Here is a 100258-nt window from a genome sequence, read left to right as displayed (position 1 = left end):
ATACTCTCCTCCTGGTAATCGTTTTTGTGGTTGAAAACATTGTACCATGTGGAGAGGAAAATGACCCTTTTTACACAATTATATGGACTCTATCGGTAACAGAAGCTAACTCGATGGAAAAGATTCAAAACTCGATGATAACGGTTGTGCAGTCGATGGTAAACTTCCTCCAAGCGATGATATTTGATGTGGAGTCGATGGAAAACGTCTGCAGGTCGATGGAAAAGCCGCGGAACTCGATGATAAATCGCCTACTTACACAATTATGTGGACTCTATCCATCTGAAATTTACGGGACAAGCGCTTCACGAAAGGTTGTAAATGCCCACAAAATGAAAAATCGTTCAGTTAAGGATGCATCAGGTGCTGCAAGTTTAACTGAACGACTTTTTATATCTTTAAGCAAAATCCGGCGCGGGTTTGGTGACGCTTGTTGTGATGTCGTACATGAGTTCATTTAGGATGTTTTCGACTTTTTTGCGGACGGCGGGGTTGAAGTAGCGCCGTTCTTCTTCGTAACCGCGGGCCAGGAATAAATAGGTTGAAAAGGTGTCGTTTTTTTCGATGAAGACGACGTCGATTTTTTTCTGGTCCATGGTTTTGCGTAGTTCGCGTCGTTCGGTGCGGGCTTGGTGGATCATGCGCCGCAGTAGTTCTAGGTATGGTTCTTTGATTTTATATGGGCCGTTTTCAACGGAGCGAATATCTTGTTCTAAGACGACGATGGTCATGGATAAGAATAAATAACGTGATGCCATGCGTCCTTCTTCTTCGTTTAAATAAGGCATGTCGATCCCTCCGGTTGCATTTATCGAACGTTTGTTCTATTATATGAAATAACATTATAAAAATCAAACCCTTAATGACAAATTGGTAAAAAAGTAGGCAAACGGGTAATTTTTTTATAAAATGAAGGGAGAGATATAGAAGGAGTTAATGTTATGAACGATGATGCGACAAATCTGGATGAACTACAGGATTTAATATCAGATAATGTTATTGGTGGATTTATCATACGATTGCTCGAATTTTACGGTAGTTTTGGGCCCATTCCAGGTGTGTTATTGCCGTTTATTGAAGCGTTTTTGCCAATTTTGCCGAACTTGGTATTTATTTTGGCTAACTCGATTGTGTACGGGCTTGTTTTCGGGTTTCTATATTCGTGGATTGGTGCTTCTGCTGGTGCGGTTGTTGTCTTTATACTCGTCCGCAAGAGTGAACGGTTTAATTGGGTGCGGCGAATTAAGTATCAACGCCATATTCAGCGGATTACGAATTTTTTCGACCGACGCGGATTTGGGCCGATGTTCTTGTTGTTATGTTTCCCGTTTTCACCGTCAGCATTAATTAATGTGGTTGCGGCGTTTACGAAAATGTCGTTACAATCGTTTATTTTAACGGTTGGGCTTGCAAAAGCAGTGATGATTTTCTCAGTTTCATATGTTGGTGATAGCTTGGCATCGTTTGCGACTGAGCCGATTAAAACGATCGTCGTTGGTATTGTCGTTGGGCTGTTTTGGTTGATTGGGAAGTTTATCGAAAAACGGATCACGTCGAAAGCGGACCGTGATGATGGTGAAGCGAATTAAAAGGGGGAGACGCGTGTGGCCTTACAATTTATCTTAGGACGAGCCGGTGCTGACATCGGCTCGTATTGTTTAGAGGAAATCGAGCAGGCTCTGCAGCATGATCCCGCGGGAGATCCGATTTTGTATATTGTGCCGGATCAGATGGCGTTTCAGCAGGAGTATGGACTGTTAAGTGACAGTAACTTGCCTGGGTCGATGAGGGCGCAAGTGTTTAGTTTCTCGCGGCTAGCGTGGTATGTGTTTCAAGCGGTCGGTGGAGGCACGAAGCCGTTTATTACGTCGACTGGGATTCAAATGTTGCTTCGGAAAATCACGGAGGAGCATGAACAGTCGCTCGAAGCGTTTCAAAAGGCGATGGATAAGCAAGGGTTCATTGATCAACTCGAGGCGATGATTACAGAGTTGAAGCGGTATCGAGTGACACCAGAGTCGCTGAGTCGAATGGTTGAGGAATTGAATCAGAGTGCACATTTGACGCCGAGTGAAGCGGCGTTAAAACGCAAGCTGGATGATTTGTTGTTGATTTATGACAAACTCGATCAGCAGTTGGCTGGGCATTATGTCGATAGTGAGGATCAGCTGGAGATTATGGTTGAGAAAATTGCGACGACGAATGTTTTACGTGATGCGACGATTTATATTGATGGGTTTCACCGGTTTACACCGCAAGAGTATTACGTGATTGAAGCACTCATGCGTCATGCGAAAGATGTGAAGATTGCCCTTACATATGATGGACGTGGGCAAGGTTTAGGCGAATTGGATTTATTTTATCAGACGAAAACGACGTATGAGACGTTGACGGAGATAGCTGAGCAGGCGGAAATTCCAGTACGTGAGCCGATGATGCTTTATCCAGATGAGCGCCGGTTTCAAAATAATCCAGCGATGAATCATTTGGAGCGTCATTTTACGGATCAACCAGCACCCGTTTATGAAGGGGAAGCGCCGATTCAAATTGCTGAAGCGGTACACCCACGTGCGGAAGTTGAAGGTGTGGCGCAAGAGATTGTGCGGTTGACACGTGAAGAAGGTTATCGTTATCGCGATTTGGCGTTGTTAATCCGTGATGACGCAACGTATCATGATTTGATCGAAACGATTTTCCAGGATTATGGCGTGCCGGTCTTTTTAGATGAGAAGAAAACAATGCTCAATCACCCGTTTATTGAGTTAATCCGAACAGGGCTTGAAGTGATTGACCGTGATTGGCGTTATGATGCAATTTTTCGTTTGCTTAAAACTGGGTTTATTCAAGCGACGGATGAGACGTATCCACTGACCCAAGATGCGATTGATTCGCTTGAAAATTATGTGCTGGAATATGGTGTTCGAACGCGGGATGCATGGCTTTCGGATCGTGACTGGCGTTATCAGCGGATCTTCGGATTAGACCAGCGTTCGCAGACGGATGAAGAACGCGAAATCGAACGGCAAATGAATGTGTATCGCAAGCAAGTGGTCGATGCGCTTAAAGATTTTGACCGTGATGTTCGTGAGGCTGAGACAGTTGGTGCAACGTTAGAAGCAGTCTATACGTGGCTTGAACGAATTGGTGCGCCTGAGCGATTAGAAGCGTTACGTGACGGATTTGACGATGACGGTGATGTGGAAACCGCGCGCGAGCAAGAGCAGGCGTGGCAAGCAGTAATGCAGTTGTTTGATGAAATGGCAGACATGCTTGGTGATGAAGAGATGTCATTACCGTTATTCCGAGATGTGTTGGATGCGGGGCTTGAGACGTTAGAGTTTTCCCATGTGCCGCCAACGATTGATCACGTCATTGTCGGTAATGTGGAGCGTTCAAGGATTGCGAATGTAAAGGTGAGCTTTTTACTCGGGGTAAATGATGGAGTTTATCCGATGAAGCCGCCACAGGAAGGGCTCGTGTCGGATGATGAGCGGGCGTGGTTAGAAGAGCGTGGTATGCTGTTAGCTGACCCAGCTGAACGTGTACTGTTAGATGACCGTTTTTATATGTATCTGGCATTTACGCTTGCGAGTAATCGAGTTCATGTGAGTTATGCGCTCAGTGATGAAGAAGGAAAACAGAAGATGCCAGCTGCGGTTGTGAAGCAGTTGAAAACGATGTATCCGCAGGCGCGTGAGACGTTGTGGCTTGATGATGAAGATCATGAGGATCCTTTAAGATTCGTGACAAATCCAGAAAAAACACGGTCGATTTTAACAGCAGAGCTATCGAAGTATTTACGCGGTTATCCGATTGATCGCGTGTATTGGGATGCGCTTCATTGGTTTATGGCGCATGAATCAGCTGATGGCACTGCGCGGCAAATTTTAAGTGGTTTATTTTACCGGAATGAACCAGCGTCATTAGGCAGTGATACGGCGAGCGCGATGTTTGACCAGACGATGAAGTCGAGCGTGTCACGGCTTGAGACATATCACCAGTGTGCGTATCATTATTTTGCGAAATATACGCTAGGGCTGGAAGAGCGGCCACTTTATCAACTGGAGGCGCCTGATATTGGGCAGTTGTTCCACGAATCGCTTCGGTATATTACGGAGTGGGTATACGCGGAAGGGCGCGCGTTTTTCGAATTAACTAATGACGATATTGTTCAGTATGCGCGCCGAGCGGTTGAGCAATTAGCGCCGTTGTTGCAGCATCAGATTTTATTCAGCTCGAATCGTTATCAGTATATTTTGCGCAAGTTAGAACATGTCATTATTCGGGCGACGACGGTCTTAGCACGGCAAGCGAAGCAGTCGGATTTCCAGCCAGCAGGAATTGAGCTTGGTTTCGGTCGGAAAGAGAAGCTGCCACCGCTTCAGCTCGACTTAATGAACGGGTATCAGTTGGAGTTAAATGGCCGTGTTGACCGGGTTGATCAAGCAGAAATCAATAATCAGCTGTATTTACGTGTCATTGATTATAAATCGAGTGCGAAAGATTTGAAGCTCGTTGATGTGTATTATGGTTTGGCGCTGCAGATGTTAACGTATTTGGATGTCGTGCTGACGTATTCGGATCGTTGGTTGAATCAGCAAGCGGAACCAGCAGGAGTCCTGTATTTCCACGTGCATAATCCGACGTTGAATGATGGTGATTTGAAAGCGTTTGATGATGATGCGGTAGAAGATGCATTGTTGAAAGAATATAAAATGAACGGTTGGTTGTTAGGAGATGAGCAGGTAGCCGGAGCGATGGACCGTTCACTTGAGACTGGGACGTCAAAAATTGCGCCGTTCGGTGTCAAGAAAGATGGCTCGTTTAATGCGAGTTCGAAAACGGTGGATGAGTCGTTGTTTCGCTATATGAATCAATATGTGCGTGGATTGATGCAACAAGCGGGCAGTCAGATTGTGCGTGGTGATGTGTCACTTAATCCAGTGCAGACGAAGGATTATACGGCGTGTACGTTTTGTCCGTATCGATCGGTTTGTCAGTTCGATCCAACGCTTGAAGAGAATGATTTTGTTCGGATTAAAGATGAGAAAGATGATGCGATTCTACAGCGTATGATGGCGCGAGAGGAGGATGCATAAATGGCATGGACAGAGGAACAGTCGTTAGCGATTCATGAAGATGGACGTGATATTCTCGTGTCGGCTGCGGCCGGTTCGGGTAAGACGGCGGTGCTAGTCGAGCGGATTATTCAAAAGATGGTGCGCGACGAAGATCCATACAATATTGATGAAATGTTAGTCGCAACGTTTACGAATGCCGCAGCACAAGAGATGAAGACGCGTGTCGGTCAGGCGCTTGAACAGGCTTTAGAAAAGCATCCGAGCTCGCATCATTTGAAAAAACAGATTGCGCTGTTGCAACGGGCTAATATTTCGACGTTGCATGCGTTTTGTATGGATGTGACGCGTAAATATAGTTATGAGCTTGATTTGGATCCGAGTTTTCGGATTTTGGATCAAATTGAAGCCGATATGTTAAAGCAAGACGTCCTGCAAGATGTGTTCGAACGTTGGTATGGCCAAGAAGGAGAAGCACAAGAGGCGTTTTTCCGCTTTGTCGATAGTTTTTCGGGCGACCGAAATGATGAAGCGGTCGAATCGCTTGTCTTACATGTGCATGAATTTGCATTGCAGAATCCGAAACCGTTTGCGTGGCTGGAATCACTTGTTGACGCTGTTGATGTGAGTGAAGAGACGACGCTTGATGAGTTGAAATGGATGCCTTATGCGCGCTTTGACATACGTGAGGCCCTTGAAGCAGCGGTTTTTGATATTAAGCAAGCGATGGATGTCGCGCAAGATGTTAATGGTCCGGAGCATTACATGGAGACTCTTGAAAGTGACTCGGAGCAAGTGAACGCAATGCTAGAATACGCGGATGCGCCTTGGGAAGCATTGCGTGATGTCGTGTTAGAACGGCAGAAGTTTGCGACTTTATCACGGAAGAAATTTGAGTGTGATGAAGATTTAAAAGAACGCGTGAAAGATATTCGTAAGCGTTATAAAGATAAAGTGTCGGCGATGATTAGTCGTTGGTTTGAGCGGAAGCCAGAATCATTGATCAATGATTTACGTCAGTTAAAGCCTCATCTAGAGCAATTAGTCGATCTCGTGAAAGACTTTCATGCCTCACTCGATGCAGAGAAACGTACACAGGCAGTGCTTGAATTTTCGGATTTAGAGCATTATTGTTTAGAGGTTTTAATGAAAGATGGTTCGACGATGGATGCGCTTGAGCCGTCGGATGTGGCAAAGCAGTATCAAGCGCAATTTCGTGAAGTACTGATTGATGAGTATCAAGATACGAATCAGGTCCAGGAAACGATCTTGCAGTTGTTAACAGGTGATGAGTCGAATCATTTATTTATGGTTGGAGATGTGAAACAAAGTATTTACGGTTTCCGTCACGCGGAGCCGACCTTGTTTATGGAAAAATATCGCGCGTTTCAGGCGGATGATGGTGATGAACTGCGCATTGATTTGGCGCAAAATTTCCGGAGTCGGCATGAAGTGTTAGCGGGGACGAACTATATTTTCCGGCAATTATTAGATCCTCAAGTGGGGGAGATGGATTATGAGCCGGAAGCGGAGTTGATTTATAGTAATCGGGTTTACGAGACGCTCACGGATACGGATGTGGATACGGAGTTGCATGTTTTATCGCGTGAAGCGGATGATGAAACGAATCCGGATGACGAGTGGCAGTATTTAGAGAAAGCGCAGATCGAAGCACGGGCGTATGCGAAGAAGATTCAGTCATGGCTTGGGACGGATGGTAGTGAGCCGATGCAGGTGATTGATAAGGAAACAGAGAAACCGCGTCCTGTTCGCTATTCAGATATCGTTATTTTGATGCGGTCGAAGGCGTGGTTCGGAACAGTTGTTGAGGAGTTAAAACAGCTTGGGATTCCGGTGTACGCTGATTTGTCATCAGGATATTTGGAAGCAATTGAAGTGCAAGTGATGCTTAATGTGCTGAAGGCAATTGATAATCCGAAGCAAGATATTCCGCTTGCAAGTGTGTTAAAGTCACCGATTGTTGGCTTAAACGAAGATGAATTGGCACAAATTCGGTTGCATGGCCGAAAAGTGAGTTATTACGAAGCGGTTAAGCAGTATATGAGAGCAGGCGAGGACCGTGATTTAGTGAAGAGGTTGGAACGCTTTTTTGGACTGTTTGAGGCTTGGCGTGAGGAAGCGACTTATGGCGCATTATCACAACTGATCTGGCGTGTGTACCGTGAGACGGGCTACTATGAATTCGTCGGGGGTACACCTGGTGGCAAGCAGCGTCAGGCGAATTTACGGGCGCTTTACGATCGTTCTCGTAGTTATGAGAAGTCGGCTTATCGCGGGTTGTTCCGTTTCTTACGTTTTATTGAAAAGATGGAAGAGCGCGGCGAAGATCTAGGCGCGGCGCGTGCGTTAGGTGAGCAGGAAGATGTTGTTCGCCTTATGTCGATTCATACGAGTAAAGGCCTAGAGTTTCCGATTGTGATTTTAGGCGCTGCGGATAAGCAATTTAACACGCAAGATTATAAGAAACGCTATTTATTGCATAAAGATCTAGGCTTAGGTGCCAAATATTTAGATTTGGATAAACGGATTATGTATAAGACATTTCCGTTTGAGGCTATGTCAGTTGCGATGAAACGCGAGATGTTAGCTGAAGAAATGCGAATTTTGTACGTCGCGTTGACTCGTGCGAAAGAGAAATTAGTCGTGGTTGGAACAGTTGGAGACGTTTCGAAACGATTGGAGAAATGGCGTGAGGTGAGTGAGCACCCGAATTGGGTGTTGCCCGCTCATATGCGAGCGGATCAGGCTAATTACATGAACTGGGTTGGCATGGCGCTTGTTCGTCATGAAAAGGCTGATGAATTGCGTGAGGGTCCCGTGTCTAATCGCGTGCCTGAGGTAATTCAGGCAGATGATTCGTCGTGGCGTGTCGTCGTTGAGCATGCATCGGCTTATGAAGACCCGGAATGGGTAACGGTTGAACGGAATGATGCGCTTGAGCGTGCGATTACCGATTGGGATCGTGATGCGATTGAGACACCGTCCGAATCATATGCGGAAGTGGACCGACGGCTTCAGTATGCCTATCCGTATGCAGGAAGTGTGTCACGCCGGGCGAAGCAGACTGTAACGGAGTTGAAGCGAATCAGACAAGAAGCGGATGCTTATAGTGCGACAGATTTCATCAGGAGTCGTGTTGGTTCCAGTAGTTCGAGTGGGGCGTCGTCGCTTGAACGGCCGCGATTTATGAAAGAAGATGCGACGACGCTGACGAAAGCTGAAATCGGTAGTGCAATGCATACGGTGATGCAGCATTTACCGTTTGAATCGGCTTGGGATGAAGCGTCATTAGAGGAGTTCGTGTCAGGGCTAGTATTTCGAGATATTTTAACAGAAGAAGAAGCTGAGGCCATTGATTATGACGCGATTTTACAGCTAATGGCGACTGAGATAGGTAAGTCGTTAGAGCAATCGGCAGATATTCGGCGCGAATTACCGTTTACGATGGAATTGTCAGCTCAGGAGGTTTACCCTGATTGGGATGACCCGACTGATGAAAGCGTGTTGATCCAAGGTGTGATCGACTGCTTATTTGAAGTTGACGGGCAGTGGTACTTATTAGATTATAAAACTGATACAGTGAATGGTCAGGTAGATGAAAAAGTTCACGAACAGTTAGCCAATCGCTATGCTGTGCAAGTCGACTTGTACCGCCAAGCAGTCGAGTCGATTTGGCAGATTGAGCTTGCTGGTGTGTATTTATACTTCTTTGACCGGGCGTTTGTTGTGGATATGACCGAAAGAGAGCACTTCTGATAGTCAGAAGTGCTCTTTTTTTGATGGTGTGAAGCGGTCACTTGCTTGATCATCAGTTCATATTTTAATTAAGGTTCTTTTTCTGCTTAGATTTCGGGGTGAGGGCGTTGATAATGCCAAGCAGTAGGCCAATCACAATCATGCCATATGTAATAAATGGAGCGATACTCGTTTCATATAGTGTAGGGATCCACGGTTGATCACCAAAATAATTGATCGCAAGCCCGTGTAAGATGCCGCCTACAATTAGTGAAAATTCGATTAAATTAGGTTTCACAACGATCATCCTTTAATATGATTTAGTTAGAGTATATCGTGACTTGATTGAAGTGACAAATTAATTGGAATAGGAAATAATCTATGATAACATTATTTATAATAATTATAAATTGATATAAATTATAAATAGAGGTGAGGAGATGGCACAAAAATTACGGCAGCATCGTGAAATTATCATGGCTTTACTTGGTGGTGTGTTACTTGTCATCGCGTTTTTATCAGAAGCTTGGGGAAGTCCTGCGTTGACGGCAGTGTTTTACTTATTAACATTTACAGTCGGAGGATATTATAAAGCAAAAGAAGGTGTTTTGGATTTAGTCTATGATAAATCGTTGAATGTAGAAATTTTAATGATCATTGCAGCACTCGGGGCAGCTTCGATCGGCCATTGGCATGAAGGGGCGATTTTAATTTTCATCTTTTCAGTTAGTGGGGCAATGGAAACATATGCGAACCAAAAGAGTGAGCGTAATTTGTCATCTTTGGTGGAAATGGCACCAGGTGAAGCCAATCGATTGAACGATGATGATTCTGTAACTGTTGTTGCCTTAGATGAGTTAAATATAGGTGATCGCGTGCTCGTTAAGGATGGTGAACGGGTGCCAGTTGATGGTGTGATTTTAAGTGGTCAAACATCAGTAGATGAATCACCAATTACAGGAGAGTCGATGCCAGCTGATAAAGCGGCTGGTGATGATGTTTATAATGGCACGATGAACGGGACAGGTTCTGTTGTCGTTGAAATGACGAAGCCGAATAAGGATTCACTTTTCCAGAAGATGATTCGACTTGTGGAAGAAGCGAAAGAAAATCGACCGCCGACACAACAATTGATTGAAAAGATTGAAGGACCATACGTTGTGACGGTACTCGTGGTCGTTGGGTTGATGTTACTGTCACCGTTTGTATTTGGTTTTAATTTTGAAGACGTGTTTTACCGCGCGATGGTGTTACTTGTCGTTGCTTCACCATGTGCCGTTGTCGCCTCGATTATGCCGTCATTATTGTCAGCAGTGAGTACAGGTGCGCGTAAAGGTGTGTTGACAAAAGGTGGCGTTTATCTTGAACAATTGTCGAAAATGGCGGTGGTCGCATTGGATAAAACAGGGACGATTACGAAAGGCGAGCCAGTTGTAACGGATATTATGACGGCTGATGAGTTTGATGATCGTGATGTACTGCGTCATATTGTCGCAATTGAAAATCAATCGAGTCATCCACTTGCTGAAGCAATTGTACGGTATGGTGATACTCATGAAGTCCATGCCGATTTGGAGATTGCTTATACTGAGAGCATCACGGGTTACGGCATTCAAGCAGGCGTGAATGATGAGACTTGGTATGTCGGTAATGAAGCATTAATAGATAGATTAGGGCTTGTAAAAGATGATTTTATAAAAACGAAAAAAGCCTTACAACAGGAAGGTAAAACGATCATGTTTATTGCCAATGGGAAAGAAGTGGCAGGTATGATTGCGGTGAAAGATGAGATTAGGCCAGAAGCCAAACAATTAATTGAAACCCTGAATGAACGTGGCGTCAAAACGGTTATGATTACGGGTGATAATGACCAAACAGCACAAGCAATTAGTGAAGAAGCGGGGATTGATGAGTGGATCAGTGAATGTTTACCCGAACAAAAAGTACATGAAGTCGAGCGGTTGCGTGAGACATATGGCTCGATTGCGATGGTCGGCGACGGCATAAACGATGCACCTGCGATGGCGAAAGCTGATGTCGGAATTGCGATGGGGTCAGGAACAGATGTTGCGATCGAAACGTCTGATATTGTGTTAATGAACAATCTACTGAAAAATATTTCGATGACCTTCAACTTGTCGACTCGATTAAACCGTATTGTAAAACAAAATCTCGTATTCTCTGTTGCGGTGATTTTACTATTAATTGTCACTAACTTTTCGCAAGGTCTGACTTTACCTTACGGCGTTGTGGCTCATGAAGGCAGTACAATTCTTGTCATATTAAATGGTTTGCGTTTATTAAAAGAATAATAGATTAAGGACTGGATAATAGGGGACGTTTGATTTCAGGTTTTCCATCGCCTTGTAGAGGGATTCCATTGAGTTAGAGATGTTTACCATCGACTCGGTGGGCTTTATCATCGGCATTTAACCAATACCATCGACTATAGCCCGTTTTCCATCAAGTTATGCTAATTTATCATCATTTAGTCAGTTATTGGTAATGTCGTGTTATAATGAACTCAAAAAAAGGGAGCGGAAGTTATGGAAGCGACGGAGAAGCGTATTCAGTCGATTGATGCGATTCGAGGGTTCGCATTATTCGGGATTTTAATGGTCAATGTGTTGTCATTTAACTCACCACATTTTATGTACGGGGGAATCGACACGTTTTATGATGGTGAAGGTAGTGGCTGGATTTTGCCAATCATTGATATGCTCTTCCAAGCGAGTTTTTATCCATTATTTGCGTTGTTGTTCGGCCTTGGTCTTGCGTTGATGGCAAGGCGTCTTGAAGAGCGACAACCTGATCAGATGAAACGGGTGCTTACGAGGCGAATGTTAGCACTCGGATTATTTGGCTTATTACATGGGCTGCTTATTTGGTATGGCGATATTTTATTAACGTATAGTATCGTTGGATTATTAACCATTCCATTAATACATAAATCAATTCGCACGCTTGTCACGTGGGCTGTGTCAATGCTTGGTAGTGTCACGATTTTAATGACGCTTATGAATTATGGAATGCGAGACTATTTAAGTACCTATCGTGATACTGTTGCTATTCATCAGTCGATGACATTTTATAACGGCGATTACTCAGACATTTTTTCACGTAATTTAACTGATTGGCTTGTGATGTTTAATCCGATGCAAATCATTATTATGGTTCTCACGATTATGCCAATGTTTTTACTAGGAGTCATTGTTGTGAAGGCAGGTTGGATTGATCAGCCTCAGGAATATATGAAGGCGATTCGTAAGTGGATACTCATTTCAGGAGTCATTTTCTTTCTATTTAAAATCGCGCCACATTTTATGGGGAACCCAGAATGGTTTGATTTTACGAAGCAGAGTATAGGTGGTTCGTTTTCGAGTTTCTTTTATTTTTTAATTGGACTTGTGATCTTGCCTAAGTTAACAGTGACCTGGCTTGCAGCTGTTGGGAAATTATCGTTGACGAATTATTTAATGCAGTCGATTATAGCCTTTTTATTCTTCTATGGTGTTGGCCTTGGCTTTTATGGTGACTTATCACTATGGCAGTTGGTCGTGTATGTACTGATGGTTTATAGTGTACAAATCTTGTTTAGTGTATGGTACGTGAAGCGGTATCGGTTTGGACCTTTTGAATGGGTGTACCGTTCGTTAACGTATGGGAAAGCACAATCTATGAAACAATCTTCTTCATAAGTTTTTCATGGTATTTTAGGTGAAAATTCGTTACAATATATGACGGAAAGATTGAAAAGAGTAGAGGTGCTTTATGGCTGAAGTCAAGGGAAATGAAACGCTATCACGATTGTTTACATTATTGGTAGGTATTATGATTTTCGTCATGCTTAATATGAATGGAGAAGTGTTTCACCCGCTAATGATCGGTGAAGTCATGGAATTCTTTATTATATTACTGCTAGTTTGCGGAACTATGTATATGGCGTTATTCATTGGTGAATTAGTTTCAAAAACAAAATATAACAAGATCATTCAATCGGTTGGTAGTATTACGATTGCTATATATCTTGTTTATCTATTAATGGCTTAAAGGAGCGAAATCAATGTCTGAATCAGCTCGAAAACTACTTATTACAGAAATTATATTCTCATTTGGAACGATGTTATTTATCATTCTATATTTTATTGCTAGTAACGATTGGTATATGACGGTTGCGCTACTGACAGGAAGTGTTATGCTCGGTTTAATGTCAGCACGCCGTCTTGTTGAAGGAAGAAAAGGGTTTGGGGCACTCATTGCAGCATTAGCTGTGTTTGTGTTCTTTAGTGCAATTTTAGATTTTATTTAATATGATAAAACGCCTGAGTTACTTAACTCGGGCGTTTTTTAATTGTATTGACAGGTTGGTTGCTCGTATATATGGTGCGATTGCTACTGTTTACGGCGAAAACAAAAATATAGTAAAAAAAGCATTGAATCGGGGGTCTGATTCAATGCTTTTTCATTATATGTCATGTATTTGAATGCTTAGTTTAAAAGGTGCTCCTCTAAATCTTCGAGCATCAATTTAGCAGCGCGAACGCCACCAGCTGTGTTCCAAATTGTGTCACTAACTTTATAAGCGTTGTCGTTTTGAACGGCTTCTAAGTTGTTCCATAGTGGATCTTCAATCCATTCTTCTTCGACTGTCGATGCTTCGCCATCACCCGTTTCGTAAGTGAAATAGAAGATTGCATCTCCATCCATTTCGTCGATTCGTTCTTTCGTGACGTTTTGAGCTGCAAAATCATCAACATCCTGTGCTTCAGGGCGAGCTAAACCAACTTCATCAATGATGATGCCTGAGAATGAATCTTTATGATAGATACGAACGTCTCCGGCCATGAAGCGTACAATCGATACTTCTGTGTCAAGTTTGTCATTTGCTTCTAAGTCATCTGATAGTTGATCAACTTTTTGGTTGTAATTATCGAGTACTTCTTGACCTTTTTCAGGCATACCAACCGCCTCAGCAATTAGTTCGAAGTTGACTTTCCAATCACCACGCAGAGTTTCTTCAAAGACAGTAGGTGCAATTTGACTTAATGACTCATATTGGTCTTCTTGACGCATTTTATTACCAATAATTAAGTCTGGATCTAACTCGGCAATGCTTTCAAGTGAGATGTCGTTCTCAAGACCGACGACATTAACGCCTTCCATGTCATCTTCAATATGGTCGTACCAAGGATCACCTGTCCATGATTCAACCGCACCAACTGGTGTGATACCTAGTTCAAGTAGTGCTTCTGTACCATGGTTGGTTAAAATGACAATATCTTCTGGTTGCCCTTCAATCTCTGTTTCACCCATGGCGTGCTCAACAACGTAAGAATCGCCATTTCCTTCTGATTCACTGTTGTCTTCTGTTTCTTCAGATGATTCTTGATCTCCGCTTTCATTTGTCGTTTCTTCTTCAGAATCGTTGCCTCCACAAGCAGCTAAGAAGAGTGTAAATGACACAAAAGCGAATAAAATAAGTAATTTCCTCATGCGATAAGCCCCTTTATATGTTGTTTTAGTGATAATGATTATCAATTACATCTATTATCATATATGGCTTCACTTAACCTGTCAACAAATAATTGAAAATGACTTTCAATTAAATTGACATTCATTATCAATTAACGTAATATAGGACATGAAAGAGAAGAGTGAGAAAGGTATATCTTCACGATGTTAAAAAGCAATGCACTTAAAGGATTAGGACTTATTATTGGTTTGGTGATCGTGCTCATACTTATGTGGGCGAGTGTTTTATATGGGTATACCGATATTACATCTCAGATGATCATCGATTCATTTACAAATTTTGATGAATCAAACGAACATTATATTATACAGGATAACCGAATTCCCAGGTCTTTAATCGCCGCAGCTGTTGGTGCAAGTCTTGCAATTGCGGGAGCGATTATGCAAGGCCTAACAAATAACCCGCTTGCATCACCAACTATTTTTGGTGTGAACGCAGGTGCCAGTTTCTTTGTTGTATTTGGTGTAACGTTTTTAGGCATTACATCATTACAATCATTTGCCTGGTTCGCATTCGCGGGTGCTGCAGTTGCATCAGTAACTGTCTATCTTTTAGGATCATTAGGTAGTGATGGTTTAACGCCGATTAAAATCACGTTAGCAGGTGCTGCGATTGCAGCCCTATTCTCATCCATGACGCAAGGGATGCTAGCGATGAACGAGACCGCGCTTGAACAGGTTTTGTTTTGGTTAACTGGGTCTGTCCAAGGTCGTAGTTTAGAAATCTTAATGTCTGTCTTACCCTATCTAGTTGTTGGCTGGTTTGTTGCCTTGTTACTAGGAAAACATTTAAATGTCCTGGTTATGGGTGAGGAATTAGCCAAGGGTCTAGGCCAAAAAACGTACTTGATTAAATTAGCTGGTGCGCTTGCCGTTGTTTTGTTATCTGGCGGTGCAGTGGCAATTGCGGGTCCAATCGGATTTATCGGAATTGTTATTCCCCATATTGCTCGGTGGTTTGCCGGCATTAGCTATTCATGGGTGATTCCTTACAGTGCAATAATCGGTGCGATGTTACTTTTATCAGCCGATATTGCAGCACGATATGTTATTTATCCGCAGGAAGCCCCTGTTGGTGTGATGATCGCGCTTGTTGGCGTTCCCTTCTTCATTTATATAGCAAGGAGGGGCATCAATGAGTAACAAACAATTTCCGATTCGTTTAGGAAAAGTATCCTTTTTAATTGATAAAAAATCATTCTATATTATATCCTTGTTAACGTTTTTAGCTATTGTGCTTATGATCGTGAGCTTAGGGATTGGCCAGCTATTTATTTCGCCAGTCGATGTCATTCGAGCAGTAATCGGTCAAGGCACAGAAATGCAAAACTTAGTGGTTAACTCATTCCGAATGCCGCGTATTCTGTTATCGATGTTAGCAGGTGCTGCGCTTGCGATGTCAGGTGCGATTTTACAAGGATTGATTCGTAATCCACTTGCATCACCTGATATTATTGGAATCACAGGTGGTGCCGCGTTAACTACGGTGATCTTTTTAGCGATTTATACTGACCGTAGTAATACGTTAACAATGAGTATTCAGTGGTTACCGTTAGCATCGTTTATCGGTGCAGTCGTTATTGGTTTCCTTGTTTATTTCTTAGCTTGGAAAAATGGTCGCATCACGCCATTTCGTCTCGTTTTAATTGGTGTTGGTGTAGCGGCCGCAGCTGATGCTCTGACGTCTCTTGTTATGATCTTAGGCCCGATTCATTCAGCTGCGAAAGCGACTATTTGGTTAACAGGTAGTGTGAACGGGACAAATTGGAATGAAATTGCAACAATTGCGCCTTGGGTATTCGGCATTACGTTTATCTTGTTTATTTATGCTAGACGCTTAAATATGCAGGAATTAGGTGAGGATTTAGCAAAAAATGCTGGTCAATTAGTGCAACGCGATCGTTTCATGTTATTACTATTAAGCACATCACTTGCTGGCGGTGCGGTGGCGTTTGCGGGTGGTATTGGTTTCGTTGGTTTAATGGCACCACATATCGCTCGTAAAATCATTGGATCAGCGTTCGGCGCTTTAATTCCAGTGTCGGCCTTAGTTGGTGGAATGATTGTTGTCTTAGCTGACATTTTAGGGCGTATGTTGTTTATGCCACTTGAGGTCCCAGTTGGTGTGTTTACATCATTAATTGGTGCACCTTACTTTATATATTTATTATTTAAGAGCCATAAATAATGGTTTTTGAGAGGGGTTTGTCTGATGAAAGCCATTCAAACTGAACAGTTGTCACTCGGGTATAAAGATGAACTGGTAATCGAAGAATTGGATTTAACCATTCCAAAAGGTGAAATTACTGCTTTTATTGGTAGTAATGGTTGTGGAAAATCGACATTATTAAAATCACTTGCACGTTTATTAAAACCGAAAGACGGATCGGTAGAACTAGCGGGTAAAGATATCGACAAGACATCAACTAAAGAAATCGCCCGTCAACTGGCGATCATGCCACAATCACCTCAAGCGCCAGAAGGATTAACGGTTCTACAACTTGTAAAACAAGGCCGTTACCCTTATCAAAGTTGGTATAAACAGTGGTCCGAAGAGGATGAAGAAGCTGTTCAATATGCTCTTGATGTGACAGGTATTAAAGAATTTGAAGATCGTACGGTAGATTCTCTATCTGGTGGTCAGCGTCAACGTGCATGGATTGCCATGACTTTAGCTCAAGATACAGATATCATTTTGCTCGACGAACCGACAACATTCTTAGATTTAACGCATCAAATCGATATCTTAGATTTGCTTAGTGAACTAAATGAGCAAGAAGGTCGTACGATTGTGATGGTTCTACATGACTTGAATTTAGCTTGTCGTTATGCGGATCATATCGTCGCCATTCAAGGTAAAAGTGTTTTTGAACAAGGTAATCCTGATGAAATTATTACGCCACAGTTGATTCATTCAGTATTTGGCTTACAATGTCAAGTAACCTGCGACCCAATCTGTGGTGCACCAATGTGTATTCCGTACAGTAGACAACGGCAGATGAAAGGTGCCAATCGTTATGCCGCACAACAAGTTCAAGCGAATTGATACAACTGTTTTATCAGAACGATTTCGTGTTGTGACAGAACAACCACAAAATGAAATCTACATCTCTGATTTATTAAATGAAATTCACTTGCGTAATGTGATTGAACGTATTAAACCTAATTTTGCTACAGATCGTGACTTTGTTATTGGTTCACAATTAATAAAACGGTTAGGTTTTCTACTTGTCGTACCGTCGTTATATACGTTTTCGACGGATCGCATTACCATGTCATTAGATTGGTCCAGAACAGCACTAGTACCAAAAGTGAAAGATGGCCTATGGTTACCTGATTTATATTTGAAGAATGTGGTTGGAGAAGATTGTTCTGATGCATTGGAAGAGAAACGAGAGGCATATTTTGAGCAATTATTTCAGCAATTAGCTGAATTAGTCCAAGCTATTTCCCAAGCCACAGCGGTTCCCCGGCCAATTTTGTGGGAAAATATTGTAGTCTATATATATTGGATATACGAAACAGTTGTCGATTGGCATCATGATACAACGATTATGAATCAGTTTTATGAAGATTTTAACGTCTTAATTCATCAACTATCGCCCGAGGTGTTTGGTGAACGATTTAATCCGATTCAACGGTTTTATAATGGCTATCATTACATTGCCCCTGAACAGACTTTTAGACGCGTGCGGACAACTTGTTGTTTTAATTTTGAAGCCTCAAGTGATGAAAAGTATTGCAATGGTTGTCCCCAATTAGCGGTCAATAAAGAAGCTTGCCGTGCTACGCATGAAGCAATACGTCAACAAACAAATAGTTATTCTTTATAAAACGAACGCATTTCTTATGGAGAAATGCGTTTTTGAATGGATGCGGTTATGGATTTACCATCGAGTGAGGGCGGTTTATCATCGAGATTCGTGGAATATCATCGAGTTAACGCGGTTTACCATCGCGATTTGTGATTTATCATCGAGTTAACATGGATTACCATCGAGTCAGATCCATTTACCATCGCCATTTTTAATTTATCATCGTCCTCCTGAATATAAAAAAGCTCAATGCCGAACTTTCGACATTGAGCTTTTCTGTTCTTATAGAACTTCTTTAATTTTATCGATCGCCCATTTGAGATCTTCTTTTTCGATGATGAGTGGTGGGGCGAAACGGATGACGTTATCATGCGTTTCTTTACATAAAAGTCCTTTTTCCTTGAGTTGTTCACAATATGGTCGAGCGTGTTCGGTTAGTTCAACGCCAATAAATAATCCTTTACCACGTACTTCTTTAATAATAGGATTGTTAATCGACTGTAGTTCTTCCAGCATATACGATCCAAGCTCTAATGAGCGTTCTGCGAGTTCTTCATCTTCTAATACTTCAAGCGATGCTAATGATACAGCACTTGCTAGTGGATTACCCCCGAAAGTGGAACCATGTGAACCTGGGTTAAATACACCAAGAATGTCCTCATTAGCCACAACGCATGAAATAGGGAAGACGCCTCCGCCAAGTGCTTTTCCAAGAATGAGAACATCAGGTTCAACATTTTCCCAATCGCAAGCAAACATCTTGCCTGTTCGACCGAGTCCTGCTTGAATTTCATCAGCTATGAATAAAACATTATTTTCTTGGCAAATTTCATAAGCCTCTTTTAAGTAACCTTCAGGCGGCATGATAATACCAGCTTCACCTTGGATTGGCTCAAGTAGAAAGCCAGCTGTATTTTCAGTGATCGCTTCTCTTAATGCATCAGTGTCTCCGTATGGCACGATTTTAATACCAGGTAATAGAGGTCCGAAACCACGTTGATTCTCTTCTTCTGATGATAAAGAAACAGGTGTCATCGTCCGGCCGTGGAAATTACCGACACAAGCGATGATTTCAGCTTTATTCTCTTCAACACCCTTCACGTCATAGGCCCAGCGACGTGTAGCTTTGATGGCTGTTTCTACGGCTTCAGCTCCAGTGTTCATTGGAAGCGCCATCTCTTTATTAGTTAACTTACAGACTTTTTCATACCATGGACCGAGTTGGTCGTTGTGAAAGGCACGCGATGTTAATGTTACACGGTCAGCTTGATCTTTTAGCGCCTGAATAATTCTTGGGTGGCGATGCCCTTGGTTAACGGCTGAATAGGCACTTAACATATCTAAATAACGATTGCCTTCAGGGTCTTCAACCCATATGCCTTCTGCCTTCGAAACGACAATCGGCAGTGGCTTGTAATTATTAGCGCCAAAATAATCAGTTTGTTGGATAATTTCTTCACTACTACGTGTCATGAAATCCCTCCTAATAATAAATGCGGTTCAAAAGGTTCTTTCCGCGAATGATAAGGCTTACACTAACTGTTATTATACCTGTTTGGTTTGATTGTTTCAAAGTTGTCAACAAATTAATCGCAACCAATTTCAAAACATGATAAGATGGGGATAGATATTTTTGAAGGAGGTATGAGGAATGGACGCAACACAAATGGCACTTATACATATTGTTTCTTGGAGCATCGGACTCGTTCTATTTTTCATCGCTTATTCCATGATTAAGCAAGGTAAAGCTGAAAAACCGATTAAGATCACACAAATGGTATTACGTGTATTCTATTTGTTAATCGTTGCAACAGGCGCTGATTTATTTTTCAATCATTATGGTATGAATGTAGAAGATACCCAATTCGCTGAGTATATCGTGAAGATAGTAGGTGGTATCTGGGTGGTTGCTGCAATGGAAATGACATTAGCGAAAGCGAAGAAAGGGAAGAAAGAATTTTCTGGTTGGTTACAATTGATCATAGCATTAATTCTTGTCTTAGCTTTAGGCTTTGCCCGTTTACCATTCGGATTCTTACCTTAAGACAAAGTCCCGTTTTGGGGCTTTTCTTATGTGCAAAATGTTTTGAAGTGAGGGAGCAACGATGAAACGACTGATGACAGGCCTAGGATTACTCATATTATTAACCAGTTTGTTTCCAATTAATAGTCTCGCTGATGAAGATGACCGTCATCAATATTATTATGTCTTAGTGGATCGTTTTCAAAACTCTAATGAGGTCACAGAAGAAGGAGTTAACCGTGATGATCCAAATGCATTTCATGGTGGTGATTTAATCGGTTTACAAGACCGTGTCGATCACATTGCAGAATTGGGAATCACGGATGTCGTCTTGTCTCCATTGTTTGCAAGTGAGCATTATTCTGGCTCGCCTGTTTTTAATTTTGAACAAATTCAATCGACTTTTGGATCAGCATCAGACGTTGAAGATACAGTACAAGCATTTCATGATCAAAATATAAATGTAATTGTACAAGTCCCTTTTAATTCGGTTAGTTCCAATAGCCCTCTAACAAGTGAAGACTGGGTGAGTGAGAATGGTGAAGTCGATCTAACGCAAGATGGCGCAACAGACTATTTCTTCGAGTTATTACAAAAATGGGGATCGGATTATAATGTGGATGGTTTTTATGTCCCAGGAGCAGATCAATTACCTCAATCCTTTGTAGAAAGTGTGACTGCTGAAGTTGATCGTTTTTGGCTAGGTGAAGTGAATGAGCTTAATAACGCAGATATAGAAAGTTATAAAGGATTAGGATTTGATCGTATTGTTAATGGTTCATTTCATGAGAGAGCAACTGAATACTTTTATGACATTGAAACAGATTCGTCACTTTTGTTAGGCTCTAATTTAAAAAACAGTGAAGATGTTGTGCATTATATGGATTCTTATATGACAGATCGTTTTACACGAGCGATGGAAGAAAGTGGACTGCATCCGATCACGCGCTGGAAGATGGCCTTGACTTACATGTATACAACGCCAAATGAGCCATGGCTTTATCAAGGGACAGCGAACCCAACAGATGGCGTGGTAGAAGATGGTTCACACCATGATATGATGAACTTCTTAGCTGGAGATGAGCAGCTGAATCAACATATTGAACAGTTATCGAGCATTAATGAGAATTTTGATTCTATTCGAGATGGTGAAATGAATGTTCTTCATGACGCAGATGATTTTATTGTATACGAACGGGTATTAGACGATGAACGCATTATTATCACGATTAATAACAGCCCTGGATTTCGGCACACGGATTTAGAACATATAGAAGATAATCAAGAATTACGAGGTCTTATCCAAGACGATCTCGTTAGGCAAAATGATGATGGTAGTTATACCGTTAGTCTTGAAAGGGAATCAACGAATGTCTATAATGTGCGAGAAGATACAGGTGCTAATTGGCTCTTGATTTCAATTTTCGGAGGTGTGATGGGAGTCTTCGTCGTGTTTGCGATTATAATTTACCGGAAAAATGCTAAAGAACGGTAAAAAGCAACCCTATTCATGTGAATAGGGTTGTTTTTTATGTGTTCTGATTGAATTAGTTATAGCAGTTATCTCATAAACTAGAGTATTTATTTGAAAACTGAAGTGGAGAAGAATGGTGTACGGCTATCGTTTAGCGTGTTAAGATAAAATAAATACCCGAACTCACGGTTACATTCCGTCTGCTCCGGGTATAAAATAACTAAATAATTAATTTTTAGGGGCATCATCTAAAAAGAATAATGCGATTGTACCAGGGCCAGCATGAGCTCCAATAGCAGAACCAATTTGGTGAATAATTATATCTTTCGGATTATATAGTTCACGAATTTGATTAGCTAGTTGCTGCGCGCGTTGTTCATCATCTCCATGAGTAATGGCAATGGTTTGTTGTTCAAAATGTTGACCGCGTTCTTTCATCAAATCAACCATGCGTCCGATTACTTTTTTCGAGCCGCGGATTTTTTCAAGTGGGACAAGTTTTCCGTCTTCTACATGAAGAAGAGGCTTGATTTTCAGCATACCACCAACAAAAGCTTGGGCTTTACTCACACGACCACCACGTTGTAAGTACTCTAAGTCATCCACTGTAAAGACATGAACCATATGATTTACATAATAATGTGCCGTATCTAATACGTCTTGTACAGCTTGACCATCTGCTATTGCTTGGGCAGTATAATAGGCGATTAAACCATGTCCCATAGAAGCAGCTCTCGTATCAATAACGTAAATTTCAGCATCTGGGTTTTGGTCCTCAATTTGCTGTTTAGCAATCATGGCACTTTGATAAGTACCGGATAATTCAGATGAAAATGCTAAGTAAATAATGGGTTGATCTTGGTCTGTATATTGCTTGAATAAATGATAAAAAGTGTCAGGCGATGCTTGGGCAGTCTTAGGAGCTGATCCTTGTCTCATGGCTTCATATACAGCTTGAGAATCAATGGATTCCCTGTCGTGGTAATCTTCCCCGTTCAGGTGAACAATGAGCGAAGCAAGGTCAATATCATATTTCTTTAATAAATCTTTTGGCAAATCGGAACCTGAATCGACAATTAATTTCATACTCATAGGTTTCCTCCTCATATTTTCCTACGATCATCATTATATTTCAGTTTAATAGGACGACAGGCATACGTCAATGTCAGACAGGAGGCTATTATGTTTATATTCGAAGCAAAACGTTTTATTATCGTGATCATCGGCGCTATTTTCAACGCTATATCACTTAACTTCTTCTTAGAGCAAGCGAATGTGTTCGCCAGTGGTTTCACAGGGGTTGCTCAAATTTCCGCAAGTATTGCGACGGATTTTTTTGATATTGATCTTAGTACAGGTGTGCTTTTATTCCTACTAAATATACCCGTTGCAATTCTCGGTTGGATTAAAGTCGGACGTGGTTTTACTGTTTACAGTATATTATCGGTTATTTTTATGACCATCTTTTTAGAAACGATTCCAATTCAGTCATTATCTGATAACATTATCTTAAATGCAGTGTTTGGTGGTATATTCGGTGGTTTTGGTGTTGGAATTACGCTTAAGTGGGGTGCATCAACAGGCGGTATGGATATTGTCGCCATGGTGCTTTCACGATTGAAAGACCGCCCAATCGGTATTTATTTCTTAACATTAAACGGAGCTATTATCGTCTTAGCAGGTATGGTATATGATCCTGAAAAAGCATTATACACACTGGTTACGTTATACGTCACGACACGAGTAATCGATGCTGTTCATACACGCCATGAAAAATTAACCGCAATGATTGTCACGGCAAAAGGTCAAGAAGTAACGAAAGCGATTCACGCTAATATGGTGCGAGGGATCACACGTATTCCAGCTCGAGGAGCATTTACAGATGAAGACCGTGAAATGTTGATGATTGTTGTGACACGTTATGAATTATATGACTTAGAAAATATTGTTAAAGAAGCAGATCCGAATTCCTTTACGAATATCGTGCAAACTACTGGTATATTTGGTTTCTTCAGACGCGAAGATGAAAAGGTGTAACAATTCCTTTTTTGTCAGCGTCTGATTAATAAAAAAACGAGGTGACAACAATGAGACGATGGTTGTTTGTATTATTTATCATTAGTTTCGCTGTTGGACTAGTAGCTTGTAATGGTAATGGAGAGGCTGCTGGTGACAACGAGCAATCAGAGAGCGAAGGAAACGAATCAGACAATGAAATGGGTGATTTAGTGGATTCATTTTCTTTTGATGGAGAGGCAAAAGTGGAAGAGGAGCGAGTCGTATTCAATATGACTTTGACGTATGAAGGAGAAGAACCTGCGGAATTAACATTTCCCTCTGGTCAGAAGTTTGACGTAAATGTCACACAAGCTGATACGGAGAAAAGTGCCTATCGCTACTCAGCTGACAGATCGTTCACACAAGCTATTCAAACAGAAAATTTAGAATCAGGTGACACACTGGAATATAAGGATACATGGGAAATTAGTGAATCGCCTAATACTGTTGAATCCGGTAAATATCAAGCAGAATTATGGCTAACAGCGAATCAATTAAATGGGGAAGAATTGAGTGAACGTGCGTTTTCTAAAACGGTAGAGTTTGAATTAACCAAGGGAACTGAAGACTCTGAAGATCATCAACCAGGAGAAGATGGTGATGGAGAAGAAGGTAGTGAATAGGAGATATGAAGTGTATTGTTTGACTTCATCTGTAACTTAGAAACGTTTGAATGAAGATCTAAAAAATTGGCTTAGTTTTAACTAAGCCAATTGTTTTTAGTATCCGTAACTTTCGATTAATTGCTCTACTTTAGGTGAAAGTTCGTCCCAGTCAGCGTTGAACTGTTTATTAACGGTAATGAAATTATAATATCCGAATACATTGTCGACACCATCCATGCTCATTAAATCGTTCATGATGTCAAAATCACTTGTTTCACCTTGCATGACAGAGATGCTATCATCACCTTCAAAGATCACATTATCGACAGTGAATTTCATTGCATTTGGGTTTGGTGTTGGTTCAGCAATTACAGCCATAGTTAATCCCTCCCTGAATATCTCTTCTTCATATTAGCACGAATTGAAAGTTAGAAAAAGTCATAGCCCTAAAACAGAATCGAAAGTGAGGTGAAAATATTGCGCTATTTATATATTGCATTATTTGTCGGGCTTATTTCATCGACGGCGATGAGCTTGTACTTATATATCATTGAAACCTTTACTGGTAAGCAATTATATACTTTATTATTGAACATTGATTTTATTTATACACCAAGTGAAACAGTTCCTGAGAATTTTTATTTAGCATTTGAATATGCCTTGCATGTCATTGTTGCAACGGTCATTGTCACGTTTTATTTATATTTAATTACGAAAAAAGAATCTTTTTGGAACAAACGAATGGAAATCGCTGCAATTTTATCGTTTATGGCGTTTTTAACGTATTTTCCTTTAACGATTTTAGCAGTAACTAAAACACCAAATGCATTTGATATTATGGCTATTTTTGATTGGTTTATTGCTCATGTCATATTTTTCTTTATGATGTATTACATAAGTGAATGGCTATTAGTTCGAAATCACTCAAAACAAGACCATTAGATATGATTCGGCAATTTGGTAACAGATAAATGATCAAAATAATTTTTTAATAATGTGTTGGTAATTGGACCCGGTTCCCCGTTACTGATGATTTGATCATCAACGGAAATAACGGGTTTGATTTCGGCTGATGTTGATGAAACGAATACTTCATCAGCATTTTTTAATGCATCGAGCCCGAAAACTTCGATTCGATAAGGTATATCAAGTCGTTCAGCTAAATATAACAAATGACGACGTGTAATACCGTTTAAGATATAATGGTCAGCTGGGTGCGTGATCAGTTCACCATTTTTAACAATGAATACATTCGTTGAAGAACCTTCTGTCACATGTGATTCATCGCGGTAGAAAATGGCTTCACTCGCTCCCGTATCAATTGCCTTTTGCTTCGTCATCACGTTTCCAAGCAGGTTCAAACTTTTAATATCGCACCGTAGCCACCGGAAGTCTTCAGCTGTGATTGTATGAATGCCATGTGTTTGATCATGTGTTGGGCGTTTTAAGTTAAGTGGATAAGCGATAAGTGTCGGTTGTTGGTGTTCTGGATATGGGTGATTACGCGGGGCGAAACCACGTGTTACTTGTAAATAAACACCGCCATCCTGTACTTGGTTCTGTTCCATCAAATCGTGGAGGCGTGCTTTAAGCTTTTCTTCTTGGACGTTATAGTCAATTTCAGCTTCATCCAAGCTATATTGTAAGCGTTCTAGGTGGTCATCTAATAAAAACCACTCCCCGTCATAATAGCGAATCACTTCATAAACACCGTCACCAAATTGGTAGCCCCGGTCTTCAATATCGATTACAGCATCATTACGGTTGATTAAAGTCTCATTCTTTAGTACAAGCATTTGGTCATCTCCTTATATATCTAAGCTGTTTTATGTATATCCTAGAGTAAAATATAAGGGATGTAAATATGGCAGACGGCTTAGATTTGAATGAGAAGGAGAGTTACGGCGAAAATACACTTTATATAAACGAAAACATACATGAATTGTTTTTGAAATAATAAAACGTCACAAGGAGATAGCTTGTGACGTTTCGTAATAATTATACAATACGTTTTCGAATGTACGAACTACCATAGTCGATAAGTGTAACGACAACGATAATGACGAGTAAAATCATCCCCATATCGCTCCAATTACGGTTACTGTAAGCAAAGAAGATCATCGTTCCAATACCACCAGCCCCGACATAACCGAGTATCGTGGAGGCACGGACGTCGATTTCGAAACGGTAAATAGCATAAGATAAAAATTCTGGAATCACTTGTGGGATAATCCCATGGAACATGATTTGAATTTTATTCGCACCGTTCGCTTGCATGGCTTCAACGACATTCATATCAATTGACTCAAGTATTTCGGCGTATAGTTTACCAAGCATACCTGTTGACCCGATCGCAATGGCTAAAATACCTGCGAATGGATTCGGTCCAACGACGACAACGAACATAATGGCTAAAATGATTTCTGGAAACGCACGAACAGCACTTAAAATCCATTTTCCTACAGTTGATAAAACACGGCTGTTTGTCATATTAATGGCTGATAAAAAGCCAAGTGGAACAGCTAAAATAGCAGCCGCTAAAGATCCAACATAGGCAATAAATACTGTTTCAATCATTTTCTCAATTACTTCACCAGCGCGAGCCCAGTTAGGAGAAAATAATTGTGGTACAACAACATTATAATTTGAGGCGAACCGATTGAAAGCCTCTTTCCATTCGATATCGATTGATATAAAGGTCCAAATGTATAGGGCGAGTAGTGCTAGTGCGATTGAAAGGCGCTTAACTTTTTTCTGAGTTGGTATTTGCTTTTTTGGAGGTTGTTCGAATGCCATTAGATGATCGCCTCCCTAATCTTCGTGCTGATATATTCGATAATGACGACCACAATGAAAATAACTAAGATAATCGTCATCACAGCACCATAATTATTGAAGCTAAATTGACTCATTAATAATTGTCCGATACCACCTGCGCCGACGAGCCCGATTACAACTGATGCTCGAATATTAATTTCAAACACGTATAGCGCAAATGACGTGAATTGTGGCGCAACTTGGGGCATAACACCATATGAAATAGATTGTATCGTGTTTGCACCAGATGCACGCATCGCTTCGATTGGCTGCATATCAATTGCTTCGACAGTTTCACTAATTAATTTTGCTAAAATACCGAGTGAGAAAATAAACAAGGCGACAATACCACCGATTGGTCCTGTTCCAAAAATACCGACGAAAATAACTGCTAATACAACGTCGGGTATTGTACGTAAAATATTCATAATTAAACGAGTTGTATTGTAAACGAACCAGTTATGAGTAATATTATTTGCTGCTAGTAAACTCACAGGGACGACAATAATTGTTGAAAATGTTGATGCGATAATCGCCATATGAATGGTTTCAATAAGACGATCGAATGCTGGAGCTAACACGTCCATATTGATTGGGAATAATTTGTCTATAATTTGCCCCATGTTCGTAAAGCCCATAATGAGATCACCGAAATCTACACCAGTGGTACGAGAACTGTACCATAAGAAAAACAAAATAATAAAGAAGACAAGAGATACCTTTGCTTTAGCCCGCCATGGTGATAAAAGAGGGGCGTAACGATCGTCATTCAGGCTGGGTTTATTGATGTTGTTCGCCATCTTCTGCACCTCCGCGCAAATCATCTTCACGGATTGAACGACCATATATTTCTTCAAATGTTGCTTCAGACACCTCTGAAACAGGCCCGTCAAACACAACTTCACCAGATCTCATACCTATAATACGATCAGCATATTCCATCGCCATGTCAATGAAATGTAGGTTTACAATGGTTGTAATATTATCTTCTTTATTAATTCTACGTAAATATTTCATTACTTGATGTGATGTTGGTGGGTCGAGTGAAGCGACTGGCTCGTCTGCTAAAATGTAGTCAGGTTTTTGTGTTAAAACACGCGCAATACTGACCCGTTGTTGCTGTCCACCTGATAACTGATCGGCACGACTATAAATTTTTTCATCGATATTGACGCGTTTAAGACTTTCGTAAGCGAGTGCTTTGTCCTCTTTACTGAAAAAGTTGAACACAGAACGAACAGTTCCAGTATGACCCAGTCGTCCAGCTAAGACGTTACGAAAGACGCTATTACGTTTAACTAAGTTATAACTTTGAAAGATCATGCCGACTTTCGTTCGTAAGTCGCGTAAACCTTTGCTTTTATAATTTAAAATATTGTCACCACCAACTTTTAATTCGCCTGCTGTTGGTGTAACAAGACGGTTAATACTTCTTATGAAAGTCGATTTGCCTGCGCCGGACAAGCCGACGATGACGACAAATTCACCATCTTCAATTGTTACATTGACGTCTTTAAGTCCCTGATGTCCATTAGGGTAGACGAGGGATACATCATTGAATTCGATCATGTCTTTTCACCTCATGTCAACCAAAAGTATGTATAAATAGATTAAAATTGTTAAATAGTAACGTAAAAGGGAGGTATACCCTCCCTTTTCGTTACAAGGTTTTACTATTCAAGGCTGATACTATCTTGGAAACGTTCGTACGTATCTTCAACAACTTGGTAATCTTCGTGTTCAGCTTCGACGATCGCATCCCATGTATAGACATCGTTCATTACTTGAAGCATCTCTTCATCTTCATTAAATGATAAGAACGCTTCACGAATGTCACTGACAAGTTCATCATCTAGTTCTGAGATGACGGATACTGTGTCGTTTGGAATTTCTTCTGTATAGTCGAGTACACGTGTTTTATCTTTAATATCAGGATAGTCTTCTTCTAAATTATCGCGAACATCATCGAAAGTTGTTGCAACATCAGCTCCGCCTTCATAAACTTCTAGAGCGGCTGTATCATGTGCACCAACAGCGTTTGCTTCACTGAAGAATTCACTTGTTAAGTCTGCTTGGGATTCTAAGTCGTATTTGTCCATAAGTTGAGAAGCAGGGAATAAGAAGCCAGATGTAGAGGCGGCATCACCATAAACCCATGATTTGCCTTCTAAATCATCGAGTGATTCAATGTCGGAATCTTCTTGTACGAGGTATTGTGCTTTGTAAGTTTCCGATCCGTGTCGTACGGATTTCAAAATAACTTCAACGTCATAATCTTGATGAGCCATCACGTAACCGAATGCTGGGATTAAACCAATATGTACTTGACCAGAGCCCATACCTTCAATTACTCCGTTGTAACTAGTCATCGTACGAGGTTCTACTTCTTTGTCCAAAATGTTACCTAATTCTTCTGCTAGCGGTTCAACTGTGTCAGCAATTGTTTCAGAGTCTTGCGAAGGAACGAAGCCCATAACCAGTGTGTCAGGGTTACCCTCATCTGAGCCGCTTCCACATGCCGCTAAAAATGCTACAACTGCTAAAGCCATCAATCCAAGTAACTTTTTCAAAATAATGCCCCCTTAACCGTATTAATATTGAAATCAACTTAATTATAAATAATATGTGACATTAGTACAACACAATTTTAATATTTTGATACAATTTTACGAAATCTTTACAAAGAGTATGACATCAGTCGAGAATTGTTAAAGTTTGGTGTGCCAAGATGGCCATTGTTTGGTAATAATTAACTCAATTATTATCTGATTTTAGTCCAAAAAATACCGAAAGCGTGTTAGACACGCTTTCGGTAAGGGATTACTGTTGGTACTGATTTAATTCCTGTTCGAGTTGTTTTAATTCTTGTTCTTCTTCTGGTGAACATTGTTCATAAGCTGATTGAATACATTGTTGAACGGCTTGAATATCTTGATTACTAGCTTCGAATGATTGGTGTTGCTTTCGTTTGTTCGTTAAGTTTTCCATCGCTTGACGGGCTTGGTTCATTAAATGTGCCATTAAAATCCTCCTCGGTTAAACGTATTTTGTTCTTTACGTTTTCGATCTTGGTCGGAAAAAGCACGTCGACCTTGTTTCGCTTGTGGATTGACTTTGCGATTCGGATGTGGCTTTTTCTCGCGCATGGAAGAACCCTCCTCAGTAATTTGACGGTTGGCCAAGTCGTCATGAAGAACACACAAAATAAAGTGTTCAGTTATAGTGTGGGGATATAATCAATGTTTATGATGATATAATGTTGGAAAATAAGGGAGAGGTGGACAAAATAAAAAATGACCATCCTTAAGTTAGGATAGTCAATTGAGAATTATTTAGTTAAGACAGTTTCCGGTAAACCTAAATACATTTCTAAAAAGCGAGCAACACCGTCATCGTGATTGGTATGTGTAATTTCATTGGCCATTGATTTCAGTTCATCAATTCCATTATCCATTGCCACGCCAATTCCTGCATAATCGATCATTTCAAAATCATTGTCTTCATCACCGAATGCAATGATTCTTTCTTGAGGAATATCATACTCTTTGGCGATTTTTTGGACGCCTACGGCTTTATGCAAGTCTGAACGAATAACTTCAATGACATGGAATGGCGCGCCCCATTTGCGGTGGTCAACGATTGAGGCATGACGTTCAGTCAACGTATTTCGAATGGCATCGATACGATCGTCGTATGGATGGATTAATACTGATGATGGGTCAGAAGCTAAATTCTGTTTCATATTACCGAAAATAGCAGGTGATTCCGTACCAGCTTGGAAGAATTTCGTGATGTCATGGTCATTTTTAAATTCAATATACACTTGATCCATAACTTCAGCTAACACGTTTTGGACACCGACATCATAGCAAGTATCAACAATATCGTAAGCGACATTTTTAGGTAATGGGGAATGCAAATGATCCCAATTCGGTTGTTGTGGATGATGAACAAGTGCACCGTTCATATTAACAATAGGTGTATCTAAGCCAAGTTGTTGATAAAATTGGCGGCTAACCCGATAAGGTCGCCCTGTCGCAATGGCAACAATATGTCCAGCTTCTCGTGCAGCTTCAATAGTCTTCATTGTTCTACCTGAAATGATTTTATCATTATTTAACAACGTCCCATCTAAATCTATACATATTAGATGCTGTTTCATTTTTTCACCTCAATTATTCCAGTTTGCTTCATTACTAATTTAATTATAATACCACATTTTGCATTGATTGTCACTTCGTCAATAGCCATTGATATTTGTATGAAAACGGATTTTAATTTATTATATTTATAAAATGAATTTTAGGGGGATCTGAGCAATGGCTATTGCAATTGACCAACAATACATTGATGATATTCCAGTATTAATCGTTCATGAACAAACACAACAAGTTGCGCCCTTACCAGTTATGGTATATTTTCATGGATTTACGAGTGCTAAAGAACAAAATTTACCCCTGGCGTATTTATTAGCAGAAACAGGTTATCGTGTTGTATTGCCAGAAGCGATACATCACGGTGAGCGACGGGGCAATATTTCTGATCAAGAAGTTCAATTTGCTTTTTGGGAAGTAGTAAAACACAATCTCACTGATCTAGCAAAAATTGAAACATGGCTAACAAACCAAGGTTTATTGGAAGCAGGTCGTTTTGCTGTAGCTGGAACGAGTATGGGAGGCATTACCACTGCTGCAGCCCTTACACAATATGATTCAATACGAGCTGCAGGCATTATGATGGGAACTGCGAACATGCAAGAAATGGCGGATTATTTATTAAAAGGTATTGAATCACAAGGAATTGAGTTACCATTTACAGACGAAGAATTGCAACAACAATTGGATCAACTGAAGGCAATCGATCTATCACAACAGATTGAAGCTTTGAATGACCGTCCATTATTTATTTGGCACGGGGAAGAGGATCCGGTTGTTCCTTATAATCAGGCAATTGAATTCTACCGACAATTACAAGAAGCAGGTGCAAAACACGTGGAATTCGTTTCAGAACCTGGCAGGGATCATAAAGTGAGTCGTGATGCGATGTTGAGCCTTCGTGATTGGTTAACGTCTCATTTATAGAAATAATTAATTTTACTTTAAAAAAAGATGAAAACGTGTTTATAATAGTATAGAGAATGTTTGAAGGAGGACTCGAGCATGGATCAAGCTTTAGAAGAGAATCTGTGGGGAGCGCTTGAGAATGTAATCGACCCAGAACTTGGAATTGACATTGTCAATCTAGGTCTCGTTTACAATATCGAATTAGATGACGAAGGGCTTGCAACAGTCACTATGACGTTAACTGCAATGGGGTGCCCACTTGCTGCGACAATTGAAATGGATGTTAAACAAGCGTTAGTTGACATTCCAGAAGTGAATGAAGTTGAAGTCAATATTGTATGGAATCCACCATGGACTAAAGAACGCATGTCTCGTTATGCAAAAATCGCTCTTGGTATCCCGGATTAATTAATAGGAACAGTCCAATTTTGTTGGGCTGTTTTTTAGTATGAGCAAAGGTTTAATATGAATATTGCTGTTAATTCGTACCTTATTCTTAGCTGTATATTGATTAAACCATTTAAACGAAAGAGACTTATACATAAAAACAACTTCCTTATGATAAAGGAAGTTGTTTTTATGTTATATTGATTTGTTCATTATAAGAATATTAGCACCAAAATACCGACTATAAGACAGTAATACGCAAAATACTTTAATTTACCAGCTGTCATAATATTAATAAACAATAAGAGTGCCAAATATGAAGATAAAATGGCCGCAATTAAAGCAATCAGGTAAAGCACAAATTGTCCAGATAACTCAGGATTGCCTAATACATCGCTAACGGCAAAGACCATTGTTCCTAAGCTAACAGGTATGTACATTAAAAATGAAAAGCGCAAGGCTACGCGCCGCTTCATACCGACAAGCATTGAGGCAACAATAGTAGCACCCGAGCGACTGATGCCAGGAACAAGCGCAACAGCCTGGGCAAAACCGACAATGACAGCATCCTTAATCGTTAATTGCTCGTCGTCTTTATGGCCGTGGAAGTTACGGATGATCCATAATGCAATGGCTGTAATAATCAGTGTAACACCAACTATTTTGACGCGATCTGAAATTTCGCCAATAGAATCTTCCAATAACACGCCTAATAATCCTGCTGGAATCGTAGCAATGACTAAAAGAAAAGCATAACGAAAATCTGTTTTAGAATCTTCGTCTCGATTGAATAAATATCGACTACTTCCGGTAATTAATTGCCATATATCCCGGCGATAGATCGTGACAACAGCGATTAATGAACCAAAATTTATAAACGCTTCGAATGTGATCCCTGGTTCTCCAATATCGAATAACGATCGTAATATAACTAAATGCCCACTTGAGGAAATAGGGATTGGTTCAGTAAACCCTTGGAATAAGCCAAGAAAAATAAATTGTATAATCTCCATAATTTCGTTCATCGTGAATGATCCCTCCTTATGAATATAGGTTGTTGTGCACATATCCCAAATACTTTGAATACATTGTACGTGAAAGGGGATGTAATTATGGTGCATGAAATGAAACAGCCAGCATATGAATGGTGTCAACAGCACCTTCATCAACACGTTCTGCTTGAAACGACAGCCGGCGATCAAATCGAAGGTTATGTATCTGATTTAGATGATGAAAACGTCCATTTAGTTGTCCCGTCTCAACATATCCCGCAAATTCCAGTTCGACAATATGGTTATGGTCCATATGGTTATCAAGGTTATGAACCTTATGGCTATGGTTATCCATCTTATCAATATGGGTTAAGTCGTTTGATTATTCCATTAACATTTGTTGCTGCACTGAGTCTGTTACCTTGGTAGTGAAACATAAAAAAGGAGGTTGACTTACCGCAAGGAAGTCAACCTCAATTGTTGTATACATCATTGAAATCGTTTGAGTATTCGTTAGTTTTCCTTATCGGTAATGACAGTTTCACCAAGAACAACGGTACCTAGGGTGAAGACAATTGCAATGGCAATAGCTGCTGTTAAATTGAAACTCATACCTGCCATACTACCGATTACATATACGATCATGGCACTTAATAAAAAGCTCCAAACTGCTGTTGAAATTAAACGCATATAGTTCACCTCATTTATCTATACATTCCACACCTTAGTGTATCAAAGCTTGGCTAAAAAATAAATAAAAAAATTGTGACGGTTGAGTGAGGAGATCATGTTATGAAAGTTTTTGTCTATCCGTGCTTTCACCCATTTGGATATGAATTGGTAAGTTATTATTTACTTGCAGGTCATGACGTCGTTGGAAAAGATGTGCTTGATTCAGATCAATCCTGGCATTATTATGCGATGGTTGCGAGACATGCTCGTTTTACATTAGTAGAGGATAGTTCAAAGGAATTTGAACCTTTTCATGAAGCGTTTTGTATTAACGAACATTGTGATGTGATAGCGGATCGTGTGTCGATTATAGAGATCGATGAAGAAGGTTAAACTTTAGCTTAAGCCATTAAGTTTGAAATAAAATCGTTGAAATCGATGGAGAATTTGATAAAATTAGAACCAGGTCATAATATATGATAGTAGAAGTTAATCGTTAGGAGATGACGCGATATGAAAGCGGGTTTAATCGGAACAGGCCATTACGTGCCTGAGAAGGTTTTAACGAACCATGATTTAGAACAGATGGTTGACACGTCTGATGAATGGATTCGCACGCGAACAGGGATTGAAGAGCGTCGAATTGCATCAGATGACATGGATACTTCTGATTTAGCATATGAAGCAGCGGTTGGGGCTTTAAATGAAGCAGGTCTTAACGGCGAAGATTTAGATATGATATTAGTTGCAACGGTCACATCAGACATGGGTTTTCCGTCGGTGGCTTGTCAGTTGCAAAATAGACTAGGTGCCAGACAAATTCCTGCGATGGATGTTAGTGCGGCTTGTGCAGGATTTATGTATGGTGTTATCACCGCAAAACAGTTTGTTGAAGCGGGAGTTCACCAGAATATTCTCGTGATTGGTGTTGAGAAGTTATCAAAAATTACGAATTGGGAAGATCGTAACACAGCTGTGTTATTTGGCGATGGTGCTGGAGCTGCTATTGTATCGAATGTATCAGAGAATCGTGGTATTTTGGCACATGAATTAGGTTCTGACGGGACAGGCATTCCATATTTACATCAAACGGATGAAGATGTCATTTATATGAATGGTCGTGAAGTGTTTAAATTCGCGGTCCGAAAAATGGCAGATTCCTCGCTGAACGTGGTACATCAAGCAGGTTTAACGAAGGATGATGTTGATTACTTGATTCCACACCAAGCGAATATTCGGATTATGGAAGCGGCTCGAGAGAATTTAGAGATTCCTGTTGAGAAAATGTCTAAGTCAGTTGACCGTTACGGTAATACGTCGGCGGCTTCGATTCCTATTGCATTGTCAGAAGATGTTAAAGCAGGTAGAATAAAAGAAGATGATGTAGTAGTATTAGTAGGTTTTGGCGGTGGCCTTACATGGGGTGCCGTAGCGTTAAAATGGGGTAAATAAAACAAGAATGCGTGAAGCATAGGAGGTTGAAAATCATGTCAAAGAGACGTGTAGTCGTGACAGGCTTAGGCACAGTCTCACCTGTCGGTAATGATGTTGAAACAATGTGGCAAAATATTCTTGATGGTTATGTTGGTATTGATGGTGTGACTAAAGTTGATGCTGATGAGTTTCCAGCGAAAATCGCAGCTGAACTAAAAGATTTTGATCCTGGAAATTACATGGACAAACGTGATGCAAAAAAGATGGACTTATTTACGCAATATGCAGTCGCTGCTTCGAAAATGGCGATTGATGATGCGAATTTAACGATTGATGAAAGCAATGCCGATCGTACAGGTGTATGGATTGGATCAGGAATCGGTGGTATGACGACTTATGAAGAGCAGTTTCGTAAATTTTTAGATAAGGGTCAACGTCGTGTGAGTCCATTCTTCGTACCGATGATGATTCCGGATATGGCAGCTGGACAAGTGTCAATTATGTTCGGTGCAAAAGGAATTAACTCGTGCACAGTGACAGCGTGCGCCTCAGGTACGAATTCGATTGGCGATGCGTTTAAAGTGATTGAGCGTGGCGATGCGGATACGATGATTACAGGTGGCGCAGAATCACCAATTAATAATATGTCGTTTGCTGGCTTCTCAAGCTCAAAAGCCTTAACAACTAATCAAGATCCGAAAACAGCAAGTCGTCCATTTGATCAAGATCGTGATGGATTTGTCATGGGCGAAGGTGCAGGTATTTTAATTTTAGAATCACTCGAATCAGCTGAAGCTCGTGGTGCGAAGATTTACGCAGAAATTGTTGGGTATGGCTCAACAGGTGATGCGTATCATATTACTGCGCCAGCCCCTGAAGGTGAAGGTGCTGCTCGCGCCATGCAACAAGCTATGGATGATGCTGAGATGGACGCTGAAGCGGTACAATATATTAATGCTCATGGAACAAGTACAGCTTATAATGATCAATACGAAACACAAGCGGTGAAGACCGTATTTGGTGATCATGCATATGATTTGGCTATGAGCTCAACAAAATCTATGACAGGTCACTTGTTAGGTGCTGCTGGCGGTTTAGAGGCGATTATTTCAGTCTTAGCTCTGCAAGATCAAGTAATGCCTCCAACTGTAAATTATGAAACACCTGACCCAGAGTGCGATTTAGACTATGTGCCAAACGAAAAACGTCAAGCAGAATTACATGCTGTGATGAGTAATTCACTCGGCTTTGGTGGGCATAATGCATCACTCGTATTTAAAACGTATCAGTCCTAATATATTTCTATTGTGGAACCTAACCCTCATGTTTCAATGGGGGTTAGGTTTTTTTATGTTTTCTTAAGCTTGTTCATGATTAGCTTGGGTTATATTCAGTTGATGTTCATTGGTAAGTCTTGTAGTTATTTATAATACAACTATCATGATTATGAAGTCTTAATCATATTATGAAATAACCTAATTATTTTAGTCAGACACCATGGACGGGCATCGAAGAATAGGAGATGCACGTATGTGGGCGTTGTTTTTATTTTTTTTAGGATTTGGTTTTACATGTGTAGGTGCAGTTTCGTTAATTGGTTATATGAACTTTTTACCCGTAGGGATGAATTTTATTGATTTTTTAATGTTTGTTTATAAACGACCAGAGTGCTACATGCTTCCAGTTGGCGTTATTTTCATTATGTTAGCCATGTATAAAAACCCATTCGGCTCATAAAATTAGGAATAAAAATGTGTCACTTGGTGATAATGAGCATAAATGGAAAAACGTCAAAGTGAGGGATGACGATGATCTATGTTCATGATATTTGGGTGAACTGGTTTGAAGGTGAGGAAAACGGTTATAATGTGTGCCATTTTTATGAATGGCGCAAGCAAGATTCGATTGAATTATTGGATCAAGTACCAGTTGTTTATGTGACGCAAGCACTTTTTGATTACATAGAAAACGATATGTCCGATTTACCGAAATCCTTATTAGATGCTGTTTATAAAAGGGGTTATTTAAAGAAAAAACATAAAAGGCTTGCGTTAGATTATTGTTTTGTCATCACAGACAATGAACATGTGCTTGTAGTGGATACACTGGGCTATCAAATTCCGGTCCGAAAAAGCCGGGTGATTCCACGTCAGGAACGATTGATCTTAGACTTGATTTCACATAAGACACCTCAAGATTTTTCATTTAAACCTAAGCGGAAATCCGTCACAAGTCACTTATTATCACTTGAACCGAAATATATGACGGGTTTAACGCGTAAAGAACGTCAACTTAAACATTTATTAATGTTGATGATTGATCAAATTGGTCAATCTGGAAGACTTGATGAATTACGGTATTGGTTAACAGAATGGCGCCCAGAGGAGTACAGTCGCATTCAGGAAATGACTTTTGACGAAGGATACACCTATTTGGTGGATGCTGCGAAACATGGTTGGGGAACGAAACATAATGAAATATGTGAAAAAATGGCAAAAGGTCAGCCGTTTTTTGAGCGGTTATGGGAAATGGAGCAGCAGAAGAAGAATGTGTTGGAGAAGTGATGAGCTGAATAAGCTCATCACTTTTTTAGATGGTTTCATTAAAGTGAGCGCCTGATTTGTAACGTAAGAATAGGGGTGAGGTGAGTGCTAAACAGCCTGACATGGCAAATGCGAAGACGAACGTTTCTGCCAGCATATTATAGAAAGAATAATGATAGAATACGATGCTAAATGCAAAAAAAGAAATTGATAAAAAGGTAACAATTATAATTAACCATGTGAAGAATGATGCAGTTGTCAGTCGATAACTCGTTCTACAATATGAACAATGAATTAGCTTTTCCCGGTCCAAGGGTGGAAGTGTTAAGTCGACTAGTTTAAAGTAATCGATTGGTTTTTGACAGCTTTTACAATATTTCATAGATACCCCCCATCAGATTTATATCTGAATTTTAACACATTTAGTTGATTGATTGTGATTACGATTGTAAAATATTACTAGGAGGGTTTATATGAATTCAAGGGGTTTTCTTATGTTTGATCTCATCTTTCACAGCTTTATTTTCATCCTTGGAATTGCTTGGTTATATTTAGCATGGAGTGGAGTATCTGAATCGTTAGTTTATGCCGTGTTAGGTGGATCGTTTGTGATTGAGGCGCTTGTAAGGTTTAGTATTATAATAAAACCGAAGTTGAGTACATAGTATTTAACAAATCACTATGATTATCTAACATTTCTCTGTAGTTGTTAGATAATGTGTTTAGATTGTTAGACAAAGTGTCCAAATTGTTAGACAATCACACGAAATTGTCTAACAATCTCTATAGAATGTAAAAAATCCCGCTCGTATTCGCGGGATTTTCATGTTTAACGCTTCAAGTGTACGCGGCCAATGCCCATTGCTTTTTTCGCTTTCATGAGTGTCTTGTTTGCTACTTGATTAGCGTGCTCAGCACCTTGATCTAAGATATCATCTAATTCATCTGATTCGTATAGTTCGTAATAACGTTTTTGGATCGGCTCCAAACCTTCAATAACAACTTGGGCAAGGTCTTGTTTAAATTCGCCGTATCCTTTGCCAGCGTAATTTTCAGCGATTTCCTCAACTGATTTCCCTGAGAAACCAGAGTAGATATTTAATAAGTTTGAAATACCAGGTTTATCTTCAGGTTTGTATTCAACCACACCTTCAGAATCAGTTACAGCACTCTTAATTTTCTTCTCAATTTGTTTTGGTTGATCGAGCATGAAAATTGTCGCTTTTTGATTATCGTCCGACTTACTCATTTTGCTCGTTGGATCTTGTAGGGACATAATGCGTGCACCTTGTTCTGGGATATGAGGTTCAGGCACAGTTAAAATGTCATTGTGTTGGCGGTTAAAACGCTCGGCTAAATTACGTGTTAGTTCGATATGCTGTTTCTGATCTTCACCAACTGGAACAACGGTTGTGGAATATAATAAAATATCTGCTGCCATTAGTGGTGGATAGGTTAACAGCCCTGCTGATACACCATCTTTACCAGCGGATTTGTCTTTGTATTGTGTCATCCGTTCAAGTTCGCCAACGTATGCCACACATTGTAGTAACCAAGCCATCTGCGTGTGTGCAGAAACTTCTGATTGTATAAATAGCGTGGAACGTTTAGGATCAATGCCAACTGCTAAATAAAGGGCTGCAAGCGAACGGATTTGATCACGCAATTTCAATCGGTCTTGCGGAACTGTAATGGCATGTTCATCAACGATACAGAAATAACACTTATAATCATCCTGCATTTTCGGAAAACGGCTTAGCGCTCCTAAATAGTTACCAATCGTTAAAGAACCACTTGGTTGTATCCCTGAAAAAATCGTACTCATATAAATCACCTCAACTATTATTAATCATAAAAAAATCCACTCTCCCAAAGAAAAGGGACGAATGGAATCGCGGTGCCACCCTTGTTACCTTATTAAAGGTCACTTAAGTAAGCGATGTATCGTTCGCTACACGGAATAAATCAGCTCCGGAGGCCCAATTTCCAACAAAACTTAACGCCTGTTCTCACTCACCAGACTCACTGTCGATAGCGGTTTAGTCGTACAATCCTCGTTCATTGCGCAATAACTATGTAATTGTCTATATTATAGGCAACATCATTCAATCCTGCAAGTTTTATATCATCGATTAGTCACAAAAATTTAATTGAAAAAATTTATAGTTTTTCAACAAAACGTGTGTAAAACAGATTATAATAGAATATATAGAGAAAACATCTGGGGGAATAAATCATGAGAAGGTATCAGCTTGTTGTGTTGGTGTTGTTGGGTGTCATGGCTTTTTTGTTGGTTAATCCGGTCGCGGCGGATGATGGAAGTGAATCAGAGGGAGAGAAAGTATCTTTTCATCATACATATGACCATGCTTTAGAGAAAAAAGTACTTCCTGATCCTGTTCCACGCTTTGTATATGATTCAGGTTTAGACTTTGAATACCCAGAAAATGTACGGGGTATTTATGTGACGGGTCACTCTGCTGGTGGCGATCGGTTTGATGAGTTAGTATCACTCGTGAATGATACGCCGCTAAATTCGATGGTTATAGATGTAAAGGATGACCATGGGAAAGTGACGTATGAGATGAATGAGGATCACGTGGCGCACGATGTATCGGAGACTTATATTAAAGATCCACGTGCGATGCTTGAGCGTTTAGAAAAAGAAGAAATTTATCCGATTGCTCGTGTTGTCGTATTTAAGGATACAGCCTTAGCTGAGAAACGTCCAGAATGGTCATTTAAAGAAGGTGGCGATGTTTGGAAGAATGGACGGAATGAGGCGTTTGTGAATCCATTTGTTAAGGATGTTTGGGACTATAACATAGAGGTCGCTAAGGATGCTGCTGAATTAGGTTTCCAAGAAATTCAGTTTGATTATGTTCGTTTTCCAGAAGGATTTGAACATCGGGACGAAGAATTAAATTATTCTCGCGGTGATTATGATGATGCAAGCTTAGATAATGTCCGTGAACGCGTGACAGCAGTTAATGAATTTGTGGAATATGCTTATGAAGAGTTAGAGGCGTATGATATTGATGTGTCCGTTGATATATTTGGTTATACGGCAACAATTGGTGATGCACCTGGAATTGGTCAGAACTTCCTTGGTATTTCGGAAAATGTCGATGTCATTTCTTCAATGATTTATCCTAGTCATTGGACGCCATACTTTGGTATTAGTGAACCTGACCGTGAGCCATATAATCTCGTGAATAAGTATGCTAAATCAGAGAATGAGTTGTTAGGTGAATTAGATGATGCACCAACTTCTCGTCCGTGGTTGCAAGACTTTACAGCATCTTGGTTATATTCTTCAGGTAATACATTCAAGTATGGAGCTGATGAAGTAACAGCCCAAATCGAAGCTTTATACGAGAACGGGATTTACGAATATTTATTATGGAATGCAAATAATAACTATACAGAAGGAACAAATTTTGATCCGAAATAATGATTAGTAAGCCTTGGCAGTTGCCAAGGCTTTTTTTGAATGCATTTCAATAGTTCGTGAAGTTATTAAATAAATCGGGGGATTTATTTAATAACTAAGAAAAGTAATTTCAAAACTTGTAGGGTTTAGTTCATCATCACAGTAGCGTAACAGAGCCTAGAATACAACGTTTATTTTGTATTTAAGATAATTCTACAAGCAAATTTGTTCTATTTTAATGAATGTGTACGTTTATAGCTGTATATTTAAGGGATAATCAGTTGAAGGGTAAGCAGTCGTGACAAACGGCATTTAATCTTGATTATTCTCTCTCTATGCCGTTTAACACAATTTTTCCAAAACTATATAATAAAGATTGGATATAAAACGAACGCTAAACATAACAAAACGAAGAAGGAGCAGATTTATGAACTGGTATGAAAAGTTAAATGAATACTTTCCGGTTGAAGAAATGAAATCTAAGGAACATATGGAGCGTTTATTAAAAGAACGAAGCGATGTTTATTATAAAGAAGAAGGCGACCACCACGTGATGATGTATGCTGAATTTGAGGCCTTTATTTTTATTGATTATGTTTACGTATCACCAAAAGCACGCGGTCAAGGTATGGGGCAAAAGCTGCTAGATCAATTAAAGGAACGAAATAAGCCAATTATTTTAGAAGTTGAACCAGTTGATTATGAAGATACTGATACAGCTAAACGTTTACGCTTTTATCAGCGGGAAGGTTTTGAACACGCACAATCTATCGGGTATACGCGTCGATCACTAGCAACCAATGAACTCAATACATTAGAAATTTTGTACTGGTCACCTGATGAGGCTTCAGAAGATATGATTTATGAACAAATGCGTACATTATATGAAGAAATTCATACTTATAAAGACCAAGAAATCTATGGTGAATCGTATCAGCCAGTTGAAGAAGTTTTGACGATTGACAAAGAGCAGAAAGATGACTTATTCGATGCATTGAAAGAGCCTAAAGGTGTATAAGAAAAAGCAGGTCCTTAATTCTGGACCTGCTTTTTGTATTCAGTGGTTTTAGATCTTATTATTTAAGTATCACTTTGAAAGTTCTTCAAAGAGAAAATTATATGTAAGTACAATGAAATAAAGTTCATTCTCTAACATTCTACTTATAAGTAAGTGTAAAAAAAGACCTATGGCATATAGCTGTTTTATGTTATACTGATATTAAAGCGAACGTATTTTCGTACCATTACTTAAAATAAGTTTATTTATGAGATATTGCTTTTAATTTTGTTCGATTTAATATAAAAAATATGAAATAATTAGGTTTAATTTTGTGTAAGACGGGTAAAACAATACTAAGGCGAAATTAAAAATGTGACTTTTTGTTTACAACTAATTGAGAGCTCTTTTCAATTACATAGTTTTATTGTATACTAAAAGTACATTAGATTAGAGTAATTCTAAATTTAAATCGATTTTAATCGATTTGTTTCATGTCTTAAGCCGATAAAAGGAGAGTGAATGGCATGGTAACGTTATTTACATCACCAAGTTGCACATCTTGCCGTAAAGCGAGAGCTTGGTTAGAGGAACACGAGATTCCATTTGAAGAACGTAATATATTCTCAGATACATTGTCAAAAGACGAAATCAAAGAGATCTTACGTATGACGGAGGATGGAACTGACGAGATTGTTTCAAAACGTTCTAAGGTATTCCAAAAATTAGACGTGGGATTAGATCAAATGCCACTTAAGGATTTAATTGACTTAATTCAAGAAAATCCAGGCTTATTACGTCGTCCAATTATTATGGATGAGAAACGTCTACAAGTCGGATATAACGAAGATGAAATTCGTCGATTCTTACCACGTAACGTACGTTCTTTCCAATTAGAAGAAGCAAAACGTTTAGTGAATTAAGTTTACAGTGATATAAATAAAGCCGGACCTGACTTCCAAATGGTTCGGCTTTTTGTCTTTTCTATACAGCTGGTTTTCTACTGAGGTAGCCTATGAATAATACAAGTATAACCATGAATAGTGGCCATGTGAGGGCATGATAAGGAATGCTTGTCCAAACAGCTTCGATTTTTTCTTCTTTTAAAATTAACTCTGCGCTTGTATAGGCTAATAAACTTGCGCCAAGATAAATCATAAAAGGATATCGCTTCATAAGCTTAAGAATAATTTGGCTACCAAAGATAATGAGTGGTACAGAGATGATCAAACCGAATAAAATGAGGGCAATATTTTGATTTGCTGCAGCTGAAATTGCCAGTACATTATCAAAGCCCATCACAACATCAGCAATGATAATGGTCTTTACAGCGCCTAGAAAAGTTGTTGATGATTGAATATCTGGATGATCGTGAGCATCTTGGTCGCGTAATAGCTGGGTAGCAATGTAGAATAAAAGTAGACCACCTATTAATTGAACATAAGGCATCGTTAATAAAAATATGGCGATTGTCGCAAGAATAAAACGAAAGGCAATTGCTAGTATGGTTCCGAAAACGATTGCTTTTTGTTGAAGGTGATCAGGCAGTTTTCGACTAGCCATGGCGATTACGATTGCATTGTCGCCACCAAGAATTAAGTCGATACCGATTATAATAAATAAAGCTTTTATTATATCCCAATTTAGTTCTAATAAAAATTCCATGAAAAAACCTCCTTTTATGGCGTGACAAATAGTTCTATATGTTTTACAATTATGGATTAAATACAGAAAATCATCGTTGTTTGAATTGTGGGACAGCTTGTTTCACATTCGGGCGAACATGGAATTTTGAAAAAGCTAGTCAAAAACATTTTCAAAAAAATTGGACTTAACATAAATTATGATTAAGACGAAATCTTTATGACATGATTGAAGGCGATGACTTTCGGGTATTGTTATATTAAGATAATAGGGTAAGTCCTTCCCAAGTAGTATTTAAAGGTAAGAAGGGAGAGGAAAAACAATGGAAATAGAAAGAATTAATGAAAACACATTAAAATTTTATATATCATATCAAGATATTGAAGAGCGTGGTTTCACACGCGAAGATATTTGGTATAACCGAGAAAAAGGCGAAGAATTATTTTGGGATATGATGGATGAAGTTAATGATCATGAAGACTTTAGTGTTGATGGCCCATTATGGATCCAAGTTCAGGCAATGGATAAAGGGTTAGAAATTGTTGTAACTAAGGCACAGATCTCTAAAGATGGTAACAAGTTAGAACTACCAGACGCTGATGATCCGAATGGTCAAGGTGTGACACACGAGCTAGAGAACTTTATGGACCAAAGTTTCTCAAAAGATTCAAAAGCATCAAACGATAACAAAGGTCAAAAGAAAAAGAAGAAAAAACATCTTGATGATGATCTAACATTAATGGTTACATTTAATGACATTGAAGATGCGATTTCATTAAGTCAATCAGTTCAAGATACACGCTTTGTAACGGATCGACTATTTGCATTTGACGACCAGTATTTCATCCATGTCGGCTTTCCAAATGGCTTCTTAAGTGAAGATGAGCAGGAAGATTATATCAGTCGTTTGCTTGAATTTGGTGAAGAGTCCGCCATGACGAAACACTATCTAACAGAATATGGTGTAGAAATATTTGAAGATGATGCTATGAAGCAGTTGAGAACACATTTTGAATAACTATAAAGCAAGCTTGTAAGTAGGCAAGCTTGCTTTTTTAAATTTATAAGCGGTTAAGGCGGTGTGAATTAAACTTGGCAATTTCAAACTAAAGTGTTCTGATTTGGTCAAAAAAAGTTTAATCGAATGAAAAATAGGTTATTTCTTAAATATAAGAAAAGTGAACTTAATATTAGGTGTTATTGTTATTATTTCCAATCGACAAAAATTTTGTTTGGTTGAAAAAATGTGACATATTTTGTACGCTAAGATTATTAACATAACAAAGGGATGTACTTGAGGGAAAAAGAGAGGCTTTGACGATATGTTGAAATGGATTCAAGTGCTGGTATTTACTGCGATTGTTTTTGCAACTGGGTATTTGTCCTACGTAATTTGGGAAGGTCGAATTATTACGACGTTCTCTCTTTTTGTGACGATATCAGCAGTTTTAATCGGATTTATGATTTTTATTGAAAATCGCCAACCTTCTCAGACAATTAATTGGATTCTTGTTTTTGCTGCGTTTCCTGTATTAGGATTCTTTTTCTACTTAATTTTTGGTCGTAACTATAAAAAAAGAAAACGTTACGATGAAAAGCAAGAGCAGGACGAGGAAGCGTTTAATAAAATTGAAGGACATCGGCCTATTCAAGAAGAAGATCTCAACCAAATGGGCGATCATCAGAAAATGTTCTTCCGTCTAGCACATGAACTAGGAAATTCACCTGTTTCTTTCAATTCTCAAACCCAGGTGTTAACGAATGGGTCAGAGAAGTTTCCAGCTATTTTAGAAGCTTTAAAAAAAGCGAGGCACCATATACATTTAGAGTATTACATCGTTAGACATGATGAGATTGGTCAAGAGATTAAGAAAGTGTTAATTGATAAGGCCAAAGAAGGCGTGGAAGTACGCTTTCTTTATGATGCTGTTGGAAGTTGGCGTTTGTCGGATAGCTTTAAACAAGATTTACGCGATGCGGGTGTCAAACTTAAAGCATTTGCACCAGTGAGGTTACCGTTTATTGGTAGCCGAATTAATTTTAGAAATCACCGCAAAATTATTGTGGTTGATGGTGAACAAGGTTTCATGGGTGGGCTGAATATTGGCGATGAGTATTTAGGACGCAATGCTCATTTCGGTGAATGGCGAGATACACATTTGTTTGTTCGTGGAGAAGCGGTTAGAACATTACAGTTGATCTTTTTACAAGATTGGTATTATGAAACGGATGAACATTTGTTGACACAAGATTATCTTTCACCTGAAATTGTGATTACACATAGCGAAGCTGGAGGCGTTCAGTTAATTGCTGATGGACCAGATACTCAATGGGAAAATATAAAGAAATTATATTTCTCTATGATTATTTCAGCAAAAAAGTCGATTTGGATTGCTTCGCCATATTTTATACCTGATGATGATATTTTAACTGCAATGAAAGTAGCTAGTTTAAGTGGTGTGGATGTACGCTTGATGATGCCAAGTGTACCTGATAAGAGAATTGTTTATCATGCTTCTCGCTCTTATTATCCAGAATTGATGGAGGCTGGAGTGAAGGTTTATGAGTATAGCCGAGGATTCTTGCACAGTAAGGTTATTATTGTTGATGAAGAATTAGCATCAATTGGAACATCGAACATGGATATGCGAAGTTTCCATTTAAATTTTGAAGTGAATGCCTTTTTATTCCGTACGGATAGTACCGCGAAGTTAGTAGAAGATTTCCGCCAAGATTTTGACGAGTCGCGAGAAATCGATCTTAATTCGTTTAATAAACGTTCCATATTGATCCGAGTCACAGAATCATTCTTTCGCTTATTGTCACCACTGCTATAAAGTAGTGGTGATAAGTGTTAGGTATGAATTAAGGGGAGATGCCTATTGTTAAAAGCAATCAATAAAAACAATCAATCCGTAATTGCATTTAGCCAGTCTAAAGAGAGGCTAGACCAATTACGACATGAACCATTATTTTGTCCTGTTTGTCAAAAACCCGTCATTTTAAAAGCTGGTCCGATTAATATTCCTCATTTTGCCCACGACTCCGAAGCTTCATGTTCATACGGAAGAGGTGAATCTGAAACCCATCTCCGTGGAAAAATGCATATAGCTACATGGCTACACCGACAAAGTTATCCTGTTTATTTGGAACAATACATTCCACCCATTGATCGCCGAGCAGATGTTTTAACTAAAATAAACGATACGTACATTGCTTTTGAGTACCAGTGTTCACCGCTTGAACCAGAAGAATTGCGTGTTCGTACGGAAGATTATATGAAGCAAGGGATTGTTTGTATTTGGATATTCGGTCCTGGTTACCATAAACCTTACCAAGCGTCATTTTATCGAGTAGCACCTGCAATTCGTGTTTCACTTTTGCACCATCCCTATGCTAAGACACCTCGTTTTTTTACTTATGATCCAATGAATTATACGCTACACCTACATGAACCTAGTTTTGTCCATCAACACAATGCTTTTACAACAACTCGAAGTGGTACGATTACAAATTGGACCATTCCTCAGATTTTCGCTTCTAAGGTTCCACAATCAACAGATTACCAACAATGGTTATTTCAAAAAAAGCGTTTTCGGTCTAAACAGCGACAATTCTCTTCCAAAATTGAAGAAGATTATATGAACTATTTATACACGCAGTCACTTCATCCTCAGTTCTTACCTTCCTGTATTTATTTACCCGTTACAAATTATCATCTTGATAAGACCCCGGTTTATATTTGGCAAACATCGTTTATAATCGATCTTTTTAATGAATTAGAGCAAGGGGATGAACTGAATTGGTATGATGTTTATGATATGATGCGGGTCTTTTTTCAAGGTCGTCTAACCTCAGCTTATCCAACTTCAGTTCATCACCCTCTTTACAGTTATTTAAATACACTAGTTTCGCTTGATTTATTAGAAAAACAGACACCTAGTCATTTTATTAAGAAAACTGATGTTATTTTTCCTAAAACATTAGATGAAGCGCTCGAACAAGATGAGGCAACACTTAATCAACTTTTAACTTTATAACAAATGAAAAAGTTAAGTAGTTTGTTTTACATTCTGATGTAACTTTTATAAAATAGTGAATTGTAAGAAAAATTACGATTGCGGGAGGTTACATAATGGCTAAGGAGATTAAAACGAGAGAGGAAGTCCCAACTGAATTGACTTGGGATTTGGAAGCCATTTTCAAAACGGATGAAGCATGGGAAGAAGCGCTACAAGCTTTACATGATGAATTACCTAAGATTACAGCATATAAAGGGACAATCGCCGAGTCATCTGATAATTTATTGGCGGTTTTACAACTAGAAGATGATTTTCAAACACGCTTACAAAAAGTGTTTGTTTATTCACATATGCGTTCAGACCAAGATACAGCGAATAGTCAGTATCAGGATCAAGATGCACGGGCAACATCACTTGTTACGCAAGTTATGAGTGCGTTTAGTTATGTAACACCTGAAATATTGGCGATGGATGATGCGACAATTGAACAGTTTATTGCTGAGAATGATGAACTGAAGCATTATGAAAAAACATTACGTGACATTATGAAGTCTCGACCTCATGTTTTATCAGAGAAAGAAGAATCGCTATTAGCAGAAGTCTCTGAAGTCACACAGACGCCTGGTAATGCTTTTGGTATGTTAAACAATGCCGATATCGAATTTCCAACGATTACGGATGAAATTGGGGAAGAGACGCAACTATCACACGGTCGTTTTCGTGACTTTTTAGATTCGAAAGACCGTCAAGTTAGAAAACAAGCATTTGATGCGATGTACGATACGTTTGGTCAGTATCAAAATACGTTTTCCGCGACATTAAGTGGGCAAGTGAAGAAGGCAAACTTCTTTGCGAAGGCACGCAATTATAATTCAGCACGTGAAGCGGCGTTAGACAAGAATAATATTCCGGAACAAGTTTATGATAATTTACTTGAAGCGATTAATGATCGTTTGCCGTCACTTCATCGTTATATGAAGTTGAAAAAGCGTATGCTTGAAGTAGATGAGTTACACATGTATGACATCTATACACCGCTTGTTGATGAGAAAATGGATGTGACGATTGAAGAAGCAAAGGATTGGGTTCTTAAGGGCTTAGCTCCATTAGGGGAAGAGTACACCTCCATTGTTCAAAAAGGTTATAACGAACGTTGGATCGATTGGCTTGAGACGAAAGGTAAGCGAAGCGGTGCTTACTCATCTGGTGGCTATTTAACAAATCCATATATCCTTATGAATTGGCAGGATAATGTGGATAATTTATTTACATTAGCCCATGAATTAGGCCACTCATTACACAGTTATTATACGCATCAGAATCAGGCACCTCGTTATGGTAACTATTCTATTTTCGTGGCTGAAGTTGCTTCAACAGCTAATGAAGCATTGTTAAATGACCATATGCTAAAGACGCTTGATAGTAAACAGAAGAAACTTTATTTACTTAATAATTTCTTAGAAGGTTTCCGTGGAACTGTTTTTCGTCAAACGATGTTTGCTGAGTTTGAACATGAAATTCATCAACGAGAGCAACAAGGTGAAGCACTGACAGCTGAAAAATTAACCGATATTTATTATAAGCTTAACCAGAAATATTTTGGTGACGATGTTCATGTTGATGAAAAAATTGGACTTGAATGGGCTCGAATTCCTCATTTTTATATGGGCTATTACGTCTATCAATATGCAACGGGTTATTCAGCAGCGACAGCATTAGCCGCTAAGATCCTAGAAGAAGGTGAACCAGCTGTAGAGAAATTCAAAGATTTCTTGAAAGCAGGAAGTAGCGAAGATCCTATTGATGTATTGAAGAAAGCTGGCGTGGATATGACTGAGAAAGCACCAATTTTAGAAGCATTAGATGTATTTGATGCAAAATTAGATGAATTTGAAGCGTTATTAAATGAATAATAAAAAATGCAGGCGGTTTATATCGCCTGCATTTTTTATGGTTACTACGTATTGTTAAATAATGTGGACACATTATTTAACGGTCTTCCAAGTTTGTTAAACAATGTTCCAACATTATTAAACAAGGCTTCAATATTATTAAACAATTAAGGGAGAATGTTTAACAATTCTCCTCAAGTAATTACTTCAAAACTTTTTACGAAATGAATTTTTTTGGGTGAATGAGGCAATAAATAAAAATAGTACCAAAAACAGAAGCGGCATGCTGATCAAACGTGGGATTAATTGCATCATGCCAAGTGTATTCAATAAAAAAGCACCTATAATCAGTATCAACCAAAAGAGGAGTCGGATCATCATCATCGCTTCCTTTTTTGATACTCATCATATGGTGCTTTTCCATAAGTTATGCCTAATTTGTTTCAATGTACTTCCAAAATGTGCCGTATTTGACGGGGATACGTTCGACTTTACGCGTAAGTTGGAGTTTCTTTAATTCGCGTTCTGTTTTTTCTTCGCTCCAATCAAATACAACCGCAATTTCTTTCGAGGCGACAAATTTAAAGTGAGATAAAAAATCAATGAGTGCAGGTTTAACGGTTGGACGAGCTGCACGTCCCATCACTTCAAATAAGGCCTTAACATATGAATCGTAATCATAAATACCAGACACTTTCAAACCGTCCTCGGTTTCTTCCTGATTGAAGAAAACAATGGATGGTGTCTGGTCAACGCCCATTTCTTGTGCTACGTGAAGATCACATTTTAAAGCTTTTTTTGCAGTATTTGAATATAAATCATGGTAAAACTCATCTACATCCAAATTGACTTTATTAGCAACTTCCAATAAAACGGCTTCATCTGAAATGTTTAGTTGGTCTAAGAATAAATACTCGCGTAATTTCCGTAAAAAATCCGTGCTTAATCGGTGTCCCTGTAATTCAGCTGCTTTGATCGCAAGCGACGTTAATAACGGGGAGGAAACAGGATTATTATTTGAAATGGCTTCATCGCAATTCATTCCAGTTCGCTGTGATAGTTTGCGCCACGAATACTTAATGTTATCAGAACGGTTAAGTGACGAAATATTCATTTCAGTTGATTTACCAGTGATGATGGTTCTCAATTTGAAATAACAACCGTATTCCATCGCTAATTTTTTGATATAAGGCTCGAACGACCAACATTCTGGACATAATGGGTCGACAAAAAAGTATATTTCAACGGGTTTATTAAGTAAGTTACAGAAGTCAATTTGGGAATTATCATTCGATGCAAGATTGTTCATGACATTCGCTGTTTGATCCACCACATCGATTCCCCTTTCGAATTCTCTATTCCGGTGTGTTCATCATATGATTAGCTGTCATCGTTAAACGCTCAAAAATTGAGCTGCGATAAGGTTCTTCGATTTCAGCTTCTTCCAAAGCGGCTTCCATACAACTGAGCCAAGCATCGCGTCTCGTCGGTGTGATTGTAAAATACATATGACGTGCGCGAAGCATCGGATGGCCATGTTCTTGAATATACAGTTGTGGGCCACCGAAAAATTGGGTTAAAAATTGTTTTTGTTTACGTTTCGTTTCGGTTAAATCGTCTGGAAAAATGGGTATTAAATCTGGATGTTCGGCAACACGTTTATAAAACGCGTCGACAATTCGTTGGACTGCCGCTTCTCCTCCAATGGCTTCGTAAATGTTGCCCTGTTGGTGTGCCATAGAAATCCCTCTCTTTTTCAATATTGTAGCAACGTCGGCGCGTCATATCAATTAATATGACTAGTTAACGCTCTGAAAAAACCTGGCAATTTTGTTCGGTGTATGACGTTTAGGAATGTTAAATTGACGTAATAAATTGTGAAAATAAGATTCACCTTGTTCCAAACTAGAAGCCTCAACCTCTAGTTCATAATCAATCATTCCGTTGTATTCGCTGTGATCAAGGACAAGGATTATATCGCGATCTTGCCGCTCATATCGGTAAGTCGTAAGTTGCCCTTTATAACGGATGTCTGCTTCTTTAATTCCGAGTGTGTTTAACTGTTGACGGATATTTTCACCTAAAGTGATTTCATCCTGACACCATGCTTTAAATTGTTCTTTCGTTAAGGTGTCATGCGTTTCTAGCAAACCATTTTCGACAGGTTGTTTTAACGTCGCAACATAAGCATCTGTTTTCTCACGAATACGGAGAGCAGCCCCCTGTTGTTTTAAGCGAAAATCATTTGTTTCAAAATAGTAATTTACTTGTTTTATAGGTTCTAAATTACTCATATAATGAGCGGCTAAATTGTTATATTCATCGCGTTCGAGTAGATTTTTAAATTCAATTTCGATTTCCTGCAATGCTTGTTCACCTCGCTTAACACTAATTTTCATTATGACGGATAAATTTGTTAGATTCAACGATTATGGCTCCTGCCAAATTATGATACAATATAGGTGATTAGGACATCATGGAAAGTGGGGGAAACACGTTGAAATGGGATATATTTTTAGCACCGTACAGTCAAGCCGTTGATGAGTTAAAGATAAAGTTAAAAGGCATGCGCAAGCAATTCGACTATGAATCAAGACATTCTCCCATCGAGTTTGTGACAGGTCGGGTTAAGCCGATTACAAGTATTGTCGATAAAGCCAAACGGCGTGAAATCCCTATTCCTAAAATCGAAGAAGAAGTTCAAGATATAGCGGGCTTAAGAGTTGTTTGTCCATTTGTAGATGATATATATGAAGTCGTTGAAATGATTCGTGCAAGACAAGACTTTGAAATTGCAGAAGAGAAAGATTACATAGAGAAAAACAAGGAGAGTGGCTACCGCTCATATCACGTGATCATTCGGTATCCAGTTGAAACAATTCATGGTGAACGCAAAATCTTAGCGGAAATCCAAATTCGAACATTAGCCATGAATTTTTGGGCTATTAATGAACATTCTTTAAACTATAAATATTCTGGCCAAATACCTGAGGATGTCACAACACGATTACGTAATGCTGCAGAAGCGGCGTTCCGTTTAGATGAAGAAATGTCGAAAATCAGACAAGAAATTCGCGAAGCACAGGAATATTTCAGACGGACGAAAGAATAATCAGTCGTTGCTAAATCAAAAGGTGGGATCAATGTGAAATTTGCAGTACTAAGCCGAGGCGATCAAACATCAAAGGAACTTGAGTCGAAATTTAAGAGTTACTTATCTGAATTTAATTTAGAGCACAATGAAGAGGAACCAGATCTCGTCATTTCGATCGGAGGGGACGGGACATTACTTGAAGCGTTTCATAGTTATGTTCATCGTCTCGATAAGACAGCGTTTATCGGGGTTCATACAGGTCATCTCGGTTTCTATGCGGATTGGGTACCAGAAGAGTTAGAAAAATTAATTATTGAGATAGCTCGGACACCATTTCAAGTTGTCGAGTATCCATTATTAGAGTTAACCATTCGTCCAACAGATTATGATGCTGAGCATTGTTATTTAGCTTTGAATGAAGTTTCCGTGAAAACAGCAGAAGGTTCGGTTGTATTAGATGTTGAAATTAAAGGGGAACATTTTGAGACATTCCGTGGTGACGGTTTATGTATTTCGACACCATCAGGTTCTACTGCTTATAATAAAGCGTTAGGTGGTGCCATTATTCATCCATCACTTGAGGCTTTTCAAATTACGGAAATGGCATCGATTAACAATCGTGTTTTCCGTACGGTAGGTTCACCTCTTATTTTGCCGAAACATCATACAGCAGTGATGAAACCTAAAAGTGAACGTAACTTTTTAATTACGATTGATCATTTAACCATGACATTCAATCAAGTGCACAGTATTCAATGTCGTGTATCAAAAGAAAAGGTAAGATTTGCGCGATTCCGCCCATTTCCATTTTGGAAACGTGTCCACGATTCATTTATTTCAGACGAAAGTACGGAATTATAGGTGAGTCATCATGGAATTCCATTGGATAATCGGATCAACTCATGATGGTTGGCTCGTACGTGATTATTTAAAACACGTGCGAGCTTTTTCAGGTCAACTCATAAAAGCTATGAAACAATCTGGCGTAATCGAAGTTAATGGTGAAGCGGTGACAATAGCTGATCGTCTTAAACCCAAGGACGTACTTGAAGTCGTTTTACCCAAAGAGCATCGGAGCAATGCGTTTCAGCCAAAACAAGGTCCGCTGAGTATCGTTTATGAAGATAAACATATTTTAGTCGTGAATAAAGAACGGGGGACAGCTGTAACGCCTAATATGAAGGATGAAGCAGGTGTCACCTTAATTGAAGCTGTTTTAGCTTATTTTGATAGACAAGGACTCGAGACTACAGGACATGTCGTCACACGATTAGATCGATATACTTCTGGGCTCGTCTTGATCGCAAAACATCGCTATAGTCATCATTTAATGCAGCAAGTGAGTATAGATCGGTGGTATGAAGGTATTGTTGAAGGTTCTTTGGCGGGATCAGGGACTCTTAATTGGCCCATTGAACGCCATTTGCCATCGATTATCGAGCGCAAAGTGAGTGAAGACGGTCAACCAGCTGTGACGCATTATCGGGTTAAATTGGCGAGTCATAATCGTAAGTTAATTGAGCTTAAGCTAGAAACAGGCCGAACCCACCAAATTCGAGTTCATATGGCGCATTTGGGTTTTCCACTTGTTGGTGATGACCTTTATGGTAGCGAATCACGTGATTTAACGGGTCAAGCGCTTCATTGTAAATGGCTAAAATTTATCCATCCTGTTTCAGGTCAACAGATTACAGTGTATGCGAAGACACCACATAAGTTAATCGAACTATTATAAAAAGCCAGGTGCAATTTTGCACCTGGCTATTCAGTTTCGAACATATAATCTTTTTTCCGTGAATGAATATTTAAGACAATCCCAATGGCAGCCATATAGACAAGTAAGGATGTACCACCGTAACTCAGGAATGGGAGTGGTAAACCAGTTAATGGCAAGAGCTGAACGGACATACCAATGTTTTGGAAAATTTGATAAAAGAACATGCCGACAAAACCGACCGCTAAATAAGTACCGAATGGGTCGCGACAATCAAGCGCAATTTGAATAATGCGATAGATTAAAAGGAAATACAAGATAATCACGACACTTGAACCAATGAAACCAAATTGTTCGGCTACAGCAGTGAAGATCATGTCTGATTGTCGTTCTGGAATATAAAGTTCAAAGCTACCTAAGCCTTTACCAAATAATTCACCAGATCCAATCGCTAGCATAGATCGAATCGATTGAAGTGCTGATCCATCTTCATAAAGATGCGGGTTTTGCCAAGCTTGAATACGGAAAACAGCGTGTCTGAATGGGGTGTCCATCCAGAAGTTCACAAATTGTTCTGTAAACATTAAATAGGCAGCGACAAAAAATCCAGTTATCACAGCAATGATTCCGAATAAAGAGAAAAGAAAACGCCAACGAATACCAGAAATTAGAATAAGGAAACCAGCGATTGACAGAATAACTAAGGCTGATCCTAAGTCAGGTTGCATGACAATAAGAGCTAGAGGTACTATAGTTAACCCTAGAATCTTACTTAGCAATACAAAATCATATGTTAAATTTTTCTGAGACCATTGTTCATTATGGGATGTGATTACATGCGCCAATGTGATGACTAGAAAAACTTTCATAAACTCTGAAGGCTGTAATGAACCAAAGGGTAACTGATACCAACTTGTCGCTCCGAGGTTCGTTTGTCCCCAGACAAATAAACCTGCCAGCATAGCAACACCTAGGAAATATAAAGGCCACGCTAATTTTCTATAAAAATCAAAATCCAATAACATGATTAAAGCGATTCCGATTGCACCTAAGATAAACCACATGATTTGTTGACTATAGAAACTAATATTCGAAAGGTGTCCTGATAAATGGGGTTGTAATAAATAAAGTGTTATACAACCAATCGCAATGAGACTCACCATAACGAATAGTAGAAATGTATCGAGTTTTTTGTCGTTTCCGTAGTTCTCCATGGAGATACTCCTTTAATGTTATCATCTATTCTATTTTCAAGTATTTGACGGGATTCGTCAATGTGCAGTCTTTAACAGTTTATGAACGTTTTAGTATAATCTCAGAAAATGATTGTAAGGTGGAGTTTTTTTTTATAAAATAGTAGCAGGTACTAATAATAAATCATAATTTTATGACTGATCAGGAGGTCATTTGAATGAATTTTTCTTTAGAAGGTAAGACATATGTTGTGATGGGTGTTGCAAACCGTCGTAGTATTGCTTGGGGGATTGCGCAAGCACTACACAATGCGGGAGCTCGATTGGTCTTTACGTATGCGAATGAACGTTTTGAAAAGCCAGTCCGTGAGTTGGCAGGTTCGTTAGACCGCGACGATTCTTTGTTTTATGAATGCGATGTAACAGATGATGAAGCGATCAAGCAGACGTTCACCAGTATTAAAGAAGATGTTGGTGTGATTCATGGCTTAGCGCATTGTATCGCGTTTGCGAACCGTGATGATTTAAACGGTGAATTTATTGATACCTCACGCGATGGTTTCTTATTGTCGCAAAACATCAGTGCGTACTCATTAGCAGCAGTTGCACGTGAATCCAAAGATTTAATGACAGAAGGTGGAAGCATTGTGACGCTCACATATCTTGGTGGCGAGCGCGTTGTGCAAAACTATAATGTCATGGGTGTTGCGAAGGCAAGCCTTGATGCGACGATGAAGTATACTGCAAATGATTTAGGTAAGCATGGAATCCGTGTGAACGCAATTTCAGCAGGTCCAATTCGTACGTTGTCAGCGAAAGGTGTGGGCGATTTTAATTCAATTTTACAAGAAATCGAAGAACGCGCACCTTTACGTAAGCCTGTGACACAAGAAGAAGTCGGCGATGTTGCATACTTCCTAATGAGTGATCTATCACGTGGTATGACAGGTGAGATCCTACACGTTGACTCTGGTTTTAACATTTTAGGTAAATAAATTAGATGTGATTTGATAAAAGCTCAACCTTTGCGGGTTGAGCTTTTTTAATGTTAGAGCAACGCTTGAATTTATTAAATAAATGCGGGTATTTATGAAATAAGTGGAATTATTTCAAAAATGCTAAAGCTGAACATATGTAGGCTGTTGTGCATACGGTAAAGTGAAGGAGATTAAGAAAGGAGTCGGTTTTATGTCGGAAAAACAAGCTAAACCACCATTATTATTTATTTCAAATCCAATACAGTCAGAACCTGAAGCAAAAGCTCAGAAGCAATATTATAGTTTAGAGGAGACACCATCATCTGAATCTGAAAGTGGTGCTACAGACGCAACCAGTAAACGTCGGAAATTTCATGAGATGACGATTGATGAAAAACTGAAATATATGACGGATATGCCAGCGATTATGCCAAAGATGAAATGTGAAGTGATCACGTCTAATCAAACATATGTAGGAACTGTCGAACAATGTGATGACGAACAGCTTGTGATTCGTACCGTCGAACAGGGTTTCAAAGTTAATATGAAACGAGAAAATATTAAAGATGTTCGATTGAAAGGTTTTTAATTTAATTAAAAAAGAGCTGCTTACGAAAAGCAGCTCTTTTTTGGTTTATCCAAGTGTATTCATAGCTGGTAAGCAAGTGACGTGGCAGAAGCAATCGAGATCTACTGTGATACAAATGCCCGTCGCGCGTAAATTGCCTGTTTTTTGTTTAGTTGGATCGACACAGCCTGGTTGTGTGTCTGATGGGTCACGTAATAATTCAAGAGTGGCGCAGTTGTCGCGACCAACATCATTGACTCTGAAGAAGAAACTATCTAGAACGGTATGGTTCTGATCATTGCGTACCCCGAAACCTCTGAATGGTTCGCATTTGCAGTAAAGTAAAACTGGGACCGTATCCAGATTGTTCGGTGCAGTTGTATCACCTCGTAAGTCTTGAATGGATTGTTCACATCCGATATCGCAATCATCATCTACGATATCATCTTGCGCGTCGACGATTTGTCGTAAAATATCAGCAACGCAGTTCTTATCATCTTTTTGATGATGCCCCTGTTCATCGCAGCAAGACATAAGCAAGCTCCTTTCTAAAATAGTCTTTTGACTAAGGTTACGTTAATAATGTATGCCCATATCGAATGACGGTGTGGGCGTTTGACTGAGTTTTACTAGGAATTTGTTTTGTCATTGTCGGGCACTTACCTACGCTAATAAAAGGACATTTGCATAGACTAATTAATGCAAGATACATCGGGAGAGGAGTGAACTTATGGGCCAATCAAAAAAAGAAATTCATGTAAATGATTTGATTATTCGAGCAGAAAATGTCGTAGTTGAGCCTACAGAAAAACAGTCACAGCCATGGATTGGTCGTGAAGTGAAGAGCGAACATCATCATGAAGCGGACACAATAAAAGGGGAAGAAGACGAATTAGATGATGATCATCATGATAAACGACCGCCTTTTTCATGGATTTAAATGAACAGAGGAACTCGCCGACATTAGGTGAGTTCCTCGTTTTATGAGTATAGCGATTTAGTTTTTAAATTAGTGGCTTTAGTTTTGAAATAAATGGAGTCAGTTATCTCAATAGTCATAGCATTTATCTCAAAAATAAGACGAATTATTTCATTAATACTTCCTCTACAGTCATAAAATTTAAAGAAATTACGAATATTCTATTTATAAATCGGGTATAGAAGTAGTAAGGAAGGAGTTGGTCGTATGGGTTACATTTTACCGGTTGATCAATATCAATATCAGCGGTATCAGCAACGTGTGACAGCTGAAAATCGTGTGCCATATATGGTTGAGCGTCCATTCGGTGTTGAACTTGATACGAAACGTAAGCAAGCATTTGAGTACGCAGAAGATCGTAAACAAATGAGTAAGCGCTACCAAAACAACTCCAAAGATGATCAGACACAAAATGCTGAACAAGCTGAAACGATGCAATTATACACCCCTGACAATGTTCATCATCCGGCAAATTTAAGAAATTTTAAAGATTTGACAGGAAAAGGACAGTTCTTTAGCGAAAGTATCTAATTGAGTGCTAGGCTAAGGAAAGGACTTAAATTATGAAGATGACTCAAATTAATGAACATTGTTATTATTCTCAAAGCTCCGTCAATGTGGGGTACGTGCATGAAGGTGATCAAGGCTTATTAATAGATGCTGGTATTGATGCCTCGGCGATTCGAAAGGTCGTAAGGCAACTTGATGAACAGGGGCTACCAGTGACGCATTTATTTATAACTCATGCCCATGCAGACCACTTTGGCGGAGCTAGTTATTTACATAAACATTATAATGTAAAAATTATTGCTCCCCCGTTAGAGGCATCAATCATGCAACATCCTATACTAGAACCAATGTATTTATTCCAAGGAACCACACCACCTGATGAAATTCGTAATAAATTTTTGGAAGGACCTCCGATTGATGTTGATTTGATTGTTGATGAAGGCAGGCATACGATCGATGGAATTGAGTTAGACTGTATTTTAACACCGGGCCATAGTTATCACCAGTTAGCGGTTGCAACACACGATGTGTTATTTGCGGCTGATAGTTATTTTGGTGAAAAAGAGCTTCATAAACATAAAATTCCGTTTTTAACATGTGCTCATGATACGATTCATAGCCTTGAAAAGTTAAAAACGACGAATTATAGTGGAGCAATTCCTGGCCACGGCAAATTTGAAGAAGATTATCACGACACACTTGAAGCCAATATCGCTTATCATCGCTCTGTCCTAAAAGCTTTATATGAAATGGTACGAATCTCACCACATGGGCTATCCTTAGAAGATGTCGTTTCATACATGTGTGCTCGTTTTAATGTGAATGCAGAGCAATTATCTCAATACTTATTGTTTCGCACAGCTGTCGGTGGTTATGTGAAAGCCTTAATGGACGATGGCGATCTTCACTGTGAAATAGAAAATTATCGGATCATGGTGAAAGCCTCATCATAAGAAACCTGGTTAGTATGGCATCACATACAAGCCGGATTTTTGTGTCCATTCGGCATACATAACCTGGTGGATCTCTAAATCTTGTCGTTTCAATTCTTCCTTAACTTGGTGTTTGTCCCAAACAATTTCTTTTAAATTTTCGGTAACCAATTCACCGTCAGTAATGATCGTAATTGGTAATTCGACTGGTCGTGGTGTTTGATTAAATTGCTCATTAGTTGGCGATTGGTGGATATATTTTTTAAGGACGTTAATACTGCCATTCGTTTCAAACACAGCATATTCTACTTCTTGAATTGAAAACACACCTTCATCTCTTATTAGATGCATGAGTTGATTCATATCAAGTTTAGCTTTTTTCATCACATCTTTTTGAATTTGTCCCCTTCTAATAATAAGGGAAGGAGAGCCTTCCAATATCTTTCGTGTACGCCTGAATTTATTAGTAACCCACTCTGTCACATAAATTAAAATACCCCAAAGTGCAACAGCGAACAAAATCATGCCTACGCCGACCTCTTGATCAAATAAGGCATTTCCGACGAGTTCACCTAAAACAAGAGCTGAAATAAAATCGAATGCTGTAATTTGAGTGATTTGGGATTTACCTAGTAATTTTGTTAAAACAAAAAGCGCAATAAAGCCTATGCATGATTCGATCAATATACTTAAAAAGTCCAATTTTTGTGACACCTCCCATTTCAATTAGTTCTTATTATGGAAGGTGAATTGACTTTCATACATGCATGAAACAAGATCAGTTGAAACAAACTATACGAAAAAGTTTGTTGAGAGGATGAAGGCTATGCAAGGTAAAATGACCTTAGGGCTTGTGATCTTAGCTATCGTTTTAATGGTGGCATGGTTAATGTATCATTGGCTGATTTAATATAATTCATGAAAGAATAAGAATGACTATTTTCTATAATGAATAGCAATAAAAAAAGCTGGCAATTAAGCCAGCTTTTTGTGTTATAAATCTTTTATCATGGTGACATGAGGAATACCTGCATCCATGAATTCTTCTGAGACGACTTCATAGCCAAGTTTTTCGTAAAATTTAATGGCGTATGTTTGTGCATTTAATTTTGCCTTTGAAAAACCTTTTTCGCGAATAGCATCTTCCATGGCAAGAATAATATCGCGCCCATAACCATTACCGCGTTCCTCATTCAAGACAGCAATTCTTTCAAGCTTGCCGTATTCATCAACGAAGCGGAGGCGACTAGCTGCAACGGGGCGACGTTCCATGGTGTAGCCGACAAAGTGAATGGCATGATCATCAAACTCATCCATCTCCTCATCAAAAGGAACTTTTTGTTCTTCAACAAAAACCACTTTTCGAATATCGAACGCTTCGTCTTTTTCTCGTATTGTTTCGATTGGTTTGATCTTAAGCATCGTTATTTATCCCTCGCCTAACTTAAATGTTTCGTGGACAGTCCATGAACCGTCTTCTAATTGATATAACAATTGGAACCGATCTACCGTATCGTATAAATCAAATGATAGCATTTTTAAACTACCATAAACATCGGAATGTTCGTCTTCTGATAATTCTTGACTAATCGTAATATGAGGGACGAACTTAAATTCACGATTATCTGGGAATGGCTCCTCATGCATTTTTTCGTTTAAATAGGTGAGCTGATCATGATCATCGACACGTAAATAAATGGTTTCTGTTGTCGGGCTGAATGAGCTCACTCGTCCTATATGAATATCAAAAGGCTTAACCTTTTTCGCTAATTCACTGCAAGCCTTTTCGATTTCCTTAATTTCTTCTTGTGTTGCTTCAAAGCTCTCTTTTAATGTGATATGCGGTGGAATTAACGAATAACGTGGGTCATAGCGCTTTCGGTAGGAGTTTGCTTCGTCTTGTATTTCTTTAGATGGAAAAATGGCAATACCATAAGTTACGGGTGTCATGATTAAATCCCTCCATTAAATTTCAAAATTTCTTGTTTTAAACTCCGAATTAAACTGCTTTTTTAGCTATAAACTTTATTATAACAGAAAAAGGGTATAAAAATCGCCCTTTATTTGTGCTTATTTTCCAAAAATATATTCAATAGCATTGGGTAGGTCTTTTTGCCATTGCTTCCATGTATGTTTACCCTTTAATTCTTTATATTTATAATCTGAAACGCGTTCTTCTAATAGTTGGTTTAGTTTGCGATTCGGATTTAAAAAATCTTCAATATCGCCGTATGTTGTTTCTACTTTTTCTTCATCTAAACCAATTGTATGGTAGATCGACATGGTATCAATTTCGCTACTATCTTTAACAAGTTGTTCGATTCGTTCATCTGTAAAAGGAGACTGCATAATGACTTTTCCAAATGTGTTCGGGTATTTTAAAGCGGTCATGAGTGAAACTGTGCCGCCGAGTGAGTCGCCCATTAACACACGACAAGACTTAACATGATAGCTAGGTAGCTCCTTGTCCAAAATAGGCACGACTTCAAAACGTAAAAATTTCATATAATTTTCCTGCATCTCACTATCTGGATGATACTTATGCCAGCGGTCGTCCCGGTCTTGATAGTGAATGCCGCAGAAAATCGTGTTCTCAATTTTACCTTCTGCATGAAGGTTGTCACTGACGCGGGCGAGACGTCCGAGTTGATAATAATCATCACCATCTTGCACAATACACAGATAATATTTATATAAAGGTGAATAATTTTCAGGGCGATAAATACTAAGTGTAAATGTTTCATTCATATATTCACTTTCGATTTCGCGTTCGATCATTGAGCCATCTCTACCCAATCGAAACCCTCCAGTTCTAATAGATTAAATGATGTAAGGCCACACTGGATGCTTATATTTTACCATATTATACAAAATTCGCGAACTTTTTCGATTTGTCCAAATTCTTTCGCATGGTATACTTAAACAAAGGAGGCAATAATCATGGCAGAACATTTTAGTCATATTCCAAGTGATCAAATTGAACAAGCCGCACGGGAAGCGTTAGAAAATCGTGGGGTCACTATCCATAGTATTGCAGAAATTGTATATGAAATGCAAAAACCTTATAATCCGTCGCTATCATTTGATTATTGTATCGATAGTGTCAATCGTGTATTGGATAAACGGGAAATTCAACATGCATTATTAGTTGGCATTGAATTAGATCGGCTTGCTGAACAAGGGGAATTATCAGAACCCCTTCAATCTTTAGTCGAGCAAGATGAAGGGCTGTTCGGAGTCGATGAAACAATCGCATTTGGTGCAGCGCTTGGTTATGGTAGTATTTCTGTAACCACTTTTGGTCATTTAGATAAAGAGAAAAAAGGTATTATAAAAGATCTTGATTCTAAAGTAGGTGGCCAATGTCACACCTTTTTAGATGACATGGTAGGAAGTATTGCAGCTAATGCATCGAGCCGTATTGCTCATCGATTACGCGATTCTATTGATGGGCTTAGTGAAGAAGAAATCGAACAACGTGATCAAGAAGAACGTTTCTAAGGAGGTTCTAATTTGCTAAACAATATTCAAGCTACGAAAACATTAAATGATGGTGTGAAAATGCCAGGTTATGGTCTAGGTGTATATAAAGTATGGGAAGATGATGAAGCAAGTCAAAGTGTACAGACAGCGATTCAACACGGCTATCGTCTAATTGATACCGCCTCGTTTTATGATAACGAAGTGGGGGTTGGTCAAGGAATCAAGGAAAGTGGTGTTAATCGCGATGACTTGTTCATTACCACGAAAGTCTGGAATGATGAACAAGGGTATGATCATACATTGCGTGCGTTTGAGGCGAGCATGAATCGACTAGAACTTGATTATTTAGATTTATATCTAGTGCACTGGCCAGTCAAGAATTACTACCGTGACACTTGGAAAGCCATGGAACGGTTAGTTGATGAAGGGTTAATCCGGTCAATTGGTGTGAGTAACTTCAAACAACGCCATTTAGAAGATTTAATGACGACAGCTAATGTGAAACCGACCGTTAACCAAGTCGAGTACCATCCGCATTTACAGCAACATGATGTTAAAGCATTTTGTGAACAAGAATCGATTCAATTAGAAGCATGGTCACCGCTTAAGCGTGGCGATCTATTTGACGATGAAACGATTCAACAAGTAGCTCAGAAGCATGGTAAGACGCCAGCACAAGTTATTTTACGTTGGGACGTCGATACAAATGTGATCACTATTCCGAAATCGGTAAAAGAACACCGTATTGTGGAAAATAGCGATATTTTTGATTTTCAATTGGATAAAGCAGATTTAGACGCGATCAAAGCTTTAAACCGCGACGAACGTGTCGGACCTAATCCTGATCAATTTGGTTAATAATAAACATTTAAATAAGACTGGACTTGAAATAATTTCGAGTCCAGTTATTTAATAAAGAGGTGCAAATTTATGAATTCAGTTTATTTAGTAGAGGGTGCACGTACAGCCTTTACTTCGTTTGGCGGTTCGTTTGTCAATACGAATGCGGTTGATTTAGGTGTTAGAACAGCTGAAGCTGCACTGGAACGAGCGAATGTGTCAGCTGATGCGATTGACCATGTGATTTATGGTAATGTGATTCATACAAGTGAAAATGCGGCTTATTTATCGCGACATATAGGACTAAAAGCAGGTGTTCCACAAGATGTACCTGCTTTAACATTGAATCGTCTTTGCGGCTCAGGGTTGCAATCAGTCGTCTCTGCTGCACAAGAAATTAAGTTAGATGAAGCGAATATTGTGTTAGCAGGCGGAGCAGAGAATATGTCGCAAGCGCCTTTTTCGAATTTCAAACAACGCTTTAAAGGTGTGAAAATGGGCGAGTTATCATTTACGGATACGCTAAATGCCACTTTGACAGATCAGTATACAGGTGAAGGCATGGGGATGACAGCGGAGAAATTATCTGAGCAATATGGAATCTCGCGTGCAGCACAAGATGAATATGCTGCCCAGTCCCACCAGCGTGCTTCTGATGCAGTTGAAAAGGGATATTTTGCTGAAGAAATTATGCCTGTAACGGTCAAAAGTCGTAAAGGAAATATTGAAGTGGAGCAAGATGAACATATCAAACCCGATTCATCACTCGATGTGCTATCAAGTTTGAAGCCTGTGTTTAAACAAGAAGGAACAGTGACAGCAGCGAATTCATCTGGTATTAATGACGGTGCATCAAGTGTAGTAGTAGCCGGTGAGAAAGCTGTTCGCGATCATGGCCTAGTCCCAATTGCTGAAATAAAGTCCTGGCACGTGGCTGGTGTTGATCCGACAGTAATGGGAATTGGTCCTGTGCCTGCCATTCAGGGCGCTTTGAAGAAGGCTGGTTTAACACTTGATGATATGGACTTGGTTGAAGTAAATGAAGCATTCGCAGCGCAGTATTTGGCAGTGGAAGCCGAGCTCGGTTTAGACCGAAACAAAACGAATGTTAACGGGGGTGCGATCGCATTAGGGCATCCTGTCGGTGTAAGTGGTACACGCGTCTTGTTGACCGCTGCTTATGAGTTGAAACGTCGTGGTGGCAAATACGCGGTTGTTAGCTTATGTATTGGCGGCGGCCAAGGTATTGCGATGGTTATTGAGAATCAATAATTATAAATGATGGAATCCGTACTAGGATAACCTCACTGAGAAATGTTTGTATTCATCAATCAATAAGTCTATTTAAAGGATCAAATATTGATTGTGTTATAAATTAAAAGTAGCAAAAAGTAAAAAAATAGTTAACATAATGTCAGAATTTTGTTAATATAAATTTAACAAGCAAATAATTTTAATGTAACAAAGCTAGGGGTGCCATTTAAATGGCTGAGAGGAATAATTCCGACCCTTTGAACCTGATCTGGTTTGGACCAGCGTAGGGAAGTCTAGTTGCTCGGAGTTTATTGGATTGTGAATTACATCCATATTTATCCAAGTCAACCACTTTCTTATGTCTGGTATAAGAAAGTGGTTTTTTATTTGGAAAATGACGTCATTCAGCTAGATTAATCGTTATTTTCTAAATTAAATATAAAACGATCTTGGAGGGATAAGGTATGAAGTTTTCAGATTTACTAAGGAAAGAGACGAATCATATTTGGGAAGCGAACTTTAATCACCCTTTCATTAAAGGAATTGGGGATGGGACGTTACCGATTGAATGTTTTCGTTATTATGTCATGCAAGATGCTTATTACTTATCACATTTTGCTAGGATTCAATCATTAGGTGGGACGAAAGCTAATGACTTTTACACAACGAGCCGTATGGCAGCACATGCACAAGGAACTTATGAAGCGGAATCAGAGCTTCATCGTCATTTTTCAGAAAAACTAAATATTACTGAAGAAGAGCAGGAAAACTTTGAGCCAGCATTAACAGCGTACGCTTATACGTCTCATTTATATCGAGCTGCATACCAAGGTCATTTGGGTGATATTATTTCGGCAATATTACCTTGCTATTGGATCTATCAAGAAATTGGCGACAAGCTTAAATACTTTCAACCTGATGTTCCTATTTATCAAGAGTGGATTAATGCTTATGGTGGCGATTGGTTTAAAAAGTTAGTCGAAGAACAAATCAACCGTCTTGATGAAATTGCTGAAAAAGTTACAGAAGCTGATCGTCAACTTATGAAAAAACATTTCACGATTAGTTGCCATTACGAATTAGCATTTTGGGATATGGCTTATAACTTAGAAAAATGGCCAGCACAATCTGAAATAATAAAATCTTAGGATTCTAGTAGTTCTAGTTTAATAAAGTAATAAGGTGTATCAACGAATGGAGGAATGAATGATGCAAGATTCATTAGTTATTGCAGGTGAAGAATTAAATAGTCGGTTGTTTGTTGGGACTGGGAAGTTCGCTGATCATAGCAAAATGAAAGAGACCCTACAAGAATCCCAATCAGAAGTCGTTACAGTAGCGGTACGTCGAGTGGATTTAAGTGGGTCAGATCACTACATCTTAAACGATATTCCAGATCACATGACGTTAATGCCAAACACATCAGGTGCTCGGTCAGCTGAAGAAGCGATTCGTATTGCTCGTTTAGCGAAAGCTTCTGGGATGGGGAATTGGATTAAGATAGAAGTGATCACAAACAGTAAGTATTTACTTCCGGATAATGAAGAAACGATTAAAGCAACGGAATCACTAGTTAAAGAGGGGTTTGTTGTTCTTCCTTATATGAGTCCTGATCTAATGGCAGCTAAACGACTAGAAGAAGCTGGAGCAGCAACAGTAATGCCATTAGGTTCGCCAATTGGATCGAATCGTGGTATTCGAATGAAAGAAATGATCCAAATCATGATTGAGGATATTAACGTACCTATTGTTATTGATGCTGGAATTGGTCGTCCTTCTGAAGCGGCAGAAGCAATGGAAATGGGGGCAGATGCTGTTTTAGTTAATACAGCAATTGCAACAGCAAAAGACCCAGTCGCTATGGCTAAAGCTTTTGACTTAGCTGTTCAAGCAGGTCGCTCGGCGTATATGTCTGGAATAGGTGCATCATCAACAAACGCTAAGGCATCTTCTCCTCTTACAGGATTTCTACACTCTTAAAAAAGGATGATTTATCGTGAGTTTTTATAACGTATTAGAGAAAGTCAATCAACTTCCTTTAGAAGACATGTTGGAAAATGTCACACAACAAGATGTGGAACAAGTACTACAAAAAGACCGAATTAATGAAGAAGATTATTTTGCTTTATTATCTCCGGCAGCTGAACTTTATTTAGAAGAAATGGCTCAAAAAGCACATCAACTAACTATTCAGCATTTTGGTAATACCATGCAAATCTTCTTACCCCTTTATGTATCAGATTACTGTGTTAATACATGTCAATATTGTAGTTTCAGTGTTGAAAACGATTTCCCGCGTCGTATTTTAACCATGACGGAGCTAGAAGAAGAGGCGAAAGTTATTGCAGATATGGGAGTTGAACATATTATCATTCTATCTGGTGAATCGATGATGCACTCGTCTGTAAAATATATTCAACAATGTATGAAAGTGCTTAAGAAATACTTTTCTTCAGTGGGCTTAGAGGTTCAACCGATGGATACTGAACAGTACCAAGAGATTGTTAATAGTGGTGTCGATAATTTGACCGTTTATCAAGAAGTTTATGATGAAGAAATTTACCGTCAATTACACACAAAAGGTCCGAAGCGTTTTTTTAAATATCGATTGGACACACCTGAACGGGGCTGTGAAGCAGGAATGCGAGCTGTTTCTATTGCAGCACTATTAGGGTTGAATGATTGGCGTCGTGAAAGTTATATCACGGGATTACATGCGCAATATTTACAACAAAAATACTTAGACGTAGAAGTCGGCGTAGCATTTCCAAGAATTCAGCCGAATGCGGGCAGTTTCCAACCTAAAGTAGAAGTAACAGACAAAAATTTAGTTCAAGCAATGATTGCTTATCGAATTTTTCAACCTCATTCTGGAATCACCGTTTCCACAAGAGAACGCCCAGAGTTTCGAGAGCAAATTTTACCGCTCGGTCCGACGAAAATGTCAGCAGCATCATCAACTGTTGTCGGTGGTTATAATGAACCTAATAACACACAAAGTCAGTTTGAAATTTCTGATGAACGTTCAGTAGACGAAGTTAAAGAAATGTTATTGAAGCATAACTATCAACCAGTCATGAAAGATTGGCAGCTGATTTAGATGACTGAAGGTATCCATTTAATTTCGAATGGTAAACAATCTTTAGAAGAATTTATAAAAGTCTCAAAAGCAGTTTCCCCTTATGTTAACTATATTCATATAAGAGAAAAACATCGTACAGATGATGAACTAGTTGAGTGGATAAGTGAATTAGTGAAAAACGACATTTCGAAAGGTCAGCTCGTCATGAACGAGCGTGTTGAATTGGCAGTTCGAACTGAAATTAAGGGCGTCCAATTAACTGATCATAGTGAAGATGTATCTTCTGTTCGAATGAAGTACCCTAATCTATTAATTGGTCGGTCAGTCCATTCAGTTGAGGAAGCTCAAGATGCAGCTATTAGTGGGGCAGACTATGTCATTTTTGGACATATCTTTAAGACTAATTCAAAGCCTGGTTTACTTCCGCGTGGTTTGGAACAATTAGGACATTTAATTAAGTCTGTTGATATCCCAGTCATCGCGGTTGGTGGAATCACACCAAAACGAGTGGAAAGTGTTATGACCTATGGTGCTAGTGGTGTAGCTATTATGTCAGGTTTAATAGATTCAGAAAAACCAATAGAAGAGGCGAAACATTTTTTAGGAGGTGTTCGTGATGGTTCTTCACGTTAATGGTGAAAAGCGTGAATTATCGAATGATATTCAAACAATTTCTGATTTACTAAATCATTATAAATTAACTGATAAAAAAATCATTGTTGAGCTAAATGCTAATATTGTTGATCCAAGTCAGCATATTGAAACCCTAATACAGGATGGTGATCGAGTTGAGCTCGTTCACTTTGTTGGCGGTGGTTGATGGAAGGGGGTCATCGAATGTGGGAACGATACTCAAGACAAATTCTATTTGACGGGATTGGTGAAGAAGGTCAGCGAAAGTTACAGAATAAGCATGTGTTAATTGTTGGAGCGGGTGCATTAGGAACAGGTAATGCAGAAGTGTTAACGCGTTCAGGCGTTGGTCGAATAACCATTGTTGATCGTGATTACGTTGAAATAAGTAATTTACAAAGGCAGCAGCTATACACTGAGCGTGATGCAATCGACAGAATACCTAAAGCAATTGCAGCCCAAAAAAGGTTACGCGAAATTAATCCTAACGTTGAAGTGAACGGGAAAATCATAGACGTAACCGTAGAAGAGATCGATCAACTAGTTTCTGATGTTGATTTAATGATTGATGCAACCGATAATTTTGATATTCGTTTTTTAATTAATGATACTGCACAAAAACATCGTATTCCATGGATCTATGGAGGGTGTGTCAGTAGTTACGGGCTGAGTTTTACTATTATACCTGGTGAAACACCATGTTTGAGTTGTTTACTAGAAACGATACCGCTCGGTGGTGCGACGTGTGATACTGTTGGCGTCATTTCACCAACGGTTCAGATGGTCGTTGCCTATCAAACAGTTGAAGCGATGAAAATTTTAGTTGAAGATTTTGAATCAGTACGTCGGAAATTAGTTTCCTTTGATTTATGGAATAATGAACAGTCTACCCTTGATGTTAGTCGTTTGAAAAAAGAAGGTTGTCCATCGTGTGGAGAGTCTCCGGTTTATCCATATTTATCATATGAAAACCAGACGAAAACAGCAGTGCTTTGTGGGCGCAACACAGTACAAATTCGCCCACCTAAGAAAATTGATCGTGATTTACACGCTCTAGTTAAACAGTTAGAAAAGCAGGGAGGAACCATTGAACAAAATCCATTTTTAGTGACCTATCATTATGTAGATAGGCGTGTTGTATTTTTCAAAGATGGGCGTGTGTTAATTCACGGAATGAAGGATATCGTTGAAGCTAAAAAAATCTATCATCAACTATTAGGTTAATAGGGAGGAATAAGTGTGACAGTAGTAAAAGCATTAACGATCGCTGGTTCTGATTCTGGTGGCGGAGCTGGGATTCAAGCGGATTTAAAAACCTTTCAAGAATTAAAAGCATATGGCATGTCAGTATTGACGGCTGTAACAGCTCAAAATACATTAGGCGTACAAGGTGTTTATCCTTTAACAGTCAGCCAGGTTGAAGAACAATTGGATTCAGTTGGAGAAGATTTAAAGCCTGATGCTTTAAAAACGGGGATGTTATTTAGTGCAGAGATTATTGAAGCTGTAGCGAAAAAAATACAACAACACGACATGAATAATGTTGTGGTTGATCCTGTTATGATTGCAAAAGGTGGTGCCAAACTGTTACAAGATGAAGCAATTGATACGATGAAAAAGGACTTAATACCACTTGCAACTATTGTAACGCCAAATATTCCTGAAGCTGAAGTAATCACAGGTTTAACATTAAATACATTAAAAGACCGAAAAGAGGCTGCTAAATGTTTATATCAGTTGGGAGCTCAAAATATTATTATTAAAGGTGGTCATGCTGAAGAAGAAGAAGTGGTCGACCTTATATATGATGGTGAGACGTTTACACAATTAATAAATGAACGTAGGTATACAGCAAATACACACGGTACAGGATGTACATTTGCAGCAGCGATTGCAGCTGAACTTGCAAAAGGAGTTAATGTTATAGATGCCGTTCGTGTTGCAAGGGAGTTTACTCAAGTTGCGATTGAAGATGATTTAAACATTGGATCTGGTCAAGGACCAACGAACCATTGGGCTTATCAAAGTAGGAGAGAAAAAGTATGATCGAACAACAATTGGCATTATATCTAGTTATGGGTAGTCAAAATTGTAAACATGATCCTGTTGAGACGTTAGAGAAAGCTATTCAAGGCGGTGTGACTTTCTTTCAATTCCGTGAAAAGGGATTAGGCTCAAAGATAGGTAAAGAAAAGATCGAATTAGGGATTCGCCTTAAAGAGGTTTGTCATCAATATGATGTTCCGTTTATTGTTAATGATGACCTTGAACTCGTTAATGAGTTAGACGCGGATGGGTTACATATTGGCCAAAAAGATGGTGATATGAAGAAAATGAAAGATTCACTTAAAAGCTATCAAATGCTTGGGGTTTCGACTCATAATCTAGATGAAGCTCTTGAAGCTAAAAATCTAGGTGCGGATTATATTGGCGTTGGACCAATGTTTAACACGTTAACTAAAGACGATATCGAGGAAGTAAATGGCCCGATCGTTATTGAAGAAATTAGGGAACAATTGCCGAATGTTCCGCTTGTTGGAATTGGCGGAATTAAACATCATAATGCATCACAAGTTATTGAAGCAGGTGCAAATGGAGTAGCAGTAATATCGGATATTACACAGGCCGAATCGGTGAAAGAAGCTACAGAAAGATTAGTGGGGAAGGTCATTCGGCTGTGATTCTTATTTACGTTAGCTCATTCTGAGTAGAAAAATAGAGGGTCTCAAGAACGACCCTCTTTACCATTCGCTTATACGCGTGTTTTATTAATTTTTTTAATCAGCCTCATGATTGTATGAAATATTGAATGAGGATGTGTGTCAACTTATGAGTGTCTCGTGATCGTAAAATATAATAGAATTAGAGATTATTGAGTGCCTATGATGGGTTAAGACGGTAAATGCGAAGCACGCATTTCCTTATAAATTTCTTTTTTAAATTCTAAAAAGTCATTTGATAACAGTAAATCTTCATTTCTCGGACGTTTAAACGGGATTGTTATTTCCCGTTGAACACTCGTTGGGCGATTCGATAGAACGATGATTCGATCAGACAAAAACAACGCTTCCTCAATATTATGGGTAACAAAAATAATCGAACGTTTATGTTCTTCCCACATGGACAGAAGCCATTGTTGCATGTCCGTTCGAGTGAATTCATCAAGTGCCGAGAATGGTTCATCTAATAAAATTAACGGTTGTGGACTTAAAACACTCCGTATAAAAGAAACACGTTGTTTCATACCACCTGACAGTTCGTGTGGATAGGCATCAGCATAATCAGCTAAACCAGCACGTTCAATCATCTGTAATGCTGTATTTCTGTCACGTTTCCCTTGAATTTCTTGACCGAGTAAAACGTTATCTAAAACTGAACGCCAAGGAAACAAAGATGGTGATTGTGGTGTGTAGCTGACTGAACCAGGTTGATTTTTGATACTTTCATCGTTTAATATAATGTCTCCTGAGGTAGGTGATTCAATGCCACCGATAATCCGAAATAGAGTGCTTTTGCCACTTCCTGATGGCCCTAAAATCGAAACGAACTCTCCTTGATCAATAGAAAAATTTATTTGTTTCAATATTTTTTGTTCGTCGAATGACTGACTGATATTTCTAACATTAAGATGAACCATTTGTATTCCTCTTTTCTGATGCTTGCCAACGTATGATGCGCTTTTCTAGCCAAACGATAAGCATAAAGAATAATAAACTAATGAACACAATAATGAATATTGCGACGAAAACTCGGTCTGCTCTGAACGATGATGAGGCAAGCGTCATATAAACACCCAATCCATTGTTAGCTCCAAGCCATTCGGAAATAACAGCCCCCATCACGCTATAAGTTGCGGAAATCTTCAGGCCAGAGAACAGTGAAGGCAGTGCACTTAGCCATTCCAATTTCCAAAACATTTGCCGCTTAGTTGCTCCGGCCATTAGCATATAATGACGCAGATCACGGTCCGTTTGCTGCAATCCACCAAGTAGCGAAATAGCGATAGGGAAGAAGCAAACGAGTGTTATGACGATTAATTTCGGTAACATACCAAAGCCAAACCAACCCACGAGCAAAGGTGCTAATACGATAATTGGTATATTCTGCGATAAAATGATCAATGGATACATAGACTGACGGAGTACAGGTATTAAATGAAGGACGGTTGCCACAATAATCCCACTCAAACTACCGACAATAAAACCAATGATAATCAGTTCTACAGTCGCAAAAACATGTTGATTATATTCAGTCCATTCATTTATACCGACTGTAATAATATCGCTTGGAGCAGGAAGAAACCATTTTGGTACGTCAAAGATTACTACACTTAATTCCCAAATGATGAAAAGAAGGATGAGGACCGCAAGTGGTCGCCATCCTTGTTTAATCATATTAAGCATGACGGTGTTTCTCCGTTAATGCGTCCATTGAAGCCCCATCAGGGTAATGAGCGATTTTAACTTGAGATATGACATTAGGACAACCAATCTCAATCATTTTACGGTTAATATCTTCGACGATTGCTAATAACTTATTTAATTCGCCTTCCATTGTTGTTTCAAGTGGCCCCACTTCGTATTTCACACCTGATTCATCAATTACCTTAATCGCCTCATCAACATAAGGGATGACATCATCGTTCGGTCCAGGTGTTTTCGGGATTACTTGAACACTTAATAATGTGTTGGCCATCTTTAATCCTCCTCAGGTAAAAATTCATTGGTGAAAGCATCTTCAGCAGTGAATTCACCGTCTAATAAATCATGATCTTGCATCCATTCAGCATAATTTTCCCATGTATCAAGTTCTTGTTGTCCCCATCTGGAAGCATCGTCTTGGTAACGTGGGGAAAGCCATTCCTGACTGGCCTTTACGAGTTCTTTATCTAAATCGGGTTCAGCTTCGATTAAGATGTTCGCTGCTTCCTCAGGATTTTCAATTGCAAACTGATAACCTTCTGAGGCAGCATGAATAAAACTTTTCGCTAGATCTGGCTGATCATTCACGATTGATTCACTCGTTGCCAATACAGGTGTATAGTAATCAAGTTTTTCACTATAATCCGTTAAATAAATCATGTTCAAATCTGTCCCACGTAGTTCAGCTTCAATTCCATCCCAGCCGTAATAAATCCAGCCAAAGTCGATATCTTGACGCTCAACAGCTGTGAAAAAGTCAGAATCCCCAATATTGACTGTTTCGACTTCGTCAACATCAGCACCTTCTTGTTGCATTAACGATGAAATAACAACTTCTTCAAGTGGGGCGCCCCAGCCACCGTATATTTTGCCTTCGAAATCGGCAGGTGAAGTGATTCCAGATCCTTCAAGTGCTGCAAAACCAGACGTGTTATGTTGAATGACAGCAGCAATTGAGACGACTGGAACATCTTGTACGCGCGCTTCTGTTATATTCTCTTGGAAACTAATCCCGAAGTCTACTTCTCCTGAGGCAATCATTTGTTCAGGTGAAGCCTCCCCGGGTAAAATGATATTAACATCTAAGCCTTGCTCTTCAAAATAACCTTCAGCTTGGGCAACATAAAGCCCGGTGTGATTTGTGTTTGGTGTCCAATCGAGCACGACATCTACACTTGTTAACTCATCTTGATTCTCCTGAGATTCATTGTTCTCGTTGTCACTACAAGCGGTTAATAATCCTAATAACAAGATTAGTAGAAATAATTTTTTCATATAAACCTCCCAATAATTGATAGCCATAAGTTGGAGGTACTAAAAAAGCCCTAGGTACAGTTCTCCTAGGGCACACAAAGTTTAATTGAAATGAAGCATTATTGTGTTCCCTACGCTGGTCTTAGCCAGTTCAGGTTCTAAGAGTCAGTATCTTACGGATACAATCTCAACCAGCAACACTGGTCCCCCTACAACTTATGTCTATACGTTTTTATTCCGACTAAATTGTGCCACAATTTTGTAACAATTGCAACTGTTAGGGTGCTGTTTTAGTTGAGAGTGTTTTCAATTTATTACGGTGAGTGTAGAGAGGTAGGTTTTTATTTTTGGCTCTGTTAAAGTCCGTTGTTGATATTGTGATCCGCTATCGGTGGACGCTTTCCGCGGGCACGGCTCGAGCCTCCTCGGAAGAAAAGCGCTTCCTGCGGGGTCTCGAGACGCGTGCTATTTCCGCAGGAGTCGCCACCTTCGCTCCTCACAATTCAACAACTCAGTGCTTTGTCATTTAAAAATCGACACTAAACTTTGGCAGAGCCTTATTTTAAATATTACAAAGGCCGTTATTGCTTAAGTGGGTTTAATTTAAAAGTCTATTAACTAAATTTATACCAAATCATAAAGCGCTTGAATTAAAAGGTTAATTATTCTATAATAATAATTAGAATTTTCTGATTAATAAGTCATCAAATAATATGAGGGGGAGTGTTTCGGTGGAAACGAATGTTTCAAATGATTTTGAGAAAGTATTGGAACGAGCAAGAAGAAACACATTAGGTGACTTATTGTTACGGACGCGTGAGCGTATGCCGGACAAATTCGCATTGGATTACGAGGGAAAACGAGTGACATATGCTGAGCTTGATGAGCTCGTTAATCAAACGGCTAATGCGTTTCGAAAACAAGGTATGGCTAAAGGTGACATGATTACGGTGATGTCTAAAAACAGCTTGGATTTTGTGGTGCTAAAATTCGCATTAGCTCGTCTTGGTGCGGTTATGATCCCGATTAATTATATGTTGTCACATGAAGATGTCGCTTATATTTTAGAACATTCACAAGCCAATGGTATTATAGCGTCACAAGATTTCGCACCTGTCTTAGAAGAAGCGGCGAATCCAGAAATGATTCGGTTTAAGTTTCTGATGGATTTAGAAACAGGAGAAAGTGTGGCTGAAGAATTAATCGAATGGCAGTCTCTTGAAGACATCCGTTCGAATGAGTCAAATGAATTCGTTGATGAAGATTTATCCGATGATGATTTAGCTCATGTATTGTATACGAGTGGAACTGAGTCTCGGCCTAAAGGTGTGATGTTATCTCATAAGAGTTTAGTAAGTGAATATGTCAGTTGCGTAGTAGACGGGAAAATGGAAAGTCGTGACGTGCTCGTTCATGCTTTGCCAATGTATCATAGTGCTCAATTACATGTTTTTTTAGGGCCAAGTATTTATTTAGGTGCGAGTGGAATTATTTTATCTAATGCAACGCCTGAAGGGATTTTAGAAACGATTGAGACATATGGTGCGACACAATTATTCGCACCACCAACTGTGTGGATTGCTCTATTACGTCACCCAGATTTTGAAAAGCGTGACTTATCAACACTTGAGAAATGTTATTACGGTGCAGCGATTATGCCCCGGGAAATATTAAAAGAGCTATCTGAACGTCTGCCTAATGCGGAGTTTTGGAACTTTTATGGACAAACGGAAGTGGCCCCATTAGCAACCGCTCTGCAACCAGAAGATCAATTGCGTAAACTTGGTTCCGCTGGTAAGCCAACATTAAATGTGCAAACGAAACTTGTTGATGATCAAGGTGAAGAAGTACTACGCGGGGAAGTTGGTGAAATTGTCCATCGAACGCCACACGCGATGAAAGGATATTTGAATGATCCAGAAAAGACTGCCGAAGTATTCCAAAATGGCTGGTTTCATAGTGGTGATTTAGGTGTGATGGATGAAGAAGGTTATGTTACGATAGTTGATCGTAAGAAGGACATGATTAATACAGGCGGAGTCAACGTCTCAAGTCGTGAAGTTGAAGAAGCGATTTATGAGCTTGACGGTGTTTCAGAAGTTGCGGTGATTGGGTTACCAGATGCTTATTGGATTGAAGCGGTTACCGCGATTGTAGTACCGAAAGAAGGTTATGAATTAACGAATGAGGATGTTGTTCAATTCTGTTCATCTAAATTAACTAAATTTAAAGTACCGAAATACGTTCAAATAACTGATCAATTACCTAAAAACCCAAGTGGTAAGGTGTTAAAACGATCTTTACGTGATCAATACGAATCAGTTGCAAATGAATCTTAAGAAAAGGCCGGCGTTTTGTCGGCCTTTTCTAATGGGATTAGTGAGTGTGAATTCAATTGTTTTCTATTAGAAGTTCTGGTAATAGCGCCAGGATCAAAGGTATGAATTGGTGATATGTGGTGGAGATTTCGATTATGAAATAGGGAAATTCATCTATAGATAGAAAATTTCTGTTTTGTCTAACAATTATGATACAATAGGATTAGAAAATGGGGGGAGGTCTATGTCTAAGGAAGAGACAGAAAAGGCGAGGGTATTAGCTGAAAAATCAACATTACTTGCTCAATTAGGAGCTTCAATTTATCACCAATATCGCATTGGTCAATTATATAGTGATGAGTTGAAAGGATATGCGACTCGTTTACAAAAGCTTGATACAGTCTTACATAAATTAAACGAACCTTTCAATTCAACGACAACATGTACTTGTGGTACAACGGTTAGTGAAGCAGATGTCTATTGTCCATCTTGTGGGCAAGCACTGACTTTTTTACAACTTAATAGACAGGATCAGTCGTGTAAACAGTGCGACACAGCCTTACTTCAAGATGCAACGTTTTGCCATGTATGTGGGACGCGGAATAGGGAGGAAGCGACATGATCTATTGTCGACAGTGTGGGGTCGCTAATCCTTCAGACGCTAACTATTGCTATAATGATGGTTATCCTCTTGAACATCATGCATACCCACCTCACATGTCATCAAAATCCCGAGAATCTTGCACACAGTGTGGTGCTTGGCGACATGAACATGCTTCGTATTGCCATATATGTGGTGAAGCTTTTGGGCAACTCCAGATGCAAACCTTCACGCTCAAACGTGATGTATTAACGTTTAAACGTGAAGGTAAAACTGAGGTGCTGAAATCTATTTTATGGACTGTTCCGTTAGCGCTTGTTTCCATGATTGTTATGATTGTCGTGATGACTCTATCTCTTAATGATGTGGATGAACAAAGTGTGAGTCGAGTTAACGTTGGTTCCTCTGATGTGACTGCAGAATTATTAAGTTATAATAACTATTTTGAACATAGTATCAGCCGTATTCGACAAGCTAATGAAGAGGGAGCCTTAAATGCAGATCAGACATATTTGACTTGGCAAGAAAACTTGTTATTAAGTCATGGTATTACTTTTGAACAGAAGGAAAAAGAAGATGTAAGTGAACTTAATAATGGGAATGAATCATATACGATGGACATAGAAGTCCAAAATAGTAAGCCTCAATACGTGTTTCTAATTGTATTGCTTACGGGTATAAGTGCTCTAATTTATCGTCGATTTCGCCCACGAATTAGTTTATTCTCGATGGCTATTAGTGCAGTAAGCTTTGCTATATGGTACTTGTTACCAGTTGCTGTTTTAAGTCTAATCGTGTCTGATTCGTTAAGTCGTGAGTTAAATAGCGATCGTAATAGGGAAATAAGCTTTCAATTCGTTTTGGACGGAACTTTTATGGTATGGGGATTTTTATTGATCGCTGTCTTTTTTGTTGCTCAACTATGGCGAGAAAAACGTTCACTTCCGTATGTACTGGAAGGGGCAAAACGAGGGAGCTATTGGCTCGTATTAATCTTTTTGCTTTTTTACGTGGGAAGTTTAATCGTCGTTTCATTATCAGCATCTGATGGCCATTATATAAATGTTTTAATGCGTGAAAACCTGTTCGTGAACGCTGGTTTAGTATCAGGTTTCTTAACAATATTACTTATCAATACTGGCTTTTTAAATACGCTTAACTTAAAGACTGCTATGCATGAAGAATCAGAATTAGCCTTTCATCTATTTAATCAATCGGTGTCGGCACCAGATGAAAAGATGAGAAATGATAGTTTCATGGAAAGCTTCGATCAATATACTTCTCCACTTAGCCAGTTAAGCCCATGGTTTTGGTTTAGTTTCGTGATCCTTATGCTCGCTTGTTTATTAATGGGCGCTTATATAAAATCAGACTCATTGATTACTAAATTTAAACTTGCAGTTGGCATCTCACTTGTGTTTAGCATTATAAACAGTTTTCTTGTTATAATTATGTCGCAACGAATGGTACAAGTATTTGATGGCCAAGGACGGATTAATCTTGCTAGCTATGACTTACTCATGACCATGTTCGTTACATTTGGGTTTGTCATGGTATTTGTTATAGGTGGTATAGGGTTGAGATATCTTTGGAAAGGAGCGAATACTAATGAAAGCAATCGTACATGAGAAAATGCCGGGATTAGATGGCCTAGCGTTTCAAGATATTCAAGAACCTAGTGTTGGTGTCAATGAAGTCAAGGTAAAATTAAAGACTGCTGGGTTAAATCGCCGTGACATATCTGTGACAGGGCGTCGTCAAGAAGGTGCCGATCCATTAGTTCTCGGATCAGATGGCGCTGGGATTATTGAAGAGGTAGGTGCTGAAGTGAGTGATTGGAAACCAGGTGACGAAGTGATTATTAATCCTGGAATAGGGTGGATACAAAATGATGACGCACCACCTAAAGGGTTCCAAATCGTAGGCTTACCTGATGATGGAACATTCGCTGAATATTATGTGGTGAATGAACAATATATTGAGCGTAAACCGACGTCATTAAATTGGGATGAAGCAGGAGTGGTCGCTTTAGCTGGCTTAACAGCTTATCGAGCAGTGTTTACACGTGGCAATATTCAGGCGGGTGATACAGTCTTATTGCCTGGAATCGGCAGTGGTGTTTTAACTTATGCTTTAAAGTTTTTAAAAGCGATTGGAGCTCGAGTGATTGTGACATCTCGTTTAGAAGCTAAATTGGAGACAGCTAAATCATTAGGGGCTGATCGAGGTGTGTTAACAACTAGTGATTGGCAAGTTGAGCTAGCGGATGAGACGATTGATGTTGTGATCGAAAGTGTTGGTCGAGCTACCTTTCAGAAGTCGATCGAAGCTGTTAGGCGCGGTGGTACAATCGTGATGTTTGGTGCTACGACAGAAGATACTGTTGAGTTCGATTTACGCCAATTTTTCTATGGTCAATATAATTTATTAGGCACAACGATGGGAAGTGTTGAAGAACTGCGAGAAATGCTTTCGTTTGTTGACAAATACGGAATCAAACCAGAGATTGATACGATGTTTACCTTAGATCAATACGCTGAAGCGTTTGAATATTTACGTGATTCAAATAACTTTGGTAAAGTTGGCTTTCGAATAGAATAAGAACTGAAACGTCCGAGTTAACTCGGACGTTTTTTAATGGCTAATCCGTTAATTTACTAGATAAACTAACGGATTTATTTAATAAATAGGAGAAGTTATTTAATTACTAGAGGAAGTAATTACAAAACAAGATAAGATTATCTAATAAATAGAGAAGATAATCTAATAAATAGGTCGTGCGTGTTATAATAGGCTAAAATTGTTCTGTAGGAGGGCTCATGAATGAGATTCACCATATCTCCAGACTCGTTTAAAGGTAGTTTATCGGCTCAACAAGCTTCTGATGTTATCTCGGAAGCAGTTCATTCAATCATGCCTGAAGCGGATTGTGTTCAGTTGCCGATGGCTGATGGAGGAGAGGGGACGATTGATGCATTAGTTCATGCGACGAATGGTAATCGCATCGATTTATCAATAACTGGCCCGCTTGGTGAACGAATTAACACAGTAATGGGGATTAATGGTTATACAAATGAGGCCATTCTTGAAGTCGCGAGTGTATGTGGGATGGATCAAATAGAAAAAGATGACCTGAACCCTATGAACACCACATCTTATGGACTCGGAGAATTGATGAAATATGCTTTAGATCAAGGCTATAATCAATTACTCATTGGCTTAGGAGGAAGTGTTGTAAACGACGGTGGAATCGGAATGTTAACAGCATTAGGAGCCCGTTTTTATGATGCTGATGGATATACACTTGAAGGCTATGGTCGTGATCTTCTTTTGGTTGATCAAGTAGATTTTTCAAACCTAGATCCACGATTAAAGAAAAGTGAAATTAGAGTTGCTTCAGATGTGGATAACCCTTTAACGGGGACTAATGGTGCAACTTATGTGTTTGGGCCACAAAAAGGGGCTACAAAATTAATGATCCAAAAGCTTGATGAAGCAATAAAGTCATACAGTTCATTGGTCGAAGATGAAATCAAAGGTTCATTTCAATTTCGACCAGGAGTAGGTGCTGCAGGAGGTTTAGGTTTTGCCCTAATGACCATAGGGGCTGAATTAAAATCTGGTGCTTTATTAATTGCTTCTGCGATAGGATTAGAACAAGGCATTGCAACCAGTCAACTAGTTATAACAGGTGAGGGGAAGAGTGACGAACAAACTTTATTCGGAAAAGCACCAAGCCATGTTGCCCAACTCAGTCGACATCACCAAGTAGGTTGTTTACTCATCTCTGGTGCAATTGATGACCCAGAAGGAAAACTGCGAGATGTTTTTTCTGGCGTTTTTTCGACAATTCAGAAACCCATGAGTGAAGAGAAAAGTATGGAAAACGCATCCGATTTACTCTATCAACAAACAGCAAATATCGTTCATTTCTATCAAAATTTATCTAAATAGACGCTAACCGTTTCCATTCAACAAACGATTCATAGAGTGATGGTATAGCCTTCACTGGCATATAATGGGACAACTGTTGAATGGAAAGGAGGAGCAGACCATGGAAATTCTTGATTATGTTATGGACGAGGCGTTTGTGTTGATTCCTGTGTTGTGGATTTTAGGTAAAATGATTAAACAGATGCAATTAATGCCGAATAGGTTTATCCCAATCACTTTATTAGGTATTAGTACGATTTTTACTACTGTTATGATGGGACTCTCTGTTGAAACACTCATTCAAGCTATCCTTGTAACCGGTGCCGCTGTCTTCGGTCATCAACTATGGAAACAATTTAATAATGATGATTAATATTCAAACTTAAGCTTAGAATTTAACTAATAAATACCTCAGTTATTTTATAAAATGACGAGTTTTAGAAGAAACTCTTCCAATTAGTTAATAATCACGAGATCGTATAAAGAAAAGAAGCTGGCGTTATGCCAGCTTCTTTTTTAAAAACGCTTTATGATGTCACATGTTCAACTTGCCACTGGTCATTTACATATAATCCAACGATGTCCATGTCATAGCCCCAGCTACGGACCAATGCGACACTTTGTTTAATTTGTTCAACTTTTTCTCTTTTATCGATAGGATTACCTGCACAGTCGTGGTGGCCTATGATGGCAAGAGCTTTTGAACCATGCCCATCGTTAGAGATGGTTAATTTCTTTTTAATTGAGTCAATCATGGTTTTGTCGCCTTCAAGTAATGCTTTATTTGGTCCTGCTTCATTGATTTGGTCGACATAGTCAACGCCATATTGTTGTTTCATCCAATTAATTACGGGTTCTTGCGTTCGACCATCCATACAATTAATTGCTGTTGCGAATGTTCCTTCAGCCATGTAATTCCTCCTTAAAATATTCTCTATCTTTCTATTATATAAGGAATAGACTAGCCTGTCACATCTATTCTACTAATCTAGCTTCTACAATCCAGTTGATTGATCCATCCGTCGTAAAGCAAGCTTGTAATGTGATCCTTTCACCACCAGATGTCCCAGTAATTCGGTTCCAATAATCTTTCCCGTTATTAAGCCCAATCCCTTTTCTATTTACTTGATAGGTACTAGTTAATTCATAACGAAAAGCTTCGCCGTTAGCATCTGTCACTGTAAATGAATTAGCATTCCAAACGGAACTAAATACCCCAGGGTTATGTCCAATAAAATGGGTGTTCATCCCATCTTTACCACTGAAGGTCTCAACACCACCCCATGTTGAAGCGACGGATTGTTGATTAATGATGGATTGCCCGTTTGCTCGTCCGCCATTTCGATACGATACAGCTCGTCCATTAAAATAAATTGTCATAGGTTGATAATCTGGTGTGGTTTGTTCTGAAGTAGATTGATTTTCATTAGGAGCAGTTGACTTATCGGTTTTGTTATTAGACTCCTTCTGCTGTTGGGAATCATTATTCTCTGTCTGTGCCGTCCTAGCTTCATGATCAGTTTTCTGAGTAGTTTTTGGAGTACGATCTGATAGTTTAGGTGAGACTTGATCTAAAAAAGCTTCACGAGCCCAATAGGTTTCTTTATGGATGCTAATCCGTAGCCATATTATATCGTTGACCACTGTTTTACCATCCACGTTAATCACTTGATTAGGTGAAAGTTGGACGTTTGTTTTGTAAGCCTTATGTGGCTCGTTATACAAATTAATTTCCGCTTTGGCTTGGTATTCACCTTTATATTCATCAATATCGTATGTAACAGATGGCTTAGTTGCTGTAAGAGTAATGACTGGTTTTGTCGGAAATTCGTGGTTGAGTGATTCATGTGATGCTCCTTGATAGGTAGTCGTTTCTGAGGAGTAGGCGGGACTAATAAAGATAATCATCGTAAAGCTTAAGGAAATGACTATACTAAACCAAAACTTATTCACAAAATGCCTCCTCATTTGTCAAAATGTCAATTCATCATGTATCGTTATCATAAGACAACATCATATATAAATCTAGTATTTTATCGTGAATTCGCAGAAAATAGGAAGAAGGTTTTGTTTTTTCGACATCAGATTTTGTCGCCTATTGTCTAATGAATAATAGAAAAGGATTTTGTGAATATATTCACAAAAACATCACACACTCGCCAAAAATTTATCACGATTGATAAGCTTTGAGTAAGTTAAAATAGGGTACAATACATTAAGGAGATTTTATTACTGAATTCCTTTTAGAGGAGGGGGAGCCATGCTATTATTTGATGATCCGGTTTTTGGTAGCCGAATGTTAACGTTACTCACCTTAACGTTCCATATTATATTTGCAACGTTAGGTGTTGGTGTCCCACTCATGATTATGATTGCACAGTGGGTAGGAATTAAGCGGAATGATATGCATTATATTATGTTAGCTAGACGGTGGGCGCGTGGTTTCGTTGTGTTAGTCGCTGTTGGTGTTGTAACGGGTACAGCAATTGGCCTTCAACTTTCGCTACTTTGGCCTGAATTTATGCAATTAGCAGGTCATGTGATTGCGCTACCGTTATTTATGGAAGTTTTCGCTTTCTTCTTTGAAGCTATCTTTTTAGGAATTTATTTATATACTTGGGATCGTTTCGAGAATCAGAAGAAGCACTTATTGCTCCTTGTTCCAGTCGCTATCGGTGCAGCGCTCTCAGCCTTTTTCATTACAACGGTTAATGGTTTTATGAACTCACCAGATGGTTTTAGCATTGTTGATGGTCAAATGACAGGTGTTAGTCCGATAGAAGCGATGTTTAATACAGCTTCTCCAACAAAAGTCACTCACGTGATTGCGACTGCCTTTATGACGTCATCCTTTGTTCTGGCAGCAGTAGCGGCGTTCAAACTGTTATGTCGTTCTAATCATGATTATCATAAAAAGGCTCTTCATTTAACGATGAAAGTTGGTCTTGTCTTTGCAGTAGCAACAGCTATTGTTGGTGATTTTTCTGGTAAATACTTAGCAGAACATCAGCCTGAGAAATTAGCGGCTGCTGAATGGCATTTTGAAACAGAATCAGAAGCTCCGCTGGTTTTATACGGTATTCTTGGTGAAGATAACGAACCTAGTTATGCGATTGAAATTCCTTATGCTTTAAGTATTTTGGCGCATAATGACCCATTTGCAGAAGTAGAAGGGCTCAATGAAACGCCAGCTGATGAACAACCACTGTTATTCGTGCATTACTTCTTTGATACGATGATTACGATTGGTATGTTCATGATCGGCTTGTCACTTATTTATTGGTTCGCTTCATGGCGTGGCTGGTCTGTTGCTTCCTCAAAACCAATGCGTTGGTTAATTGTTGCAGGCGGTCCACTATCTATTCTAGCCATTGAAGCGGGGTGGTGGATGGCAGAATTCGGCCGACAACCGTGGATCTTACGCGGCGTTATGACAGTTGATGAAGCAGCGACACAGAGTGCTTATGTGGGGCATATGTTTGTCGCATTTGCTGGTCTTTATTTCATTTTAGGAGTCGGTGTGGTCGTTGTATTAACTAAAATTTTCAAAGACAACCCAGTAGAACTAGAACTCGGCGAACAGGTGGTGATCGCTCATGAGTTATGAGATTATTGGTATGGTTGTTTTATGGACGTTCCTGTTTGGTTATGTGATTGTAGCTTCTGTCGACTTTGGTGCTGGGTTCTTTAATGCATATAGTATTTTGACAGGGAAAGATCGAATTCTAACGAAGATAATTCAACGTTATTTATCACCTGTATGGGAAGTAACGAATGTTTTCTTAGTTTTTTTCTTCGTAGGAATTGTTGGATTTTTCCCTTCAACAGCCTATTTCTACGGGAGTATTTTGTTAGTTCCAGTCAGTATTTCCATTATTCTATTAGCGATTCGTGGTTCTTATTATGCATTTGAGAATTATGGAAGTAGAGGGCACCGTGGTTATGCCTTTATGTACGGGGCGACAGGGCTTGTGATTCCAGCGTCTTTTTCCGTTGTTTTAACCGTATCTGAAGGTGGATTCGTGGATATCATGGATGGTCGTCCTCAATTAGATTACTGGGCATTATTTTCAAGTCCGCTCACTTGGAGTATTGTAATCTTGAGTATCATTGCGGTCTTGTATATCTCTTCAGTCTTTTTAACTTGGTATGCCAACCGTGCAGGTGATATGGAAGCGGCAGCATTATTGCGACGCTATGCGCTTATTTGGGCGCTACCTACCATTATTACGGCGAGTGGAATCATTTATGAATTACGCTCACACAACCCAGAACATTTTGGTTCACTCATGAATTTGTGGTGGATGTTTGCGATTTCGTTTATTTTCTTTGTCGCAAGTGTTTGGTTAATCTTGAAACAAAAGAATTACGGCCTAGCGTTTATTTTACTAATTGGTCAATTTGCCTTTGCGTTTTTTGCGTATGGCATTTCAAAGTATCCATATTTACTCTATCCACATTTAACGGTATCAGATAGTGTAACAAACGATGCCATGGCGATTTCGTTAATTGTAGCATTCGTTGCAGGTTTACTACTATTATTGCCGTCGCTGTATCTACTGATGCGACTATTCTTGTTTGATGATCAATATATCGCTGGTAAAAAATAATGAGAGGTGATCTAGCGTGACTGATTTTCTTATCACTTACGCACCATTTTTAGTGCTTATAGGCGCCATTGGTATGGCTTTTTGGATCGCTCTACCAGGTGGAAGAAAATAAATGAAAACTCAATTTTATGATGTAAGATACAAGAAAAGGCTGTGCATTAAAGCACAGCCTTTTCAATTTGTTTAAGCTTATATAAATAGCCTTGCTTAGACATTAAAGTATCAAAGTCACCCGTTTCAACGATTTCACCTTGGTCGAGTACGATAATTTGATCGAATGTTTCTAATCCAGTTAACTCATGACTAACGACAACCACTGTATTATCTTGAGCCTGTGTGTAGACTTGGTTCATAATGCGCTCAGCAGTAACTCGGTCCAGTGAAGAGGTCGGTTCGTCTAATAACCAAAGAGAGGCTTCTCTTAGTAGCACGCGCGCAATAGCTAGGCGTTGCTTTTCACCGCCAGATAAGTTATCACCCTTTTCATATACGGGATCGTCTAAATTGAAAGATTCTAGCGCTGCTTTATTTAATGCCACACGCCGTGAATCATCATTAGTATCTGACAATAAGTTATCTCGAATAGTTCCAGCAAAAAAGGTGTCATCTTGCATGACCACATTAGCTTGATTCCATATCGTAGAAGGAATCAGATTGTTGATATTACGATTATTGATGAAGATATCACCTTTATTTAACTGTTCAAGCTTTAATAGCAATTGCAAAATAGTAGATTTACCTGAGCCACTTGCTCCAATAATGGCTGTTTTAGACCCTGGCTTTATACAGAATGATATATTCTTTAACGTTTGACGTTCTTCATTTGGATACGTAAATGATACTTGATCAAATTGTGCTCTGATTTGTTGATCGTCCAATGTTTCATCACCCGATGGCTCTGGTTGATCTAGCGCATATAGACGATCGGCCGCCTGTTTATTGTCACGAAAATATTGTGGAAACGCCGCCATTGGTGATGTATTCTCAAAAACGGTCAGCGAAAGTAACATAAACATAGATAACCAAACGGCTTCCATTTCACCAGCTGCGCTCAGATAACTGCCGATTGATAACACACCCCATGTAATCGCAAAGCCGATCCACCCATCAAGCGTTTGATGGACGAGTTCACGTATGCGGCTACGTGCAACGGCATTTTCATAGTCATCATTTAAATCACTAAATGTTTGAATACGAGTATCAATAGCCTGATGAATCGTTAAATCTTGAAACCCATATAATGTTTCTGTAGCTTCAGCTGAGAGAGCACTTGCTTGTTCAGTCGTTGCTTCATCTGTTTCGTGTTGCAACCAGGCAAAGATGGCTGGAAGAATAATAAGTGATAAGCTCAGTCCGAACAATAGCCATAGCGCCATCCATACTGAAAAATAAGCTGTGAATAAGGTTGTCGCGAGAAAAACTAATAAAATGACAATCGGTGGATATAAAACACGTAAAAATAGATTTTGAAGCGACTCAACGTCATTAACAGCACGAGATAATAAATCACCCGACTTCATACGACCAAGTCTGGCTGGTGATAGTTGATACAGACGATTAAAGAAATGAACACGAATATGTTTCAGCATCGTAAAGGTTGCTCGGTGAGAGACAAGTCGTTCTATATAACGCGAACCTGCACGTGTGAAACCTAATAGCTTCACAGTAGCAATGACGACTGTTAACGCATAAATCGGAACACCTAAAGCTGCTTGTGAAATTAAATACCCACTGGCACTAAATAAGCCGACAGCAGCAATTCCGCCGATAAATCCAAATAAAATAGATAAAAGAATCTCACGTTTTTCTTTTAAAAGTTGTTTAATAATCGATTTTAGACCTGTCATGCGTTAACACCTCCACGACGATCGAGTAATGCTCTATACGTTTCACTTGATTGCTTAAGCATTTCATCTGTGCCCTCAGCGGTCAATTCCCCGTTTTCCATGACAAGAATTTTGTCAGCCGATTGAATCGTATGAATACGATGAGCGACCGTGATGACCGTTGCGTTTTCACTTAAAGTAGAAATGGCATGATTTAATGTCCGTTCTGTTTCTAAATCAAGTCCTGTAGTTGGCTCATCGAACAAAATAAGTGAAGGTTGTTTTAAAAATGCACGCGCTAAGGCGAGACGTTGTTTTTCCCCACCAGAAAGTCCACGGCCCCCTTCACCAACAACTGTTTCAAGTCCATTCTCTAAAGAATTGATTAAGGGTGTTAATTTGGCGAGGTCTGCTGCTTGCTGTACGTCATCAAAATTAGCATTTGGCTTACTAATGGCGATATTATCGTAAATTGAACCAGCAAATACATGAGGAGATTGCGTAATGTAACTTAACTGTTGGAACCAAACGTCCTCACGTAAATCATATTGTTTTAAGTTATTGATAAAAATTGTCCCATTATGAACTGGCAATAATCCGGCTAAAACATGTAAAAATGTCGTTTTACCAGCGCCACTAGGTCCGACTATAGCTACGTTATCACCTGGCTCTATTGTCGTTGAAATGTTGTTTAAAGTTGGTTCTGAATGATAAGCAAATGTTACATGACTGAACGTAATTCTTGGTGGGACAGAGACAATCGTTTGATCCCCCCAATTAATTGACTCAGCCTGTTCATTTAAAGCGTCTTCAAGTTTTTTACCTGCTGTAATGCTTTCTCGACCAGAGTGAAAGGCACTGCTCAAATCTTTCAAAGCGATGTAAAATTCAGGTGCCAATAATAAAACGAAGAATGCCGTTGTAAATAGAATCGAATCAAAAATAATCAAACCAACAGCTAGCTCTAAAGCAATTAACCCAATGCTTAACATCGAGATTAATTCCATCATAAATGCCGATGTAAAAGCGACCTTAAGCACTCCAAGTGTCGCGTCACGGAACTGGTCACTTCTCTTTTCAATCAAATCTTGCTCATTATGAGCACGTCCGAATAAGGAAAGCGTTGTTAAACCTTGTACTGAATCAAGAAACTGTCCAGAAAAGTTGGATAACGCATTCAATTGCTCTTCAGATTTATCCCTTGTCTTAAGACCAATAATAGCCATGAAAATCGGGATGAATGGCGCAGTAACTAAGACAATAACGCCAGATACCCAATTTTGAGTAAACATAATAATTAAGATCGTTAGTGGCACGATGGAAGCACGGACCATCTGCGGTAAATACTCACGATAATAAGCATCCGTTTGATCGACAACATTTAGCAATGTCGAAACTTTGCTACCCGAACGCCCCTGCGATGCCAATTCGATTGGTTGTTTCGTATAATGATGGATTAATTGCATTCGTAATTTAGCTTTTGCGTTTTTGGCAAGCGAAATCCCAATGTGTCCAGATGTGTATGTCAAGAGCGCCCGAAGAGACATCACCATAATGAGTCCAATTAAATAAAACACCACATCTAGAAATGACGCATTATTTAGAAAGATACTATTAATAATGTAAACAATGAGAAAAGCTTGCAGTACAATCATCGTGGCTGATAATAAGTGGACACTGATGAGTTGAATGAGACTTATGCGGGACACATAGGATTTTAGTAGCGACATCGACAAACGTCCTTTCGTTATTTTCCTTCCATTGTACGCCTTTTGTCCGTCATTTTTAATTAAAATGGCTAGTTTATGGGTGAAAATTTCGTGACGGATATGCTTTTAGGTGGGTATCATCTATAATAAGGGCAGAAAGGAAGGATCTAACGTGAAACGATTAATTATAATCATATTCATTAGCTTGCTTTTAGTAGCTTGTCAGCAAAATAGTGAATCAAGTGAGCAAGTAGATGAAATGGCTGAAGCATTGAAGTCGTTTGAAGCAGGGAACCCTGATAAACCATCAGAGTATTTGGGTACGTGGTCAACTTATGCAGGGGAAGGGACTTCATATAAGCAAATCCAATTATTCGAAGAAGAGGGACAATACCAAATCCAATATGACGTAATAGACCATGATGGTCGCATTCTAAATTCAATGCTTGGCCCTTTAGAAGGGTTAGAGGATGGTGTGGGAGCATTTGATTACGATTCAGATCGTTATGGGAATAACGGTGTGTTGGAAGTTCATTTAGAACAAGAAGGGATTCAGTTTAATAATCGTATTGACGGGACTAATGTTGAAGAGGTTTTCTTTGAACAGAAAATCAGTCGTTAATCGTCTCTATTTCGTTTAACACCTGTTATGACCACAATAGCTAACGTGACAAGAATAGTAATTAAAGAAGCCCAATATAACCAAGGTTGATGATATAAACGGTTTAATCCAGCTAATACAGCGGTTAATAAAATAAGTCCAATCATTAATAGTCGCTTCATTTATCTTCACCTCAATCATTGTTTCTCATTTTATTATAACGTATGAAAAATAGCCTTACGATTAATTGACATTTAACTGGAAAAGTTTTTTGATTTTTACAAATTATATCGGTAAAATAGGGTTTATTAATTATGAATATTTTGGGGGAATTGGTGTGTTGCTTGAATTTGATTCGTTGCTAGTCTTGTCGTTAATGCTTGTCTTATTTGGTGGAGTTGCTATGTCTTATAATCTTGCATGGTGGTGGTCTCCACTTATGACCGTAATACTGATGCTAGGCTTTGCTTTGACTGGAGTGGTTTATGTAACAGGTCGATTTATGATCACAGATATTCTCATTACTTGGCTACCAATTTCGTTAGTATTAGCCTTAATCGCTACAGTTATTCGTATTTACATAGATGGGAAAAGTAAACGTTTAATCCAATGGCTCACAATAATTAGCATCATAGTCATTGGCTCGACGGGACTGTTTACTTATTTACAAGGTTTTACGACCATGGATGAAGCTTTTTTAGATGAACTTAGTGAAGAAGAGATCACAAGTATAACCATTAAAACGAGTTTTAGTCCGGGTGATGTTTATGTAACAGAGTTAGAAGAAGAGGATGAAATTGAAGACATATTAGATGCATTGTCAGAGGTCGAGTTACGTCGATATTATCAACCAGTGGTACACTCAAATATTACATTAGAATTGATGAGTGATCAAAAGCGAAATCAGCTAGAATTTTATTTTGGTGAACCATTAGTAAGAATTGATCGATATATCTATAAGATGGATTCAGATGAGGTTGTGGATTTATTAAGAGATAAACGTGATTAAACTCGCTGATAAAACAATTTTTAGAAAGGAGTATATTCCTTATGAGTGAAGATCATATATCGCCGAATCCTACGATTAAAACATTTTATCTAATTATTGGATTTGGATTAATTGGAGCGACTATTTATTTTTTATTTTTAGAGGAAGCTTATAAGTTAGGGTATACATTTTTGTTTATGTCTATCTTGGTTACCACTCTATTTGAGAGCTATCGAGCCAAGTTAAACGGGCGAGGAGCTATATTTTGGGTTAACATTGTGTTATCACTCTTGATTGTCGTCATACTTGGAATAAATTCTCAACTTGATTTCGGGGTTATTGTGTACGGTTTATGATCTCGACGATAAAACGTGTGAACTCGCGGGTAAATCCTCTTATGTCGATGGTAAATCATGCAAACTCGATGGAAACGCGTGCCAAGTTGATGGAAAGTGCACTAAACCCGATGATAAGTGCATCTAGCTCGATGGAAACACAAACTCACTCGATGATAAGCGACTAAATGACGCTGATCAATTGTAAAAATTATTGTATAAAGTGGAATGTATCTCAGCTGACATCACATTTCCAACCAATCCGTAGTTAAAAATTTTTTGAAAGGTTAAAATATGGTTATTTTACTAGCATTGTTCATGGCATTAATCACCATTGTTTTATTACTTATATTAGTCATCATAATTGTTGTATCTGTGATTAAAAAGAAGCCTTTTCCACGCAAGATGCTTCTTGCAACGTTGTCATGTGTTTTATTATTAGGCTCAACCATCATTTATGAACGTTATTTCTTTACGTTTGAAGAAATTAATCGGGCACATGTACAAGATGGACCAGGCCCAATTGAGTCACCAGATGAAACATATTCGGCTAGTGCTTATTACGAACCGTACGGTGGAGCTGCAGGGGGAGTTAATGTCTGGATTGAAGTCGTTAACCATGCAAACAACGATCAAATGAAAATCATTTACTATAGTGATGTCAAACAAGACTTCCAAATGGATTGGGTTGATGATGAGACATTAGAGATTGAAAACAATGATCCTCGCTACCAAAATCAAGATCGAAGTGTAACCTTAGATGTAACAAGTGAAATTTATCACGATCGTGGTGATGCCTGTCGGAGTTGGGTGCTTAAGCAGGATTATGATGATTGCTATGAAGCGGATTTATAAGATAGTCAATAAAAACCAAAGTTGTATAAATTTCATTTTTCCGTATAGTTAGTAAATTAATGAGGTGTGCAGAATGATTAAGCAAAATTGGATCATAGCTGTATTAACATTGTCTCTAGTTATCGTAACAGCGTTGTATATGGTTGAAACGAACAAATCGAAAACTACTGGAGACTTTCTTGAGGATTTAATATTAGAAGAAGCTTTGATCGCATCAGATGTCGAATCGGATAAGATTGAAGCGTTAACGAAATATGTCCAAGAAAATGGTTTTCAGTTTGATAACAGCCTAACTATCTATGACGAGCATAAGGAAGAAGCTCTGTATCAAATCGAATTTCGATATACCGAAGATAACCAAGTTCTTGCGACTAACATAGAAGAGCCATCCGAATGAATAGTCAGAAATTTCGCATAAAAAATGGCGTTTTTATACCTATGCGGTTTAAATTGTGATACAATTTTAGATAGAAATGATTTTAAGGGGGCTTGCACCGTGTCAGTAACAGTACGAGCTTTAGATCAAAATGATTTCCAATCAGTGCGTGAGGTGGCGCAAGCAAGTTGGCATGATACATATGATGGTATTTTGCCACGTCACGTGCAAGATGCATTTTTAATAGAAGCATATAATGATTATAATATGCAGCAACGCTTGATGCGGGGCGGTTTCTGGGTTGCTGAAGATGAAAACGGAATTATTGGGTTTTCGAATTTCACACCAGTTAATGAACAAGGGGATGCGGATCTTGTCGCTATTTATATGCATCCTGATCATATTGGACAAGGTATTGGGAGTATGTTATTGCAAACAGGAATCCAACAATTAATGTCGCTTCGTTATCTTTATGTCGATGTGGAAAAAGAAAATGAAGTAGGGATGCGTTTTTACGAAGCAAAAGGTTTTAAAGTAGTGAAAGAATTCGATGAAGTGTTCGCTGGTCATACGTTATCAACTGTGCGGATGGTCTTGGAATTGGAGGTTGATGAAGCATGACGATTACTCAAGTCCCAGGTATTCGTGTTGGTCATGCTGATGATCAAGTTGCCAAAACTGGCTGTACAGTGATTGTGACAGATAAAGGAGCGACATGTGGCGTGGATGTCCGTGGGTCTGCTCCAGGAACACGAGAAACAGATTTATTAGATCCAGTTAATCTCGTTGATCAAGTCCATGCCATTAGTTTAGCTGGCGGTAGCGCATATGGACTGGATGCGGCGAGTGGCGTTATGCAGTACTTAGAAGAACAAGGTGTAGGTATGGATGTCGGGGTTGCGAAGGTCCCGATCGTCCCGAGTGCGATTTTATTTGATTTAGCGGTAGGTGACCCAACTATTAGACCGAATGCGGCAATGGGTTATGAAGCAGCGGAACGAGCGACGGAATTTCCTGTCATTCAAGGGTCTGTCGGTGTAGGGTCTGGTGCTACAGTGGGCAAAGTCGCTGGATTTGATGCGTCGAGTCCAAGCGGTATTGGTAGCGCATCGCTTACACTTGATAATGGGTTAGTCGTGGGAGCTATTGTAGCTGTTAATGCATTTGGTGACGTCGTCAATCCTTCGACAGATACGATTGTTGCAGGTGCACGTAATCTAGAATCAGGCGAATTTCTAAATAGCAGACAAGTGCTTAGAGAACAGCCTGATGCTGGTGGTTTAGCCGGAACGAACACAACTCTTGCTGTTGTGGCAGCAAATGCAAATTTGACAAAAGCAGAAGCGACAAAAGTAGCCCAAGTCGCACAAAATGCGATCGCTCGTACGATGTCGCCTGCACATACCATGTTGGATGGTGATACAGTATTTGCACTTGGAACAGGCGACGAAAAGTATGACGTTAATGTTGTATCGGATTTAGCTTGTGATACGTTAGAACAAGCGATTTTAAACGCAGTTCGGGTAAGTGGAGCATAAAAAAATCATTTCTGTTTAAGACTAAGTTTGCTTAAACGGAGGTGAGAAGATGCCGCGAATTGCTGTTGAACAAAGCATGTCGGATTTAGAACAAGCGCTTACACAAGAAGGATATGAAGTTGTCGCGCTTGAAGGTGGACAAGTTCCTGAATGCGATTGCTGCTGCGTGTCAGGACAAGATAACAATGTGATGGGCATGAGTGACAAAACGACAAGTGCTCCAGTTGTGAATTGCCACGGCATGTCGACGGATGAAGTTGTTCAGGCTGTACAAGCACGGGTGTAACGATTGCCCAGAAAGAGGTGCTTCTATATGAAGTACCTCTTTTTTGACTTAGAACCTAGAAACTTTTGATTCAAGATGTTTGGTGCTTGGCGTATTGATCAATATTAGAGTATGTTAGATAAAATTTGATTCAATGAAACATTATTGTGGTGTAACATATATAATATTTGATGCAAATCTTTTTGGAACATAAAAAAAGAACTTGGCGTTATAGCCAAGTTCAAGTTCATAAACGTTTAAATTGTCCATTGGTCATTGATGATCGCGACGAGTTTCCATTCGCCTTGACTATTTTGTTCAAAAACAAGGTTGATCGCATTCCAGTTCATATCTGCACTTTCGCCACTGCCTTCTACATAATATTCTACGACATGAGCATCTGGAAATTGTTCGTTGATGTTATTGATGGTGTTGCCGCGTTTTTTAAATTCATTAATATTTCGTTCGTCATAAGACGTGTAATCCTTTTGAAATACATAGTCGTTGTGGTATTCCATAGGAGTTAGTTCGATTGGATGTCCACTTCCGTGTTCATTACCCCAATTATAAGTTGATTCATCAGATTCAAATTGAGCGACTTCATTAGCTTCGAAGACTAAATCTTCATCACTTACATTCACATAAGGTGAGAATAGTAAACCTTGTTCTTCATGAACATGTTCTGCGACAGCTTCATAATTGTTGTTCGCTAATTGATCAATAATTTGATCGCCACGTTCCAACACAAAATCTTCAGGCGATTGATTGGACGACTCTTCTGAGCTTTCAGATTCAGAGGTCATGTCACTATCGTCTTCATTATTATTAGCTTCATCATCACTTTGTGCACCACCAGAACCATTTTGGGCTTCGCCGTTTTCTGTGGAACCTTCTTCATTTCCAGCTCTATCTTCATTTTCTTCCTTAGCTTCAAATGATTCAGCCTCTTGTTGTTCATTTGCTTGATCCATACTTGATGATTCAGGATTTTGTGCTTGATTATTATTCATAATCATCATACTGAGAAAGGCAATTAACACAATTGCCGCTACAGACGTACCACCAATTACCATTCGACGCATAAGCATTCTCCTTTTATCTTTTTGGTCTTCGCTAGCGGCCGCTTTCATTAACTCTGCATGCATGCGTTCGGATTGTTCGTCTGACATCTTTTGTTTTGGGAGGGAATTTAATTGTTTTTCTAATTGTTTATCTTCAAATTCACTCATTGTGAAATCCTCCTTGGATCTGTCCAAGCGCTTTTAGGGCCCGTGAATATGTTGTCCGTACTTTTTGATTCGACCAATTGAGTACTTTAGCCGTCTCATCGACGGACAACTCTTTAATACCACGCAACATCACAACATCTTTATAGCTCGGTTTCAGTTGGTGAATAGCGTTATATAATTCTTGGTGACGTTCATCGGTTAAAACGAGTTGGTCAGGCGTTTCATTATGACCGATGTTATAAGCTTCGTCTAAATTCACCTGTTGATCTGAGCCACGTCGCTTTTGTTTACGAATTTCATCAATTGCAACGTTACGGGCAATACTAAATAACCATGTTTTTGGACTCGAGTCGCCACTAAATTTATCTAAACCTTTTAAAGCTTTGATAAACACTTCTTGTACCAGGTCTTCTGGATCTCGTCTTCCTGTATAGTAGACAAGGAAATGGTAGACATCATGATTATATTGGTAAAACCAGTCGGAAACGATTTCTTGTTTAGACATGTCTATTGCCTCCGATTCTAAATTCACTTGATTAGACGATGGATCGTTTCATTTGTGTCAGTTCTGTATTAAGTTTAGCAATAGGAAAAAATTAGTACAAGCCAATATGTGCCAGTTTAGCTTTGTGCTATGATAGAAGGAAATGAAGGAAGTAAAAGGAGATTCGTGATGACTATACCTATACTTTTTGAAGATAACCATTTGTTGGTCGTTGAAAAGCCTGTGAATATGCCTGTGCAGGAGGACCAGTCAAAGGATATTGATTTATTGAGTAATTTAAAACAAATGATTAAAGAACGTGATGCAAAGCCTGGGAATGTTTATCTTGGTCTCGTCCATCGTTTAGATCGACCTGTAGGAGGAGTGATGGTGTTTGCCAAGACATCAAAAGCAGCTTCGAGATTGTCTGATCAAATCCGACGTAATGTCTGGACGAAGCAATATTATGCGGTATTACGTGGTCGTCCTGCTGACCCGCATGGGCGTTTAGAACATTATTTAGTGAAAGATCAGTCGAAAAATCAAGTTTATGTTACAAAATCGGATGCAAAAGGTGCCAAAAAAGCTGTATTAGAGTATGATGTTTTGGCGGAAGCAGATGGCTTATCACTCGTTAAAGTAAATTTAATAACAGGTCGTCCGCATCAAATACGCGTCCAACTAAGTACGATTGGATGTCCACTTTATGGCGACCAAAAATACGGAGCAGACGTGAATAAACCTGGTCAGCAACTAGCATTATGGTCGCATCAGTTAAGTATTGAGCATCCGACTCAGAAGGATGAACGCTTTTTCGAAAGCTATCCACCTGATAAACATCCATGGCACTCACTTATGAAATAAATCTCCTATTTTATTAGATAACTCCAATCATTTTTGAGATAACTGGATCAAGTTTTGAAATAACTAGATCTAGTTATTTCAAAACTTGAGGAATTTATATAAACACTAAATGAAATCAGGCGAAATTTGAGCAAATGAGCGAAATTCAATGTATATAAACGCAAATCAAAGTATGTTTCCAATGTACACGCTTACATGGGGCTAGGTGATTCGTCTTTTCTGTGATAGACTAATGAAGGTTTTGTGTCAAAAATAAGGCACAATTGGATTTATAGATAGAGAGGACGTTGAATTTGTTAGCAAGATTAAAGCAGGAATGGTTTGGAAATGTACGAGGCGATGTGTTAGCTGGAATTGTCGTAGCATTAGCACTAATTCCGGAAGCTATCGCTTTTTCAATTATAGCAGGTGTCGATCCGATGGTCGGGTTGTATGCATCATTTTGTATTGCAGTCGTAATCGCGTTTATTGGTGGAAGACCAGGAATGATTTCGGGAGCGACAGGAGCCATGGCGCTCTTAATGGTTACCCTTGTAGCTGAAGAAGGTTTAGAATATTTACTCGCAGCCACTATTTTAACGGGTATTCTTCAAATATTATTCGGTGTATTTAAACTCGCAACGATTATGAAGTTTGTTCCAAGGTCAGTGATGATTGGGTTTGTTAATGCTTTAGCGATCTTAATTTTCATGTCACAAATCGAACAATTTCATGGTGCAGGATGGATGATGTATGCATTAGTAGGTTTAGCTTTAGCTATTATTTATATTGTGCCGCGCTTCATTAAATCAATCCCATCACCGCTTATAGCGATCGTTGTCATTACAAGCCTTGCCATTTATATGGGCTTTGATGTTAAAACGGTTGGCGATTTAGGGAGCTTAACACGTGAATTACCAATCTTTTTAATTCCGGATATTCCTTTGACGTTTGAAACGTTACAAATTATCTTCCCATATGCATTGGCACTTTCGATGGTTGGATTACTTGAATCATTGTTAACAGCAAGCATTGTGGATGACATGACGGATAGTGAAAGTGATAAAAATAAAGAAAGTCGTGGTCAGGGTATTGCGAACGTAACGACAGGATTTTTCGGTGGAATGGCTGGTTGTGCCATGATTGGACAGTCTGTCATTAACGTGAAGTCAGGTGGTAACGGACGATTATCCTCACTTGTTGCCGGTATATTTCTCATGTTTCTCATTATCGCGCTCGGCCCAGTTGTTGTTCAAATTCCAATGGCTGCACTCGTAGGTGTGATGATCATGGTATCGATTGGGACATTTGATTGGTCGAGTGTTCGTTACATTCATAAAGTACCAAAATCTGATGCGGCTGTGATGTTAACGACGGTTGTTACAGTGGTTGTCACACACGATTTATCAAAAGGTGTATTAGCAGGTGTCGTTTTAAGTGCGATATTCTTTGCAGCGAAAATTTCTAAAGTGACAGTTACCGAGCAAATGGACGAAGTTTCTCATAAGATGAGATACTTTGTGAACGGGCAAATTTTCTTCGCGTCAGTTACGGATTTACAGACAAAACTTACACCTCAAGATTCAACACTTGAAGTCGTTGAAATTGATTTTTCACAAGCTCATTTATGGGATGATTCAGCTGTTGGAGCATTAGATAAAATTGAAGGTAAATTTGCGCAAAATGGAACGACGGTTATTTTTACAGGATTAAATGACGATAGCCAAGCGCTAAAAGATCGTATGCGTGCTTTATCTAACGCATCTGGTCATTAAAGGTAGAGGTGAATAATATGTATAAACGAATTTTACTTGCGACTGATGGGTCAGAGCATTCATTAAGATCAGCTGAACATGCGATTCATTTAGCCACGGGAAGTGAAGGAACCATTGATGTCGTATTTGTCATTGATGGCGATACTTCGAAAAAAGATGTACTGCACCACGCGAATAAATTTGAGATTGATAGACGTCGTCGTGAGAAGATCTCACCAGTTGAAGCAAGATTGGAAGAAGCAGGTGTTGATTATAATGTGAGCATGCTGCATGGTGAACCAGGTCCAGAAATCGTCAAGTTCGCTAACGATGGTGAATACGACTTAGCGATTGTTGGCAGCCGCGGACTTAATCAACTACAAACACTTGTCTTAGGTAGTGTCAGTCACAAGGTCGCTAAACGCGTCGAATGTCCTGTAATGATTATTAAATAAATCATTGTATTTATGAGATAAGTGGACGAAGTTATGAAATAAATAATGAAATGAGGCCAAACGAATGTGTTCGTTTGGCTTTTTTTGTGAAATCAAAGAATCTATTTGTCATGATGGATCGGATACCATCGAGTTTATGGCATTTACCATCGCAATCACACCCGATTCCATCGAGATTTTATATTTATCATCGCGATTTACTATTTATCATGCAAGTTGCATCCATTTACCATCGAGTTGACCTCGTTTTCCATCGACCGAATAAAATCTTGAGTCAAGTCCATAATTATGTGTAAAATACATGGCAATGAAATTCAACTCTTGTCATTGATTATTTATGTGTTATCGCGATGAGGTGGGGATGGCG

General features: G+C 39.1%; 113 protein-coding genes and 2 riboswitches. Of the genes, 73 read left to right on the top strand and 40 right to left on the bottom strand.

Features of this window, described 5'->3' with window-relative positions:
• A partial coding sequence (locus tag J2S77_RS11555) for a hypothetical protein (RefSeq protein WP_306977527.1) occupies window positions 1-461 on the top strand: 461 nt, incomplete at its 5' end.
• Here the strand turns inward: J2S77_RS11555 and J2S77_RS11550 are convergent.
• A complete protein-coding gene (locus tag J2S77_RS11550; protein WP_167263069.1) occupies window positions 399-788 on the bottom strand; it encodes a YhjD family protein in 390 nt (129 codons plus the stop codon). The two genes, J2S77_RS11555 and J2S77_RS11550, sit on opposite strands and share 63 nt — an antisense overlap.
• A 153-nt stretch (window positions 789-941) precedes the next feature.
• Between J2S77_RS11550 and J2S77_RS11545 the strand changes: the two genes are divergently transcribed.
• Genes J2S77_RS11545 through addA form a run of 3 tightly spaced genes read left to right on the top strand, consistent with a single transcriptional unit; the run spans window position 942 to window position 8855 of the window.
• Window positions 942-1589 (top strand): TVP38/TMEM64 family protein, encoded by a 648-nt coding sequence (locus J2S77_RS11545; protein WP_306977525.1) that lies wholly within the window; start codon window positions 942-944, stop codon window positions 1587-1589.
• Window positions 1590-1604: 15 nt separating this feature from the next.
• Window positions 1605-5099: a helicase-exonuclease AddAB subunit AddB gene (gene addB / locus J2S77_RS11540; protein ID WP_306977523.1), complete on the top strand. Its 3495-nt coding sequence runs from the start codon at window positions 1605-1607 to the stop codon at window positions 5097-5099.
• Window positions 5100-8855, top strand: coding sequence for a helicase-exonuclease AddAB subunit AddA (addA, locus tag J2S77_RS11535; protein ID WP_306977522.1), 3756 nt, complete (start codon window positions 5100-5102; stop codon window positions 8853-8855).
• A 64-nt stretch (window positions 8856-8919) separates the two neighbouring features.
• On the opposite strand, the gene J2S77_RS11530 is transcribed toward addA, so the two are convergent.
• The gene (locus tag J2S77_RS11530) at window positions 8920-9132 is read right to left on the bottom strand and encodes a hypothetical protein (protein WP_306977520.1); all 213 of its coding nucleotides are present in this window, start codon (window positions 9130-9132) and stop codon (window positions 8920-8922) included.
• A 142-nt stretch (window positions 9133-9274) separates the two neighbouring features.
• Between J2S77_RS11530 and J2S77_RS11525 the strand changes: the two genes are divergently transcribed.
• The 4 genes from J2S77_RS11525 to J2S77_RS11510 all read left to right on the top strand — a co-directional run bounded on the left by J2S77_RS11525 (window position 9275) and on the right by J2S77_RS11510 (window position 13143).
• Window positions 9275-11146 carry a heavy metal translocating P-type ATPase gene (locus J2S77_RS11525; protein WP_306977518.1) on the top strand — a complete coding sequence of 624 codons (1872 nt, stop codon included), beginning with the start codon at window positions 9275-9277 and terminating at the stop codon, window positions 11144-11146.
• 234 nt (window positions 11147-11380) lie between these two features.
• A complete protein-coding gene (locus J2S77_RS11520) occupies window positions 11381-12532 on the top strand; it encodes a DUF418 domain-containing protein (protein WP_306977516.1) in 1152 nt (383 codons plus the stop codon).
• Window positions 12533-12605: 73 nt separating this feature from the next.
• Window positions 12606-12884, top strand: a complete 279-nt coding sequence (locus tag J2S77_RS11515; RefSeq protein ID WP_306977514.1) for a hypothetical protein — start codon at window positions 12606-12608, stop codon at window positions 12882-12884.
• Window positions 12885-12897: 13 nt separating this feature from the next.
• Window positions 12898-13143, top strand: coding sequence for a hypothetical protein (locus J2S77_RS11510; RefSeq protein WP_306977512.1), 246 nt, complete (start codon window positions 12898-12900; stop codon window positions 13141-13143).
• Window positions 13144-13322: 179 nt separating this feature from the next.
• Here the strand turns inward: J2S77_RS11510 and J2S77_RS11505 are convergent, their stop codons facing one another.
• Window positions 13323-14327 (bottom strand): ABC transporter substrate-binding protein, encoded by a 1005-nt coding sequence (locus J2S77_RS11505; RefSeq protein WP_306977510.1) that lies wholly within the window; start codon window positions 14325-14327, stop codon window positions 13323-13325.
• Window positions 14328-14510: 183 nt separating this feature from the next.
• On the opposite strand from J2S77_RS11505, the gene J2S77_RS11500 reads away from it, so the two are divergent.
• Genes J2S77_RS11500 through J2S77_RS11485 form a run of 4 tightly spaced genes read left to right on the top strand, consistent with a single transcriptional unit; the run spans window position 14511 to window position 18199 of the window.
• Window positions 14511-15509, top strand: coding sequence for a FecCD family ABC transporter permease (locus J2S77_RS11500; protein ID WP_306977509.1), 999 nt, complete (start codon window positions 14511-14513; stop codon window positions 15507-15509).
• Window positions 15502-16554, top strand: a complete 1053-nt coding sequence (locus J2S77_RS11495; RefSeq protein ID WP_306977506.1) for a FecCD family ABC transporter permease — start codon at window positions 15502-15504, stop codon at window positions 16552-16554. Before J2S77_RS11500 ends, J2S77_RS11495 begins: the two co-directional genes overlap by 8 nt.
• Window positions 16555-16578: 24 nt before the next feature.
• On the top strand, window positions 16579-17412 hold the full coding sequence (locus J2S77_RS11490) for an ABC transporter ATP-binding protein (RefSeq protein WP_306977505.1): 834 nt from the start codon (window positions 16579-16581) through the stop codon (window positions 17410-17412).
• Complete coding sequence (locus J2S77_RS11485; RefSeq protein ID WP_306977504.1) at window positions 17384-18199, top strand: IucA/IucC family C-terminal-domain containing protein; 816 nt, start codon at window positions 17384-17386, stop codon at window positions 18197-18199. Before J2S77_RS11490 ends, J2S77_RS11485 begins: the two co-directional genes overlap by 29 nt.
• Window positions 18200-18463: 264 nt before the next feature.
• Here the strand turns inward: J2S77_RS11485 and J2S77_RS11480 are convergent, their stop codons facing one another.
• Entirely contained in the window at window positions 18464-19654 is a 1191-nt protein-coding gene (locus tag J2S77_RS11480) for an ornithine--oxo-acid transaminase (RefSeq protein WP_306977502.1), read from the bottom strand.
• 178 nt (window positions 19655-19832) lie between these two features.
• On the opposite strand from J2S77_RS11480, the gene J2S77_RS11475 reads away from it, so the two are divergent.
• Both J2S77_RS11475 and J2S77_RS11470 read left to right on the top strand, forming a co-directional pair.
• Complete coding sequence (locus J2S77_RS11475; protein WP_306977500.1) at window positions 19833-20225, top strand: YisL family protein; 393 nt, start codon at window positions 19833-19835, stop codon at window positions 20223-20225.
• A 61-nt stretch (window positions 20226-20286) separates the two neighbouring features.
• A complete protein-coding gene (locus J2S77_RS11470; protein ID WP_306977498.1) occupies window positions 20287-21699 on the top strand; it encodes an alpha-amylase family protein in 1413 nt (470 codons plus the stop codon).
• A gap of 207 nt (window positions 21700-21906) precedes the next feature.
• Here J2S77_RS11470 and J2S77_RS11465 read toward each other — a convergent pair whose 3' ends face one another.
• Window positions 21907-22770 carry a DegV family protein gene (locus tag J2S77_RS11465; protein WP_306977497.1) on the bottom strand — a complete coding sequence of 288 codons (864 nt, stop codon included), beginning with the start codon at window positions 22768-22770 and terminating at the stop codon, window positions 21907-21909.
• Window positions 22771-22860: 90 nt separating this feature from the next.
• On the opposite strand from J2S77_RS11465, the gene J2S77_RS11460 reads away from it, so the two are divergent.
• Both J2S77_RS11460 and J2S77_RS11455 read left to right on the top strand, forming a co-directional pair.
• Complete coding sequence (locus J2S77_RS11460; RefSeq protein ID WP_306977495.1) at window positions 22861-23715, top strand: YitT family protein; 855 nt, start codon at window positions 22861-22863, stop codon at window positions 23713-23715.
• Window positions 23716-23765: 50 nt separating this feature from the next.
• Window positions 23766-24359 (top strand): BsuPI-related putative proteinase inhibitor, encoded by a 594-nt coding sequence (locus J2S77_RS11455; protein ID WP_306977493.1) that lies wholly within the window; start codon window positions 23766-23768, stop codon window positions 24357-24359.
• 96 nt (window positions 24360-24455) lie between these two features.
• Here J2S77_RS11455 and J2S77_RS11450 read toward each other — a convergent pair whose 3' ends face one another.
• Window positions 24456-24719, bottom strand: a complete 264-nt coding sequence (locus J2S77_RS11450; RefSeq protein ID WP_306977491.1) for a NifU N-terminal domain-containing protein — start codon at window positions 24717-24719, stop codon at window positions 24456-24458.
• A 99-nt stretch (window positions 24720-24818) separates the two neighbouring features.
• On the opposite strand from J2S77_RS11450, the gene J2S77_RS11445 reads away from it, so the two are divergent.
• On the top strand, window positions 24819-25283 hold the full coding sequence (locus J2S77_RS11445; protein WP_306977489.1) for a hypothetical protein: 465 nt from the start codon (window positions 24819-24821) through the stop codon (window positions 25281-25283).
• Here the strand turns inward: J2S77_RS11445 and dat are convergent.
• The 8 genes from dat to J2S77_RS11405 form a co-directional block, all read right to left on the bottom strand.
• Entirely contained in the window at window positions 25280-26137 is an 858-nt protein-coding gene (gene dat, locus J2S77_RS11440) for a D-amino-acid transaminase (RefSeq protein ID WP_306977488.1), read from the bottom strand. The two genes, J2S77_RS11445 and dat, sit on opposite strands and share 4 nt — an antisense overlap.
• A gap of 202 nt (window positions 26138-26339) precedes the next feature.
• On the bottom strand, window positions 26340-27137 hold the full coding sequence (gene phnE / locus J2S77_RS11435; RefSeq protein ID WP_306977485.1) for a phosphonate ABC transporter, permease protein PhnE: 798 nt from the start codon (window positions 27135-27137) through the stop codon (window positions 26340-26342).
• The gene (phnE, locus tag J2S77_RS11430) at window positions 27137-27958 is read right to left on the bottom strand and encodes a phosphonate ABC transporter, permease protein PhnE (protein ID WP_306977483.1); all 822 of its coding nucleotides are present in this window, start codon (window positions 27956-27958) and stop codon (window positions 27137-27139) included. The genes phnE (J2S77_RS11435) and phnE (J2S77_RS11430) overlap by 1 nt, the downstream gene beginning before the upstream one ends.
• Window positions 27939-28727, bottom strand: a complete 789-nt coding sequence (gene phnC / locus J2S77_RS11425; protein ID WP_306977481.1) for a phosphonate ABC transporter ATP-binding protein — start codon at window positions 28725-28727, stop codon at window positions 27939-27941. The genes phnE (J2S77_RS11430) and phnC overlap by 20 nt, the downstream gene beginning before the upstream one ends.
• A gap of 104 nt (window positions 28728-28831) precedes the next feature.
• Entirely contained in the window at window positions 28832-29728 is an 897-nt protein-coding gene (locus J2S77_RS11420; RefSeq protein WP_306977479.1) for a phosphate/phosphite/phosphonate ABC transporter substrate-binding protein, read from the bottom strand.
• 250 nt (window positions 29729-29978) lie between these two features.
• Window positions 29979-30179: a DUF3813 family protein gene (locus tag J2S77_RS11415; protein ID WP_306977478.1), complete on the bottom strand. Its 201-nt coding sequence runs from the start codon at window positions 30177-30179 to the stop codon at window positions 29979-29981.
• The gene (locus J2S77_RS11410) at window positions 30179-30304 is read right to left on the bottom strand and encodes a hypothetical protein (RefSeq protein ID WP_306977476.1); all 126 of its coding nucleotides are present in this window, start codon (window positions 30302-30304) and stop codon (window positions 30179-30181) included. Before J2S77_RS11410 ends, J2S77_RS11415 begins: the two co-directional genes overlap by 1 nt.
• Before the next feature lie 182 nt (window positions 30305-30486).
• A complete protein-coding gene (locus tag J2S77_RS11405) occupies window positions 30487-31320 on the bottom strand; it encodes a Cof-type HAD-IIB family hydrolase (RefSeq protein ID WP_306977473.1) in 834 nt (277 codons plus the stop codon).
• Between the two features lie 157 nt (window positions 31321-31477).
• On the opposite strand from J2S77_RS11405, the gene J2S77_RS11400 reads away from it, so the two are divergent.
• A complete protein-coding gene (locus tag J2S77_RS11400) occupies window positions 31478-32239 on the top strand; it encodes an alpha/beta fold hydrolase (protein WP_306977471.1) in 762 nt (253 codons plus the stop codon).
• A gap of 78 nt (window positions 32240-32317) precedes the next feature.
• Window positions 32318-32629 carry a metal-sulfur cluster assembly factor gene (locus tag J2S77_RS11395; RefSeq protein ID WP_306977469.1) on the top strand — a complete coding sequence of 104 codons (312 nt, stop codon included), beginning with the start codon at window positions 32318-32320 and terminating at the stop codon, window positions 32627-32629.
• 191 nt (window positions 32630-32820) lie between these two features.
• Here the strand turns inward: J2S77_RS11395 and J2S77_RS11390 are convergent, their stop codons facing one another.
• Window positions 32821-33633, bottom strand: coding sequence for an undecaprenyl-diphosphate phosphatase (locus tag J2S77_RS11390; RefSeq protein ID WP_306977467.1), 813 nt, complete (start codon window positions 33631-33633; stop codon window positions 32821-32823).
• A gap of 87 nt (window positions 33634-33720) precedes the next feature.
• Between J2S77_RS11390 and J2S77_RS11385 the strand changes: the two genes are divergently transcribed.
• Window positions 33721-34029, top strand: coding sequence for a hypothetical protein (locus J2S77_RS11385; protein WP_306977466.1), 309 nt, complete (start codon window positions 33721-33723; stop codon window positions 34027-34029).
• A gap of 84 nt (window positions 34030-34113) precedes the next feature.
• Here J2S77_RS11385 and J2S77_RS11380 read toward each other — a convergent pair whose 3' ends face one another.
• Window positions 34114-34290 (bottom strand): DUF2929 family protein, encoded by a 177-nt coding sequence (locus tag J2S77_RS11380; protein WP_306977464.1) that lies wholly within the window; start codon window positions 34288-34290, stop codon window positions 34114-34116.
• Between the two features lie 102 nt (window positions 34291-34392).
• Here J2S77_RS11380 and J2S77_RS11375 point away from each other — a divergent pair, with 102 nt between their 5' ends.
• The 5 genes from J2S77_RS11375 to J2S77_RS11355 all read left to right on the top strand — a co-directional run bounded on the left by J2S77_RS11375 (window position 34393) and on the right by J2S77_RS11355 (window position 38270).
• Window positions 34393-34665 (top strand): hypothetical protein, encoded by a 273-nt coding sequence (locus tag J2S77_RS11375; protein WP_306977462.1) that lies wholly within the window; start codon window positions 34393-34395, stop codon window positions 34663-34665.
• A gap of 120 nt (window positions 34666-34785) precedes the next feature.
• Window positions 34786-35724, top strand: a complete 939-nt coding sequence (locus tag J2S77_RS11370) for a beta-ketoacyl-ACP synthase III (RefSeq protein ID WP_306977460.1) — start codon at window positions 34786-34788, stop codon at window positions 35722-35724.
• A 35-nt stretch (window positions 35725-35759) separates the two neighbouring features.
• On the top strand, window positions 35760-37001 hold the full coding sequence (gene fabF / locus J2S77_RS11365) for a beta-ketoacyl-ACP synthase II (protein ID WP_306977458.1): 1242 nt from the start codon (window positions 35760-35762) through the stop codon (window positions 36999-37001).
• 235 nt (window positions 37002-37236) lie between these two features.
• Window positions 37237-37443 (top strand): YuzI family membrane protein, encoded by a 207-nt coding sequence (locus tag J2S77_RS11360; protein WP_306977456.1) that lies wholly within the window; start codon window positions 37237-37239, stop codon window positions 37441-37443.
• 71 nt (window positions 37444-37514) lie between these two features.
• On the top strand, window positions 37515-38270 hold the full coding sequence (locus J2S77_RS11355; RefSeq protein WP_306977454.1) for a DUF3603 family protein: 756 nt from the start codon (window positions 37515-37517) through the stop codon (window positions 38268-38270).
• A gap of 25 nt (window positions 38271-38295) precedes the next feature.
• Here the strand turns inward: J2S77_RS11355 and J2S77_RS11350 are convergent, their stop codons facing one another.
• Window positions 38296-38631 carry a hypothetical protein gene (locus J2S77_RS11350; protein ID WP_306977452.1) on the bottom strand — a complete coding sequence of 112 codons (336 nt, stop codon included), beginning with the start codon at window positions 38629-38631 and terminating at the stop codon, window positions 38296-38298.
• A gap of 112 nt (window positions 38632-38743) precedes the next feature.
• Between J2S77_RS11350 and J2S77_RS11345 the strand changes: the two genes are divergently transcribed.
• Window positions 38744-38914, top strand: a complete 171-nt coding sequence (locus J2S77_RS11345; protein WP_306977450.1) for a hypothetical protein — start codon at window positions 38744-38746, stop codon at window positions 38912-38914.
• Between the two features lie 164 nt (window positions 38915-39078).
• Here J2S77_RS11345 and trpS read toward each other — a convergent pair whose 3' ends face one another.
• On the bottom strand, window positions 39079-40074 hold the full coding sequence (gene trpS, locus J2S77_RS11340; RefSeq protein ID WP_306977448.1) for a tryptophan--tRNA ligase: 996 nt from the start codon (window positions 40072-40074) through the stop codon (window positions 39079-39081).
• 411 nt (window positions 40075-40485) lie between these two features.
• Between trpS and J2S77_RS11335 the strand changes: the two genes are divergently transcribed.
• From J2S77_RS11335 to spxA, 3 genes are all read left to right on the top strand, one after another.
• Window positions 40486-41703, top strand: coding sequence for a putative glycoside hydrolase (locus J2S77_RS11335; protein ID WP_306977446.1), 1218 nt, complete (start codon window positions 40486-40488; stop codon window positions 41701-41703).
• Window positions 41704-42109: 406 nt separating this feature from the next.
• Window positions 42110-42700 (top strand): GNAT family N-acetyltransferase, encoded by a 591-nt coding sequence (locus J2S77_RS11330; protein WP_306977445.1) that lies wholly within the window; start codon window positions 42110-42112, stop codon window positions 42698-42700.
• 506 nt (window positions 42701-43206) lie between these two features.
• A complete protein-coding gene (gene spxA, locus J2S77_RS11325) occupies window positions 43207-43602 on the top strand; it encodes a transcriptional regulator SpxA (RefSeq protein WP_306977443.1) in 396 nt (131 codons plus the stop codon).
• Between the two features lie 61 nt (window positions 43603-43663).
• Here spxA and J2S77_RS11320 read toward each other — a convergent pair whose 3' ends face one another.
• Complete coding sequence (locus J2S77_RS11320) at window positions 43664-44344, bottom strand: TerC family protein (protein ID WP_306977441.1); 681 nt, start codon at window positions 44342-44344, stop codon at window positions 43664-43666.
• A 301-nt stretch (window positions 44345-44645) separates the two neighbouring features.
• Here J2S77_RS11320 and mecA point away from each other — a divergent pair, with 301 nt between their 5' ends.
• The 4 genes from mecA (at window position 44646) to pepF (ending at window position 50258) form a co-directional block, all read left to right on the top strand.
• Complete coding sequence (gene mecA / locus J2S77_RS11315) at window positions 44646-45341, top strand: adaptor protein MecA (protein WP_306977439.1); 696 nt, start codon at window positions 44646-44648, stop codon at window positions 45339-45341.
• 304 nt (window positions 45342-45645) lie between these two features.
• Window positions 45646-47160, top strand: a complete 1515-nt coding sequence (gene cls, locus J2S77_RS11310; RefSeq protein ID WP_306977436.1) for a cardiolipin synthase — start codon at window positions 45646-45648, stop codon at window positions 47158-47160.
• 45 nt (window positions 47161-47205) lie between these two features.
• Entirely contained in the window at window positions 47206-48363 is a 1158-nt protein-coding gene (locus tag J2S77_RS11305) for a competence protein CoiA (protein WP_306977435.1), read from the top strand.
• A gap of 95 nt (window positions 48364-48458) precedes the next feature.
• Window positions 48459-50258, top strand: coding sequence for an oligoendopeptidase F (gene pepF, locus J2S77_RS11300; RefSeq protein WP_306977433.1), 1800 nt, complete (start codon window positions 48459-48461; stop codon window positions 50256-50258).
• 186 nt (window positions 50259-50444) lie between these two features.
• Here the strand turns inward: pepF and J2S77_RS14495 are convergent, their stop codons facing one another.
• The 4 genes from J2S77_RS14495 to J2S77_RS11280 all read right to left on the bottom strand — a co-directional run bounded on the left by J2S77_RS14495 (window position 50445) and on the right by J2S77_RS11280 (window position 52663).
• On the bottom strand, window positions 50445-50549 hold the full coding sequence (locus tag J2S77_RS14495; protein ID WP_503128501.1) for a hypothetical protein: 105 nt from the start codon (window positions 50547-50549) through the stop codon (window positions 50445-50447).
• Between the two features lie 121 nt (window positions 50550-50670).
• Window positions 50671-51570 (bottom strand): ClpXP adapter SpxH family protein, encoded by a 900-nt coding sequence (locus tag J2S77_RS11290; RefSeq protein ID WP_306977429.1) that lies wholly within the window; start codon window positions 51568-51570, stop codon window positions 50671-50673.
• Window positions 51571-51592: 22 nt separating this feature from the next.
• A complete protein-coding gene (locus J2S77_RS11285; protein ID WP_370871834.1) occupies window positions 51593-51976 on the bottom strand; it encodes a globin domain-containing protein in 384 nt (127 codons plus the stop codon).
• Between the two features lie 60 nt (window positions 51977-52036).
• On the bottom strand, window positions 52037-52663 hold the full coding sequence (locus J2S77_RS11280) for a CYTH domain-containing protein (RefSeq protein WP_306977427.1): 627 nt from the start codon (window positions 52661-52663) through the stop codon (window positions 52037-52039).
• A 50-nt stretch (window positions 52664-52713) separates the two neighbouring features.
• On the opposite strand from J2S77_RS11280, the gene yjbM reads away from it, so the two are divergent.
• From yjbM to J2S77_RS11265, 3 genes are read left to right on the top strand one after another with little or no spacing between them, the layout of a single operon-like run.
• The gene (gene yjbM / locus J2S77_RS11275) at window positions 52714-53349 is read left to right on the top strand and encodes a GTP diphosphokinase (RefSeq protein WP_167263900.1); all 636 of its coding nucleotides are present in this window, start codon (window positions 52714-52716) and stop codon (window positions 53347-53349) included.
• 33 nt (window positions 53350-53382) lie between these two features.
• Entirely contained in the window at window positions 53383-54192 is an 810-nt protein-coding gene (locus tag J2S77_RS11270) for an NAD kinase (RefSeq protein ID WP_306977425.1), read from the top strand.
• 10 nt (window positions 54193-54202) lie between these two features.
• Complete coding sequence (locus tag J2S77_RS11265; protein ID WP_306977423.1) at window positions 54203-55066, top strand: RluA family pseudouridine synthase; 864 nt, start codon at window positions 54203-54205, stop codon at window positions 55064-55066.
• 26 nt (window positions 55067-55092) lie between these two features.
• Here J2S77_RS11265 and J2S77_RS11260 read toward each other — a convergent pair whose 3' ends face one another.
• Complete coding sequence (locus J2S77_RS11260) at window positions 55093-56259, bottom strand: FtsW/RodA/SpoVE family cell cycle protein (RefSeq protein ID WP_306977421.1); 1167 nt, start codon at window positions 56257-56259, stop codon at window positions 55093-55095.
• A gap of 197 nt (window positions 56260-56456) precedes the next feature.
• Between J2S77_RS11260 and fabI the strand changes: the two genes are divergently transcribed.
• Together fabI and J2S77_RS11250 are read left to right on the top strand one after the other, a co-directional pair.
• Window positions 56457-57233, top strand: coding sequence for an enoyl-ACP reductase FabI (gene fabI, locus J2S77_RS11255; RefSeq protein WP_306977419.1), 777 nt, complete (start codon window positions 56457-56459; stop codon window positions 57231-57233).
• Window positions 57234-57426: 193 nt separating this feature from the next.
• The gene (locus J2S77_RS11250) at window positions 57427-57804 is read left to right on the top strand and encodes a CotO family spore coat protein (protein ID WP_306977417.1); all 378 of its coding nucleotides are present in this window, start codon (window positions 57427-57429) and stop codon (window positions 57802-57804) included.
• A gap of 45 nt (window positions 57805-57849) precedes the next feature.
• Here the strand turns inward: J2S77_RS11250 and J2S77_RS11245 are convergent, their stop codons facing one another.
• Window positions 57850-58317, bottom strand: coding sequence for a CotY/CotZ family spore coat protein (locus J2S77_RS11245; RefSeq protein WP_306977415.1), 468 nt, complete (start codon window positions 58315-58317; stop codon window positions 57850-57852).
• Between the two features lie 196 nt (window positions 58318-58513).
• On the opposite strand from J2S77_RS11245, the gene J2S77_RS11240 reads away from it, so the two are divergent.
• The 3 genes from J2S77_RS11240 (at window position 58514) to J2S77_RS11230 (ending at window position 60225) form a co-directional block, all read left to right on the top strand.
• Entirely contained in the window at window positions 58514-58723 is a 210-nt protein-coding gene (locus J2S77_RS11240) for a hypothetical protein (RefSeq protein ID WP_306977412.1), read from the top strand.
• Between the two features lie 246 nt (window positions 58724-58969).
• Window positions 58970-59293 carry a hypothetical protein gene (locus J2S77_RS11235; protein WP_306977411.1) on the top strand — a complete coding sequence of 108 codons (324 nt, stop codon included), beginning with the start codon at window positions 58970-58972 and terminating at the stop codon, window positions 59291-59293.
• A 32-nt stretch (window positions 59294-59325) separates the two neighbouring features.
• A complete protein-coding gene (locus tag J2S77_RS11230; RefSeq protein ID WP_306977409.1) occupies window positions 59326-60225 on the top strand; it encodes an MBL fold metallo-hydrolase in 900 nt (299 codons plus the stop codon).
• A 9-nt stretch (window positions 60226-60234) separates the two neighbouring features.
• Here the strand turns inward: J2S77_RS11230 and J2S77_RS11225 are convergent, their stop codons facing one another.
• Window positions 60235-60906: a DUF421 domain-containing protein gene (locus J2S77_RS11225; RefSeq protein WP_306977408.1), complete on the bottom strand. Its 672-nt coding sequence runs from the start codon at window positions 60904-60906 to the stop codon at window positions 60235-60237.
• 61 nt (window positions 60907-60967) lie between these two features.
• On the opposite strand from J2S77_RS11225, the gene J2S77_RS11220 reads away from it, so the two are divergent.
• Complete coding sequence (locus J2S77_RS11220) at window positions 60968-61114, top strand: hypothetical protein (protein ID WP_306977403.1); 147 nt, start codon at window positions 60968-60970, stop codon at window positions 61112-61114.
• An 83-nt stretch (window positions 61115-61197) separates the two neighbouring features.
• Here the strand turns inward: J2S77_RS11220 and J2S77_RS11215 are convergent, their stop codons facing one another.
• The 3 genes from J2S77_RS11215 to J2S77_RS11205 form a co-directional block, all read right to left on the bottom strand.
• Window positions 61198-61626 carry a GNAT family N-acetyltransferase gene (locus J2S77_RS11215; protein WP_306977401.1) on the bottom strand — a complete coding sequence of 143 codons (429 nt, stop codon included), beginning with the start codon at window positions 61624-61626 and terminating at the stop codon, window positions 61198-61200.
• A 6-nt stretch (window positions 61627-61632) separates the two neighbouring features.
• Window positions 61633-62154: a YjcG family protein gene (locus tag J2S77_RS11210; RefSeq protein WP_306977400.1), complete on the bottom strand. Its 522-nt coding sequence runs from the start codon at window positions 62152-62154 to the stop codon at window positions 61633-61635.
• 120 nt (window positions 62155-62274) lie between these two features.
• Entirely contained in the window at window positions 62275-63000 is a 726-nt protein-coding gene (locus tag J2S77_RS11205) for an alpha/beta hydrolase (protein ID WP_306977398.1), read from the bottom strand.
• Between the two features lie 144 nt (window positions 63001-63144).
• Between J2S77_RS11205 and J2S77_RS11200 the strand changes: the two genes are divergently transcribed.
• The 11 genes from J2S77_RS11200 (at window position 63145) to thiE (ending at window position 72177) form a co-directional block, all read left to right on the top strand.
• Window positions 63145-63705, top strand: a complete 561-nt coding sequence (locus J2S77_RS11200; RefSeq protein WP_306977396.1) for a phosphatidylglycerophosphatase A family protein — start codon at window positions 63145-63147, stop codon at window positions 63703-63705.
• 12 nt (window positions 63706-63717) lie between these two features.
• Window positions 63718-64545, top strand: coding sequence for an aldo/keto reductase (locus J2S77_RS11195; protein WP_306977394.1), 828 nt, complete (start codon window positions 63718-63720; stop codon window positions 64543-64545).
• Between the two features lie 72 nt (window positions 64546-64617).
• The gene (locus tag J2S77_RS11190; protein WP_306977393.1) at window positions 64618-65799 is read left to right on the top strand and encodes a thiolase family protein; all 1182 of its coding nucleotides are present in this window, start codon (window positions 64618-64620) and stop codon (window positions 65797-65799) included.
• Between the two features lie 187 nt (window positions 65800-65986).
• A riboswitch (TPP riboswitch) is annotated at window positions 65987-66088 on the top strand.
• A 157-nt stretch (window positions 66089-66245) separates the two neighbouring features.
• Window positions 66246-66929, top strand: coding sequence for a thiaminase II (gene tenA / locus J2S77_RS11185; RefSeq protein ID WP_306977391.1), 684 nt, complete (start codon window positions 66246-66248; stop codon window positions 66927-66929).
• Window positions 66930-66990: 61 nt separating this feature from the next.
• A complete protein-coding gene (locus J2S77_RS11180; RefSeq protein WP_306977389.1) occupies window positions 66991-67761 on the top strand; it encodes a thiazole synthase in 771 nt (256 codons plus the stop codon).
• A gap of 16 nt (window positions 67762-67777) precedes the next feature.
• Complete coding sequence (thiH, locus tag J2S77_RS11175; protein WP_306977387.1) at window positions 67778-68881, top strand: 2-iminoacetate synthase ThiH; 1104 nt, start codon at window positions 67778-67780, stop codon at window positions 68879-68881.
• Window positions 68882-69496 (top strand): thiamine phosphate synthase, encoded by a 615-nt coding sequence (locus J2S77_RS11170; protein ID WP_306977385.1) that lies wholly within the window; start codon window positions 68882-68884, stop codon window positions 69494-69496. It begins immediately after the preceding gene.
• Window positions 69480-69683, top strand: coding sequence for a sulfur carrier protein ThiS (thiS, locus tag J2S77_RS11165; RefSeq protein WP_306977383.1), 204 nt, complete (start codon window positions 69480-69482; stop codon window positions 69681-69683). Before J2S77_RS11170 ends, thiS begins: the two co-directional genes overlap by 17 nt.
• A gap of 17 nt (window positions 69684-69700) precedes the next feature.
• Window positions 69701-70720: a thiazole biosynthesis adenylyltransferase ThiF gene (locus J2S77_RS11160; protein ID WP_306977381.1), complete on the top strand. Its 1020-nt coding sequence runs from the start codon at window positions 69701-69703 to the stop codon at window positions 70718-70720.
• Between the two features lie 15 nt (window positions 70721-70735).
• A complete protein-coding gene (gene thiD, locus J2S77_RS11155; RefSeq protein WP_306977379.1) occupies window positions 70736-71542 on the top strand; it encodes a bifunctional hydroxymethylpyrimidine kinase/phosphomethylpyrimidine kinase in 807 nt (268 codons plus the stop codon).
• The gene (gene thiE / locus J2S77_RS11150; protein ID WP_306977378.1) at window positions 71539-72177 is read left to right on the top strand and encodes a thiamine phosphate synthase; all 639 of its coding nucleotides are present in this window, start codon (window positions 71539-71541) and stop codon (window positions 72175-72177) included. Before thiD ends, thiE begins: the two co-directional genes overlap by 4 nt.
• A gap of 209 nt (window positions 72178-72386) precedes the next feature.
• On the opposite strand, the gene J2S77_RS11145 is transcribed toward thiE, so the two are convergent.
• From J2S77_RS11145 to J2S77_RS11130, 4 genes are read right to left on the bottom strand one after another with little or no spacing between them, the layout of a single operon-like run.
• Window positions 72387-73133, bottom strand: a complete 747-nt coding sequence (locus tag J2S77_RS11145) for an ABC transporter ATP-binding protein (RefSeq protein WP_306977376.1) — start codon at window positions 73131-73133, stop codon at window positions 72387-72389.
• On the bottom strand, window positions 73120-73899 hold the full coding sequence (locus tag J2S77_RS11140; RefSeq protein WP_306977374.1) for an ABC transporter permease: 780 nt from the start codon (window positions 73897-73899) through the stop codon (window positions 73120-73122). The genes J2S77_RS11145 and J2S77_RS11140 overlap by 14 nt, the downstream gene beginning before the upstream one ends.
• Window positions 73892-74191, bottom strand: a complete 300-nt coding sequence (locus J2S77_RS11135) for a thiamine-binding protein (RefSeq protein ID WP_306977373.1) — start codon at window positions 74189-74191, stop codon at window positions 73892-73894. The genes J2S77_RS11140 and J2S77_RS11135 overlap by 8 nt, the downstream gene beginning before the upstream one ends.
• Before the next feature lie 2 nt (window positions 74192-74193).
• Complete coding sequence (locus tag J2S77_RS11130) at window positions 74194-75192, bottom strand: ABC transporter substrate-binding protein (RefSeq protein WP_306977371.1); 999 nt, start codon at window positions 75190-75192, stop codon at window positions 74194-74196.
• 90 nt (window positions 75193-75282) lie between these two features.
• A riboswitch (TPP riboswitch) is annotated at window positions 75283-75392 on the bottom strand.
• Between the two features lie 510 nt (window positions 75393-75902).
• On the opposite strand from J2S77_RS11130, the gene J2S77_RS11125 reads away from it, so the two are divergent.
• The 6 genes from J2S77_RS11125 to J2S77_RS11100 all read left to right on the top strand — a co-directional run bounded on the left by J2S77_RS11125 (window position 75903) and on the right by J2S77_RS11100 (window position 82396).
• Entirely contained in the window at window positions 75903-77510 is a 1608-nt protein-coding gene (locus tag J2S77_RS11125) for an acyl-CoA synthetase (protein ID WP_306977369.1), read from the top strand.
• Window positions 77511-77733: 223 nt separating this feature from the next.
• Window positions 77734-78111 (top strand): double zinc ribbon domain-containing protein, encoded by a 378-nt coding sequence (locus J2S77_RS11120; RefSeq protein ID WP_306977368.1) that lies wholly within the window; start codon window positions 77734-77736, stop codon window positions 78109-78111.
• The gene (locus J2S77_RS11115) at window positions 78108-79718 is read left to right on the top strand and encodes a zinc ribbon domain-containing protein (protein WP_306977366.1); all 1611 of its coding nucleotides are present in this window, start codon (window positions 78108-78110) and stop codon (window positions 79716-79718) included. Before J2S77_RS11120 ends, J2S77_RS11115 begins: the two co-directional genes overlap by 4 nt.
• Window positions 79699-80691 carry a zinc-binding dehydrogenase gene (locus J2S77_RS11110; protein ID WP_306977364.1) on the top strand — a complete coding sequence of 331 codons (993 nt, stop codon included), beginning with the start codon at window positions 79699-79701 and terminating at the stop codon, window positions 80689-80691. Before J2S77_RS11115 ends, J2S77_RS11110 begins: the two co-directional genes overlap by 20 nt.
• Before the next feature lie 222 nt (window positions 80692-80913).
• Window positions 80914-82044, top strand: coding sequence for a glycerate kinase (locus J2S77_RS11105; protein WP_306977363.1), 1131 nt, complete (start codon window positions 80914-80916; stop codon window positions 82042-82044).
• Between the two features lie 100 nt (window positions 82045-82144).
• Window positions 82145-82396, top strand: coding sequence for a phage holin family protein (locus J2S77_RS11100; RefSeq protein ID WP_306977361.1), 252 nt, complete (start codon window positions 82145-82147; stop codon window positions 82394-82396).
• Between the two features lie 154 nt (window positions 82397-82550).
• On the opposite strand, the gene J2S77_RS11095 is transcribed toward J2S77_RS11100, so the two are convergent.
• Window positions 82551-82934 (bottom strand): carbonic anhydrase, encoded by a 384-nt coding sequence (locus J2S77_RS11095; RefSeq protein ID WP_167263873.1) that lies wholly within the window; start codon window positions 82932-82934, stop codon window positions 82551-82553.
• 64 nt (window positions 82935-82998) lie between these two features.
• Complete coding sequence (locus J2S77_RS11090) at window positions 82999-83976, bottom strand: hypothetical protein (protein WP_306977359.1); 978 nt, start codon at window positions 83974-83976, stop codon at window positions 82999-83001.
• 307 nt (window positions 83977-84283) lie between these two features.
• Here J2S77_RS11090 and J2S77_RS11085 point away from each other — a divergent pair, with 307 nt between their 5' ends.
• The 3 genes from J2S77_RS11085 to cydS are packed head-to-tail and all read left to right on the top strand — an operon-like array spanning window position 84284 to window position 86745.
• Window positions 84284-85630, top strand: a complete 1347-nt coding sequence (locus J2S77_RS11085) for a cytochrome ubiquinol oxidase subunit I (RefSeq protein WP_306977357.1) — start codon at window positions 84284-84286, stop codon at window positions 85628-85630.
• Window positions 85620-86633, top strand: coding sequence for a cytochrome d ubiquinol oxidase subunit II (locus J2S77_RS11080; RefSeq protein ID WP_306977355.1), 1014 nt, complete (start codon window positions 85620-85622; stop codon window positions 86631-86633). The genes J2S77_RS11085 and J2S77_RS11080 overlap by 11 nt, the downstream gene beginning before the upstream one ends.
• Window positions 86634-86649: 16 nt before the next feature.
• Complete coding sequence (gene cydS, locus J2S77_RS14445) at window positions 86650-86745, top strand: cytochrome bd oxidase small subunit CydS family protein (RefSeq protein WP_370871830.1); 96 nt, start codon at window positions 86650-86652, stop codon at window positions 86743-86745.
• Window positions 86746-86791: 46 nt separating this feature from the next.
• On the opposite strand, the gene cydC is transcribed toward cydS, so the two are convergent.
• Window positions 86792-88480, bottom strand: a complete 1689-nt coding sequence (gene cydC / locus J2S77_RS11075; protein WP_306977353.1) for a thiol reductant ABC exporter subunit CydC — start codon at window positions 88478-88480, stop codon at window positions 86792-86794.
• Window positions 88477-90189, bottom strand: a complete 1713-nt coding sequence (cydD, locus tag J2S77_RS11070; protein ID WP_306977351.1) for a thiol reductant ABC exporter subunit CydD — start codon at window positions 90187-90189, stop codon at window positions 88477-88479. Before cydD ends, cydC begins: the two co-directional genes overlap by 4 nt.
• Window positions 90190-90340: 151 nt before the next feature.
• On the opposite strand from cydD, the gene J2S77_RS11065 reads away from it, so the two are divergent.
• A complete protein-coding gene (locus J2S77_RS11065; RefSeq protein WP_306977347.1) occupies window positions 90341-90790 on the top strand; it encodes a hypothetical protein in 450 nt (149 codons plus the stop codon).
• On the opposite strand, the gene J2S77_RS11060 is transcribed toward J2S77_RS11065, so the two are convergent.
• Window positions 90787-90951, bottom strand: a complete 165-nt coding sequence (locus J2S77_RS11060) for a hypothetical protein (RefSeq protein WP_306977345.1) — start codon at window positions 90949-90951, stop codon at window positions 90787-90789. The genes J2S77_RS11065 and J2S77_RS11060 overlap by 4 nt on opposite strands.
• Before the next feature lie 155 nt (window positions 90952-91106).
• Here J2S77_RS11060 and J2S77_RS11055 point away from each other — a divergent pair, with 155 nt between their 5' ends.
• The 7 genes from J2S77_RS11055 (at window position 91107) to J2S77_RS11025 (ending at window position 95147) form a co-directional block, all read left to right on the top strand.
• The gene (locus J2S77_RS11055; RefSeq protein WP_306977343.1) at window positions 91107-91778 is read left to right on the top strand and encodes a hypothetical protein; all 672 of its coding nucleotides are present in this window, start codon (window positions 91107-91109) and stop codon (window positions 91776-91778) included.
• A 41-nt stretch (window positions 91779-91819) separates the two neighbouring features.
• Complete coding sequence (locus tag J2S77_RS11050) at window positions 91820-92113, top strand: hypothetical protein (protein WP_306977340.1); 294 nt, start codon at window positions 91820-91822, stop codon at window positions 92111-92113.
• A gap of 273 nt (window positions 92114-92386) precedes the next feature.
• The gene (locus J2S77_RS11045) at window positions 92387-92947 is read left to right on the top strand and encodes a DUF5412 family protein (RefSeq protein WP_306977338.1); all 561 of its coding nucleotides are present in this window, start codon (window positions 92387-92389) and stop codon (window positions 92945-92947) included.
• A 73-nt stretch (window positions 92948-93020) separates the two neighbouring features.
• Window positions 93021-93344 carry a hypothetical protein gene (locus tag J2S77_RS11040; RefSeq protein WP_306977336.1) on the top strand — a complete coding sequence of 108 codons (324 nt, stop codon included), beginning with the start codon at window positions 93021-93023 and terminating at the stop codon, window positions 93342-93344.
• A 99-nt stretch (window positions 93345-93443) separates the two neighbouring features.
• Window positions 93444-93944 carry a GNAT family N-acetyltransferase gene (locus J2S77_RS11035; RefSeq protein ID WP_306977334.1) on the top strand — a complete coding sequence of 167 codons (501 nt, stop codon included), beginning with the start codon at window positions 93444-93446 and terminating at the stop codon, window positions 93942-93944.
• Window positions 93941-94861, top strand: a complete 921-nt coding sequence (locus tag J2S77_RS11030; protein ID WP_306977332.1) for a P1 family peptidase — start codon at window positions 93941-93943, stop codon at window positions 94859-94861. Before J2S77_RS11035 ends, J2S77_RS11030 begins: the two co-directional genes overlap by 4 nt.
• Before the next feature lie 49 nt (window positions 94862-94910).
• Entirely contained in the window at window positions 94911-95147 is a 237-nt protein-coding gene (locus tag J2S77_RS11025; RefSeq protein ID WP_306977329.1) for a YkuS family protein, read from the top strand.
• A 236-nt stretch (window positions 95148-95383) separates the two neighbouring features.
• On the opposite strand, the gene J2S77_RS11020 is transcribed toward J2S77_RS11025, so the two are convergent.
• The gene (locus J2S77_RS11020; protein ID WP_306977327.1) at window positions 95384-96355 is read right to left on the bottom strand and encodes a hypothetical protein; all 972 of its coding nucleotides are present in this window, start codon (window positions 96353-96355) and stop codon (window positions 95384-95386) included.
• Window positions 96348-96860: an RNA polymerase sigma factor gene (locus J2S77_RS11015; RefSeq protein WP_306977325.1), complete on the bottom strand. Its 513-nt coding sequence runs from the start codon at window positions 96858-96860 to the stop codon at window positions 96348-96350. The genes J2S77_RS11020 and J2S77_RS11015 overlap by 8 nt, the downstream gene beginning before the upstream one ends.
• A 168-nt stretch (window positions 96861-97028) precedes the next feature.
• Between J2S77_RS11015 and J2S77_RS11010 the strand changes: the two genes are divergently transcribed.
• The 3 genes from J2S77_RS11010 to J2S77_RS11000 all read left to right on the top strand — a co-directional run bounded on the left by J2S77_RS11010 (window position 97029) and on the right by J2S77_RS11000 (window position 99891).
• On the top strand, window positions 97029-97703 hold the full coding sequence (locus J2S77_RS11010; protein WP_306977324.1) for an RluA family pseudouridine synthase: 675 nt from the start codon (window positions 97029-97031) through the stop codon (window positions 97701-97703).
• A gap of 287 nt (window positions 97704-97990) precedes the next feature.
• Window positions 97991-99457, top strand: coding sequence for a SulP family inorganic anion transporter (locus J2S77_RS11005; protein WP_306977322.1), 1467 nt, complete (start codon window positions 97991-97993; stop codon window positions 99455-99457).
• Window positions 99458-99474: 17 nt separating this feature from the next.
• The gene (locus tag J2S77_RS11000) at window positions 99475-99891 is read left to right on the top strand and encodes a universal stress protein (protein WP_306977320.1); all 417 of its coding nucleotides are present in this window, start codon (window positions 99475-99477) and stop codon (window positions 99889-99891) included.
• Window positions 99892-100258 lie beyond the last annotated feature (367 nt).

Origin of the sequence: Alkalibacillus salilacus (assembly GCF_030812915.1) — a bacterium.
Taxonomy (GTDB): domain Bacteria; phylum Bacillota; class Bacilli; order Bacillales; family Alkalibacillaceae; genus Alkalibacillus; species Alkalibacillus salilacus.
Note: the sequence above shows the minus strand (reverse complement) of the source record. Positions and strands in the feature narration are given on the sequence as shown.

What these genes read in the sequence shown, in the direction of transcription:
- J2S77_RS11260 (WP_306977421.1), bottom strand. Translation starts at nt 56,259, where the DNA reads ATGGAGAACTACGGAAACGACAAAAAACTCGATACATTTCTACTATTC.
- mecA (WP_306977439.1), top strand. Translation starts at nt 44,646, where the DNA reads ATGGAAATAGAAAGAATTAATGAAAACACATTAAAATTTTATATATCA.
- J2S77_RS11505 (WP_306977510.1), bottom strand. Translation starts at nt 14,327, where the DNA reads ATGAGGAAATTACTTATTTTATTCGCTTTTGTGTCATTTACACTCTTC.
- pepF (WP_306977433.1), top strand. Translation starts at nt 48,459, where the DNA reads ATGGCTAAGGAGATTAAAACGAGAGAGGAAGTCCCAACTGAATTGACT.
- fabF (WP_306977458.1), top strand. Translation starts at nt 35,760, where the DNA reads ATGTCAAAGAGACGTGTAGTCGTGACAGGCTTAGGCACAGTCTCACCT.
- J2S77_RS11405 (WP_306977473.1), bottom strand. Translation starts at nt 31,320, where the DNA reads ATGAAACAGCATCTAATATGTATAGATTTAGATGGGACGTTGTTAAAT.
- J2S77_RS11485 (WP_306977504.1), top strand. Translation starts at nt 17,384, where the DNA reads ATGCCGCACAACAAGTTCAAGCGAATTGATACAACTGTTTTATCAGAA.
- J2S77_RS11135 (WP_306977373.1), bottom strand. Translation starts at nt 74,191, where the DNA reads ATGGCCAACACATTATTAAGTGTTCAAGTAATCCCGAAAACACCTGGA.
- J2S77_RS11355 (WP_306977454.1), top strand. Translation starts at nt 37,515, where the DNA reads ATGATCTATGTTCATGATATTTGGGTGAACTGGTTTGAAGGTGAGGAA.
- J2S77_RS11370 (WP_306977460.1), top strand. Translation starts at nt 34,786, where the DNA reads ATGAAAGCGGGTTTAATCGGAACAGGCCATTACGTGCCTGAGAAGGTT.
- J2S77_RS11200 (WP_306977396.1), top strand. Translation starts at nt 63,145, where the DNA reads ATGGCAGAACATTTTAGTCATATTCCAAGTGATCAAATTGAACAAGCC.
- J2S77_RS11350 (WP_306977452.1), bottom strand. Translation starts at nt 38,631, where the DNA reads ATGAAATATTGTAAAAGCTGTCAAAAACCAATCGATTACTTTAAACTA.
- cydC (WP_306977353.1), bottom strand. Translation starts at nt 88,480, where the DNA reads ATGACAGGTCTAAAATCGATTATTAAACAACTTTTAAAAGAAAAACGT.
- phnC (WP_306977481.1), bottom strand. Translation starts at nt 28,727, where the DNA reads ATGATCGAATTCAATGATGTATCCCTCGTCTACCCTAATGGACATCAG.
- J2S77_RS11240 (WP_306977412.1), top strand. Translation starts at nt 58,514, where the DNA reads ATGGGCCAATCAAAAAAAGAAATTCATGTAAATGATTTGATTATTCGA.
- J2S77_RS11385 (WP_306977466.1), top strand. Translation starts at nt 33,721, where the DNA reads ATGGTGCATGAAATGAAACAGCCAGCATATGAATGGTGTCAACAGCAC.
- J2S77_RS11000 (WP_306977320.1), top strand. Translation starts at nt 99,475, where the DNA reads ATGTATAAACGAATTTTACTTGCGACTGATGGGTCAGAGCATTCATTA.
- J2S77_RS11085 (WP_306977357.1), top strand. Translation starts at nt 84,284, where the DNA reads ATGCTATTATTTGATGATCCGGTTTTTGGTAGCCGAATGTTAACGTTA.
- J2S77_RS11190 (WP_306977393.1), top strand. Translation starts at nt 64,618, where the DNA reads ATGAATTCAGTTTATTTAGTAGAGGGTGCACGTACAGCCTTTACTTCG.
- tenA (WP_306977391.1), top strand. Translation starts at nt 66,246, where the DNA reads ATGAAGTTTTCAGATTTACTAAGGAAAGAGACGAATCATATTTGGGAA.
- J2S77_RS11180 (WP_306977389.1), top strand. Translation starts at nt 66,991, where the DNA reads ATGCAAGATTCATTAGTTATTGCAGGTGAAGAATTAAATAGTCGGTTG.
- J2S77_RS11460 (WP_306977495.1), top strand. Translation starts at nt 22,861, where the DNA reads ATGTTTATATTCGAAGCAAAACGTTTTATTATCGTGATCATCGGCGCT.
- yjbM (WP_167263900.1), top strand. Translation starts at nt 52,714, where the DNA reads ATGGAAAGTGGGGGAAACACGTTGAAATGGGATATATTTTTAGCACCG.
- J2S77_RS11475 (WP_306977500.1), top strand. Translation starts at nt 19,833, where the DNA reads ATGGACGCAACACAAATGGCACTTATACATATTGTTTCTTGGAGCATC.
- J2S77_RS11040 (WP_306977336.1), top strand. Translation starts at nt 93,021, where the DNA reads ATGATTAAGCAAAATTGGATCATAGCTGTATTAACATTGTCTCTAGTT.
- J2S77_RS11220 (WP_306977403.1), top strand. Translation starts at nt 60,968, where the DNA reads ATGCATGAAACAAGATCAGTTGAAACAAACTATACGAAAAAGTTTGTT.
- J2S77_RS11030 (WP_306977332.1), top strand. Translation starts at nt 93,941, where the DNA reads ATGACGATTACTCAAGTCCCAGGTATTCGTGTTGGTCATGCTGATGAT.
- J2S77_RS11045 (WP_306977338.1), top strand. Translation starts at nt 92,387, where the DNA reads ATGGTTATTTTACTAGCATTGTTCATGGCATTAATCACCATTGTTTTA.
- J2S77_RS11285 (WP_370871834.1), bottom strand. Translation starts at nt 51,976, where the DNA reads ATGGCACACCAACAGGGCAACATTTACGAAGCCATTGGAGGAGAAGCG.
- J2S77_RS11320 (WP_306977441.1), bottom strand. Translation starts at nt 44,344, where the DNA reads ATGGAATTTTTATTAGAACTAAATTGGGATATAATAAAAGCTTTATTT.
- thiS (WP_306977383.1), top strand. Translation starts at nt 69,480, where the DNA reads ATGGTTCTTCACGTTAATGGTGAAAAGCGTGAATTATCGAATGATATT.
- J2S77_RS11230 (WP_306977409.1), top strand. Translation starts at nt 59,326, where the DNA reads ATGAAGATGACTCAAATTAATGAACATTGTTATTATTCTCAAAGCTCC.
- thiE (WP_306977378.1), top strand. Translation starts at nt 71,539, where the DNA reads ATGATCGAACAACAATTGGCATTATATCTAGTTATGGGTAGTCAAAAT.
- J2S77_RS11545 (WP_306977525.1), top strand. Translation starts at nt 942, where the DNA reads ATGAACGATGATGCGACAAATCTGGATGAACTACAGGATTTAATATCA.
- J2S77_RS11455 (WP_306977493.1), top strand. Translation starts at nt 23,766, where the DNA reads ATGAGACGATGGTTGTTTGTATTATTTATCATTAGTTTCGCTGTTGGA.
- J2S77_RS11100 (WP_306977361.1), top strand. Translation starts at nt 82,145, where the DNA reads ATGGAAATTCTTGATTATGTTATGGACGAGGCGTTTGTGTTGATTCCT.
- phnE (WP_306977485.1), bottom strand. Translation starts at nt 27,137, where the DNA reads ATGGCATTCGAACAACCTCCAAAAAAGCAAATACCAACTCAGAAAAAA.
- J2S77_RS11095 (WP_167263873.1), bottom strand. Translation starts at nt 82,934, where the DNA reads ATGGCTGAAGGAACATTCGCAACAGCAATTAATTGTATGGATGGTCGA.
- fabI (WP_306977419.1), top strand. Translation starts at nt 56,457, where the DNA reads ATGAATTTTTCTTTAGAAGGTAAGACATATGTTGTGATGGGTGTTGCA.
- phnE (WP_306977483.1), bottom strand. Translation starts at nt 27,958, where the DNA reads ATGGCGAACAACATCAATAAACCCAGCCTGAATGACGATCGTTACGCC.
- J2S77_RS11515 (WP_306977514.1), top strand. Translation starts at nt 12,606, where the DNA reads ATGGCTGAAGTCAAGGGAAATGAAACGCTATCACGATTGTTTACATTA.
- J2S77_RS11525 (WP_306977518.1), top strand. Translation starts at nt 9,275, where the DNA reads ATGGCACAAAAATTACGGCAGCATCGTGAAATTATCATGGCTTTACTT.
- J2S77_RS11025 (WP_306977329.1), top strand. Translation starts at nt 94,911, where the DNA reads ATGCCGCGAATTGCTGTTGAACAAAGCATGTCGGATTTAGAACAAGCG.
- J2S77_RS11380 (WP_306977464.1), bottom strand. Translation starts at nt 34,290, where the DNA reads ATGCGTTTAATTTCAACAGCAGTTTGGAGCTTTTTATTAAGTGCCATG.
- J2S77_RS11250 (WP_306977417.1), top strand. Translation starts at nt 57,427, where the DNA reads ATGTCGGAAAAACAAGCTAAACCACCATTATTATTTATTTCAAATCCA.
- J2S77_RS11330 (WP_306977445.1), top strand. Translation starts at nt 42,110, where the DNA reads ATGAACTGGTATGAAAAGTTAAATGAATACTTTCCGGTTGAAGAAATG.
- J2S77_RS11480 (WP_306977502.1), bottom strand. Translation starts at nt 19,654, where the DNA reads ATGACACGTAGTAGTGAAGAAATTATCCAACAAACTGATTATTTTGGC.
- J2S77_RS11110 (WP_306977364.1), top strand. Translation starts at nt 79,699, where the DNA reads ATGAAAGCAATCGTACATGAGAAAATGCCGGGATTAGATGGCCTAGCG.
- spxA (WP_306977443.1), top strand. Translation starts at nt 43,207, where the DNA reads ATGGTAACGTTATTTACATCACCAAGTTGCACATCTTGCCGTAAAGCG.
- J2S77_RS11395 (WP_306977469.1), top strand. Translation starts at nt 32,318, where the DNA reads ATGGATCAAGCTTTAGAAGAGAATCTGTGGGGAGCGCTTGAGAATGTA.
- J2S77_RS11060 (WP_306977345.1), bottom strand. Translation starts at nt 90,951, where the DNA reads ATGAAGCGACTATTAATGATTGGACTTATTTTATTAACCGCTGTATTA.
- J2S77_RS11550 (WP_167263069.1), bottom strand. Translation starts at nt 788, where the DNA reads ATGCCTTATTTAAACGAAGAAGAAGGACGCATGGCATCACGTTATTTA.
- J2S77_RS11410 (WP_306977476.1), bottom strand. Translation starts at nt 30,304, where the DNA reads ATGCGCGAGAAAAAGCCACATCCGAATCGCAAAGTCAATCCACAAGCG.
- J2S77_RS11490 (WP_306977505.1), top strand. Translation starts at nt 16,579, where the DNA reads ATGAAAGCCATTCAAACTGAACAGTTGTCACTCGGGTATAAAGATGAA.
- J2S77_RS11335 (WP_306977446.1), top strand. Translation starts at nt 40,486, where the DNA reads ATGAGAAGGTATCAGCTTGTTGTGTTGGTGTTGTTGGGTGTCATGGCT.
- J2S77_RS11375 (WP_306977462.1), top strand. Translation starts at nt 34,393, where the DNA reads ATGAAAGTTTTTGTCTATCCGTGCTTTCACCCATTTGGATATGAATTG.
- J2S77_RS11465 (WP_306977497.1), bottom strand. Translation starts at nt 22,770, where the DNA reads ATGAGTATGAAATTAATTGTCGATTCAGGTTCCGATTTGCCAAAAGAT.
- J2S77_RS11495 (WP_306977506.1), top strand. Translation starts at nt 15,502, where the DNA reads ATGAGTAACAAACAATTTCCGATTCGTTTAGGAAAAGTATCCTTTTTA.
- J2S77_RS11345 (WP_306977450.1), top strand. Translation starts at nt 38,744, where the DNA reads ATGTTTGATCTCATCTTTCACAGCTTTATTTTCATCCTTGGAATTGCT.
- J2S77_RS11010 (WP_306977324.1), top strand. Translation starts at nt 97,029, where the DNA reads ATGACTATACCTATACTTTTTGAAGATAACCATTTGTTGGTCGTTGAA.
- J2S77_RS11050 (WP_306977340.1), top strand. Translation starts at nt 91,820, where the DNA reads ATGAGTGAAGATCATATATCGCCGAATCCTACGATTAAAACATTTTAT.
- J2S77_RS11020 (WP_306977327.1), bottom strand. Translation starts at nt 96,355, where the DNA reads ATGAGTGAATTTGAAGATAAACAATTAGAAAAACAATTAAATTCCCTC.
- J2S77_RS11145 (WP_306977376.1), bottom strand. Translation starts at nt 73,133, where the DNA reads ATGGTTCATCTTAATGTTAGAAATATCAGTCAGTCATTCGACGAACAA.
- J2S77_RS11415 (WP_306977478.1), bottom strand. Translation starts at nt 30,179, where the DNA reads ATGGCACATTTAATGAACCAAGCCCGTCAAGCGATGGAAAACTTAACG.
- J2S77_RS11080 (WP_306977355.1), top strand. Translation starts at nt 85,620, where the DNA reads ATGAGTTATGAGATTATTGGTATGGTTGTTTTATGGACGTTCCTGTTT.
- J2S77_RS11140 (WP_306977374.1), bottom strand. Translation starts at nt 73,899, where the DNA reads ATGCTTAATATGATTAAACAAGGATGGCGACCACTTGCGGTCCTCATC.
- cls (WP_306977436.1), top strand. Translation starts at nt 45,646, where the DNA reads ATGTTGAAATGGATTCAAGTGCTGGTATTTACTGCGATTGTTTTTGCA.
- J2S77_RS11210 (WP_306977400.1), bottom strand. Translation starts at nt 62,154, where the DNA reads ATGACACCCGTAACTTATGGTATTGCCATTTTTCCATCTAAAGAAATA.
- J2S77_RS11235 (WP_306977411.1), top strand. Translation starts at nt 58,970, where the DNA reads ATGGGTTACATTTTACCGGTTGATCAATATCAATATCAGCGGTATCAG.
- J2S77_RS11400 (WP_306977471.1), top strand. Translation starts at nt 31,478, where the DNA reads ATGGCTATTGCAATTGACCAACAATACATTGATGATATTCCAGTATTA.
- J2S77_RS11360 (WP_306977456.1), top strand. Translation starts at nt 37,237, where the DNA reads ATGTGGGCGTTGTTTTTATTTTTTTTAGGATTTGGTTTTACATGTGTA.
- J2S77_RS11390 (WP_306977467.1), bottom strand. Translation starts at nt 33,633, where the DNA reads ATGAACGAAATTATGGAGATTATACAATTTATTTTTCTTGGCTTATTC.
- J2S77_RS11500 (WP_306977509.1), top strand. Translation starts at nt 14,511, where the DNA reads ATGTTAAAAAGCAATGCACTTAAAGGATTAGGACTTATTATTGGTTTG.
- J2S77_RS11470 (WP_306977498.1), top strand. Translation starts at nt 20,287, where the DNA reads ATGAAACGACTGATGACAGGCCTAGGATTACTCATATTATTAACCAGT.
- J2S77_RS11130 (WP_306977371.1), bottom strand. Translation starts at nt 75,192, where the DNA reads ATGAAAAAATTATTTCTACTAATCTTGTTATTAGGATTATTAACCGCT.
- J2S77_RS11510 (WP_306977512.1), top strand. Translation starts at nt 12,898, where the DNA reads ATGTCTGAATCAGCTCGAAAACTACTTATTACAGAAATTATATTCTCA.
- cydD (WP_306977351.1), bottom strand. Translation starts at nt 90,189, where the DNA reads ATGTCGCTACTAAAATCCTATGTGTCCCGCATAAGTCTCATTCAACTC.
- J2S77_RS11160 (WP_306977381.1), top strand. Translation starts at nt 69,701, where the DNA reads ATGTGGGAACGATACTCAAGACAAATTCTATTTGACGGGATTGGTGAA.
- addA (WP_306977522.1), top strand. Translation starts at nt 5,100, where the DNA reads ATGGCATGGACAGAGGAACAGTCGTTAGCGATTCATGAAGATGGACGT.
- J2S77_RS11115 (WP_306977366.1), top strand. Translation starts at nt 78,108, where the DNA reads ATGATCTATTGTCGACAGTGTGGGGTCGCTAATCCTTCAGACGCTAAC.
- J2S77_RS11520 (WP_306977516.1), top strand. Translation starts at nt 11,381, where the DNA reads ATGGAAGCGACGGAGAAGCGTATTCAGTCGATTGATGCGATTCGAGGG.
- J2S77_RS11105 (WP_306977363.1), top strand. Translation starts at nt 80,914, where the DNA reads ATGAGATTCACCATATCTCCAGACTCGTTTAAAGGTAGTTTATCGGCT.
- J2S77_RS11170 (WP_306977385.1), top strand. Translation starts at nt 68,882, where the DNA reads ATGACTGAAGGTATCCATTTAATTTCGAATGGTAAACAATCTTTAGAA.
- J2S77_RS11120 (WP_306977368.1), top strand. Translation starts at nt 77,734, where the DNA reads ATGTCTAAGGAAGAGACAGAAAAGGCGAGGGTATTAGCTGAAAAATCA.
- J2S77_RS11245 (WP_306977415.1), bottom strand. Translation starts at nt 58,317, where the DNA reads ATGTCTTGCTGCGATGAACAGGGGCATCATCAAAAAGATGATAAGAAC.
- trpS (WP_306977448.1), bottom strand. Translation starts at nt 40,074, where the DNA reads ATGAGTACGATTTTTTCAGGGATACAACCAAGTGGTTCTTTAACGATT.
- J2S77_RS11015 (WP_306977325.1), bottom strand. Translation starts at nt 96,860, where the DNA reads ATGTCTAAACAAGAAATCGTTTCCGACTGGTTTTACCAATATAATCAT.
- J2S77_RS11215 (WP_306977401.1), bottom strand. Translation starts at nt 61,626, where the DNA reads ATGCTTAAGATCAAACCAATCGAAACAATACGAGAAAAAGACGAAGCG.
- J2S77_RS14495 (WP_503128501.1), bottom strand. Translation starts at nt 50,549, where the DNA reads ATGCAATTAATCCCACGTTTGATCAGCATGCCGCTTCTGTTTTTGGTA.
- dat (WP_306977488.1), bottom strand. Translation starts at nt 26,137, where the DNA reads ATGCTTGTACTAAAGAATGAGACTTTAATCAACCGTAATGATGCTGTA.
- J2S77_RS11450 (WP_306977491.1), bottom strand. Translation starts at nt 24,719, where the DNA reads ATGGCTGTAATTGCTGAACCAACACCAAACCCAAATGCAATGAAATTC.
- J2S77_RS11265 (WP_306977423.1), top strand. Translation starts at nt 54,203, where the DNA reads ATGGAATTCCATTGGATAATCGGATCAACTCATGATGGTTGGCTCGTA.